Below are 115,343 nucleotides of genomic sequence, written 5' to 3'. Positions count from 1 at the left end.
CGCGGCCTGGGGCCTGCCGGTCTCCGAGCAGGTGCGGGTGGTGCCGACGCTCGAGGACGTCGAGGCGTACGTCGCCGACGCCGGCGAGCGCCGCCACACGATCGTGCCCTACGAGATCGACGGGGTCGTCGTGAAGGTCGACGACGTCGCGCTGCAGCGCCGGCTCGGGTCGACCAGTCGGGCGCCGCGCTGGGCGATCGCGTTCAAGTACCCGCCCGAGGAGGTCAACGCCAAGCTCCTCGAGATCCGGGTGAACGTCGGGCGCACCGGCCGGGTCACGCCGTACGGCGTCATGGAGCCCACCAAGGTCGCCGGCTCGACGGTCGAGAACGCCACGCTGCACAACTTCCACGAGGTCGAGCGCAAGGACGTCCGCCCGGGCGACACGGTGATCCTGCGCAAGGCGGGCGACGTGATCCCGGAGATCCTCGGGCCGGTGCTGGCGCTGCGTCCGGAGGGGCTCGAGCCGTGGCGGCCGCCGACGACCTGCCCGTCCTGCGGCACCCGCCTGGTGCAGCAGAAGGAGGGCGACAAGGACATGCGGTGCCCCAACCACGAGAAGTGCCCGGGCCAGGTGCGCGAGCGGGTGTTCTTCGTGGCGGGTCGCAACGCCTTCGACATCGAGGGGCTCGGGTACGAGGCGGCGGTCGCGCTGCTGGACGCCGGGGTGATCGCCGACGAGGGCGACGTCTTCGGGCTGACCGGCGACGACCTGCTGCGCACCGAGCTCTTCACCCGGGCGGCCAGGAAGGACGAGGAGGGCGACCGGGTGCTCTCGGCCAACGGCCAGCGCCTGCTCGACAACCTCGGGGACCGCAAGCAGGTGCCGCTGTGGCGGGTGCTGGTCGCGCTCTCGATCCGGCACGTCGGGCCGACCGCCGCCCGCGCGCTGGCGACCGAGTTCGGCTCGATGGCCGCGATCCGGGCCGCCATCCGCGACGGAGCAGAGGAGCAGCTCGCCGCCGCCGAGGGCGTCGGCCCGACCATCGCCGAGGCGGTCATCGAGTGGTTCGGCGTCGACTGGCACGTCGAGATCGTCGACAAGTGGGCCGCGGCCGGGGTCTCGATGGCCGACGTGCGCGACGAGTCCGTGCCGCGCACGCTCGAGGGGCTGACCGTCGTGGTCACCGGCTCGCTGGTCGACTTCAGCCGCGACTCCGCCAAGGAGGCGATCCTCGTCCGCGGCGGCAAGGCCGCCGGCTCGGTGTCGAAGAAGACCGACTACGTCGTGGTGGGCGAGAACGCCGGCTCCAAGGCCGACAAGGCCGAGCAGCTCGGCGTACCGATCCTCGACGAGGCGGGGTTCAAGGCCCTGCTCGACGGCGGTCCGGACGCCCTCTGACCCTGGTGGACGTCGTCCGGACGGGTGGAGACTGTCCCTGACCGGAAGGGGAGTCCGCATGGCCGGCTACACCGACGACGAGCTGGGGATGGGCCGCGCCATCACCCGACGGGACTTCCTCGACGGGGTCGCGGTCGGGGTGGGCGCCGCGGCGGCCGGCGGCCTGGTGCTGGGCGGCGCCGGGCAGGCATCCGCAGCCCCGCCCGGTGGCGGCGGGTCCCGCCGGCGCTACTACCCGCCGACCGGGCGCGGGCTGCGCGGACAGACGGCGGCGGCGTTCGCCGTCCCCCACGCCCTGCGCGACGGCACGTTCTGGGACGACGCCCCCGAGCCGCACCACACGGGCGAGAAGTACGACCTGGTCGTGGTCGGCGGCGGCATCAGCGGCCTGTCCGCGGCGCGCTACTACCAGAAGGAGTTCGGCAGGAAGAGCCGGATCCTGGTGCTCGACGCACTGGAGGACATCGGCGGTCACGCCCGGCGCAACGAGTACCGCACCACCGGCCGGACCCTGCTGAGCTACGGCGGCTCGCAGTCGATCGAGTCGCCGTCGACGTACGCACCGCCGGCGCGGGACCTGCTCGTGGACATCGGCATCAGGGTCGAGCGGTTCGAGAAGTTCTTCGACGCCGGCTTCAACGCCCGCCACGGCCTGGGGCGGGGGCTGTTCTTCGACGAGGAGTCCTGGGGCCGCGACCACCTGACGACCTGGCAGGGCGGCACCCCCTACTCCACGATCCTCGCGGACGCCCCGATGGCCGACCAGGCCAAGGCCGATCTGTCCGCGATCTACGACGACCCCCAGGACTGGATGCCCGGCCTGAGCGACGCCGAGAAGAAGGACCGGCTGGCCGAGATCACCTACCTCGACTACCTGCGCGACCACGTCGGCGCGCACGACGACGCGCTGAAGTTCCTGCAGACCACGCCCAACGGCAACTGGGGGTACGGCGCCGACGGGGTCGGGGCGCTGGACGCGTCGGTCGAGTTCGTCGGGTTCGACGGCCTGGGCCTGGACTGGAGCGGTGACCCGGACCCGCGCATCGCCCCGACCGGGCACAAGCTCTGGACCTCCGAGGACGACTACATCTACCACTTCCCCGAGGGCAACGCCGGCGTCGTCTACTCGCTGGTGCGGAAGATGATCCCGCACGCGATGCCCGGCAAGGGGATGGCGAGCATCCCGAACAACCGCCTGCAGTACGACCAGCTCGACCGGCGTACCAACGACGTGCGGATCCGGCTGAACTCGCCCGCGGTGCGGGTCCGGCACGAGGGCGACCCGCGGGACGCGCGGCGGGTCCAGGTGGCGTACGTGCGCAAGGGCCGGCTCGAGACCGTGCGCGCCTCGCACGTGATCCTGGCGTGCAACAACCAGATGATCCCCTACCTCACCCGGGAGATCTCGGCCGAGCAGCGCCGGGCGCTCAAGGACGCCGGCCGCCTCGCGCTGATGTACACCAGCGTCCTGGTGCGCAACTGGAAGGCGTTCGACAAGCTCAAGGTCGCGAGCGTTCGCTACCCCACCGGTTACTGGGGCAGCGTCGCGCTCGACTTCCCGGTCAGCATGGGGCGCTACGAGTTCCCCGACCACCCGCGGGAGGCGACCGTCCTGCATCTCGCGAAGTCGGTCTGCAAGCCCGGCCTGCCGCCCCGCGAGCAGGGCGCCGCCGGGCGCGTCGAGCTGATTCAGACCAGTTTCGCCACCCTCGAGCGGCAGCTCCGCGACCAGCTGGCCCGGGCCCTCGGCCCGGGCGGGTTCGACCCGGCCCGCGACATCGAGGGCATCACCGTCAACCGCTGGGGCCACGCCTACGCCTACGAGTACGGGCGGCCGTGGGACGAGTTCTGGCCGTACGGCGAGCTGCCGAGCCACGTCGCCCGGAAGGGATGGGGCCGGATCGCGATCGCCAACACCGACTCGGCCCCACGCGCCTACGTCGACTCGGCCATGGACATGGCCTGGCGCGCCGTACGCGAGCTCGCCGGGAAGCCCAGCGACATCGTCTCCCGCGGGGTGGACGGCATCGCGTTCTGAGGTCGCTGGAGGGACGGGACGGGCGCGCTCCTAGGATTGGCCCATGCCTGAGATCACCCGAGACGAGGTCGCCCACCTGGCGAACCTCGCCCGGATCGACCTGTCCGACGCGGAGCTCGACCACCTGGCGCCGCAGCTGTCGGTGATCCTCGAGTCGGTCGCCTCGATCAGCGGCGTCGCCGGCGACGACATCCCGCCGACCTCGCACGCGCTGCCGCTCACGAACGTCTTCCGCGAGGACGTCGTGGTGCCCGGCCTGACCCCGGAGCAGGCGCTGGCCGGTGCCCCCGAGGTCGAGGAGCAGCGCTTCTCCGTGCCGCGGATCCTGGGCGAGGAGCAGTGATGACGGACTGGACGCGGACGACCGCGGCCGAGATGGCCGACGCCCTCGTGGCCGGCGAGACGACGTCGGTCGAGCTGACCCGGGCCGCCCTGCGCAGGATCGAGATGGTCGACGGTCAGGTGCACGCCTTCCTGCACGTCGACGCGGAGGGCGCACTCGCGCAGGCGGCGGAGTCCGACGCGCGCCGGGCCGCGGGCACCCCGCTGTCCGTGCTGGACGGCGTGCCGATCGCGGTGAAGGACGTGCTCGCCACCGAGGGCCTGCCGACGACGTGCGGGTCGAGGATCCTCGAGGGCTGGATCCCGCCGTACGACGCCACCGTGGTGCGCCGGCTCCGCGAGGCCGGCCTGCCGATCCTCGGCAAGACCAACATGGACGAGTTCGCGATGGGCAGCTCGACCGAGCACTCGGCGTACGGCGCCACGCACAACCCGTGGGACCTCGACCGGATCCCGGGCGGCTCGGGCGGCGGCTCGGCCGCGGCCGTGGCCGCCTTCGAGGCCCCGCTCGCGATCGGCACCGACACCGGCGGCTCGATCCGCCAGCCGGGCGCCGTGACCGGCACGGTCGGCGTGAAGCCGACGTACGGCGGGGTGTCGCGCTACGGCCTGGTCGCGCTCGCCAACTCCCTCGACCAGGCCGGACCGGTGACCCGGACCGTGCTCGACTCCGCGCTGCTGCACGAGGTGATCGGCGGGCACGACCCGCTCGACTCCACCAGCATCGACCAGCCGCTGCCGCCGTTGGTCGAGGCGGCGCGCCTCGGCGCGGGCGGCGACCTGTCCGGGCTGCGCGTCGGCGTCGTCACCGAGCTCGCCGGCCATGAGGATGGGCAGAGCGGCTGGCAGCCGGGCGTGATGGCCCGCTTCCGGGAGTCGGTCGACCTGCTGGTCAAGGCCGGCGCCGAGGTGGTCGAGGTCTCCTGCCCGACGTTCGTGCACGCGCTGGCGACGTACTACCTGATCCTGCCGGCGGAGGCGTCGAGCAACCTCGCGAAGTTCGACGCGATGCGCTACGGCCTGCGGGTCTGGCCCGCCGACGGCGCCAGCGCCGAGGAGGTGATGCGCGCGACCCGCGACGCGGGCTTCGGCGACGAGGTGAAGCGCCGCATCATCCTGGGCACCTACGCGCTCTCCAGCGGCTACTACGACGCCTACTACGGGCAGGCGCAGAAGGTGCGCACGCTGATCTCGCGCGACTTCGACGCGGCGTTCGAGCAGGCGGACGTGCTGGTCTCGCCGACCGCGCCGACCACGGCGTTCAGGCTGGGGGAGAAGCTCGACGACCCACTCGCGATGTACCTCAACGACCTCGCGACGATCCCGGCCAACCTGGCCGGCGTACCCGGGATCTCGGTGCCGAGCGGCCTCGCCGACGAGGACGGCCTGCCGGCCGGCTTCCAGATCCTGGCGCCGGCGCTGGCCGACGACCGCTGCTACCGCGTGGGCGCCGCGCTCGAGGCGCTGCTGCACGACCAGTGGGGCGGCCCGCTCGTCCCTCCCGAGGAGAATCTCGCATGAGCGACACCCTGGTGGCCTTCGACGACGTGCTGGCGTCGTACGACCCGGCGATGGGCCTGGAGGTCCACGTCGAGCTGAACACCGCGTCGAAGATGTTCTGCGGCTGCCCGACCGGGTTCGGCGCCGAGCCGAACACCCAGGTGTGCCCGACCTGCCTGGGCCTGCCAGGCGCGATGCCGGTGGTGAACCGCATGGCCGTGGAGTCGGCGATCCGGATCGGGCTGGCGCTGAACTGTGACATCGCGCAGTGGTGCCGGTTCGCGCGGAAGAACTACTTCTACCCGGACATGCCGAAGAACTTCCAGACCTCGCAGTACGACGAGCCGATCTGCTTCGACGGGTGGATGGACGTGGAGGTGGACGGTGAGACCTTCCGCGTCGAGATCGAGCGCGCGCACATGGAGGAGGACACCGGCAAGTCGCTGCACGTCGGTGGCGCCACCGGCCGCATCCACGGTGCCGACCACTCGCTGGTCGACTACAACCGCGCCGGCATCCCGCTGATCGAGATCGTCACCAGGCCGATCCTCGGGGCGGGCGCGAGGGCGCCCGAGGTGGCGCGGGCCTACGTCGCCCAGCTGCGCGACCTGATCGTCGCGCTCGGCGTCTCCGACGCGCGCATGGACCAGGGCTCGATCCGCGCCGACGTGAACCTCTCGCTGTCGCCCCGGGGCTCCGGCATCCTCGGGACCCGCACGGAGACCAAGAACGTCAACTCGCTGCGGTCGGTCGAGCGCGCGGTCCGCTACGAGATGTCCCGCCATGCCGGCGTACTGGATGCGGGGGGGAGGATCCTCCAGGAGACCCGGCACTGGCACGAGGACACCGGCGTCACGACCAGCGGCCGGGAGAAGTCCGACGCCGAGGACTACCGCTACTTCCCCGAGCCCGACCTGGTGCCGGTCGCGCCGTCGCGGGAGTGGGTCGAGGAGCTGCGCGGCACGCTGCCCGAGAACCCGACCGCCCGCCGGGCGCGGCTGCAGGCGGACTGGGGCTTCTCCGACCTGGAGATGCGCGACACCGTCGGTGTGGGTGCGCTCGACTCCATCGAGCAGACCATCGCCGCCGGCACCACGCCGCAGGCGGCGCGGAAGTGGTGGCTCGGCGAGCTCGCCCGTCGGGGCAACGAGCAGGGCGTCGAGGTCACCGCACTCGCGGTCACCCCGGCCGACGTCGCGCGAGTGCAGGCGCTGGTCGACGAGGACACCCTCAACGACAAGCTGGCCCGCCAGGTCTTCGACGGGCTCTTCGCCGGCGAGGGCACCCCGGACGAGATCGTCGCCGCCCGCGGGCTCGCGATCGTCTCCGACGAGGGCGCGCTCTCGACGGCCGTCGACGCCGCGATCGCCGCGAACCCCGACGTTGCCGCGAAGATCCGCGACGGCAAGGTGGCCGCCGCCGGCGCCCTCATCGGCGCGGTGATGAAGCAGATGCAGGGCCAGGCCGACGCCGGCCGGGTCCGCGAGCTGATCCTGGAGAAGCTGCAGTAGCGCGACTCGGCGCAAGTTGCCCGCCGTAGGGGTGCGACTCGGCGCAAGTTGCCCGGCGTGTGGGTGCGACTCGGCGCAAGTTGCCCGGCGTGTGGGCAAGACGCGCCGACTCGACACCGTTGCGCGGGCAAGACGCGCCGAGTCGGCGTCCCTGGGTGGGCAAGACGCGCCGAGTCGGCGAGGGGGATGGGGGGATATGCTGCGGCCACCAATCAACATCGCGCCCGCAGTGGGGGAAGCCGGTCCGAAGCCGGCGCTGACCCGCAACCGTAGGCCCGCCTCCCGTCTCGACGGGGAGCGAGCGAGCCGGAGTACCTGCTGCGAAGCGTCCCGAATACGCGCTGTCGAGGGATCTGCAGCCGCGGGAAGGAACACCATGCGTCCCATCGTCCGAGGGGTCGCGGCACTGCTGGCCGCGCCCGCCCTCGTCCTCCCGGCGCTCGTCGCCACGTCCGCGCCGGCCACGGCCGCGACCGACTCCGGACCGGCCACCGCGGCCGGCTACTGGCTCGGCGCCCAGCTCCAGGGCGGCCTGGTGCGCAACCAGGAGTACGACTACGACGACATCGGCGGCACCATCGATGTCGCTCTCGGCCTCGACGCGGCCGGCGCGCCCGCCTCGGTCGTCGAGACCATCAGCGACGCCGTGGCCGCGAATGTCGGCGGCTACATCGGCACCGGCGGCGAGGAGTACGCCGGCTCGACGGCCAAGGCGGCGGTGCTCGCTCGGGCGGCCGGCGACGACCCGACCGACTTCGGCGGCGTGGACCTGATCGAACGGCTCGAGGGGCGGGTCCTGACGACCGGCGCGACGGCCGGCCGGACCCAGGACCAGAGCCAGTACGGCGACTACGCGAGCCCGTTCGGGCAGGTCTACGCAGTCCAGGCGCTCGAGGCCGCCGGGAGCGGCCTGACGGACTCGGTGACCGGCTTCCTGCTGGACCAGCAGTGCGCGGCCGGCTTCTTCCGCGGCTCGTTCGCGGCCGTCGACGCCGCCGACCAGACGTGCGACGGCGGCAACGGCCAGCCGAGCGTGGACGCGACCGCGCTCGCGATCCAGTCGCTCCAGTCCCAGCTCGACGACACCGATGTCGCCGCCGCGGTCGCCGCCGCCGTCGCCTGGCTGGCGGGCGAGCAGAACGCCGACGGCTCGTTCGGCTCGGACCAGGCGATCCCGACCGGGAACGCCAACAGCACCGGCCTCGCGGCGTACGCCCTCCTGATCTCCGGCCAGGACCGGGCCGCCGCCGAGGCCGCGGCCTGGCTGCGCGCGCGGCAGGCCGCCAACGTCGCGAACTGCGTCTACTACGACCAGACCGCGGTCGGAGCCGTCTTCTACGACGGCACCGCCCAGGAGGCCGGGTCGGGCACGGCCCTCACCGGCGGGCTCCTCGACCAGACCGTCCGGGCCACCGCCCAGGCGCTCCCGGGCCTGCTCGCCGCGCAGGACGGCGACCCGAGGGCGATGTTCACGGCCGAGTACGTCAGGGCCGGTGGCAGGAAGCCGGTCGGCGTCGTCGACGCCGCCCCGGGAGAGGCGGTCTGCGCGATGCTCGGGGAGCAGTCCGTGCTGGCCTACGCCGACGCCACCGGTGCGGCGAGCCCGCGGATCAGGATCCCGGCGAGGACCGCGACCAGCAGGGTCGAGGTCGCCAACGCATCGGGCGTCTTCGACACCGTGAGGATCAACGCACTCGGCGCGAAGAGGCTCGCCGTCTCGCTCACGAAGAGGGTCGCGGCCGGCACGAGGCAGACCGTCAAGGTCACCGGCCTCGCCCCCGGCGAGACGGCCAGCATCAAGGTCAGGTGGCCGAGCCGCAAGGGCAGCGTGTCGGGCGCCGGCGCGGGCGGTCAGGCCAACCGCAAGGGAGTCTTCAAGACCACGGTCACGGTGCCGAACCGGCCGGGCCGGGCGAAGGTGCGGGTCGTGGGCGCGTTTCCCGACCGCAAGGCGAAGACCTCCTTCACCGTCACCCGCTGACGTGCTCCGTTCGTGATCCGTCAGATCGCACGCGTCGCCGTCGCGGCCGGCCTGGCCGCGACGGCGTACGCCGCCGCGCCGGTCGCGCCCGCGAGCGCGGCCGCCTGCCCGACCGCCGCCGGGGTCACCGTCGTCGTCGACTTCGGCGAGCTCGGCGGGGGCGTGCAGTCCGGGTGCGTGCCGGACGGGGGCGGCGACCGGGCCAGCGCGCTGTTCCCGGCCGCCGGGTTCCCGCTGGACTACGTGCAGCGCCAGCCCGGCTTCGTGTGCCGGGTCTCCGGCAAGCCCGCGGACAGCCCCTGCGTGAACACCCCGCCCGCCGACGCGTACTGGGCGCTCTACTGGTCGGACGGGAAGTCCGGCTCGTGGACCTACGCGACCACGAGCGCCGGCGGCCTGTCGGTCCCCGAGGGCGGCTACGTCGGCTTCTCCTGGGTCGGCTCGTCCGACTCCTCGCCCCCTGGCGCGAGCCCGGCACCGCACCCGGACCCGACGCCGACCCAGTCGTCGACCCAGTCGCCGACCCAGACGCAGCAGCCCTCCTCGGCGCATCCCACGCGGCAGCCGACCGCGCAGCCCACGAAGGCGCCGAGCCAGCAGGCGCCGAGCAGCTCGGCCGCGCCGTCCGCGAGCGAGTCCGGGTCGGCGACGCCGCCGGCGAAGAGGTCGCGATCGGCCTCCGCGGAGCCGACCGCGGCCGGGTCGCCGTCGCCGAGCGAGACCGAGGCGTCCGCCGTACCCGCGTCCTCCGACCCGGCCGAACCCGAGGACGGCCTGCCCACCTGGATCGCGCCGGCCGTGGTCGTGGTGCTCTTCGGCGCCGCGGGCGCTGTCGCCGTGGTCCGGCGGCGCCGGTCGGGGGCGGCCTGAGCATGGCCCGGCTTCCACGCGATCTGCACCCGGTCGCCTGGTGGGTCTGGGCGCTGGGCCTGTGCGCCGCGGCGACCTTCACCACCAACCCGTTCGTGCTGCTGATGCTGGTCGGCGTCGCGGCGACCGTCGTGTCGCTGCGACGCTCGGAGCAGTCGTGGGGCCGGTCCTTCCGGCTCTACCTGTGGCTGGGCGGGTTCATCGTGGTGATGCGGCTGGGGTTCTGGATCGTGTTCGGGGGCTGGTCCGGCGGCCGGGTGCTGGTGGACCTGCCGAGCGTGCCGCTGCCGTCGTGGTTCGCGGGGGTCAGCCTGCTCGGGCCGCTGTACGCCGAGGCGCTGCTGTTCGCGCTGTACGACGGGATCCGGCTGGCGACGATCGTGGTCTGCGTCGGCGCGGCCAACTCGGTGGCGAACCCCAAGCGGCTGCTGCGCTCCATCCCGCCGGCGCTCTACGAGATCGGCACCGCCCTCGTGGTCGCGGTGACCGTGCTGCCGCAGTTCGCCGACAGTGCGCGGCGGGTGCGCGCCGCGCAGAGCCTGCGCGCCGGCGACACCCGCAGGGTGCGGCGGCTGCGCCGGTTCCTGGTGCCGGTCCTGGAGGACGCGCTCGAGCGCTCGCTCGCCCTGGCCGCCGGCATGGACACCCGCGGCTACGGCCGGGCGTCCGGGGCGACACCGGCGCAGCGGCGTACCACCGGGGCGCTGATGCTGGTCGGCCTCGGCGGCATCTGCGTCGGCACGTACGCCGTCCTCGACTCCACCGCGCCGCGCGTGCTCGCGCTGCCGATGCTCGCGCTCGGGCTCGCCGCCGCGGTCGCGGGGATGCTCAGCGCGGGCCGCCGGGTCGGGCGCAGCCGCTACCGCCCGGACCCGTGGCGCTGGCCGGAGTTCGCCGTCGTCGGCTCCGGGGTGCTCGCCGGCGTGCTCGGCTGGTGGCTCAGCCGCAGCCAGCCGGCGGTCGTCTACCCGGCGCTCGACGCGATGCCGACGATCAGCGCGGCCGCGCTGCTCATGGCCGTGGTCGCGCTCGCCGGCCCGCTGACCACCCCGATGCCCCGGCTGGCGGTGGCCTGATGCTCGAGCTGCGCGGCATCGCGTTCCGCTACGACGACGCCCCGGTGCTCGACGGCGTCGACCTCACGATCGACGAGGGCGAGCTGGTGCTCGTCTCCGGCCCGACCGGCGTCGGCAAGTCCACGCTGCTCGGCGTCGTCACCGGGCTGGTGCCGCGGTTCAGCGGCGGCACCCTCGACGGCGACGTGCTGCTCGACGGCGAGAGCGTCGTGCGCCGGCCGCCGCGCGAGCGCGCGCACGCGATCGGGTACGTCGGGCAGGACCCCGCCGCCGGGTTCGTCACCGACACCGTGGAGGAGGAGCTCGCCTACGGCATGGAGCAGCTCGGGCTCCCCGGCGACACCATGCGCCGCCGGGTCGAGGAGACCCTCGACCTGCTCGGCGTCGCCGACCTCCGCAGCCGCGACCTGCGCACGCTGTCGGGCGGACAGCAGCAGCGGGTCGCGATCGGCTCGGTGCTCACCATGCACCCGCGGCTGCTCGTGCTCGACGAGCCGACCTCCGCGCTCGACCCGACCGCGGCCGAGGAGGTGCTGGCCACGCTCACCCGGCTGGTGCACGACCTCGGCGTCTCGGTGCTGCTCGCCGAGCACCGGCTGGAGCGGGTGGTGCCGTTCGCGGACCGGATGTGCCTGCTGACCGGCGACGGCCGGATGCACGTGGGAGAGCCCGGCGAGCTGCTCGTCGACTCGCCCGTCGTACCCCCGATCGTGGAGCTCGGCCGCGCCGCCGGATGGGACCCGCTCCCGCTCAGCGTGCGCGACGCCCGCCGCCGGGCGCGCGGGCTGGCCGAGCGGCTGCGCCCGCCGGCGTACGAGGAGGAGCCGACGACGCCGGCCGTCGCGGTGCGTGGGCTGACGGTGGTGCACGGCCGCACGGTCGCGCTCCGCGAGGTCGACCTCGCGCTCGGTGCCGGCCGGGTGACCGCGCTGATGGGCCGCAACGGCGCCGGCAAGTCGTCGCTGATCTGGGCGCTCCAGGGCAGCGGCCGCCGGACCGGCGGCCGGGTGGACGTCGCCGGCGCCGACCCCGGCGAGCTCACGCCCGCGCGGCGCCGGGCGCTGATCGGGCTGGTGCCGCAGAACGCCGCCGACCTGCTCTACCTGGAGACCGTCGGCGAGGAGCTGGCGGCCGCCGACGGCGGCCCCGGCGCCGCGCGGGCGCTGCTCGACCGGCTGGTGCCCGGCATCGCCGACGACCACCACCCGCGCGACCTGTCCGAGGGCCAGCGGCTCGCGCTCGCCCTGGCGCTGGTGCTCGTCGCGCGGCCGCAGGTGCTGCTGCTCGACGAGCCGACCCGCGGCCTCGACTACGCCGCCAAGCAGGTGCTCGCCGGCACCCTGCGCGGGCTCGCGGCCGAGGGCCACGCGGTGCTGGTGGCGACCCACGACGTGGAGTTCGTCGCGCAGGCGGCCGACGACGTCGTCGTCCTCGCCGACGGCGACGTCGTCTCGTCCGGACCGGTGCGCCGGGTGGTCGCCGAGTCGCCGTCGTTCGCCCCGCAGGTCACCAAGGTGCTCGGCGCGCCGTGGCTGCGCGTCGACGAGGTCGCCACCCAGCTGGCCGCCCTGGATGCCTCGTGACCACCGCGGTCCGGGTCTCGCCGCGCTCGCTGGCCGTGCTGGCGCTCGCCTCGGTCGCCGGCCTGGCGATGCTCTGCTGGCCGCTGCTGCTCCGGGTGCAGGACACGGCCCGGGTCGACCCGCCGTTCCTCTTCCTCGGCCTGCTCCCGGTGGTGCTCGCCGTGGTGCTCGCCGAGCTCAACGAGAACGGCCTGGACCCCCGGGTGCTCGCGATCCTCGGCGTGCTCAGCGCCGTCAACGCGATCCTGCGCGGCGTCTCGCCCGGCACCGGCGGCGTCGAGCTGACCTTCTTCATGCTGGTCCTCGCCGGGCGGGTCTTCGGGCCGGGCTTCGGCTTCGTGCTCGGCTGCACCTCGCTGTTCGCCTCGGCCCTGCTGACCGCCGGCGTCGGGCCCTGGCTGCCCTACCAGATGCTCTGCGCCGCCTGGGTCGGCATGGGCGCCGGCCTGCTGCCGCGCCGGGTGACCGGCAGGCGCGAGATCGCGCTGCTGGCGGCGTACGGCGTGCTCTCGGCGTACCTCTTCGGACTGCTCATGAACCTCTCTGGCTGGCCCTTCCTCGCGGGCATCGTGGTGCCCGGGCACGAGGGCTCGCTCGCGTACGTCGCCGGCGCGCCCGTGTGGGAGAACCTGCGCACGTTCCTGCTCTACACGCTGCTGACGTCGACCGGCTGGGACACCATGCGCGCGCTCACCAACGCCGTCGCGATCGCGCTGCTCGGGCCGGCCGTGCTGACCACGCTGCGCCGGGCCTCGCGGCGGGCGACCGTGACCGGGAGCGTCACCGGGAGCGGCGTCACGGGTCGATGAGCAGGATCCGGTCGTCGCCCTCGCGGGGGTCGCCGCGACCGTCGCGGTTGCTCGTGCTCACCCAGAGGTTGCCGTCCGGGGCGACCACGACGGTGCGCATCCGGCCGTACCTGCCGACGAAGAAGTCGACCGGGTTGCTCGCGCGGGCGCCGTTCACGTCCACCCGCCACAGCCGCTCGCCCCTCAGCGAGGCGAGCCAGAGCCGCCCGTCGAGGAAGGCCAGCCCGGACGGCGACGCCTCGTCGGTCGACCAGACGACCTGCGGGTTGGTCAGGCCCGTGCCCTTGCCGCGGCCCTCGACCATCGGCCAGCCGTAGTTCCGCCCCTTCTGGATCAGGTTGAGCTCATCGAAGGCGTCGGCGCCGAACTCCGAGGCCCAGAGCCGGCCGCCGTCGTCGAAGGCGAGGCCCTGGACGTTGCGGTGCCCGTAGGACCAGACCGGCGAGTCGAACGGGTTGCCGGGCGCCGGCTCGCCGTCGGTGGTGATCCGCAGGATCTTGCCGGCGGTCGTCCCCTTGTCCTGGGAGAGGTCCGGCTGGCCGGTCTCGCCGGTCGAGGCGTAGAGGTACCCGTCGGGGCCGAACGCCAGCCGGCCGCCGTCGTGGATCTGCCCGTTCGGGATGCCGGTGAGGATCCACCGCATCTCGCCGAGCCGGCCGTCCTCGAGCCGCGCCCTCCCGATCCGGTTGTCGCTCGCCGTGCTCACGTAGAAGAACAGCGTCCGGTCGCGGTCGAAGTCGGGGGAGACAGCGACCCCGAGCAGGCCCGCCTCGCCGCCCTGGTCGCCGAGGGGGACGGCCGCGTCGACCGTGCCGATCTGGCGCACGCCGTACGACGGCGCGGTGAGCAGCAGCACCCGGGTGGTGTCGCGCTCGGTGACGACGGCGTCGCCGTTCGGGAGGAAGCCGATGCCCCAGGGCACGGCCAGCCCGGTCGCGATCGTGTCGACGACCTTCGGCGGGGTCTTGTCGCCCTTCGGGCTGTCGCCGCCGGTCGGCTCCGACGGCTCGGTCGTGGGGGTGTCGGTCGGCTGGGGTGTGGCCGTGACGGTGTCGGGCTTGGCAGCCGGGTCGTCGCTGCAGGCGGTGAGCAGGGCGGCACCGACCAGCACGGCCGTCACGAGGGCTCGCATGCGGCGACTCTACGCGGGGACCCTACGGGTATGAGCCCACCGGGCGGGACCGGGAGAGGCGGGCCGCCCGGTGGGCTCAGCCGTGCGCTGCGTGCCCTGCGACCTGCGGCACCGGAGCCTCGCGCAGGGCGGCGAGGAACTCCTCCACCTCGTCGAGCTCCGCACGCCGTTGGGCGAGAGCGGTCGAGGCGATCATGGCGTTGCGGCGGGCTCCCAGTTGGGAGTCGACCGGCCAACGGCGTACGGCGTCGATGCGACGGCGGAGCAGGTGCGGGACGTACATGGGGGGCTCCCGAGGGGGTGTGCGACGTGCGATCCAACCTAGGCAGGGACCGCTTCGCCGCGGTCAACGTCGTGTGACGGTTCCGTGAACTCGCCATCTCCCGTCGAGACACCCCAAACGGCCCTGAATCGGCCCGCCGGAGGGCCGTTCCGGGTGTCTCGACGAGAAACGAGGGGTCAGTCCGGCGCCGGTGCCACGGTCCGGGCCGACCGGGTGGCGCCGACGGAGGCGATCACGACGAGGGCGATCGCGAGCCACTGCCGGCCGGTGAGGATCTCGCCGAGGACGAGGATGCCGGCGAGGGCGGCCGCGGCGGGCTCGAGGCTCATCAGGATCGAGAAGACCGAGGGGCGCAGGGAGCGGAGGGCCACCAGCTCGAAGGAGTAGGGGACCACCGACGAGAGCAGCCCGACCGCCGCGCCGATGAGGAGGATCCGCGGGTCGAGCAGGTCGGACCCGCCCGTGGCCACAGCACCCGGCGCCAGTAGGAGCGCGGCCACCACGGAGGCCACGGCGAGGCCGTCGAACCCCGGCCAGCGACGTCCGGTGGAGGCGCTGAGCAGGATGTACGCCGCCCAGCAGGCTCCGGCGGTCAGCGCGAACAGCACCCCCGCGACGTCGAGCGACCCACCGCCGGACCAGCCGAGCACCACGACACCGAGCCCGGCGAGGACGACCCACAGCAGGTCGCGGGCGCGGCGGGAGCCGAGGACGGCGAGGGAGAGCGGCCCGAGGAACTCCAGGGTCACCGCGATGCCGAGCGGGATCCGCGCGAACGCCTGGTAGAACGACCAGTTCATGATGCCGAGCGAGGCGCCGAACGCGAGGACGACGTACCAGTCCTGCCGCGACCGCGCCCGCAGCACCGGCCGGGCCACCAGCACCAGCACGACGGCACTCGTGGCGAGTCGCAGCAGGACCAGCGTGGTCGGTGAGACCTCGTCGAAGATCGACTTCGCGAGCCCGGCCCCGAACTGCACCGACAGGATCCCGGCCAGCACCAGCCACACGGGAGGGATCAGTGCGAGCGATGACTTCCGGGCGGACACCGGGTCAGGGTAGAAGAGAGGCGAGGACGAACAGGGAGGCAGCCATGTCCGACACGACGCTGATGATGGTCGGGACCCGCAAGGGACTCTGGCTGGGCACCTCCGACGAGGCGCGCGAGGAGTGGGAGTTCACCGGTCCGCACTTCGACATGGAGAAGGTGTACTCCTGCCTCGTCGACAAGCGCGGCACCGAGTCAGGAGGTACGCCGCGGCTGCTGGCCGGGGCCTCGTCACCCTGGCTCGGGCCGCAGGTCCGCCGCTCCGACGACCTCGGCGCGAGCTGGCAGGAGACGCCGAACGGCGCGGTGCGGTTCCCCGACGGCACTGACGCGAAGGTCGAGCGGATCTGGCAGCTGGTGCCCGGCTGCGCGGAGGGCGTCGTGTACGCCGGCACCGAGCCGGCCGCGGTCTGGCGCTCGACCGACCGGGGCGAGACGTTCGCGCTGGAGCAGGCGCTGTGGGACCACCCTCACCGGGCCGACTGGGGTGCCGGCTTTGGCGGCCAGGCGTTCCACACGATCCTCCCGCACCCCACCGACCCGCTGAAGGTGACCGCCGCGCTCAGCAGCGGCGGCGTCTACCAGACCGACGACGGTGGGCAGAGCTGGACGGCGCGCAACCACGGGATCAGGGCGGAGTTCCTCCCCGAGGGGCAGCAGTACCCCGAGTTCGGCCAGTGCGTCCACAAGATCACCCGCCACCCGTCGCGGCCGGAGCGGCTCTTCCTCCAGAACCACGGCGGCGTCTACCGCTCCGACGACGAGGGCGTCACCTGGACCTCGATCGCCGACGGCCTGCCGGCGGACTTCGGCTTCCCGATCGTGGTCCACCCGCACGAGCCGGACACCGTCTACGTGTTCCCGCTCGGCGGCAGCGGCGGCCGCTACCCGCCCGAGGCCCGGGCCCGGGTGTGGCGGTCGAGGAACGCCGGCGACACGTGGGAGGAGCTGGGTGGACAGCGGGGCGACGGCCTGCCCGACGAGTTCTACGTCGCCGTCATGCGCGACGCGATGTGCGCCGACGACCACGAGCGCACCGGGCTCTACTTCGGCGCCCGCAACGGTGCGGTGTGGGGCTCTGCCGACGAGGGCGCCACCTGGCGCCAGGTGATCACGGACCTGCCCGATGTGATGTGCGTGCGGGCGGCGGCGGTCTGACGGCTCGGTCCCCGCTAGGACTGCGGGACGTGCGGCCCGAGCGGGGGCGGGTCGGGGAGCGGGACCGCCGGCAGCTCGACGGTGCCCTCGCCCTCCTCGTGGAAGTGGATCGGCTCGGGTACGCCGGCGGTGATGGTGCTGCCGTCGGCGCGCCGCCCGCCGACGATCGGCCGGTCGCCGAGCCGGCCGTCGATGCGGTCGCCCTGGTCGGGGAGCGGTACCGACACCGGGGCGTCGGGCCGCACGACGTACGCCGCACCGCGGACCGTGACGGGCACCTCGCCGTCGCCGGCGTCGACCGTGAGGACGAGCCGCTCCTCGGTGAGCTCGACCAGCAGGCGGGTGCCGCGCCAGCAGAGCCGGTAGCGCAGCCCGTCCCAGGTGGCCGGCAGCCGCGGGTCGAGGCTGAGCTCGCCGCCGTGGTCGCGCATGCCGCCGAAGCCGTAGGCCAGGGCGCTCCAGACGCCGCCGGCCGAGGCGACGTGCAGGCCGTCGACGGTGTTGCCGTGCAGGTTCATCAGGTCGACGTAGAGCGCGTGGTGGAAGTAGTCGAGCGCGACCTCGTGGTAGCCGACCTCGGCCGCGATCACCGACTGCACGACCGCCGACAGCGTCGAGTCGCCGGTGGTGATCGGGTCGTAGTACTCGAAGTCGGCGCGCTTCTCCTCGCGGGTGAACCGATCGCCCTGGAGGAACAGCGCCAGCACGACGTCGGCCTGCTTGAGCACCTGGAACCGGTAGATCACCAGCGGGTGGTAGTGCAGCATCAGCGGCCGCAGCTCGTCGGGCGTCCGGGAGAGGTCCCACACCTCGCGGTCGAGGAAGTAGTCGTCCTGCGGGTGGATGCCCAGGCCCTCGTCGTACGGGATCGCCATGCCGTCCGCGCAGCGCCGCCACTCCTCGACCTCGTCCTCGCCGAGCCCGAGCCGGGCGACCATCCGGCGGTGCTCCTCGGGGTGCTCGTCGCGCAGGAGCTCCACGGCGCAGACGGCCTGCTCGAGGTTGAAGCGGGCCATCACGTTCGTGAACAGGTTGTTGTTGACGACGGTCGTGTACTCGTCGGGCCCGGTGACGCCGTGGATGTGGAACGACGGGTCGCCGTTGCTGCGCCAGAACCCGAGGTCGGCCCACATCCGCGCGGTCTCCACGAGGATGTCGATGCCCTCGCGGACCAGGAAGCCGTCGTCGCCGGTGGCGCGGACGTACTTCATCAGCGCATAGGCGACGTCGGCGTCGATGTGCACCTGCGCGGAGCCGGCGGCGTAGTAGGCCGAGGCCTCCTCGCCGTTGATCGTGCGCCACGGGAACATCGCGCCGCTCTGCGCCAGCTCCCGCGCGCGCTCGCGCGCCGCCGGCAGCATCATCGAGCGGAAGTGCAGCGCGTTCCGCGCGACCTCGGGCTGGGTGTAGCTGAGGAACGGGTTCACGTAGATCTCGGTGTCCCAGAAGTAGTGGCCCTCGTAGCCCGATCCGGTCACGCCCTTCGCCGGTACGCCGAGGCCGTCGGTGCGTCCGGTGGCCTGGGCCAGGCTGAACAGGTTGTAGCGCACGGCCTGCTGCACCGCGACGTGCTCGGGGGAGTCTCCCTCGATCTCGACGTCGGCGGCCGCCCAGAAGTCGGCGTACCAGGCGCGCTGGTCCGCCAGGTAGTGGTCGACCCCCTGGCGGCGCGCGCGGTCCAGGGTGCGGTCGCAGCGGTCGGCGAGCTCGCGGGCCGGTACGCCGCGGGAGGTGTGGTAGGCGACCGTCTTGGTCAGCCGCAGCGGGTTGCCTCGAGTGGTGTCGACGCGGTAGACGGTCTTGGCGTGGTCGTCGTCGCCGCGCACGACCACCTCGTGCACGTCGGGCGTCTCGAGGACGTGGTCCGCCGCGACGGTGAGCGTCATGCCCGAGTGCGCGCACTGGTAGCCGAGCATCAGCCGGTCCTCGGTGGCGCTGCTGATCCGGGGGAGCAGCACCCGGTCGGTGAACCGGGCGGCCTTGCGCGGGTCCATGCCCTGCGCCTGCTGGGGCATGCGGTACTCGTCCATGCCGTCCTGGCGGTTCAGGATCTGCGAGGACACCACGATCGGGGCGTCGCCGGTGAGCACCTCGATCTCCAGCGTCATCACCGCGAGGTGGCGCTGGGTCATCGAGACCATCCGGGTGGAGTCGATGCGCACCCGCTTGCCCGACGGCGTGCGCCAGACCAGGTTGCGCCGCAGCACGCCGTCGCGGAAGTCCAGACGCCGCTCGTAGTGCTCGAGGTCGGAGGTGCCGAAGGTCAGCGGCTCGTCGTCGACGTAGATCTTGAGCAGCGTGGTGTCGGGCGCGTTGACAATGGTCTGGCCGGTGCGGGCGAAGCCGAACGCCGCCTCGGCGTGGCGGATCGGCCAGGTCTCGTGGAAGCCGTTGACGAACGTGCCGTGGGCGTACGCCGGCCGCCCCTCCTCCGGGGTCCCGCGCATGCCGAGGTAGCCGTTGCCGACGGCGAACAGCGTCTCGGTCACGCCGAGGTCGCCGGGCTGGTAGCCGATCTCCTCCAGCGCCCACGGGTTGACCGGGAACCGGCCCCGGTGCATCGGGTCCGGCCCGACCCGCGGCGCGTTCACGCGGCCGCCCCGGGCACCAGCTCGGCGAGGTCGGCGACCACGATCCCGGCGCCGGCCGCGCGCAGCGCCTCCTCGCCGGCGCCGCGGTCGACCCCGACGACCAGCCCGAAGTCACCGGCCCTCCCGGCGCGTACGCCGGACACCGCGTCCTCGAGCACGACGGAGCCGGCCGCCGTGCTGCCGAGCACCTCCGCGGCGTGCAGGAACGTGTCCGGCGCGGGCTTGCCGGCCAGCCCGAGCTCGCGGGCGACGTCGCCGCTGACGACCGTCTCGAACCGGTCGAGCAGGCCGGCCGCCGTCAGCACCGCCGGGGCGTTCGCCGACGACGACACCACGGCCAGCGGCGTACCCAGCTCGCGGAGGTGGTCGAGCAGCCGCACCGAGCCGGGGTACGCCTCGACGCCGTCGCGCTCGAGCACCGCGTTGAAGGCGTCGTTCTTGCGGTCGCCGAGTTCCATAACCAGGTCCTCGGTCGCCGGGATGCCGCGCGAGGCGAGGAGGTCGCGCACCCCGTCGTACCGCGGCTTGCCGTCGACGTGGGCGTAGTAGTCCGCGTCGGTGTACGGCGAGGCGTCCCCGCCGCCCCGCCAGGAGGTGAGGAACTCGTTGAACATCTCCGACCACGCGCGCATGTGCACGACCGCCGTCGGCGTGATCACGCCGTCGAGGTCGAAGAGGACGGCGTCGTACTGACTCCAGGTCACGGGGGTCGAGTTGACGGAGGCCCGGTTCACGGTCACGGCACCAGGCTAGGGGCCGGGGACGGGCGACTCGTGGAGCCCGGCCGGGAGGGCGCGATCCGCAGATCGGCCTGCTCGGCCGAGTTGTGATCTCAACTGTGATTCAGACTGTGCTCTTCACTGGTTTCTGATCGACGACGGTGCCATCATGGAGGCATGAGCACCACGATCGCGCGCGGTGATCTCCGCGCCCACCAGGACTCGATTCGACTGCCCGTCGGCGAGGTGGTGGGCCTGCTGCGCGATCTTCTCGGTGCGCGACTCGTCGCCTACGTGGGCTCGGTGAAGGAGACGCGTGCGGTCCGGCAGTGGGCGGATGGCGATCGCGAGCCTTCGGCCCAGGTCGTTCGGCGACTGCGAACGGCGTACCACGCGGCGGCGCTGATCCGGGAGAAGGACAGTGCGGCGGTCGTGCAGTCGTGGTTCCAGGGCATGAACCCGCGGCTGGGTGACGTCGCCCCGGCGCGGCTGCTGCGAGAGGGCGACCTCGACGAGGTCGGCCCCGCGGTGCTTGCGGCGGCCCGCGCGTTCGCGGCAGAGGGCTGACCGCGTGCCGATGCTGACGATCGCCGAGCCCGTCGGGCTCGAGGTCTGGCGCGTCGGGCGCCGGCTCGACCCGTGGGAGTGGGTCGGCTGGGAGTGGGCCACCGACGGACGTTTCGGCGGGCGCTGGGATGACCGCGACGGGAGCTTCCGGACCCCGCACGTCGAGAGCCTCGCCAACGTTGCCCTCTCGCCCGATCACCCCGACGTGATCACGGCCCTGGAGATGCTCGGCCTCAGGTGGCGCGGGCGGTAGCCGGCGGCGCCCGGCCGTCTACTCTTGGCGCATGACCGAGCCCGGGCACGTCCCCGACATCAAGCCCCGCTCGCGCGACGTGACCGACGGCCTGGAGCGGGCGGCCGCCCGCGGCATGCTCCGCGCGGTGGGCATGGGCGACGAGGACTGGGAGAAGCCGCAGATCGGCGTCGCGTCGAGCTGGAACGAGATCACCCCGTGCAACCTCTCGCTGCAGCGGCTGGCGCAGGCGGTGAAGAACGGCGTGCACGCGGCCGGCGGCTACCCGCTGGAGTTCGGCACGATCTCGGTCTCCGACGGCATCGCGATGGGCCACGAGGGCATGCACTTCTCGCTGGTCTCCCGCGAGGTCATCGCGGACTCGGTCGAGACCGTGATGATGGCCGAGCGGCTGGACGGCTCGGTGCTGCTGGCCGGCTGCGACAAGTCGCTGCCCGGCATGCTGATGGCCGCCGCGCGGCTCGACCTGTCCAGCGTCTTCCTCTACGCCGGCTCGATCATGCCGGGCAACGTGGACGGCCGCGACGTGACGATCATCGACGCCTTCGAGGCCGTCGGCGCCTGCCTGGCCGGGAAGATCACCCGCGACGAGGTCGACCGGATCGAGCGGGCGATCTGTCCGGGGGAGGGCGCCTGCGGCGGCATGTACACCGCCAACACGATGGCCGCGGTCGCCGAGGCGATCGGCATGTCGCTACCGGGCTCGGCCGCGCCGCCGGCGGTCGACCGCCGCCGCGACGGCTTCGCGCACCGCTCGGGCGAGGCGGTCGTGAACCTGCTCCGCCACGGCGTCACCGCCCGCCAGATCATGACCAGGGAGGCGTTCGAGAACGCCATCACGGTCGTGATGGCGCTCGGCGGCTCGACCAACGCCGTACTGCACCTGCTCGCCATGGCGCGGGAGGCCGACGTCGACCTGACCATCGACGACTTCAACCGGATCGGCGACAAGGTGCCGCACCTCGCGGACCTCAAGCCGTTCGGGCGCTACGTCATGAACGACGTCGACAGGATCGGCGGCATCCCGGTCGTGATGAAGGCGCTGCTCGACGCGGGCCTGATGCACGGCGACTGCCTGACCGTGACCGGGCGGACGATGGCCGAGAACCTCGCCGAGTTGTCGCCACCGGACCTCGACGGCGACGTGATCCGCAGGCTGGACCGCCCGATCCACGCGACCGGCGGCCTGACCATCCTCAAGGGCTCGCTGGCGCCTGAGGGCGCGGTCGTGAAGACCGCCGGCTTCGACGACTCGGTCTTCACCGGCACCGCCCGTGTCTTCGACGGCGAGCGTGCCGCGATGGACGCGCTCGAGCGCGGCGAGATCGCGCCCCGCGACGTCGTGGTGATCCGCTACGAAGGCCCCAAGGGCGGCCCCGGCATGCGCGAGATGCTTGCGATCACCGGCGCGATCAAGGGCGCCGGCCTCGGCAAGGACGTCCTGCTGATCACCGACGGCCGTTTCTCCGGCGGTACGACGGGCCTGTGCGTCGGCCACATCGCGCCCGAGGCCGTCGACGCCGGTCCGATCGCGTTCCTGCGCGACGGCGACACCATCACCCTCGACGTCGCCAACCGGCTGCTCGAGGTCGAGGGCGCCGACGACCCCGAGTGGGAGCAGCGGAAGGTCGGCTGGGAGCCACTGCCGCCGAAGTACACCCGCGGCGTGCTCGGCAAGTACGCCAAGATCGTGCAGTCAGCCGCGCACGGCGCGATCACGAGCTGACGGCCCCGCGGGTCAGTCCGGCACGCGCCGGTAGGCGCCGTCGGAGGCCGCGGTGGCCATTGAGGCGTAGGCGCGCAGCGCCGCCGAGACCACCCGGTCGCGGTCGAGGGGGGTGAAGGGGCGCTCGCGCTTCTCCTGGGCGGCCCGGCGCTGGTCGAGCACCAGCGGGTCGACGTCGAGGACGATCGAGCGGCCCGGGATGTCGATCGAGATCACGTCGCCGTCCTCGACGAGCGCGATCACCCCGCCGCCGGCGGCCTCCGGGGACACGTGGCCGATCGAGAGCCCCGACGTACCACCGGAGAACCGGCCGTCGGTGACGAGGGCGCACTGCTGGCCCAGCCCCTTGCCCTTGAGGAAGGAGGTGGGGTAGAGCATCTCCTGCATGCCCGGGCCGCCCTTCGGGCCCTCGTAGCGGATGACCACGACGTCGCCGGCCCGCACCCGGCCGCCCAGGATGCCCTGGACGGCGTCGTCCTGGCTCTCGAAGACGATCGCCGGGCCGCTGAAGCTCCAGATCTCCTCCGGCACGCCTGCGGTCTTCACCACGCAGCCGTCCTCGGCGAGGTTGCCCCTGAGGATCGCCAGGCCGCCGTCGCGGGTGTAGGCGTGCTCGACGTCGCGGATGCAGCCCTCGGCGGCGTCGGTGTCGAGCGAGCCCCACCGGTTGGAGGTCGAGAACGCCTCCGTGGTCCGTACGCCGCCGGGCGCGGCGTGGAAGAGCTCGATCGCGGTCTCGCTCGCCCGGCCGCCCCGCACGTCCCACGCGTCGAGCCACGCGGTCAGCGACGCGGAGTGGACCGCGTGGACGCCGGTGTTGAGCATCCCGCCCCGGTTGAGCTCGCCCAGGATGGCCGGGATGCCGCCGGCCCGGTGGACGTCCTCCATGTGGTACTCGGGCGTGTTGGGCGCGACCTTGGCCAGGCAGGGCACCCGCCGAGACACCGCGTCGACGTCGTCGACGGAGAAGGTCATCCCGGCCTCCCGCGCGGCCGCCAGCAGGTGCAGCACGGTGTTGGTCGAGCCACCCATCGCGACGTCGAGCGCGAAGGCGTTCTCGAACGCCTCGTGGGTGGCGATGCTGCGGGGGAGCACCGACTCGTCGTCGTCCTCGTAGTAGCGCTTCGCGAGGTCGACGACGAGCCGCCCCGCCTCCTCGAAGAGTGCGCGCCGCGAGCTGTGCGTGGCCAGCGTGGACCCGTTGCCGGGCAGCGAGAGGCCGATCGCCTCGGTCAGGCAGTTCATCGAGTTGGCGGTGAACATGCCCGAGCAGGAGCCGCAGGTGGGGCAGGCCGAGCGCTCCACGATGTCGAGCTGCTCGTCGCTCACGGTGTCGTCGACCGCGAGGACCATGGCGTCGACGAGGTCCAGCTTGGCGTGCACGACGCCCTCGACCGCCTGGGTCTTGCCGGCCTCCATCGGACCGCCGGAGACGAACACCACCGGGACGTTCAGCCGCAGCGCGGCCATCAGCATGCCGGGGGTGATCTTGTCGCAGTTGGAGATGCAGACCAGCGCGTCCGCGCAGTGCGCGTTGACCATGTACTCGACCGCGTCGGCGATCAGCTCGCGGCTGGGTAGCGAGTAGAGCATGCCGCCGTGCCCCATCGCGATCCCGTCGTCGACGGCGATGGTGTTGAACTCCTTCGCGACGCCGCCGGCCGCGGCGACCTGCTCGGCCACGATCCTGCCGAGGTCGCGCAGGTGCACATGCCCGGGCACGAACTCGGTGAACGAGTTGGCGATGGCGACGATCGGCTTGCCGAAGTCGGAGTCGGTCATGCCGGTCGCGCGCCACAGGGCGCGCGCGCCGGCCATGTTGCGTCCCGAGGTGGAGGTCGCGGAGCGGAGGGTCGGCATGGCCGCAAGGGTATGCCGGGGCACGCGGTGACGGGGCCGGGTGCGATAGTCGTGAGACCGCCGAACGACCCCGGAGAGACGCATGCCCGACCACCGGCCCGGCAGCCGAGGCCCGATCCTCCTCGCGCTGCTCGCGATCGTCGGACTGCTGGTCGTCGCCTGGCGCGTCGACGAGCCGCGGTACGCCGGCTCCGCGGACCCGCTGGGCGAACCCTCCCCGCCCGGGCCGTCGGCGAGCGCTGAGCCGGATCCCTCTCCCGGACCGTCGACGGACCCGCCGGCCGACCCGGTCCCGTTGCCCGGCGGCGGCACGAGAGTCTTCGCCGGCAACCGGATGCTGATCGCCTACTACGGCACCGGCCAGACCGCGTCGATGGGCGTGCTCGGCGAGAGCCCGCCGGACGTCATGGACCGGCGGCTGCGCCGGGCCGCGGCGCCGTTCCGCCGCCCCGGTCAGCCGATCCGCCGCGTCTACGAGCTGATCGTCACCATCGCCGACGGCAGCCCCGGACCGGACGGCGACTACAGCCACGACATCCCGCGCGAGGTCGTCCGGACCTACCTCCGCGCGGCGCGCCGCAACGGCGCCCTGCTGCTGCTCGACATCCAGCCCGGCCGCTCCGGCTTCGCCGAGGTCGCGCAGCGCTGGGCCTGGGCGCTGCGCGACCCGTGGGTCGGGCTGGCGCTCGACCCGGAGTGGCGGATGGGCCCGCGCCAGGTCCCGGGCCGCGCGATCGGGCAGGTGCGCGCCGCCGAGGTCAACCGCACGTCGGCCTGGCTGTCCCGGCTGACCCGCGAGGAGGGTCTGCCGGAGAAGCTCTTCCTCATGCACCAGTTCCGCACCGACATGATCCCGGACATCGACCGGGTGCGCGACCGCCCCGGGCTGGCCATGGTGCAGCACGCCGACGGGTTCGGTACGCCGCGGCAGAAGCGGGCGACGTACCACGCGATCGCGCGGCCGGGCCGGTTCACGATGGGCTTCAAGCTGTTCTACGACGAGGACGTGAACCGGATGGGCCCGCGCGAGGTGCGCGCGCTGCGGCCGCGGGTGCGGTTCGTCAGCTTCCAGTAGCCGGATCATCCACAGGGACCGCCGACGCGGTGGCGCGCGACGCGGCGATCGGGAAGGCTCGGCACACGCCCCGAAGCCTCCCACCCGGAGTAGTACCGTGAAGACCATGCCACGAGGGAAGACCTCGCCGAAGGCGGCGATCGCCGTCGACCCCGACGTCTACGCGCGCGTCGTCGAGGACGCCGGACGCCAGGGAGTCAGCGTCTCCGCGTGGCTGACCGAGGCAGCCCGTAGGACGCTGAAGATCCAGCAGGGTCTCGCCGCGGTGGCTCAGTTCGAGGCCGAGAACGGCGCCTTCACCGACGAGGAGCTCGACGCGGCGCGTCGGCGCGTCGAGGAAGCCCGACTGCGGCAGCGCGGCCAGCCCAAGTCCCCATGACCGTGTTCTACGACGCCGGCGTCCTGATCGCTGCCGACCGGGGAGATCCCGAGGTCTGGGCCGAGCACCGCGCCTGGCTGACAGACGACGTCCTTCCGGTCACGACGGCCCCGGTGGTCGCCCAGGTGAGCCGGTCGTCTCGGCAGGCGAGGCTGCGGATGTTCCTGGGCGGCTGCGAGGTCGTCCCGTTCGCGCCCGAGGAGGCGCACGCCGTCGGCTCGCTCCTCGGTCGCGCCGGAACCTCGGACGTCGTGGACGCCCATCTGGTGCACCTGGGGGTGGGCGCGGACCTCGTCACCTCCGACCCGGATGACCTGGGAGTCCTTGCTGACCAGGTGTCGCCGCGTCCGAACGTGCGATCAATCTGATCAGCTTCCAGTGATCGTGTAGCGCAGCCGGTGCGTCTCGCCGGGCTCGAGCACCACCAGGTCCGTGCCGGTGCGCAGCGCGTCCGGCGGACAGCTCATCGGCTCCAGCGCGAGCGCCCGCCGGGGCGGGTCGTGGGTGTCGCAGGTGAACGCGTGCAGCCACCGGCAGCCCTCGCCGAGGGTCAGCGTGATCGCCCGGTCCCCGCCGCGGACCTCGACGATCTCGGAGGAGAGCTCGCCGAACGGGTGGTCGAGCACCAGGTCGCCGACCGTCCGCCCCGCGCGGAGGTCGTACGCCGTGCCGCCCACCGGCTGCGGGGCGCCGGGCAGTCCCCGGTCGTCCGTCGGGCACCAGACGGCGGCGGGCAGGGTCAGCTCGAGCTCGTCGGCCGGGAGCCCGAGGGTGAGGTAGGGGTGATGGCCGGAGCCGTACGGCGCCGGCCGGTCGCCGGCGTTGGTGCCGGACAGCGTGACCGTCAGCCCGGCGTCGGTGAGGCGGTACTCGACCTCGAGGTCGAGCGCGAACGGGTAGCTGGTCCGCGGCACCAGCGCGTGCCGCAGCACCGCCCGGGTCGCGTCGGGGTGGCGCACGTCCCAGTGCTCCCAGCCGACCAGGCCGTGCAGCGCGTTGCCGCGCGCGGGCTCGGTGAGGGCGAGCTGGAAGGTCTCGCCGGCGAAGTCGTAGCGGCCGTCGCCGACCCGGTTCGGCCAGGGCTGCAGCACCCAGCCGCGGTACTCGGGGCAGACCTCCCCGGCCGGCCACCCGGCCACCAGGTCGCGTCCGCGGTGGGTCAGGCGGCGGAGCGCGGCGCCCACGGCGACCACCTCGGCGGCGTACTCGGCGCGCTCGAGGACGAGGACGTGTCCGGACGGGTCGCGCATGCGCTCACCCTGACACAATCCGGGCATGTCTCTCGTCGCGGGGATCGACTCCTCGACCCAGTCCTGCAAGGTCGTCGTCTGCGACGCGGAGACCGGTGAGCTGGTGCGCTCCGGCAGCGCGCCGCACCCCGAGGGCACCGAGGTGCACCCCGACCACTGGTGGGACGCGCTCCAGCAGGCGGCCGCGGCGGCCGGCGGCCTCGACGACGTCGCGGCGATCGCGGTCGGCGGGCAGCAGCACGGCATGGTCTGCCTCGACGAGGCCGGCGCGGTCGTCCGCCCGGCGCTGCTCTGGAACGACACCCGCTCCGCGCGGGCAGCAGCCGACCTGACCGACGACCTCGGCGGCCCGCAGGCGTGGGTGGATGCAGTGGGGCTGGTGCCGGTGGCGTCGTTCACGGTCACCAAGCTGCGCTGGCTGCGCGACCACGAGCCGGAGAGCGCCGCCCGCACCGCGGCTGTCTGCCTGCCACACGACTGGCTGACGTGGCGGCTCTCCGGCGCCGCGTCCCTGGACACGCTCGTCACCGACCGTGGCGACGCGAGCGGCACCGGCTACTGGTCGCCGGCGACGGGGGAGTACCGCCGCGACCTGCTGACCCTCGGGCTCGGCCACGACGTCGTACTGCCGCGGGTGGCTGGGCCGTCGGAGGTCGCCGCGCGCACGCCGGCCGGGCAGGCGCTCGGCGCCGGCACCGGCGACAACGCCGCCGCCGCGCTCGGCCTCGGCGCCGTCGCCGGCGACGTCGTCCTCTCCATCGGTACGTCGGGCGTCGCCTGCGCCGTCGCCGAGGAGCCGGTCGGCGACGCGACCGGCGCGGTCGCCGGCTTCGCGGACGCGACCGGCCGCTTCCTCCCGCTGGTCGCCACCCTCAACGCCGCCCGCGTGCTCGACGCCACGACCCGGCTGCTCGGCGTCTCCCACGAGGAGCTCTCCGAGCTCGCGCTCTCCGCCCCGGCCGGCGCCGGCGGGCTGGTGCTGGTGCCCTACCTCGAGGGCGAGCGCACGCCCAACAGGCCCGACGCCACCGGCGCGATCCACGGGCTGCGGCTGGAGACCGCGACCCCGCCGTACCTCGCCCGCGCGGCGGTCGAGGGCATGCTCTGCGGCCTCGCCGACGGCCTCGACGCGGTGCGCGCGCTGGGCACACCGGTCGAGCGCGTGGTGATGGTCGGCGGCGCCGCCCGCTCGCGTGCGGTCCGCGAGATCGCCTCCGCCGTGCTCGGGCTGCCGGTCGCCGTGCCGCGGCCGGGGGAGTACGTCGCCCGCGGCGCCGCCCGCCAGGCCGCCTGGGCCCTCGCCGGCACGCCGGAGCCGCCGGAGTGGCCGCTGGAGGACGTCGTGGAGACCTCGGTCGAGCCGACGCCGGCCGTGCGCGAGCGGTACGCGTCGGTGCGCGACCTGACGGCGGTACGGCCGTGACCGATCCGCTCGCGTCGTACCGCGACCGCTTCGTCGGCGCCTCCTCGGACCTCGTCTACTTCGACGGCAACTCCCTCGGGCGGCCGTTGAAGGTGACCGGTCCGCGGCTGGCCCGGTTCGTCGAGGAGGAGTGGGGCGGCCGGCTGATCCGCGGCTGGGACGAGCGCTGGCTGGAGCTGCCGCAGCGCATCGGCGACGACCTCGGCCGGGTCGTGCTCGGTGCGGCGCCCGGGCAGACGACGATCGGCGACTCGACGACCGTGCTGCTCTACAAGCTGATGCGCGCGGCCGTCGCCGCGCGGCCGGGCCGCACCGAGATCGTGATCGACCGCGACAACTTCCCGACCGACCGGTACGTCGCCGACGGCGTCGCCCGCGAGTGTGGGCTGACGCTGCGGTGGATCGACGTGGACCCTGCCCTGGGGGTGACCGCCCCGCTGTTGTCGGCGGCCGTCTCCGACGCGACCGCCCTCGTCGTGCTGTCGCACGTCGCCTACCGCTCGGCGTACCTCGCCGACCTGCCCGAGCTCACCCGGATCGCCCACGACGCCGGGGCTGTCGTCCTCTGGGACCTGTGCCACTCGGCCGGCGCGGTGCCGCTGTCGCTGGACGAGGCGGGCGTCGACCTGGCGGTCGGCTGCACCTACAAGTACCTCAACGGCGGGCCGGGCGCGCCGGCCTTCTGCTACGTCGCCGCCCCGCACCTCGGCGAGCTGACCCAGCCGATCCAGGGGTGGCTCGGCTCCGTCGACCCGTTCCTCATGGGGCCGGCCTACGCGCCGGCGCCGGGCATCCGCCGCTTCGTCTCGGGTACGCCGCCGATCCTCGGCATGCTGGCGATCCAGGACATGGTGGCGCTCGTCGACGAGGTGGGCATGCCGGCGGTGCGCGCGAAGTCGATCGCGCTCACGTCGTACGCCATCGAGCTCGCCGACTCGCTGCTGGTCGACCGCGGCGTGGCGGTCGCGACCCCGCGCGACCCGGACCGCCGCGGCGGGCATGTGACGCTCCACCACCCCCTGATGCGCGAGGTGATCGCGGCGCTGTGGGAGCGGGACGTGATCCCCGACTACCGCGACCCGGGCGGCCTGCGGATCGGGCTGTCGCCGCTGTCGACGTCCTTCGAGGAGGTCGCTCGCGGGCTCGAGATCGTCCGCGACGTCCTCGACGGGCTCGGCGTGGGGTCACGCACCTGAGGTATCTGTCGTGATTCTTGGACACGACGGATGCGTCAGGTACGACGGCTAGGGTCGCGCCGTGCCCGAGACCAACGCCTTCGACCAGCCGGTCGGCGACCTCGTCTCGGACTGGAGCCCGCGGCCGTGGCCGGCACCGGTCCGGCTGGAGGGGCGGTACGTCGTGCTCGAGCCGCTCGCCGTCGCCCATGCCGAGGCGCTGCACGCCGCGCTCTGCGGCCCCGACGACCGGCCGCTGTGGACCTACCGCCCGACCGAGCCGCCGGGCGACGTACCCGCGATGGAGGCGTTGATCCGGGAGCACCTCGAGGCCCCGGGGCTGGAGACCTTCGCCCTCGTGCCCGCGGGCCGGCAGGTCCAGGGCATCGCGTCGTTCACGCGGATCGAGCCCGCGCACGGCCAGGTCGAGATCGCCGGTGTCCTCTACTCGCGCGCGCTCCAGCGCACCCGGGCGGCGACCGAGGCGATCCACCTGACCATGCGATACGCGTTCGACACGCTCGGCTACCGCCGCTTCGAGTGGAAGTGCGACGCGCTCAACGAGCCGTCGCGGCGGGCGGCCGCGCGGCTGGGACTCCGCTACGAGGGCCGGTTCCGCAACCACATGGTCACCAAGGGCCGCAACCGCGACACCGACTGGTTCTCGGTCACGGCCGAGGAGTGGCCGGCCGTCCGCGCCACCCACGAGGCCTGGCTCGACCCCGCGAACTTCGACGCCGACGGTCTGCAACGGGTGTCGCTCGGTGCGCTGACCGCGGGCTCGGCGTAGCTCCGGGACCGGGTTTGCCCAGGGGTTGTCGGCCTCTCCTGGCGGTTGTCAGGGGTTGCAACGGCCGACAACGTCAGGGATCCCCGGTCAGCCGGGGATCCCAACCCCTCACCACCTCAGACACACCAGCCGGCGCGGTGTGCGAAGGTGAGGGGATGGATCAGCGGATCAGCTTCGTGACCCTGGCGGTGCGCGACCTCGAGGCCAGCCGGGCGTTCTACGTCGACGGGCTCGGATGGGAGGCCGCCCTCCACGTCGACGGCGACGTGCTGATGATCCAGGTGGGGGAGCACGTCGTGCTGTCGCTGTGGGTCGAGGAGCACTTCGAGGCCGAGGTCGGGGAGGTACGCCGAGGACCGGGCGTCGCGCCGATCACGCTGGCCCACAACGTCCCCACGCGCGGCGAGGTCGACGCCGTCCTCGAGACCGCCCGTGCGGCCGGCGCCGAGCCGGTCACCGAGGCGATCGAGCGGGAGTGGGGCGGCTACACCGGCTACTTCGGCGACCCCGACGGCTACCGCTGGGAGGTCGCCTACAACCCAGGACCGATCGGACAGGTGGTGCTCCCATGACAGATCCCAAGCAGGTGCTCCGCTTCGAGCAGGTCGGGGGCGAGGGGCTCGCCGACTGGCGCTTCTTCCTGATGAGGCTGCACGCCCGGTTCGCCACCGGCAGCTTCGCCACGGGACTCGAGCTGGTCACCCGGATCGCCGAGGCCGCCGAGGAGGCGAACCACCATCCCGACGTGGTACTGACCTATCCGCAGGTCGACGTCGACCTGCACAGCCACGACGTGCAGGGCGTGACCAGCCGCGACATCGCGCTGGCCCGGCGGATCTCCGAGATCGCCGCCGAGCTCGGCATCGAGGCCGCGCCTCGGGATGTCTCGACGCTCGAGCTGGCGCTCGACGTACCCGACGCCGACGAGGTCAAGCCCTTCTGGACGGCCGTGCTCGGCTACCGGGACGCCGGCGACGACGAGATCGCGGACCCCGGCGGCCGCAACAGCACGCTGTGGTTCCAGAAGGCCCCCGAGGCGACCGGCGAGGTGCCGCAGCGCTTCCACCTCGACATCGTGGTCCCGCGCGAGGTCGCCGAGGAGCGGGTCGCGGCGGCCGTCGCCGCGGGCGGCACGCTGGTCACCGACGAGTACGCGCCGTCGTTCTGGGTGCTCGCCGACCCCCACGGCAACAAGGTCTGTGTCTGCACGGCCGCCGATTGAGACCGCCGTCCCGGATGCTGGGACGCGTGCCAGACTCGGGTGCGGGCGGGAGGCCGTGCGGCTACGGTGACGTCATGCGCAAGGACATTCTCGTACGCACCCGACGTGTGAGCTGACCGGACACCGACTCAGCGCGCACGTCACCCCTCGCCGCCCACCGGGCCGAGGGGTTTTTTGTTGGGCAGGGCAGGGCGACAGGACAAGGAAGCAGAACCGATGAGCGAGCAGGTGACCGGCGCACAGAGCCTGATCAGGTCGCTGGAGGCGGCCGGGACGACCGACATCTTCGGCATCCCGGGTGGCGCCATCCTCCCGGCGTACGACCCCCTGATGGACTCCTCGATCCGGCACATCCTGGTCCGGCACGAGCAGGGCGCGGGCCACGCCGCGCAGGGGTACGCCGCCGCGACCGGCCGCGTGGGCGTCTGCATGGCCACCAGCGGGCCGGGCGCGACCAACCTGGTCACGCCGCTCGCCGACGCGCACATGGACTCGGTCCCGATCGTCGCGGTCACCGGCCAGGTCGGCGCCGCGGCGATCGGCACCGACGCCTTCCAGGAGGCCGACATCCGGGGCATCACGATGCCGATCACCAAGCACAACTTCCTGGTCACCGACCCTGCGGAGATCCCGCGGACGGTCGCCGAGGCGTTCTACATCGCCTCCACCGGCCGCCCCGGCCCGGTGCTGGTCGACGTCGCGAAGTCCGCGCTCCAGGCGACCACGACGTTCGCCTGGCCGGCCGAGCTCAACCTGCCCGGCTACCGCCCGGTGACCCGGCCGCACGCCAAGCAGATCCGCGAGGCCGCGCGGCTCATCCTCGAGTCGCGCCGTCCGGTGCTCTACGTCGGCGGCGGCTGCATCCGCGCCGGCGCGGACCGCGAGCTCAAGGTGCTCGCCGAGCTCACCGACATGCCGGTCGTGACCACGCTGATGGCGCGCGGCGCGTTCCCCGACAGCCACCCCCAGCACCTCGGCATGCCCGGCATGCACGGCACCGTCGCCGCGGTCGCGGGCCTCCAGCGCAGCGACCTGATCATCAGCCTCGGCGCCCGCTTCGACGACCGGGTCACCGGCGACCTCGACTCGTTCGCCCCCAACGCCCGCGTCATCCACGCCGACATCGACCCGGCCGAGATCGGCAAGAACCGCGTCGTCGACGTCCCGATCGTCGGCGACTGCCGCGAGGTCATCAGCGACCTGATCGTGGCGCTCAAGGCGGAGGCGGACGCCGGCCACACCGGCGACTACGAGGGCTGGGTCGACTTCCTGGCGGGCGTGAAGAGGAAGTACCCGCTCGGCTACGACGTCCCGGCCGGCGAGCTCGCCCCGCAGTACGTCCTCGAGCGCCTCGGCGCGATCGTCGGCCCCGAGGCCGTCTACGCGGCCGGCGTCGGCCAGCACCAGATGTGGGCCGCGCAGTTCATCGGCTACGAGCACCCGAACACGTGGATCAACTCCGGCGGCCTCGGCACCATGGGGTACGCCGTGCCGGCGGCCATGGGCGCCAAGGTCGGTCGTCCCGACAGCACCGTGTGGGCGATCGACGGCGACGGCTGCTTCCAGATGACCAACCAGGAGCTGGCCACCTGCGCGATCAACGACATCCCGATCAAGGTCGCGGTCGTCAACAACGAGTCGCTCGGCATGGTGCGGCAGTGGCAGTCGCTGTTCTACAACGAGCGCTACTCCAACACCGACCTGCACTCCAAGAGGATCCCCGACTTCGTGAAGCTCGCCGACGCCTACGGCTGCGTGGGCCTGGCGTGCGAGAGTCCGGACGATGTCGACGCCACCATCGACAAGGCGATGGAGATCGACGACGTCCCGGTCGTCGTGGACTTCCGCGTGCACCGCGACGCGATGGTGTGGCCGATGGTCGCCGCCGGCACCAGCAACGACGACATCAAGTACGCCCGCGACCTGGCGCCGCGGTTCGACGACGACGCAGAGACGGAGCTGTGACCGTGACGACCTCCCTCCCCGGCACCCGGCACACCCTGTCGGTCCTGGTCGAGAACAAGCCCGGCGTGCTGGCCCGGATCGCGGGCCTGTTCAGCCGCCGGGGCTTCAACATCGACTCGCTCGCGGTCGGCCCGACCGAGCATCCCGAGGTCTCCCGGATGACGATCGTGGTCAACGTCGAGGAGTCGCCGCTCGAGCAGGTCACCAAGCAGCTCAACAAGCTGGTCGAGGTGATCAAGATTGTCGAGCTCGACGGCTCGGCCTCGGTCAACCGCGAGCTGCTGCTGGTCAAGGTCAGGGCCGACGCGGACTCCCGCGGCCAGGTCCTCGACGCGGTGCAGCTCTTCCGCGCCAAGGTCGTCGACGTCGCGCCGGACGCGGTCACGATCCAGGCGGTCGGCAACGCCGACAAGCTCGCCGACCTGCTCCGGGTGCTCGAGCCGTTCGGCATCCGCGAGCTCGTGCAGTCCGGGATGGTCGCGATCGGCCGCGGCTCCCGCTCCATCTCCGAGCGCAACCTGCGCCCGGTCACGATTCCCGCACCTCCCGCTGCCGGATAACCACGCAACACAAGGAAAGAAGGAGAAGCCCCCGTGGCTGAGATGTTCTACGACGACGACGCCGACCTGTCCCTGATCCAGGGCAAGAACGTGGCGGTCATCGGTTACGGCAGCCAGGGCCACGCCCACGCGCTGTCGCTGCGCGACTCGGGCGTCGACGTCCGCGTCGGCCTGCAGCCAGGCTCGAAGAGCCGCGCGAAGGCCGAGGCCGAGGGCCTGCGCGTCGTCACCCCCGCCGAGGCGGCGGAGGAGGCCGACGTCATCGTCATCCTCGCCCCCGACCAGCATCAGCGGAAGCTGTACGCCGAGGAGATCGAGCCGCAGCTCGCCCCGGGCGACACCCTCGTCTTCGGCCACGGCTTCAACATCCGCTTCGGCTTCATCACCCCGCCCGAGGGCGTCGACGTGTTCATGGTCGCGCCGAAGGGCCCGGGCCACCTGGTCCGCCGCGAGTACGTCGACGGCCGCGGCGTCCCGGTCCTCGTCGCCGTCGAGAAGGACGAGTCGGGCAACGCCTGGCCGCTCGCGCTGTCCTACGCCAAGGCCATCGGCGGCCTGCGCGCCGGCGGCATCAAGACCACCTTCACCGAGGAGACCGAGACCGACCTGTTCGGCGAGCAGGCCGTGCTCTGCGGCGGCGCCTCGCAGCTGGTCATGTACGGCTTCGAGGTCCTCACCGAGGCCGGCTACCAGCCCGAGGTCGCCTACTTCGAGTGCCTGCACGAGCTGAAGCTGATCGTCGACCTGATGTACGAGGGCGGCATCGCCAAGCAGCGCTGGTCGGTCTCCGACACCGCGGAGTACGGCGACTACGTCTCCGGCCCGCGCGTCATCACCCCCGACGTGAAGCGCAACATGGAGGCCGTCCTCGCCGACGTCAAGAACGGCTCGTTCGCGAAGCGCTTCATCGACGACATGGACGCCGGCTCGCCGGAGTTCGACGAGCTGCGCAAGAAGGGCGAGCAGCACCCGATCGAGCAGACCGGTCGCGAGCTGCGCAAGCTGATGGCGTGGGTCAAGAGCCACGACTCGGACTACACCGAGGGCACCGCCACCCGCTGACCCCCGCCGAGTCGGCGCAGTCTCAGCTGAGGCTGCGCCGACTCGGCTCATCCCAGCCGAGCGCGTGCTGGCCCCCTCGGGCTCCAGCACTCGGTGGTCTTCCCCGAGGAGGTCATCCCGCCCCCGAACGCCGTCGGCCACGAGCCCGACCCAGAGGACCCGGACGCGCTGCGGGTCAGCGACCCGTGGGCTCTACCGCCTTCTGTACGGCGCCGTCGGTGGTGGAGGAAGGCGCTCTGGCGCCTGTCACGACGCCACCCTCGAGATCATCGTCGCCTGAGGCAGCCGACCAGCGCGACCGTGACCGCCAGCAGGGGCGCTACGGCTCGACGCACCCCACCATCCTCGCAGGCGTGCGTCGTCCGGAGCCGCCTCCCCGGCGAGAGCCGCACGGGCCAGTAGGTTCGCGACGTGGCGGAGCAGAACTGGTCCGATTCCTCGGCGCGCGCTGTCCTCCAGCTGATGGTGGAGTCGGTCGCCGAGATGGTCGGCTTCCAGGTCGCTGCGCTCTCGGTCGTCGTCGACGAGCAGCTGGTCACGGTCGCCTACACCGGGCCCGAGGAGTTCCGCGCCTACCTCGAGGAGCCCGACCCGGCCTCGGTCCTGGACTCGGTGCTGGCGCACGCGACCGAGTGGGGGCCGCGGCTGCGTTTCATCGCCGCCGGCGTGACCGACGAGCTCGAGGGCCACTGGGTCGTGATCGAGCAGGACAGTCCCGCGACGCCCGACGCCTGGCACCCCGAGGACGGACTGCTCGCCCTGCTGACCGACGACGACGGCGTACCCGTCGGCGTCTTGTCGGTCGACAAGCCGCTCTCCGGCCGGCGTCCCGACGAGCGCCAACGCAGCCTGCTGGAGCGGTACGCCGCCCAGGCCGAGCGCGCCGTCCTGACCGCCTTCGAGCGGGAGTCGCTGCTGCAGCAGGTCGCGCACGCGGAGGCCGCGCGACGGCTGATCCGCTCGGCCTCGATGCCCGTGCACGCGTCGCTGGAGGCGGTGCTGGAGCACACCCATAGCCCGCTGGTCGAGGGGTTCCGTGCCAGTGGCTCGTGGATCCAGGTGCTCGACGGCTCGGAGCCGGGGATCGGCTACGCGCGCTCGCGCGACGGGGAGACGGTGCACCTCTCCGACGAGGTGATCGCCTCCGCGACCGCCATCGCGCCCGAGCTCTGGGCTGAGCAGCGCGCGATCGTGGTCAGCGCGGGGGAGTCGACCGAGGTGTCCGCCCAGGTGCACGCGCAACTGGCCGACCTCGAGCTGTCCTCGGCGCTCGGCGTGCCGCTCGGCGTCGGCCCCGAGTGCCTCGGCTTCCTCACGCTGACCCGCCGCGCCCAGGACCCGCCGTGGACCCAGGTCGAGGTCGACTCCGCCCTCCAGATCGGGCACGACCTCGGGGCCGCCCTGGTGACGGCGCGGGCGCTGGAGCGCGAGCGGAACCTGGTCACCGAGCTCCAGCAGCTCGACGACTACCGCAGCCAGCTGATCGCGACGCTCTCGCACGAGCTGCGTACGCCGCTCACCGTGATCTCCGGCAACCTGGAGCTCCTGGGCGGACTCGAGCTCGACGCGACCGCCGATCGCCTGCGCCAGGCGATGACCCGCGGCACCCAGCGGATGGAGCGCGTCGTCGAGGACCTGCTCCTCCTCGCGCGGGTCAGCAACCCCCAGCACCCGCTGGTCCGCGACCGCGTCGACCTCGCCGCGGTCGCCCGCGACGTGGTCGACCTGGTCGGCTCGACCGCGGCCGCGAAGTCCGTCTCGCTCACCCTCGCCGCGCCCGGGCCTCTCCTGGTGGCCGGCGACCCGCTCGAGCTCGACCGGCTCGTCGGCAACCTGGTCAGCAACGCGGTCAAGTACACCTCGTCCGGCGGCGCCGTCACTGTCACCCTCGCCGCCGACGGCGACGACCTGATCGTGCTCGACGTCGCCGACGACGGCATCGGCATCTCCGAGGAGGACCAGGTCGGCCTGTTCGGCGCGTTCTTCCGCACCGCCAACCCCGACGCCCTCCGCGAGCCGGGCACCGGCCTCGGCCTGGCGATCGTCGCCACCATCGTCGAGCGCCACCACGGCACCGTCTCGGTCGACTCGCGACTGGGCCTCGGCACGAGGTTCACCGTGGTGCTCCCGCGGCGCCCCTGACGCCGGCGAACGGACCCGGGTCGACCATCTAGATTGACCATCTATATGTGGTATCTTCTGCCCGGTGGACACCTCGGGGGACGGTGGCACCGACCCGGCCGCCGCCGTGGCCGAGGGCCTGCGGCGTACGGCGGCGGCCATGGGCCATCCCGCCGCGGCGGCCCGCGGCCGGCGGATCTACCGGCGCACGCGTGATGCCGTCGACCCGGTCGTGCGGCACGAGGGCGCCGTCATGGCGGCGTTCCCGAGCGTGCTGCTGGAGGCCGGCCGCACGCGGTCGTGCCTGGTTCTCGGCCTGCCGGCCACGATCCTGGTCACCAGTGCGGGATGCCGGCCGGGCCGGGCGAGCACGGTGCTCCGGCTCGAGCGGTCGCGCATCGTCCGGGTCGAGGTCGTCCCGGCGCCGCCGGGAGTGCCGGCCCCGTCGGTGCTGAGGGTCGACGACGGGAGCCGCGTCGCGACGTTCGCGCTGCCCCGGGGCGTCGTCCTCTTCGGTCCGTGAGGCCAACGCCAAGCTCAGGGCTCACCCGGCAGCGCCGCGCGCAGCAGTCCCGCGCTCTCGCGCGTCAGGACCAGGGCACGCTCGCCGCGCTCGCTGTCGGCGAGGACCACCCAGGTCGGCGAACTGGCGGGCAGGTCGCGGACCAGCCGCACCACGAGGTCGCCGGCGTCGGGGACGTAGCGCAGCCGCCAGGGATCGATCCGGCCGAAGACGACGGGGAGCACGGTGCCGTCGCCCTGGTGCACCCGGTCCTCGGGGTGGTCGTCCTCGCCGTGGGTGCGTGTGCACCAGGCCGGGCAGGGCGCGGGAAGCCAACTCGCCCCGCCGGACTGCGCCGGCTCGTCCTGCCCGTGATCGTCGACCATGTCTGCCCTCGCGCCGAGATGTGCATCCGTCGTGGCCAGCGACCGTAGCCGCTCCGACCGACAGCCGCCGCCCGTCCCGGACCTCTGTCCACAGGTCCGTCGGCCGCCTGCGATTCCCATACTGGTATGACCATCTTCGCTCTGTCGACCCTGGAGGCTGGTCCCGTGCCATCACGTCGCCAGCCGGAGACCACCTGGGAGTCGTTCGCCCGAGACCTCGGGCACAGCCTGCGCCGCGCTCGGGAGGCCACCGGGATGAGCCAGGAGCGCGTCGCGCACGCCGCCGGCATCGCGTCGTACACCTATCAGAAGTTCGAGAAGGGCGAGTCGCGTCCCGGCATGCCCCTGAACCCGAGGCTCACCACTCTGGTCGCGCTCAGCCAGGTCCTCGGGGTGTCGCTGGAGGAGCTGCTGCCCGCCGACATGCCCGACCTCACGACCGGCCGCTGATCCGGAGCCGGCCGGGGAATGCCCGCCGTGCCCGGCCCGTTGCCCCCGTATGCGCATCGAGATCTGGAGCGACGTCGTCTGCCCGTGGTGCTTCGTGGGCAAGCGCCGCCTGGAGTCCGCCCTGGCCGCGTTCCCGCACCGCGACGAGGTCGAGGTCGTCTACCGCTCCTTCGAGCTCGACCCCACGGCCCCGCGCCACGGCACCGAGCTGTCGACCGGCGTGATCGCGCGCAAGTACGGCCGCTCCGAGGACGAGATGCGCCAGATGCAGCAGCAGCTCACCGACCTCGCGGCCGAGGAGGGCCTGGCCTTCCGCCTCTTCGACACCGTGCACACCAACACCGTCGACGCACACCGGCTGCTCCACCTCGCGCTCGAGGCCGGCGGCCCGGCGCTCCAGCGCGACCTGAAGGAGGCGCTGCTCTCGGCGTACTTCGAGCAGGCCCGCGACGTCGGCGACCACGACGTCCTCGCCGACGTGGCGGTCGCCGCCGGCCTCGACGGGGCTCGCGTCCGCGAGGTCCTCGCCGGCCAGGAGTACGCCGCCGCGGTGGCCGCCGACGTCGACCAGGCGCGTGCCTTCGGCGCCACCGGCGTCCCGTTCTTCGTGATCGACCGCACGTACGGCATCTCCGGCGCCCAGCCCGCCGAGACCTTCGGCCGGGTGCTCGACCAGGCCTGGGCCGATTCGCACCCGGTGCTCCAGACCGTCGGCGGCGATGCCGGATCGGGCGCGCGACCGGATGTGGGGGCGTGCGGCCCCGACGGCTGCCCGATCTGACCGGCGGCGGCCCTCGGGGACGCGCGGCGTTGCGTCTCAACATAGGTTAGGCAAACCTAACTGGTCGGTGTACGATCACCGCTCGTGCCGGCGAACCACTTCCGCCCGCGCTCGCGACCTCCAGATCGCCGCCGATCCCGTCTCCCCGTCACCCGAAGGATCCCCATGCGCAAGACCGCCGTCGCCGCCCTCGTGGCGCTCCCGCTCCTCGCCGCCTGCGCCGAGAACACCGAGAACACCCCGAGCGGTGACGCCGGTGACGCCCGCACCGTGACGGTCACCTCGACCGACGACGGCTGCGAGCTGTCCGCGGTGGAGGCGCCGTCGGGCACGCTGACCTTCGAGGTCACCAACGACGGCACCCAAGTGACCGAGTTCTATCTGCTCGGCGAGGACGGGCAGCGGATCGTCGGCGAGGTGGAGAACATCGGCCCCCAGCTCTCTCGCCAGCTCGTCATCGACGCCGGCGCGGGCAGCTACGTCACCGCTTGCAAGCCCGGCATGGAGGGCGATGGCATCCGCGCCGACTTCACCGTGACCGAGTCCGGCCAGGAGCCCTCGATGTCCGCCGACGACCAGGCCCTGATCGACCAGGCGCTGACGAACTACCAGGAGTACGTGCAGGACCAGGCCGATCAGCTGGTCGCCAAGGCCCGGGAGTTCGTCCGGCTCTACCAGGACCGCCAGGACGCCGCCGCCCGCGCGCTCTACCCGCTGGCGCGCACGCCGTGGGAGCGGATCGAGCCCGTCGCCGAGTCCTTCGGCGACCTCGACCCGAAGATGGACATGCGCGAGGCGGACCTCGAGGAGGGCCAGGAGTGGACCGGCTGGCACGTGATCGAGAAGGACCTCTGGCCGCAGGACGCGACGGACTACACGCCGTTGACCGACCGGGAGCGCGCGAAGTACGGCGACGACCTGCTGGCGAACACCCGGATCCTCAACCGGCGGGTGCAGAAGCTCACCTACACCGTCGACCAGATCGCCAACGGCTCGCGCGGCCTGCTCGAGGAGGTCGCCACCGGCAAGGTCACCGGCGAGGAGGAGACCTGGTCCCACACCGATCTGTGGACCTTCCAGGCCAACATCGACGGCGCCCGAGTCGCCTACGAGGGCGTCCTGCCGATCGTCGAGCGGAAGGACCCCGAGCTCGCGAAGACTCTCACCGCCCGGTTCGCCGAGATCCAGAAGCTGCTCGACGCGCAGCGCTCCGGCAACGGATACGTCCTCTACGACCAGCTCTCCCAGGAGCAGGTCCGCGAGTTCGCGAACTCCGTCAATGCGCTGTCCGAGCCGCTGTCCCGACTCACCGCGGCGGTGCTGTCCTGAGCGAGGCGGGCCTCTCCCGGCGTGGGCTGGTCGGCGGCACGGTCGCCGCGGCCGGCCTGGCGGCCGGTGCGTTCGCCGCCGGGCGGGCGACTGCGGACGAGGCGGCACCGGCGACGGGCGCCCGCGACGCGTTCGCGTTCCGCGGGGATCACCAGGCCGGCATCACGACCCCGGCCCAGGACCGGCTCCACTTCGCGGCGTTCGACGTCACCACCGGCTCGCGGGCGCAGTTGATCGCGCTGCTGCAGGCGTGGACCGAGGCCGCCGACCGGATGACCCGCGGCCTGCCGGCCGGCGAGATCGGACCGGTCGAGGGCGCGTCCAACCTGCCGCCCGACGACACCGGGGAGGCGATCGGCCTGGGCGCGAGCGGCCTGACGATCACCTTCGGCTTCGGGCCGGGGCTCTTCCGCGACGCCGACGGCCGCGACCGCTTCGGCCTCGCCGACCGGCGGCCCGCGGCGCTGCGCACCCTGCCGCACTTCCCGGCCGACGTACTCGATCCCGAGAAGTCCTACGGCGACCTCTGCATCCAGGCCTGCGCCGACGACCCCCAGGTCGCGGTCCACGCCATCCGCAACCTCGCGCGGATCGGGTTCGGCACGGTCGCCGTGCGTTGGTCGCAGCTCGGCTTCGGGCGCACGTCGACGACGTCGACCTCGCAGTCGACGCCGCGCAACCTGTTCGGCTTCAAGGACGGCACGGCCAACGTCAAGGCCGAGGAGACCGCGGCCGTGGACGAGCACGTCTGGGTCGCCGCCGGCGACGACCCGCGGGCCGACTGGCTGGCGGGCGGCTCCTACCTCGTGACCCGGCGGATCAACATGACCATCGAGGTCTGGGACCGCCAGCCGCTCGGCGACCAGGAGGCCCTCGTCGGTCGCACCAAGGACAGCGGCGCGCCGCTGTCGGGCGGCACCGAGTTCTCCGAGCCGGACTTCACGATGCCCGGCGGCCGGGGCCCGGTGATCCCGCGCACCGCGCACGTCCGCGTCGTCCACCCGGACTTCAACGACGGCGCCCGGATGCTGCGCCGCGGCTACAACTTCGTCGACGGCAGCGACGCGATCGGCGGGCTGAACGCGGGGCTGTTCTTCATCGCGTTCGTGCGCGACCCGGACACCCACTTCATCCCGATCCAGAGCCAGATGGCGAAGTCCGACGCGATGATGGAGTACCTCAAGGTCACCGGGTCCGCGCTGTTCGCCGTGCCGCCCGGCATCGGCGCGGGGGAGTACGTCGGGCAGGCGATCTTCAGCTGAGCCGCCCCTCCCCACACTTGCTCAGTACGTCACGCTTGCTCAGTACGTGTTGGGGAAGGGGACGGCCGACCCCTTCCCCAACACGTACTCAGTGGTGGCCGCCGTGGTGGCCACCGTGGTGACGGTTGCCGAAGATGCCGCCGAGGAAGCCGCCGCCGTACCCCTGCTGGGGGTAGCCCTGCTGCGGATACCCCTGCTGCGGGTAGCCCTGTTGGGGGTAGCCCTGCTGCGGCGGGTAGCCCTGCTGGGGCTGCTCCGCGGTGCGGTAGTGGGCGTCCTCGGCCGCCATCAGTGCCTCCAGCTCGCCGGCGTCGAGGAAGATCCCGCGGCAGTCGGAGCACTGGTCGATGACGACTCCGCTCCGCTCGTAGCGGCGCATGCCGCCCTGGCACTTCGGGCAGGTCAGTCGGTCGGACTCGGTCTCGGTCATCAGGGGGCTCTCTCTCTCGTCGATTTCGTCGGTGGTGCGGGATGGTGCGAGGGACGGGGCTGAGGTCTGGTCGATGGTCTGGTCGATCTCGTCGAGCGCGGCCGTGAGCGCGTCCGTGCTGAGCCGGGTCGAGGACGCCAGCTCGTGGATCAGGGCGGCGCTGCCGCTGGACAGGCTGCGCGACATCGCCGCCCGCAGCCGGGCGGCGGTGCGGGCCAGGTCCTCGGCCCGGCCGCCCAGTCCGGACCGCAGGCCGTGGTCGACGACCCCGGGGTCGGGCTCGCGGTAGAGCAGCGCCAGCTCGCGATCGAGGTCGGCGGCGCTGCGCTCGAGCATGCTCACGAGCACCGCGAGGTCGGCGAGGGGTGCGTCCGCGTCCCGCGCGACCTGCAGGCTCCGCTGCGTGCGAGCGACCTCGTCGCCGAGCGTCCGGCGCCAGTCCGCGACCGCCCGGTGCGCGGGCGACCGGGCGGCCTCCTGCGCGATCTGCATCCGCACCTGCCGCGTCACCTGCTGGGTCACCTGCGAGCGGGTCAGCCGGCGCCAGCCGGACACGCTGGCGGCGATCGCGACGCCGCCCAGCACCAGCACGAGCAGCGCGACGGCGATGACGATGGCGGTCACGCGATCAGTATGTCGGAGTGCCGGTAACCACCGGCAGCCCCGATGGGCCATCATGCTCCCGAGGCGACGTGCGACGACAGGACGATGGTGGGGTGAGGGAGCGGTGACCGGTTCCTGGTGCAGTGACGGCGAGGCGCGGGAGCGGGGTCGCGCCCTCCGGGCGGCGGTGGGGCTCGACGCGCACGCGGAGCTCGTCCTCGCGCCCGGTCGGCCCGGGGTCGAGGAGTTCCTGCGGGCGCGCAGCGCCGGTCGGCTCGCCGACCTGCTGCCGCTCGGGCACGGCCGGATGAGCGCCAATGCGTTCGCGTTCTACCGCGGCTCCGCGGGGCTGATGGCCCACGACCTGGCGCAGGGCTCGGTGACCGGCCTGACCGGCCAGATCTGCGGCGACGCTCACGCCGCGAACTTCGGGCTGTACGGCACCCACGACGGGCGCATCCTGATGGACATCAACGACTTCGACGAGACGGCCGTAGGCCCGTGGGAGTGGGACCTCAAGCGGCTGGCGACCAGCGTCGTCCTCGCCGGGCGCACCGGGGCGGAGGTCGGCGACAAGGCCGGCCGCCGGGCGGCGCACGACGCGGCCAAGGCCTACCGCAAGGCGTTCGGCCGGCTGGCCGCGCAGCCCTTCGCGGACTCCTGGTCCGCGCTGGGCGACGAATCCGCCATCGAGCAGGCCGACGCCGACGCGCTGTTCGACGACTTCCGCCGCGCCGCGTCGGCGGCCGCGCGCAACACCAGCGAGCGGGCCGCGGTCAAGCTCGCGCACCGCCACGGCGAGGACGGGTGGCACTTCGTCGCCGACCCGCCGATCCTGAGCGAGCTGCCCGAGGACACCCGCCGAGCGGTGCTGGACGCGCTGCCGGCCTACCAGGACACCCTGCGGTGGCCCTGGCGCCAGCTCGTCGACCGCTACCGGGCCCGGGACGCGGCGATGCGCGTGGTCGGCACCGGCAGCGTCGGCATGCGGTGCTACCTCGTGCTCCTGCAGGGCAACGACGACGAGGCGCTCGTCCTGCAGGTCAAGCAGGTCGGCCCCTCGGCGCTCGCGCCCTACCTGCCGCAGGTCGAGGAGGCCCACCACGGGGCGCGGGTCGTGCTCGGGGCGCTGCTCATGCAGGCCGAGACCGACCAGCTCTTCGGCTGGACGAGCGTTGACGGATCGCCGTACGTCGTGCGCCAGTTCCGCAACCGCAAGGGCTCGATCGACCCGATCCTGCTCAACAGGGGCCACCTCGACGACTACGCCCGGCTGGCCGGGTCGCTGCTGGCCCGCGCGCACAGCCGCACCATCGACCCTCGGGTGCTCGCCGCCTACTTCGAGGACGGCTCGGCCTTCGACGACGCCGTCGCCGAGTTCGCCCTCGCGTACGCCGGACACGTCGAGCGCGACCACGCCGAGATGGTGGAGCTGATCGCGTCGGGCCGGGTCGAGACCGCGGCCGACGACTGAGCTCGACCGCCCGAGGGTCGGGTACAGTCGGGCGGAGCACAGCGCCGTGCAGACCCCATCCAGCACCACCTCGTCGAGGACACCGCTGTGAGCATGCCCGTCGTACTCATCGCCGAAGAGCTCAGCCCGGCCACGGTCGAGGCGCTCGGACCCGAGTTCGAGATCCGCCACTGCGACGGCGCCGACCGCGACGAGCTGCTCCGCGCGATCGTCGACGTCGACGCGGTGCTGGTGCGCTCGGCGACCCGGATCGACGCCGAGGCGCTGGCCGCGGCGACCCGGCTCAAGGTCGTTGCCCGCGCGGGCGTCGGCCTGGACAACGTCGACGTCCGGGCCGCCACCCAGGCCGGCGTCATGGTCGTGAACGCCCCGACCTCCAACATCGTCTCCGCCGCCGAGCTCGCCGTCGCGCTGATGCTCGCCGCCGCCCGCCACGTCGCGCCGGCGCACGCCGCGCTGAAGAGCGGCGAGTGGAAGCGCTCGCGCTACACCGGCATCGAGCTCTACGAGAAGACCGTCGGGATCGTCGGCCTCGGCCGCATCGGCGTGCTCGTCGCCCAGCGGCTGAGCGCCTTCGGCATGCAGGTCGTCGCCTACGACCCCTACGTCCAGGCCGGCCGCGCCGCGCAGATGGGCGTGCGCCTGGTCGACCTCGACACGCTGCTGGCCGAGGCCGACTTCATGTCCGTGCACCTGCCCAAGACCCCCGAGACCGTCGGGCTGATCGGCGTCGAGCAGCTGGCCCGGGTGAAGCCGTCGCTGGTGCTCGTCAACGCCGCCCGCGGCGGCATCGTCGACGAGTCGGCGCTCTACGCCGCGCTCAAGGAGGGCCGGGTCGCGGCCGCCGGGCTCGACGTGTTCGCGCAGGAGCCGTGCACCGACAGCCCGCTGTTCGAGCTCGAGAACGTCGTCGCCACCCCGCATCTCGGCGCCTCGACCGACGAGGCCCAGGAGAAGGCCGGCCTCGCCGTCGCGCGCTCGGTGCGGCTCGCGCTGTCCGGAGAGCTGGTGCCCGACGCGGTCAACGTCCAGGGCGGCGTGATCGCCGAGGACGTGCGCCCCGGCCTCCCGCTCACCGAGAAGCTCGGCCGGGTCTTCACCGGCCTGGCCGGCGAGGTCGCCCAGCAGGTCGACGTCGAGGTCCGGGGCGAGATCACCGAGTACGACGTGAAGGTGCTCGAGCTCGCGGCGCTCAAGGGCATCTTCGCCGACGTCGTCGAGGAGCAGGTCTCCTACGTGAACGCCCCGCTGCTCGCGGCCGAGCGCGGCTGCGCCGTACGCCTCGTGACGGATCCGGAGAGCCCCGACCACCGCAACCTGATCACCGTCCGCGGCACCCTCGCCGACGGGTCGCAGGTGTCGGTGAGCGGCACGCTGATCGGGATCGGCCAGCGGGAGCGGCTGGTCGAGGTCAACGGCTTCGACGTCGACATCGAGCCGGCCGAGCACCTCGCGTTCTTCACCTACGGCGACCGCCCGGGCATGGTCGGCACCGTCGGCGGCATCCTCGGCGATGCCGGCATCAACATCGCCGGCATGCAGGTCTCCCGCCAGGCCCGGGGCGGCCTGGCGCTGGTCGCGCTCGCGGTCGACAGCGCGATCCCACACGACGCGCTCGCCGACATCCAGCAGGCGATCGACGCGACCTCGGTGCGCGCGGTGGATCTGGTCTGAGTACCTGGCCTGAGTACCTGGTCTGAGTACCTGGCCTGAGTACTCAGAGCCCCGGCAGACTCGGGACGAAGTCGAGCGCGACGCTCGGCTCCTCGCCCTTGATCTCGTCGTCGGGGTAGACGGCCGTGGCCCGGTAGGTACGGCCGTCCAGCGTGAGCGTCACCGTCGTGGTGAACGGGAAGCCGCCGAGCCGGGCCGCCTTCCGCGCCGGGCCGTCGGGACGGTCGAAGTAGAGGTCGCCGATGCTGCGGCACCGGTTCCTGGACTGCTCGGCCCGGAAGGTCAGCGACCGGCCGTTGCCGGCCGTCACCTCGATCTCGGCGGTGGCCCTGGCCGGGGTCGTCGCGAGGTCGTCGACGGCGAGCTCGAGGCCGTAGCTGTCGGGCCGGCCGTCGTTGTCCGCGATCAGCGCCAGCCGGGCCGACGGCTCGGGCATCGGCCCGTCGGCCGGTGTCTGCCACCGAAGGGTGGCGACCATGTCGCCGCCGCCCTGCGCGAAGAGCTGGAGGTCGTAGCGCGCCGCGGGGCCGAAGGGCCGGACGGCGTACCACCCGTCGCCGAGGTCCTCGACCGGCACCTCGAAGCCGCGACCCCCGCAGGTGAGGTTCTCGAGCGTCCGGCTCGTCGTCGGCTCCCGGGTCAGCTCCGCGGCGTACACGGAGAGCTTGAAGTCCGGGACCGGCACGTAGACCCGGATCTCGTCCGGGGAGCCGATGTCGGGCGGGTCCGGGTCGAAGCCGTCGACGCAGCCGTTGTCGTAGCAGTAGGTGTACGGGCGGACGGCGATCTCCTGGCCGTCGTACCTGACCCGGAACGGCGGCGGCTGCTTGATGCCGGTCCCGCTCTGCCGCACCCCCGTCGTGCTCGTGGCCGTCGGCGCGGGCGCGCTCGGTGCGGGACTGCTCGCGGGATCGGTGGGCGTCGGGGCCGGCGGATCCGCCCTCGGCGAGGAGTCGGTACAGGCCGTGACCAGCAGCAGGGCCGCGAGGGCGAGGAGGATCCGCACGACCATGGGACGCCCGTCCCTCCGGACGGGTTCCGGCAATCGCCGTACGGGCCCGCGCGATCGCAGTAGCGTCGACCCATGCCCGCTCGGTCGCGCCTCCGGCTGCTCGCCGCCGGCCTGGCGCTGATGCTCGCCGCGACCCTCGGCCCGGCCACGACCACCGCGACGGCGGGCTCGAAGCCCCGGGACCCGGTGCTGTCGCTGCTGAAGAAGATGACGACGCGGCAGAAGGTCGGCCAGTTGTTCGTCATCGAGGTGGCCGGGCGCGACGCCAACATCGTCAGCGACGCCGCGAAGGCGACCAACCAGGAGCTGTACGGCGTCGACACCCCCGCCCAGGCGATCGCGAAGTACCGGCCCGGCGGGGTCATCTACTACACGACCCGCAACAACGACGACAACATCGGCGACCCGGCGCAGGTGGCCACGCTGTCCAACGGCCTGCAGCGCGCCTCGTTGTCGGTGCCGAACGGCGTCCCGCTCCAGATCTCGGTCGACCAGGAGGGCGGCTCGCTCGTCGCCCGGTTCGGCGCGCCCGCGACCCAGCTGCCCGGCAACATGGCGCTCGGGGCGGGCCGCTCGGCCGCCGACGCCCGGCGCTCGGCCCGGATCATCGGCAGCGAGCTCGCCGCGGTCGGGGTGACGCAGGACTACGGGCCGGTCTCGGACGTCAACGTCAACCCGAACAACCCGGTCATCGGCATCCGGTCCTTCGGCGGGGACCCGGCGCTCGTGTCCGACCTGGCGACCGCCCAGGTCAAGGGCTTCCACGCCGGCGGGGTCTCGGCCGCCGCGAAGCACTTCCCGGGCCACGGCGACACCGGCGTCGACAGCCACTTCGGCCTGCCGATGGTGACCCACACCCGCGAGCAGCTCGAGCAGATCGACCTGCCGCCGTTCCGTGCCGCGATCGCCGCCGGCGTCGACACGATCATGACCGCGCATGTGGTGCTGCCGGCGATCGACCCGAGCGGCGTACCGGCCACGATGTCGAGGAAGATCCTCACCGGGCTGCTGCGCAAGGAGCTCGGGTTCGACGGGCTGATCGTCACCGACGCCCTCGACATGGCCGGCGCCACCGCGACCTTCCCGCCCGACGTCGCGCCGGTGCGGGCGCTGCTCGCCGGCGCCGACCAGCTGCTGGTCCCGCCCGAGATGGACACGGCGTACGCCGCGGTGCTCGATGCCGTCCGCAGCGGCCGGATCAGCCGGAAGCGGCTGGACGCGTCGGTCTACCGGATCCTGAAACACAAGCTCGAGCGCGGGCTCTTCGACGACCCGTTCGTCGACCCGGCCGCCGCCGCCCAGATCATGGGCGCGCCGCGGAACCTCGCCGCGGCGCAGGCGATCACCGACCGCACCACGACGCTGGTCAAGAACGACGCCGGGCTGCTGCCGCTCGCCGCCGGCGCGCGCGACGTGCTCGTCACCGGCTGGGGCGCGACCACGACCGCGACGATGGCGACGGCGCTCGCCGCCCGCGGCGCGACGACCCAGGTCCTGCAGACCGGCACGACGCCCGCGCAGGCCGACATCGACAGCGCCGTCGCGGCCGCCGAGGACGCCGACCTGGTCGTGGTCTCGATCAACAACGCCTACGCCGTCGACGCGGCCACCGGGCTGCCGACCGCGGCCGCCGCGGCCCAGACCCGACTCGTGCGCGCGCTCCTCGCGACCGGCACCCCCGTCGTCGTCGCCGCGATGCGCAACCCCTACGACGTCGCGTCCTTCCCCGAGGCCCCGACCGTCGTCGACACCTACGGCTACACCCCCGGCCAGATCGAGTCGCTGGTCCGGGTGCTGTACGGCGAGGTCAACCCCCGCGGCAAGCTGCCGGTCTCGATCCCAGGCCCCGATGGCACCGGCGAGCTGTTCGAGTTCGGCCACGGGCTGGGGCTCTGACGCTGTCGCTCCGGGCCAGCGGTTCGGGTGACGCCCGGGCGGGCTGGCGGGCACGTCTGTGGGTTGGTCGTGGGGGCAGTGCCTGGGCTGTCTCGACTGCCATCTCGGCGCAATTGCGCTGTTGTGGCAGTGGTTGCCCCTGTGCGGCTGCCATTCCGGCGCAATTGCGCCGCTATGACAATGCCCGGTGCGCTCCGACGGCCGTTTCAAGCGCAGGTCAGGCGACCATCACCCGCCCGGTCGGCGTGCCCCGGCCGGACGGCCGGTCGTGGACAACACCCCACGCGGACGCGAGCCGGCCGACCGCGGTCACGAGCTCGTCCGCCGGCCGGGTCCACGGGATCCGGACGAACGAGTCGAGGCCGCCCTCGGCGGCGAAGACCGGGCCGGGGGCGACGATCGCGCCGCGGCGCTCGGCCTCGGCGGCGACCGCGGTGCCGAACGCGCCCGGCAGCCGGCACCACAGCGCCAGGCCGCCGGTCGGCACCTGGAAGGACCAGTCCGGGAGCGAGGCCCGCACCGCCGCCACCAGCGCGTCGCGCTGGACGCGCAGCCGGTCGCGGTTGCCGGCCAGGATGTCTCCGGAGTCGGCCAGCAGCCGCACCAGCACCAGCTGCTCGAGCACCGGCGCGCCCAGGTCGAGGCTCACCCGCGCCCGGGTGAGCCGGTCCATCAGGCCGTGCGGCGCGCGGATCCAGCCCAGCCGCAGGCCGCCCCAGTAGGACTTGCTGGCGCTGCCGATCGTGATCGTGTCCGGGGCGTACGCCGCGAACGGCCGCGGCATCTCCTGGCCGTCGAGCGCCAGCGCCTGGTGCGCCTCGTCGACGATCGCGGTCGTGCGCGCCCGGCGCAGGCGGGCGGCGTACTCCTCCCGCTGCGCGTCGGCCATCAGCTGGCCGGTGGGGTTCTGGAAGTCCGGGATCAGGTACGCCGCCCGCGGGGCCGCGTGCCGGAGCGCGGCCGCCACCGCGTCGAGGTCCCAGCCCTCGGGGTCGACCGGCGCGGGGACCAGCCGGGCGCCGGCGTGCCGGAGCGCGTCGGTCGCGTTCGGGTAGACCGGCGACTCGACCAGGACCCGGTCCCCGGCGCGGGCCAGCGCCTGGGCGACGATCGACGCGGCCGACAGCGCGCCCGGCGTCACCATCACCTGATCCGGGTCGGTCGGCAGGCCGCGGGCGTCGTAGGTCGCGGCGATCGCACGCTGCAGCTCGGGCAGGCCGGCGGGGAAGTATCCGTGCCCGCCCAGGTAGGCCGGCAGGTCGGCCGCCGCAGCGGCGTACGCCTGCGCGAGCCCGGGCGGGGCCGAGGGCGCCGCGCAGTTGAGGTCGATGGCGTCGGAGTCGCCGGGCCGAGGGAGCAGGGCGCGGTCGTGCGCGCGGGCCCGGCCGCCGGGCACCCGGGCGAAGGTGCCGGCGCCGCGGCGCGCCTCGGCGTAGCCGGCGTCGCGCAGCTCGGCGTAGGCGCGGGTCACCGTGGTCCGCGAGACGCCGAGCGCGTCGGTGAGCTCGCGCTCGCTGGGCAGCCGGGTGCCGAGCGCGATCCGGCCGTCGCCGATGAGCAGGACCAGGGCGTCGGCCAGGCCGGCGTACGCGGGGGAGCGGTCGAAGTCGCCGACCAGGGTGGCCACGCGGCTGGCGCCGACGGTGCGGGTCATGCAGGCCACTGTCCCACGATTGGCTATTCAGGAGAAGGCCAATCTGCGGCAGGCTGGACTCCGTGAACCTCGTCGACCTCGGCCCGATCGCCCAGCTCCGTGCCGGGCGCCTCGGCCGCCGGCTGCCGCAGCTCTACGTCGGCCTCGTCGCGTACGGCGTCTCGCTGGCGCTGATGTACCGCGGCGACCTCGGGCTCGCGCCGTGGGACGTGCTGCACTCCGGCCTGATCCGGCACCTGCCGATCACGATCGGGCAGGCGGTCGTGCTGATCAGCTTCGTGGTGCTGCTGCTCTGGATCCCGCTGCGCGAGAAGCCCGGCGTCGGCACCATCTCCAACGCCCTCGTGGTCGGCCTGTCGGCCGACGCGACCCTCGCGCTGCTCGACCGGCCCGGCGCGATCGCGCTGCGGGCCGTGCTGATGCTGGGCGGCATCGCGCTGTGCGGCCTCGCGACGGCGCTGTACATCGGCGCCCAGCTCGGCCGCGGACCCCGGGACGGGCTGATGACCGGCCTGGCCCGGCGTACCGGCCGATCGATCCGGCTGGTCCGCACCGGCCTGGAGGTCGCCGTCGTCGTCATCGGCGTGCTGCTCGGCGGCACCGTCGGCCTCGGCACCGTCCTCTACGCGCTGGCGATCGGCCCGCTCACCCAGCTGTGGCTGCCGGCCTTCACCACCGACCTCGAGGTCACCGACCCGCGGCCGACGGCGAGGTCGACCGCGGATCGGCGACGCTGACGAGCTCGTCGCCGTCGACCACGATCGCCTGCGCGTGCCCGAAGTCGTGCGACCGGGCGGGCGCGGCCTCGATCTCGTGGCCGGCCGCCTCGAGCTCGGTCCGCCACGAGGGCGGCGCGTGCCCCTCCACGACCACGCGAACCCGGCCGTCGCCGTGCCAGGTCCGGAACGCCGAGTGGTCGTCGGGGTTGCGGAGGGTCCAGCGGCCGGCGTCGAGGGCGGCGGCCGGATCCTCGCGGTGCCCCAGCAGCCGGGCGAGCAGCTGGAGGAGCACCTGTGGCTGCGAGTCGCCGCCGCGGGTGCCGAGGCTGGCGACCAGCCGCAGGTCGTGGTCGGTCACGAGGGCCGGGGAGAGCGTGTGCGCGGGGCGGCGGCCGGGCCGCAGCTCGTTGGGGTCGCCGGGCCGCAGCGAGAACCCGATCCCGCGGTTGTGCAGCCACACCCCCGTCCCGGGCGCCACCAGGCCGGAGCCGAAGCCCATGCAGTTGGACTGGATCAGCGACACCGCCGTGCGGTCCTCGTCGACCACCGTGAGGTACGTCGTCCCGCCCGGCCGGTAGGAGTCGGCGAGGTCGGCCACCGCGCCCCTCCGCACGCTCCGGCGCCGTGGCTCGAGCCGCTCGGGCGCGATCAGGCGGTCGCCGTCCGCCCCGTCGTGCAGCACGTCCGGGCGGTCGTGGGCGGCCTGCCGCATCGCCTCGACCAGGAGGTGCGCCCACACGCCGTCCGGCCGGTCGGGCAGGTCGAGCCCGTCGGCGATCCAGGCCGACCCGAGCGTCAGGTAGCCCGACGTGGGCGGCCCCGTGGTCCAGATGCGCGCCCCGAATGCCTCGATCGAGATCGCGTCGGCCCAGCGCGCCTGGCCGGCCATCAGGTCGTCCTCGGTGAACTGCCCGCGGCCCAGCTCGCGCAGCGCCGCGCCGAACCGGCCGCCGTAGAACGCCTCCCGCCCGCCGGTGGCCACGTCCCGGAGGATCCCGGCGACCTCGGGCCGGCGCAGCACCTCGCCGGGGGCGACGCGGGTGCCGACGGCGGCCATGCTCGCCGCGAGGAACGGGGTCGCCTCGAACCCGTCCTCGGCGCAGCCGATCGCCGCGGCGAAGAGGTCGGCCCACGGCAGCCGGCCGCCGTCGGCGTGCAGGGCCGCCCAGCCGTCCACGCAGCCGGGGACGGTCACGCTCGCCACGTCGTGCGGGGGTACGGCGTCGTACCCCTGCGCGCGCAGCGCGTCGGCGTCGCTGCCGGCCCCCGCCCGCCCGGCCGCCTCCAGCGCCCGCGGCTCCTCGCCGGGACGGTGGACCACGGCGAACAGGTCGCCGCCGAGGCCGCACTGGTTCGGGAGGGTCACGGCGAGGGCGGCGTTCGCCGCGATCGCCGCGTCGACCGCGCTGCCGCCCGCCCTCAGCGCGTCGAGCGCGGCGGCCGTCGCCCGGGGATCGACCGTCGCCACGGCCGCGCGGCGCGAGCGGGCTGCCATGTCCCGGCTCAGCGCCTCGTCGCGATCAGGGCGCTCGCATCCGGCGCCACCATCACCTCGACGGCCGTGAACCGGTCGTCGGTGAGCCACTGCTCGCGCAGTGAGTCCACGCGGCCGTAGGCGATCGGCGGCCACAGCTCGCACGGGGTGAGGTCGTCGAGGACGACGATGCCGCCCTCCTCGACCAGGTCGGCGACCGAGTCCACGCCCACCTCGGTGGGCTCGCCGGAGTCGAGGAAGAGCAGCGAGAACGGGCCCTTGTCGAGCAGCGTCGACCAGTCCGCGGAGAGCACCTCGACCTGCGGGTCGTCCTCGAAGATCTCGGCGGCCGCGTCGGCGAGCCTCGCGTTGAGCTCGGCGGTCAGGATCTTGGCGTCGCCGCGTACGCCGGAGCGCAGCCACGCCGTACCGACGCCGCAGCCGGTGCCGAACTCGGCCATCGTGCCCTCCCGGGTGGCGGCCAGGGTGGCCAGCAGCCGGCCGGTCTCGTTGCGGCAGAACGACGCGTACCCCGCCTTGCGGGACACGTCGAACGCGCGCGCCACGACGTCGGGCAGCTCGGGAGGGGCGCTCATGGTGCGGAGTCTTCCATTTCGGACCAACTGTCTCGCATGTCGAACACTCTGCGGGATGTCGTGGCCGAGCGCGGCGGCCTCCCGTACGGTAGCCCCACCATGCGGAGCGTCTTCGTACTCATTGAGCGCCGCGGCGAGGCTTCTTAGCGAGAGGCCACCTCGCCGCGGAGTTCGGCGTCGACGGCCTCTTTGCCCCTGTCCGACCTCTTGGTCCGGGCACATCCGAGTCGAAGATGTCTCCGCGCGAGGACCGCCCCAGCAGCACGGCGCGATCCGCATCCTGATGGTCTCTCCCTCGCTCGTGAGATCCACGAGTCGACCGCGCTCCCCGCGTGTCGGGCCATCTTCGTCTCAGGTGTACCGGGACCGCACGGACGCCGATGAAGAGAACCCACACCAGAGAGAGCAGATCGATGTACGACATGTACCCGGACTGGGGTCCGGCCAGCCACCACCCCGACAACCCGCGCAGCCACGAGAACGTCCAGGCCGCCCTCCAGGCCTCGCTCGACCTGCGGGACAACGGCGGCCAGCGGCCCGACGACAACTAGCCTCTGCGCCATGACCTCCTCGAACTCCGGAACGCATCAGCTCGCCGTCATCCCCGGCGACGGCATCGGCCAGGAGGTGACCGCCGAGGCCCTCAAGGTGCTCGAGGTCGCGTCCCCCGAGGGCGTGAAGTTCGAGCAGACCCGCTACGACCTCGGCGCCGAGCGCTACCTCGCCACCGGCGAGGTGCTGCCCGACTCCGTGCTCGCCGAGATCCGCGAGCACGACGCCGTCGTCCTCGGCGCCGTCGGCGGCAGGCCCAACGACCCGAACCTGCCCCCCGGCATCCTCGAGCGCGGCCTGCTGCTCAGGCTCCGCTTCGAGCTCGACCACTACGTCAACCTGCGCCCGTCGCGGATCTTCCCGGGCGCGACGTCCCCTCTGGCCGACCCGGGCGAGGTCGACTTCGTCGTGGTCCGCGAGGGCACCGAGGGCCCCTACACGGGCAACGGCGGCGCCCTGCGCGTCGGCACCCCCGCCGAGGTCGCCACCGAGGTCTCGGTCAACACCGCGTACGGCGTGGAGCGCGTCGTGCGCGACGCCTTCGCTCGCGCCCGGCGGCGCCCGCGGCAGAAGCTGACGCTGGTCCACAAGACCAACGTGCTCACCAACGCCGGCTCGCTGTGGTGGCGGCTGTTCCAGCAGGTGGGGGCGGAGTACCCCGACGTCGCATGCGACTACATGCACATCGACGCCGCGATGATCTTCCTGACCACCGACCCCGTGCGCTTCGACGTGATCGTCACCGACAACCTCTTCGGCGACATCATCACCGACCTCGCCGCCGCCATCACCGGTGGCATCGGCCTGGCGGCTTCCGGCAACGTCAACCCCGACCGGACGGCCCCCTCCATGTTCGAGCCGGTGCACGGCTCGGCGCCCGACATCGCGGGCCAGCAGAAGGCCGACCCCACCGCCGCGATCCTCTCGGTGGCGCTGCTGCTCGACCACCTCGGGTACGCCGAGGCGGCGGCGACCATCGAGACCGCGGTCGTCGACGATCTGGCCGCGCGCACGCCCGGTGCCGCCCGGCGTACCGCCGAGGTCGGCGACGCGATCGCTGCCCGAGTAGCCGGCTGACGCGTCTGCTCGCGACCTTGCGGGTTTTGGCTGCCAGCAGCCGAAACCTCGGCCGAGGCTCCTGCCCCATTTAGTAGGAAGGCCGACTAAGTTGTCCTCCATGGAGATCAGCACTACCCCGTCGAGCGCCCCGGTCGCAGCCGAGCGCCTCGCCGAGATCCTCGCGAACCCCGGCTTCGGTATGCACTTCACCGACCACATGCTCACGGTCGAGTGGACGCCGGACGCCGGCTGGCACGGCGCCCGCATCGAGCCGTACGGCCCGCTCACCCTCGACCCGGCGACCGCGGTCCTGCACTACGCGCAGGAGACCTTCGAGGGGATGAAGGCCTACCGCCACGACGACGGCTCGATCTGGTCGTTCCGGCCGGAGGAGAACGCCGCCCGCATGGTCCGCTCGAGCCACCGGCTCGCGCTGCCGGCGCTGCCGGTCGAGGGCTTCGTCCAGGCCGTCGACGCCCTCGTCGCGATCGATGAGCGCTGGGTGCCCGACCCGGCGGGGGAGAAGAGCCTCTACATCAGGCCGTTCATGTTCGCGTCCGAGGCGTTCCTGGGCGTGCGGCCGGCCCAGCACGTCACGTTCATGGTGATCGCCAGCCCCGCGGGCGCCTACTTCAAGGGCGGCGTCAAGCCGGTCACGCTGTGGCTGACCGAGGAGTACACCCGCGCGGGCCGCGGCGGCATGGGCGCGGCCAAGACCGGCGGCAACTACGCCAGCTCGCTGGTCGCCCAGCAGGAGGCCACCGCGCACGGCTGCGACCAGGTGGTCTTCCTCGACGGCCAGGAGGGCCGCTACGTCGAGGAGCTCGGCGGGATGAACATGTACTTCGTCCACGACGACGGGCACATCGTCACCCCCGCGACCGGCACCATCCTCGAGGGCATCACCCGTGCCAGCATCATCGAGCTGGCGGGCAAGCTCGGCCACCAGGTCGAGGAGCGGAGGTTCTCCATCGACGAGTGGCGCGAGGGTGTCACCAGCGGCCGGATCACCGAGGTCTTCGCCTGCGGCACCGCCGCGGTCGTCACCCCCGTCGGCGAGCTGCTCTGGGACGGTGGCAGCGCGCCCGCCCCGCAGAGCCAGGACCTCACGATGCGGATCCGCCAGGCCCTGGTCGACATCCAGTACGGCCGCTCCGAGGACACTTTCGGCTGGATGCACCGGATCGCCTGACCACTGGCACGCGCGCCGGGCTCGACATCCGGACCCGCTGTCGCGCGCGCGAGGACGGACAGGATAAGGTTAGGCTCACCTAACGAAGGATGGGTCTCTCCATGCGTCTCCGTGTCGTCGCCGCGGCCGTGCTTGCGCTGCCGCTGCTGCTGACCGCCTGCGGCTCCGAGGGCGAGCCCGGGTCGGCTCCGGACAGCACCGCCTCGGCCGCCGCGGACGCGTTCCCGGTCACCGTGGAGCACCGCCTCGGGAAGACCGTGGTCGAGCAGGCCCCCGAGCGGGTGGTGGTCGTCGGGCTCACCGAGCAGGACATCCTGCTCGAGCTGGGGGTCACCCCGATCGCCGTCACCGAGTGGTACGGCGAGCAGCCCTACGCCACCTGGCCCTGGGCCCAGGACCTGCTCGGCGACGCGCAGCCGGAGGTGCTGAGCACGGCGAACGGCATCGAGTTCGAGAAGATCGCCGCCCTCGAGCCGGACCTGATCGTCGGCACCAACTCCGGCATGACCCAGAAGGACTACGACCTGCTGTCCGCGATCGCGCCCACGGTGACCAACGTCGAGGGCTCCACGCCCTACTTCTCGCCCTGGCCGGACCAGGTTCTCCAGGTCGCCCGGGCGCTGGGCCGCGAGGCCGACGGCCAGGCGCTGATCGACAGGGTCCAGGGCAGGTACGCCGAGGTGCGCAAGGCGCATCCCGAGTGGAAGGGCCGCACGGCGACGTTCTCCCAGGGCGGGCCGTACGACGGCATGCTCTACGTCTACCCCGACGGCCTGGCCACCAGCTTCCTCACCGACCTCGGCTTCACCATGACCGAGGGCCTCGACGACTTCGCACCCGACATCGGCTCGCAGGCGCAGATCTCGGCCGAGAACACGAACCTGCTCGAGGCCGACGTCATCGTCTTCGCCACCGAGGACCAGAAGATGTTCGACAGCCTCCAGAAGTTCGGCACCATCGGCACGCTGCCCGCGGTCGCCGAGAACCGCGCGGTCTACACCGACGCGACCCTGGCCGGCGCCCTCTACTTCCTGACCCCGCTCAGCCTGCAGTACGCGCTCGACCGGCTCACGCCGATGCTCGAGCAGGCCACCGCGGGCAAGGCTCCGCGCGCCCTCCCGTCCTGATCCCTCTTGGGAACCCCACCCACCATCAAGGAGAACGATGAACCCGACCCGCCGCCGCTTCCTGGCCGGCCTGTCCGTGCTGGCGGTCGCCCCCGTCCTCGCCGCCTGCGGTGACGACGGCGGCACGTCCGGCAGCCCCACGACCGGCTCGGGCGGTCCGACCGAGGAGGCCGCCTTCCCCGTCACCATCAAGCACAAGTACGGCGAGACCACGGTCGAGTCGGCGCCGAAGCGGGTGGTCTGCGTGGGCTACCTCGAGCAGGACACGCTGCTCGCGCTGGGCATCGTGCCGGTCGGGGTGACCTACTGGTTCGGCGACGAGAAGCTCCAGGGCGTCTACCCCTGGGCGCAGGAGTACCTCGGCGACGCCGAGTTGCCGACCGTCCTCAAGGACACCAACGGGATCGACATCGAGAAGGTCGCCTCGCTCGCGCCCGACCTGATCATCGGGCAGTACACCGGCATGACCGAGGCCGAGTACAAGAAGCTCTCCGCGATGGGCGTCCCGGTCGTCGCCCAGTCCGGCGACTACGCCGACTACGGCACGCCGTGGGAGGAGATGGCGCTGACCGTGGGCACCGCCGTCGGCCAGCCGAAGAGGACGCAAGAGGTCATCGACGGCGTCACGAAGCGGATCGCCGACGAGGCGGCCGCGAACCCCGGCTTCAAGGGCCAGACCGCCGCGGTCATCACGCCGTACCAGGGCCTGTTCATCTACGGCCCCGAGGACCCGCGCTCACGGATGCTCGTCGACCTCGGCTTCGACCTGCACCCGGTGATCACCACCGCCGACGACAGCGAGTTCGGCATCTCGCTGAGCGCCGAGCGCACCTCGGACCTCGGCGACATCGGCGTCGCCGTCTGGATCGACATCGCCGCCGACAAGCAGGTCCAGCAGATCTTCGAGGGCACCACCGCCTATGACCAGGGCCGCTGGTTCGACATCAGCGCGGACGCCGGCAGCTACTACGTCGCCCACTCGTTCGTCACGCCGCTGAGCATCCCCTACGTGCTCGACCGCTACGTGCCGCAGCTCGCGGCCGCCGCCGACGGCGACCCGGCCACCGTGCCGCCGAAGTCGGCCGAGTAGCCCCCACGCTGACGGGGCTGTCGCCACAACAGCCGCGGAAGCACATGGGCCCGGCACCCTAGGGGGGTGCCGGGCCCACGTGTGTCGTCCTTCCCGGGTCGTCCGCCTACGCAGTCGGTGCGTGCGAGAGCTCTCGGGAGTCGGGGACGGGGACGGAGCAGACCGGGACCACGATCGGGAGTCCCGTGCGCGGATCGGTGAGCACGTCGGCGCTCAGGCCGAAGGTCTCGCGCAGCAGCTCAGGTGTGAACACCTCGTGCGGCGCGCCCTGGGCGACGATGACGCCGTCCCTCATCACGACGATGAGGTCGCTGTAGCGGGCGGCCAGGTTGAGGTCGTGCAGCACCATGACGACGGTGCGCTCGCGCTCGCGGTTGAGGCGGGTCACCAGGTCGAGGACCTCGACCTGGTGGGCGAGGTCGAGGTACGTCGTCGGCTCGTCGAGCAGCAGCAGGTCGGTGTCCTGGGCGAGGGTCATCGCGATCCAGGCGCGCTGGCGCTGGCCGCCGGAGAGCTGCTCGAGCGCGCGGTCGCGCAGGTCGGCGGTGTCGGTCATCTCCAGCGCCGCCTCGACGACCCGCTCGTCGTCCGGCGACCACTGGCTGAACCAGCGCTGGTGCGGGTGCCGGCCACGGCCGACCAGGTCGCGGACCGCGAGCCCCTCGGGCGCGATCGGGCTCTGCGGCAGCAGCGCCATCCGCCTGGCGACCTCCTTGGTGGGCAGGTCGTGCACGGTCTCGCCGTCGAGGACGACCGAGCCGCTGGTCGGCTTGAGCAGGCGGGCCATCGTGCGCAGCAGGGTCGACTTGCCGCAGCCGTTGGGGCCGATGATCGTGGTGACCTTGCCGTCCGGTACGGCCAGCGAGAGGTCGCGGACGACCGGCTCCTCGCCGTACCCGACGGTGACGGACTCGGCGCGCAGGCGGCTCTGAGTCATGCCCGACTCATTCATGCGGAGACCTTTCGGTTCGTGCGGAGCAGCAGCCAGATGAGGTACGGCGCACCGATCGCCGAGGTCACCAGGCCGGCCGGGAGGGCGAAGGGGAGCACCACGCGGGTGACGAGGTCGGCGCCGACGACCAGGACGGCGCCGTACACCATGGACGCGAGCATCGGCGGCCGGGAGCCGCCGGTGAGGAGCAGCGCGATCTGGGGGACCACGAAGGCCACGAAGCCGAGCGGGCCGACCGCCGCGACCGCGATCGCCGCGAGGCCGCACGCGGCGACCAGCGTGAGGAGCTGGGTGACCTGGAGCCGGACGCCGAGGCCGCGGGCGGAGTCGTCGCCGAGTTGCATGGCGTTGAGGCTGCGGGCCAGCAGCAGCGCGATCGGCGTCAGCACGACCAGCGTGGCCAGCAGGGGCCGGCCCTGCTCCCAGCCGCGGGCGTTGAGCGAGCCGTTGAGCCAGACCTGGGCGGACGCCGCGTCCTGGATGCGGGCCTTGACCAGCAGCCAGTTCGTCAGGGCCACCATGATCGCGGTGAGGCCGACGCCGATGAGGACCAGGCGCTGGCCGTCGATGCCGCGCCGCCAGGAGAGCAGGTAGAGCAGCGTCGCGGCGAGCAGCGACCCGGCGAAGGCGGCGATGGGTACGCCGACCTGCTGCAGCGTGCCGGAGACCAGGCCGCCGCCGTACCCGGAGGCGCCGGTGAGCACGATCACCGCGACCGCGCCGAACGCCGCGCCCTGGTTGATGCCGAGGGTGTCGGGGCTGGCCAGCGGGTTGCGGGCGAAGGTCTGGGTGAGCGCCCCGGACAGGCCGAGCGCGGCGCCGGCGAGCAGCGCGACGGTCGTCTGCGGGAGACGCAGCTCCATCACGATGAACCGCTGGCCGGGGTCGCCGCCGCCGAACAGCGTGCCGACCACCGCCGAGAGCGGGATGTCGAAGTCGCCGAGCGCGAGGTCGAGCGCGAACAGCGCCGCCAGGACAAGCAGGCCGGCGGCTGCGACCAGGCCGGCACGCACCGGCACCAGCCAGGAGGCCGCCCCGACGCGGAGGGGAGTGGCCAGGGTGTTCGTCAGGGCGCTCATATCCGCACCATCCGGAAGCGACGCACGAGGAGGATGAAGACCGGGCCGCCGACCAGCGCCATCACGAGGCCGACCTGGAGCTCGGCGGGCCGGACGACGACCCGGCCGATCACGTCGGCGACGAGGACCAGCAGCGCGCCGAGGAGCCCGGAGTAGGGGATCACCCACCGGTAGTCGACGCCGGAGAGGAACCGCGCGACGTGCGGGACGACCAGGCCGACGAACGCGATCGGGCCGCACGCGGCGGTGGCGGCACCGGTCAGCATCATCACGCCGAGGACGCCGATCACCTTGGCCCGCATCGGGTGCAGGCCGAGGGAGGAGGCGACGTCGTCGCCGAGCTGGAGCAGGTTGAGCGTCGAGGCGCTGAGGGCGGCGAGGGCCAGCCCGACCACGATGAACGGCAGCACCTGCCAGAAGACGTCCATGCCGCGGCCGCTGACCGAGCCGACCGCCCAGAAGCGGTAGGCGTCCAGGGTGTCGGTGTCGCGCAGCACGAGGACCTGGGTGAGCGAGAAGAGGATGGCGCTGACCGCCATGCCGGCGAGGATCAGCGAGACCGGGTCGGGTCCGCCGCGGGTCGAGCCGATCGCGAACACCGCCGCGGCCGCGATGCCGGCCCCGACGAGCGAGAACCAGGCGTAGCCGGTGAGCTCGGTGACGCCGAAGGCGTAGATGCCGAGCACGACGGCGAACGTCGCGCCGGCCTCGACGCCGAGCAGGCCCGGGTCGGCGAGCGGGTTGCGGGTGTGGCCCTGCATCAGGGCGCCGGCGATGCCGAGCGCGATCCCGACCACGATCGCCAGCACGGTGCGGGGGATGCGCAGGCCGTGCACGATCGTCGAGGCGTCGGAGCCGTCGGGGTCGAACAGCACGCCGACGACGGTGCCGACGGGGATCATCCGGCTGCCGATGACGAGGCTGAGCAGCGCGGCCAGCACCAGCAGTCCGGTGAGCACCACGATGCCGCGGACCGAGCCGCGGCGGGCGCCGCGCGGCTGCGGGGGAGCGGCGACCGGCGCGGGGGCGGTCGTGGTCATCTTCCGGGTCCTCCGGACGGTGTCGTCGGATGCGTTGCTAGAGGTTAGGCTTACCTTATTCCACGACCCGCCGTCCCGGCCCGTCGGTGCCCGGGGAACGGACCCGCGCCGGGTAGCCTCGCCCCGTGACGACGGTCGGGGGGTACACGCTGCTCAGCCGGCTCGGGGAGGGCGGGATGGGCGTCGTCCACCTCGCGCGCCGCGGCGACGCCGGCCCGCGGGTGGCACTCAAGGTGCTGCGCCCGCACATCGTCGGCGACGACGAGGCCCGCCGCCGGCTCGAGCGCGAGGTCGGGTCGCTGCGCCGGATCCGCAGCCAGTGGGTCGCCGAGATCGTCGACGCCGACCCGTGGGCCGAGATCCCCTACGTCGCCACCCGGTACGTCCCCGGCCTCTCGCTGCACCATCTCGTGATCGAGGAGGGCGCGGTCGAGGGCGACGACCTCTACTGGCTGGCCGCCTGCCTCGCCGAGGGCGTCGCGTCCGTGCACTCCGTCGGCGTGCTGCACCGCGACGTGAAGCCCTCGAACGTGCTGATGGAGGGTCGCACGCCGATCCTCATCGACTTCGGCCTGGCCCGGGTCGCCGACGACCCGCGGCTCACCCACACCGGCTGGCTGCTGGGCACGCCGGGCTACCTGGCACCGGAGATCCTGTACGGCGACGACGCGACCGCCGCCTCCGACGTGCACTCCTGGGCCGCGACCGTCGCCTATGCCGGCACCGGTCACGGGCCGTTCGGCCGTGGCCCGTCGATGGCGATCATGGACCGGGTCCGCCGCGGCCAGTCCGACCTCGACGGGCTGCCGCACGACCTGCGCGAGGTGGTCGCCGCCGCGCTCGACCCGGAGCCGCGCAACCGGCCCACGCTCGACCGGATCCTCGCCTGGCTGCGCCCGATGACGACCCGCCGCGGTGAGCGGCCGGCCGCCCCACCGGCTGCTCCGCCGCACGATCCCTACACGGTCCCGCTGGCGCTGGCCGCCCAGGCCGCCGCCGACGACGAGACCGACGTCTGGCCCGGCCACCAGGCCGCGGAGCCGCACACGCTGGCGCTCACGTCGTACGAGCCGGCGCCGGCGCCGGCGCCGAGGCCGCCGTTCGCCGTGAGGCTTCGCCGCGCCACGCTGCTCGTCGGGGTCGCGCTGGCTTGCGGCGCCGGCAGCGCGGCGTTCCCCTGGCTCACGTCCGGGCTGATGCTGATCGTGGTCTGGCTGCTGCGCAGCGGGTCGCTGGCGGGGTCGGCGCGCGACCAGCGCCGGGAGCAGCGCGGCCGCAGGTGGTACGACAGCGCGCAGGTGCTCCTCGCCGCGCCGTGGCACCTGGTGCAGTCGATCCCGAGCACGCTGCTGCTGTGGCTGTGGAGCCTCGGGCTGGCGGTCGCGGCCGCGCTGGTCTGCTACGCGATCGCGACCGGGCTCGAGCTCGCGCTGTTCGTGTGCGGCGTCGCGCTGGCAATCGCGCTGTGGTCGGGACCGGGCGGCTCGCGGGTGCGCGGACCGGTGTCGCGGGTGGTCGACCCGCTGGCCGCGGACCGCGCTCGGTGGGTGGTCGCGCTCCTGCTCGTGCTCGCCGTCGCCGGCGCGCTCGGCTTCCGCGCCGACCTCTCCGGTGCGACCTGGACGCCCGCGGGCGGCCGGCCGGACGTTCAGCTGCCGTAGGACGGGGGCCGGTGCTGCGGCGCGGTGCCCCACGCCGGGTCGGCGTCGGCGGTGGTCACGACCTCGATCCGGCGCGGCCGGCCCGCCAGCCAGGACCTGGCGCGGTCGGCGCCGTCGACACGGAGCGCGGCGACGTACCGCCTCGGTCCGGAGCGGACGATGCGGGTCGCCGGCCCGCCCCGCGGACGGACGGTGATCGTGTCGAACACCGGGGTGCCGACCGCGAGGTTCGGCGTGCCGGGCGTCAGCGGGTAGAGGCCGAGCGACGTCCAGACGTACCAAGAGGACAGCGACCCGAGGTCGTCGTTGCCGGGCAGGCCGTCGGGGCCGGCCGACCACAGCTCGGCGCGGGCTCGGTCGACGACGTCCTGGGTGCGGGCCGGCTCGCCCAGCCACTGGTAGGTCCACGGCGTGAGGAACGACGGCTGGTTGCCGAGCCACGCGTACGGCGCGGTCCCGGCGTTGAGCTCGGTGAAGAAGTCGTCCAGCCGGGCGGTGACCTCCTCGGCCGTGCCGAGCGACCCGAGCAGGCCGGCCATGTCCTGGGGCACGCCGCCGAGGGTGTACTGGAGCGCGCTCCCCTCCTCAAAGCCGCCGGCGACGACCGCGCCGGCCGCGTCGCGGGAGCGGAGGAGGTCGCCGTCGAGCAGGGTGCGCCAGCCGGCGCTGCGCCGCTCGACGCGCTCGGCGAGGGCGGTCCGGCCGGCTGCCCGGGCCAGCCGGGAGATCGCGAAGTCGGCGGCGGCGTACTCCAGCGTGGCGGAGCCGTTCCCCGGGACCCAGCCCAGGCGCCGGTAGTCGGCGCCGCCCTCGCGCGGCTGCCGGACCAGCCGGTCGACCACCTCGTCGAGCGGGAAGTCGCGGGCGCCGAACGACCACGCCGCCGCCGCGATCGGGCCGGCCGGGTCGCCGTCCATGACACCGCTGTCCTGGGCGACCACGGGCCAGCGCGGGAACGCGCCGCTCTGCCGGGCGTCGCGCAGCAGCGACCGCACGACCTGCGAGGCGACGTCGGGACGGAGCCAGGCCAGCAGCGGGATCTGGGTGCGGTAGACGTCCCAGCCCGAGATCGAGCTCAGCTGGACCTCGCCGCGGGGGAGCCGGCGCACCCGCCCGTCGAAGCCGGGGTAGCGACCGTCGGCGTCGCTGACCGGGGTGGGGTGGAGGAGCGCGTGGTAGAGCGCGGTGCGCAGCAGGGCGCGCTCGGCGGGGTCGCCGCCGCTGACCGTGACCCGGTCGAGCTCGGTGTCCCAGGCTCGGGCCGCGTCTCGGGCGAGCCGGTCGACCGACCAGCCCGGGTCCGTGAGCTCCAGGTTGCGGCGCGCGCCGCGGGCGTCGACGTACGACACCGCGACCTGGGCGCGCACCACCCGCTCCCGGCCGAAGTCGACCCACGCGCCGCCGTCCCACGTCCCGCGGGAGCGGAACGGGTGGTCGAAGCGGTAGAGCACGCTCACGACGTACTCGTTGGACTGGCCGCAGAACCCGCCGCCGCGCACGCGTACGGCGACCTCGCGGTCGCTCGGGAACGACACCCGCGCGGCGCTGGTGTCGGCCAGGCCGCCGGCGGCCTTCACGAGCACGAACGCGCGCTCGCCCGCCGGGTAGGCGAACCGCATCAGCCCGACCCGGGCGGCGGCCGTGAGATCGACGCCGACCCCGCCGACGGTGGCCGTGTAGCTGCCGGGCACGGCGCGCTCGGTCTCCTTCTCGAGGACGGCGGTGGCGGTGCCCGGGTTCTCCGGTACCGCGCCGGCGACCGGCAGGACGGGTGCGTCGCCGAACGCGCGGCAGCCCGCGCCGGAGAGGTGGGTGGGGGAGAAGCCGCGCACCTCGGCGGAGGCGGCGTCGTACCCCGACGCGGCGTCGCCGGTCGTGTCAGGCCCCAGTTGGACCATCCCGAACGGCACGGTGGCGGCCGGCGTGGTGTTGCCGCTGAACCACGGCCGCGAACCGCCGGTGCCGGTGAGCGGGTCGGCGGTCTCGGCTCCCGCGGGCGGTGTGAGCCCCAGGATCCCCACGCAGAGCAGGGCGATCGCGGGCAGGCGCACCTCGCCGATCGTAGACGAGCGGAGCGATCCAGATCGCGAGATCGCTCGCCCAGGATGCGGTCGCCGTGGCACGATGGAGCTGTGCATCATCAGGTGATCATCATTTCCTAGCGCGTCGAGCACCCGCCCGACGCGCTGCCTCTCGTACTCCGAGAGGCTTTTTTGTTGCCCGAGCCAGTCAGCGAGAGAGAACCGATGGACCTCCACGGCGCGTTCCACGTCTACGACACCACCCTGCGCGACGGCGCGCAGCAGGAGGGGCTGAGCCTCTCCGTCGCCGACAAGCTGGCGATCGCCCGCCAGCTCGACGGCCTCGGCGTCGGCTACATCGAGGGCGGCTGGCCGGGCGCGAACCCCAAGGACACCGAGTTCTTCCGGCGCGCGGCCGGCGAGCTCGACCTCCGGCACGCGAGACTCGCGGCGTTCGGCGCCACCCGGCGCGCGGGCGTGCGGGCCGCCGACGACCCGCTGGTCGCGGCGCTGCGCGACAGCGGCGCCGGCGTGGTCACGTTGGTCGCGAAGTCGCACGACCGCCATGTCGAGCTCGCGCTGCGCACCACGCTCGAGGAGAACCTCGAGATGATCCGCGACACCGTGACGCACCTGCGCGAGGAGGGGCAGACGGTGTTCCTCGACGCCGAGCACTTCTTCGACGGCTACCGCGCGAACCGGGACTACGCGCTCGAGGTGCTGCGCACGGCGTACGGCGCCGGGGCCGAGGTGATCGCGCTCTGCGACACCAACGGCGGCATGCTGCCGGGGTGGGTCGCCGACGTCGTGCACGACGTGCGGGAGAGCGCGCAGGTGCGGGTCGGCATCCACTGCCACAACGACACCGGATGCGCGGTCGCGAACACCCTCGCAGCCGTCGACGCCGGCGCGACCCATGTGCAGGGCACCATCAACGGCTACGGCGAGCGCACCGGGAACGCCGACCTGGTCTCGGTCGTCGCCAACCTCGAGCTCAAGCTCGGTCGCGAGGTGCTGCCGCAGGGGCTGCTCGGCGAGGCGACCCGGATCGCGCACGCGGTCGCCGAGGTCACCAACTTCCCGCCCGCGTCGCGGCAGCCCTACGTCGGCGCCTCGGCGTTCACCCACAAGGCCGGCCTGCACGCCAGCGCGATCAAGGTCGACCCGGACCTCTACCAGCACATGGACCCCGCCGGCGTCGGCAACGACATGCGGCTGCTGGTCTCCGACATGGCCGGTCGCGCGTCGATCGAGCTCAAGGGCCGCGAGCTCGGCTTCGACCTCTCCGGCGACCGGGAGCTGGTCACCCGGATCACCGACCGGGTCAAGGCGCTGGAGAGCAGGGGATTCACCTTCGAGGCGGCCGACGCCTCCTTCGAGCTGCTGCTGGTCGAGGAGGTCGAGGGGCAGCGCCCGTCGTACTTCGACGTCGAGTCCTGGCGCGTGATCACCGAGACGATGCCGTCGGCCGACGCGGTCTCCGAGGCGACCGTGAAGCTGCGCGCCGGGGGGGTCCGCTACGTCGTCACCGGCGAGGGCAACGGCCCGGTCAACGCGCTCGACCACGCGCTGCGCGAGGCGATCGAGCAGGCGTACCCGGAGGTCGCGAAGCTCGAGCTGATCGACTACAAGGTGCGCATCGTCGACCAGGGCCACGGCACCGACGCGATCACGCGCGTGCTCATCGAGACCAGCGACGGCGAGTCGTCGTGGGTCACCGTCGGGGTCGGCGCCAACGTGATCGAGGCGTCCTGGGGCGCGCTCGTCGACGGCGTCACCTTCGGGCTGCGCCGGCACGAGGTCTGACTCAGGCGCTCCGGCCGGTGATCCGGCGCGCCAGGTCGACCCAGCCGTCGTAGACCCGGTCCACCGGGAAGCCGTCGATGGTCACCTGCTGGTCGAGGACCGGCCCCTCCAGCGGGGCGAGCAGTGCGACCGCCAGCAGCTGCAGATCGCCGGTCACGCCGAGCTCGCCGAGCAGGTAGCGCAGGTGCATCGCGGCGAAGGAGTACGCCGCGTACGACCGGCTCCCGGCCCGGCCCGCCTCCCGGATCAGCTCCGCGTGCAGGAGCGTGGCCTCCAGCCGGGACCGCCCGAAGGCCAGCAGCCGCTCCCACGGGTCCGCGCCGGGGCCGAGCGGAGGTTCTCCGGACATCACCTGGGCCTGCCATTCGGTCTCGGAGTGGTCGAGCACCGCCGCCATCAGCCCCTCGCGGGACTCGAACCGCCGGAACACGGTGCCCTTGCCGACCCCGGCCGCCGCCGCGACGGCGTCCATCGTGATCACCTGCGCACCGCACCGCTCGACCAGCTCCTTGGCCGCGTCGAGCAGCAGCTCCCGGTTGCGAGCGGCGTCGCGCCGCTCGGGTAGGGGAGCGCCGAGGATGGGGAGCAGGCGGGGCTCGGACATGTCGCGCCCACCCTAGTGATCGGCACCTCGGCGCACCCGGGAATAGAAAACGGACCATGGTCCGTTTGGTTGATCATGACTGACACCACCATCGCCGTCCTGGTCGGCAGCCTGCGCTCGGACTCCGTCAACCGCAGGCTCGCCGAGCTGCTGGCCGCCCGCGCCCCCGAGGGCGTCCGCGTCGCCATCGTCGACGGCCTCGCCGACGTGCCGTTCTACAACGAGGACATCGACAACCCGGGCGCGATCCCGGCGTCCGCCCAGGCGTTGCGCGAGCGCGTGGGCGCCGCCGACCGGGTGCTCGCCGTGACGCCGGAGTACAACGGCACCATGCCGGCGGTCCTCAACAACGCCATCGACTGGCTCTCCCGTCCGTACGGCGCCGGCGCGATGGTCGGCAAGCCGTTCGGCGTGATCGGCGCGACCCCGACGCCGTACGGCGGCAAGTGGGCGCACGAGGACGCCGCCCGCTCGGCCAGGGTCGCCGGCGCCGTCGTCGTCGAGGACGTCACCGTGTCGCAGTCGGCCGCCGAGGTCGACGTGCTGACCGACCCCGAGGTGCTCGACCGCCTCTCCAACGCGCTGCGCACCCTCGTCGAGTTCGACGCGGAGAGCGCGGCCGCCTGACGCCGTCCGGCCGCCCCGGCTACGGTCGGGTCGTGGCCGAACTCCATGACTTGACCGCCCTGGAGCAGGGCGCCCTGGTGCGCCGGGGCGAGGTCTCGCCCCTCGAACTCGCCGGCCACTACCTCGAGCGCGCCGGCCGTCTCGACACGGTCGGCGCGTTCATCACACTCACGCCCGACCGAGCCCGGGACCGTGCCACGGAGCTCACCTCGGAGCTGGCGCTGTCGGGCCCCGGCGAGTCGCCGCTGTGGGGCGTGCCGACCGCGATCAAGGACCTCAACCTGACTGCCGGCGTGCGCACCACGTTCGGATCCGCGGCATTCGCCGACTTCGTGCCGGACGTGTCCGACGGCGTCACGCTCGCGCTGGAGGAGGCCGGGCTGGTGAGCCTGGGGAAGACGAACACCCCGGAGTTCGGCTCGCCCTGCTACACCGAGCCGGACGTCGCCCCGCCCGCGGTCACGCCGTGGGACCGCACCCGCACGGCGGGTGGCTCGTCCGGCGGCGCGGCCGCCGCGGTCGCCGCCGGCCTGGTACCGGTCGCCCAGGGCTCGGACGGCGGCGGCTCGATCCGGATCCCGGCCTCGTGCTGCGGGCTGGTCGGCCTCAAGCCCACGCGCGGGCGGATCAGTGGTCACCCCATGTACGGCGACCCGGCGGGTTTGGCGACGGCCGGGCCGATCGCCCGGACCGTGCGCGACGCGGCGGCGATGCTGGACGCACTCGCCGGTCGTCGGGTGGGGGATCCTGCCTGGGCGCCACCTCCTTCCGAGACGTTCTTGTCCTCCTGCGACCGCGACCCGGGGCGGCTCCGGGTCGCTCGCTTCATCACACCACTCATCACCGACACTGCCGTCGACCCCGCGTGCGAGACGGCCTGGGAGGACGCCTCCCGCCTGCTGGAGTCGCTCGGCCACGAGGTCGTCGACGTGGCGCCGCCGCTGCCTCCGGAGGCCGTGCCGGTGTTCGAGACCTGCTGGGCGGTGCTGACCGCGCTGTCCGTCGTACCTCCCGAGAAGGAGCGGCTGCTCCGCCCCCTGACCCGCTGGCTGTCGGAGCGCGGCCGGGCGGTGAGCGGCCCGGAGTTCGGTCTCGCGATCGGCGCGATGCGGCGGTTCGCTGCCGGCGCGCTGACCGCGCTGGCGCCGTACGACGCCGTGCTGACCCCGACGCTCGCGACCCCGCCGGTGAAGGTCGGGGCGATGCGCGACGACGCGCACCCGGAGCGGGACTTCGAGGCGCAGAAGGCATTCACGCCCTGGACGTCGGCGTGGAACGTCACCGGCATGCCGGCCGTCTCGGTGCCGCTGCACTGGACCGGCGACGGCCTGCCGGTCGGGGTGATGCTCGCGGCCCGGCCGGCCGAGGAGGCGCTGCTGCTCGCGCTCGCCGCGCAGGTGGAGTCGGCCGCGCCCTGGGCCGATCGTCGGCCACCGGGTTGGTGACTACGGTGGTGCCATGAGTCGCCCCGTGATCCTCGTCGTCGGTGCCGGCCCCGGCGTGAGCGGCTCGGTCGCGCGCCGCTTCGCGCGGGAGGGGTACGACGCCGCGCTGCTCGGCCTCGACGGGGACCAGCTCGCGGGGCTGGCCGACGAGATCGCCGCACTCGGTGTGACCGCGAGCCACGCCGTCGCCGACCTGACCGACGCCGAGGCGACGACCGCGGCGATCCGCCGGTTCGGCGACCACGCCGGCCGGATCGACGTGCTGCACTTCAACCCGAGTGCCTTCCGCGAGAAGGACCCGCTCGAGCTGACCGTGCCCGAGCTGCTCGAGGACGTGGCACTCGGCGTCGGCGCGCTGCTGACCGTCGTGCAGGCGGCGCGGCCGTACCTGTCCGCCGGTGGCCGGGTCACCGCCACCGGCAGCATGGCCGCGGACAAGCCGTGGAACCGGGCGCCCTCCCTCGGCGTCCAGAAGGCCGGTCTCCGCAACCTGGTGCACAGCATCGACGCCACCTTGAAGTCTGATGGCATCCGGGCGGTGTCGGTGACCGTCCGCGGCACGCTCGGCAAGGAGGGCCCCTTCACACCCGACCGCGTCGCCGACGCCATCTGGGACGCCGCCCACCAGGACGAGGGCGCGTGGCGGACCGAGGTGTCGTACTCGGGATGAGCGACCGCACTGCCTGATCCGTCGAGACACCCGAATCTGCCCTTCAGCGGCCGATTTCGGGGCCGTTTCTGGTGTCTCGACGATCCCGGCGCAGCCGGGCACCCCGGATCAGTCGTCGCCGATCCCGCGCGCGTGCAGCGCGTCGCCGGTCTCGTGGGCGCGGGCGACGACCCGGATCACGAACGGCGTGAGGAGAGCCCGCGGGTGCCGGACGCCGCGGGCGCGGGCGGCGTCGCGGGTCTCCAGCGCGAGCGCGACGGTGCCAGGCAGGGCCTGGATCGCGAGGGCGAAGGCGAGGGCGACGCGGTCCGGGTTCACGCCGACCCGGCGCAGCGGGGTGATCCAGCGGACCAGCGCGTCGAGGATGTCGTTGACCGGGGTCGTGATCGAGACCGCGAGCGCGAGCAGGGCGAGGCTGACCAGGTCGAGCAGCGTCTCGATCGCCTTGGCCGGTCCGCCGACCCACCACTGCAGCGCGGCGGCGACGAGCGCGATGAGCAGCACCGCCCGGGTCGACCGGGCAAGGGTGCCGAGCGGCACCCGCGCGACCAGCGCGATCCCGAGCGCGACGACGAGCGAGCCGGCCGCCCACCACGGGTCGCGGACCGCCACGATCACGACGCTGAGAGCCGCCAGGCCGGCCAGCTTCGCGCCGACCGGCAGCCGGTGCAGCACGGTCGTCCCGGGCCGGTAGCTCCCGACGAGGAACGGGTTGCTCACGACAGCACGCTCGCGACGTAGTGGTCGACAGCCGCGTCCGGGTCTCCGTCGTAGGCCACCCGCGCGTCGGCCACGACGATCACCCGGTCGCAGCGTCGCGCGAGGTCGAGGTCGTGGGTGACCAGCACCAGCTGCTGGTCGAGCCCGAAGAGCAGCTCGGCGACCTGGCGGGTGTTCGCGAGGTCGAGCAGCGTGGTCGGCTCGTCGGCCACCAGGATCGACGGCTCGACGGCGAGGACGCTGGCGAGCGCGAGCAGTTGCTTCTGGCCGCCGGAGAGCGCGTGCACGCTGACGTCGGCGTGCGCGCCCAGCCCATAGCGGTCGAGTACGCCGAGCGCCAGCTCGCGCCGCCGGCGGGCGTCCCTCTCGTGCCGCCGCAGCGACAGCTCGACGTCCTCGACGCAGGTCGGCATCACCAGCTGGGCGGCCGGGTCGGTGAACGCGAATCCCACCCGGCGGCGTACCGCCGGGCCCTGACGCGCGACGTCCTGCCCGTCGACGACGACTCGCCCGGTGGTCGGCGTCACCAGGCCGTTGACGAGCCGGGCCAGCGTGGACTTGCCGGACCCGTTGGCGCCGACGACGCCGACCCGGCGCTCGGTCAGCTCGAGGGTGGTCGGCTCGAGCACCACCCGCGGGCCGGCCGGCGTCGCGACGGCGACCCCGGCGGCCTCGAAGGCGATCGGCACACTCAGCCCTTCAGGAGCTGGGGAAACGCCTTGTGCACCTCGGCGGCCACCAGTGCCACGATCAGGATCTTGACCACGTCGCCGAGCCAGAACGGCGCGTCGTAGGTGAAGGCCGTCTGCCACGAGATGTCGAAGAACACCTTCATGCCGAAGACGCCGGCGAGGTGGTTGAGCACCATGCCGGGCACCGCGCACAGGAACACCGCGAGTGCGCCGGTGCGACGCGAGCCGGCGACGTAGCGGACCAGGAGGCCGGCCACCAACGCGGCGACCGGGAAGGACCACAGGTAGCCGGCGCTCGCTTTGGTGAAGGCGCCCAGGCCCGAGGAGTGCTCGGAGAAGACGGGCAGCCCGGCGGCGCCGAGCACCAGGTAGAGCGAGACCGCGAGGAAGCCGCGGTAGGGGCCGAGCACGCAGCCGGCCAGCATCACGCCGAAGGTCTGGAGGGTGATCGCCACCTGGCCGCCGCCCACCGGGACGCCGCCGATGTAGGCGCACGCGGAGATCAGCGCGGCGAACGCCGCGACCAGCGCGAGGTCCGTGGTGGTCGAGCGCCGGCGGGGCGCGCGCTCGGTGGAGGTGGGGTCGGCGGTCTCGGCCATGGCCATGCGTCATCCTTCGGTCGGCACCCGAACGGTGGTCAGGTGAACGGCGTTCAGGTTAGGGTTCGGGCGGCCCCGGGTCAACGGGGACGGAGGCAGAAGGGGAGTGTGACGTGCGCTACCACCGCACCGACGTGGTCGAGCGGGCGCTGACCGTGCTCGACACCTGGGGGCTCGCCGACCTGACCATGCGCCGGCTCGGCGCCGAGCTCGGCGTCCAGCCCAGCGCGCTCTACCACCACTTCGCCAACAAGCAGAGGCTGCTGGCCGCCGTGGCCGACGAGATCCTCGCCCGCGGCCCGCACCGCGAGCTCCCCGAGGCGTGGGACGAGCGGGTGACCGCGGTCTGCACCGACCTGCGCGACGCGCTGCTGGCCTACCGCGACGGCGCCGAGCTGGTCGCGACGGCGTACTCGTTCGGGCTCGGCGCCACGGCGCCGTACGACGCCCTGGCCGCTGCGCTCGCGGACGGCGACCTCGACCCGGCGCTGGTGCCGACCGCGGCGCGGACGCTGCTGCACTTCGTCTTCGGCCACGTGACCGACGAGCAGACCCACCTCCAGGCCGGCGGCGCCGGCGCCATCGAGGACGGTCCCCGCACGGAGTCCGACTTCACCGTCGGTCTGGGGATCGTCCTCGACGGCATCCGCGTGCGCGCCGGGCTGCTACGGGCTCGGTAGGTCCACGATCGCGCCGTGCTGCTCCGCGAGGAGTACGGCGCCCGCCAGGTCGAGCCGGGTGTCCTCGAGTCGCGCCGTGCTGAGGTCGACCCCGCTGAGGTCGGCACCGGTCAGGTCGACGCCGTGGAGGTCGGTCTCGCGGAGGGTGGCGCCGGCGAGGTCGGCGTTGCGCAGCGAGGTGCCGGCGAGGTCGGACAGCGACAGGTCGGCGTCGCGGAGGTCGAGGCCGTCGAGCTCAAGGCCGGTCAGCGTGCCGAGCCGGATCGACACCCCGCGCCACACGCCGCCGCGCACCGCCATCGGGCGCAGCGTGCACTCGCTGAACTCGGAGCCGGTGAGCTTGCAGCCGTCGAGCATCACGTCGAAGAGGTTGCAGCGCCGGAACTCGCACGACACGAACGCCGACGCAACGTGCGTGGAGCCGTTGAAGCGACAGTTGTGGAAGCGGCAGCGCTCGAACGTCGCGCCGCGGGTGACGGTCTCGCTGAGGTCGACGTCGACGAACGTGACGTCGGAGTAGGCGACGGCACCGAGGTCCTCGCCGTACCAGTCCTCGCCGCGGATCTCGGTCACTGTCTCCTCCTGACCGCCAGTGCCAGCAGGTCACGGGGCTTGACGGCGGTCGACAGGCCGCCGCCGACGGCGCGCTGCTCGAAGTGGAGCTGGCAGCCGTCCGGCGCGCCACGATCGTTGGCGCGGGCGAACAGCATGCCCCTGCGCACCCGGTCGCCCGGCCGCACGTAGACCTTCCGCGGGTGGCCGATCACCAGATCCCAGCCTTGCTTGCTGTTCCGCAGCAGCACCGGGTTGTCGCCGTACGCCGGACCGAGCGAGTCGTTGCGGACGACCCGTGCGTGGAAGCGGGCGTAGAGCGGCGTCCCGCACGGCATCGCGACGTCGATCCCGTGGTGGAAGCCGTTGTCGTCCGCGCAGCGTGGGTCGGGGGAGTAGTACGGCGCGGTCGTGCAGCCGAACGGGATCATGATCCGGTGCGCGCCCTGGAACCACGGGGACGTGTAACTCCGCTTGTCCTTGGTGTAGAAGACCCACCGCGGGTCGCCCGCGCCGGCCGGCCCGGCCAGCGCCAGCACGAGGCACAGGGCGAAGAGCAGCGCTCCGAGACGTCGCATGCCCTCAACCTAACGGCCCGGGGCTGCCCTCCGGCGGAGGCCATGCGTGCTGGTCGTCTGGGGCAGTGCCTGGGCTGTCTGACTGCCATCTCGGCGCAATTGCGCTGTTGTGGCAGCGCCTGCCGCGCTGCACTTTGGAAGTTCGCACAAATACTGGGCGGACTTGATGCGGACTGGACACTCTCGGTGCTCAGAGGGGACGTGCGTCATCAGGTTCGGGGAACCCGTTTGCTCTCGGTTGTGCTGACGACTGGGTGTCCGCCGTCATGGCGGCCGGTCACCGGCCGGCCCCGTCGCAACGCCCGGAGCGGTGTTCCGGTGCTTGGCGTTCTCTACCATGAGGTCGATGGCGCGGGTCGGACGACGCATAGGAGTGCTCGCCGTACGCGACTGGATGGCCTGCCGCGTCGAAGCTCATCCGCGGTCACGGTCAGGAGCAGCTAGGTGCCGGTTGATCGTCCGGCGCCGACGCAGGGATGCCGTCGGCATCCAACATCTGTGCGTCGGTGCTTTGTTGGGCCACACCGGGTCGAAACCGGCGCAGCCGGACCACGTGGAGCACGCCGGCGGCACGTCGGGCGCGGGAATTCGACGTCAACAGTCACGCGCATCGGCCCATCGACCGAAGCTGCGGACCGAGTCTTGTTCCCGTAAACCTATGCACCGCGGCTGCACTCTAGGAACCTTGAGGAACGGCGATCGGGCGTCTACCGATGGTTCACAACCGCTGAGGAGGCGACGACGGTGATAGCGGTGTTAGCGACTGTTCGCAGGAGGTTGAAGTTGGGCATGCGCCAGCGAAGTCGATCCGCCGCACCCTCCCCGTCAGGCGTCCGCGATGGTGCGGCCTGATCGGCGGCCGGGATACCGAAGGCCGCTCGACGCCCCGCGCGGTGAGGACCTGGTCACCTGGCGTGACCGCGGCTTCCCCGAGGGCAAGGTTTCGCTGGCTGAGGTCGGAGAGCAGGGGTGGAACCTGCTTGAAGGTGACTTCCACTTTCCGGTGGCTGCGCTGAAGGAACGCGCCTTGGAGCGCAATCTGCACCTGATGAGCGCCTACTGCGAGGCGCACGACGTCCTCATCGCACCGCACGCGAAGACGTCGATGAGCCCCGACCTGGTGGCCCGTCAGGTGGATGCTGGGGCGTGGGGAGTGACAGTTGCCAATGTGCAGCAGGTCCGCGTTTTCATCCATGCCGGCATCCGCCGCCTGCTGATCGCCAATCCCCTTGTGGGCCGCGCCGACCTCACCTTCGTCGCTGAACAGCTCCGCGTGAATCCGGACATGGAGATCTTGGCGCTGGCGGACTCCGTTGACGCCGTGGAGCGCGTGGCCGCCGCGTGGCGCAGGGAAGAACCAGGCACGCCACCTTTGCAGGTACTGCTCGAGGTCAGCTACGTCGGTGGGCGTGCCGGTGTGCGCACAACAGAGGACGCGATCCGGGTTGCCGAGGCGGTGCGCCGGAGCGACCATCTGGATCTGGTTGGCGTCGGAGGATTCGAAGGCTTGGTCCCCGGAAGGGACCTGAACGAGAAGAGGCGCCGGGCACGCGACTTCCTTGACTGGGCCGGGACGGTCGTCCAAACCCTCCACGACAAGAACCTGTTCGCCGCGGCCACCCCTCTGGTGTCGTTTGGCGGTAGCTCGTTCTTCGACCTGGTGGTCGCGCGCTTCAGGGACCAGTGGCGTGATCCGCGGGTCGCTGTCCTTCTCCGTAGCGGGTGCTACCTGACTCACGATCACGGCATCTATGCCCAGACGTCGCCGTTCGTGGGCCAGAGCCCGGAGCCGCTGGCAGCACTGGAGGTATGGGCGGAAGTGCTTTCCCGCCCCGAGGCAGGACTGGTGATCGTCGGTGCTGGGCGCCGCGATGTCTCCACTGACGCGGGATTGCCGATTCCTATCGCCGTTCGGAGCGCAGGCCAGCAGCGAGCTGCCACCGGCCTCCAGGTATCTGCGGTCAACGACCAGCACGCCTTTGTCTCGGTTCCCACCGACGACCCGATCAGCGTTGGAGATCTCGTCTGCTTCGGCATCTCCCACCCCTGCACGACATTCGACAAATGGCGGCTTCTTCCAGTCGTCACCGATGACTACGAGGTCGTTCATGCAGTCCGTACCTACTTCTGACCACACCACTTGCCAGGGCGCGGCGGAGCCGGGGCAACTGCCGCCGCTGCTCGAGGATCTGGCCAGACTCGTTCGTAGTGAGTCGCCCTCGTCTGATCTGGACGCGGTCCGCCGCTCGGCGCGCGTCGTCGCCGACATCGTCGAAGAGCGGCTGGGTCGTCGACCTGAGATCGTCAGTCTCGGCGGGGTCGACCATGTGCTGCTTCGCGGGGCGGACCCGAAGGTGTTGCTGCTGGGGCACCACGACACTGTCTGGCCGCTCGGCACGTTGGAGGAGTTGCCCTATGCCGAGTCCGGCGGCGTCGTCCGCGGCCCGGGGTGTTTCGACATGAAGCTCGGAGTCGTCCAGGCCATCCATGCCCTCGCGTGGCTTCTGCAGCGCCGCGGCGACCACCTGCTCGACCAAGTGACTCTCCTGGTCACAGGCGATGAGGAGTTGGGCTCGGCGACCTCACGAGCATTGATCGAGCAGGAAGCCGGTAGATGCGAGGCCGCGCTCGTGCTGGAGGCGGCTGGCCCCGGCGGCGCGCTGAAGACCGGGCGCAAGGGTGTGTCGCTCTACCAGGTTGACGTTCGCGGTCGTGCCGCACACAGTGGCCTCGATCCGGAGAAGGGGGTGAACGCCACCGTCGCCGTCGCCGAGGCGGTACTGGCGATCGCTCGGCTCGCCGACTCCGCCGCGGGCACCACCGTCACCCCGACGGTGATGAACGCGGGCACGACGCCCAACACCGTGCCAGCGACGGCCACGGTCGCCGTCGACGTCCGAGCTAGCACAGCCGAGGAGCAGCACCGCGTCGACCGGGCTATCCGGGAAGTGCGGCCCGTGCTGGTCCCGGCAGAGATCCACGTCCGGGGCGGGATCAACAGGCCGCCCATGGAACGGCGGACGGCGGCTGCGTTGTTCGCCCAAGCACAGCGAATCGCGCGTGAACTCGGTCAACCGCCGCTGGAGGAGGTCAGCGTCGGTGGCGCATCCGACGGCAACTTCACTGCAGGCATCGGGGTGCCCACCCTCGACGGTCTGGGCGCCGTCGGTGGCGGCGCTCATGCTCGCAACGAGCATGCCGAGTTGGCGTGGACCCTCCCGCGCACCCAGCTCCTCACCAGCCTCGTCGACGAGCTCGTCCACGAGACGTCTCGGACATCCGAGGAGGCGAGTGAAGCCGGCTGAAGCAGAGCCGTGGCGTGGCGAAAGGCGCCAGGGTTCCTACCGGCGCTCGCCGATCACCGCACGGGCCCGCTCGGCATTCGCAGCGAGCTCGTACAGCACCGTGATGAATCCGAGGAGGTCAGTCGGGCCGGTGAGGATCATCGACACCGTCCGATCGGCCGTTCGGCTACAGCCGGGAATGCATGCGGCCAGCTCCGCGGCCACCGGCGACGGCAGGTCGACCTCGACTTCGAACGATGAGGGCGGCGGCGGACAGCTCATCGACGATGCCCGCCCGACCGCATCGGCGGCGCCCTCCCGGACGAGGTCCCTCGCGACGCTTGGCGCGACAGAGTCCGTGGCCGAGAATCCATGGGCCTTCTTCACCGACACGATCGAGGCTCCCGGGAAGACCTCGGTCGCGATCGCGCTGATGACGTCGTCTCCGGTGACCAGGCCCACGGGGACGCCGAGCGATGCCGCGTACAGCGCATTCACCTCGGCCTCGGAGACCGCAGAACCGTTGACCCGGACCTCGCCGAAGTAGGCGGAGAAGGTGTGCGCCAAGAGTCCAGGCGCCCCAGCGGGCGCGTGGTACCCCACGAAGAGCGCGACAGCGCAGTCGGATGTCAGGCCCTCAGCCATGCACTGGGCCTTGGGCTTGCCGAACACCAGCCGTGCTCGTGGGTCGAGACGGTCCGGGATCAGGTTGTCCATCGTCCCGTGGGAGTCGTTGACCAGCACGCTGGTCGCGCCACCGTCGAAGGCGCCCGCGATCGCGGCGTTGGCCTCCTCGGTCATGAGCTCCTGGGCCCGTGCGTAGCCGAAACCACCGCGCACGATCTGATCGAGGGTCGCGATGCCGGCGATGCCCTCCATATCGACAGAGATGTATGCCTTCATCGCCGAGCGCTTCTCCTTGATCGTTGCCGGGGCGCCGCCCCAGGGGCCCGCAGTACTCCATTGTGCTGGAGGGGCGTACCGTCCTGGCTGGGTCGATCGTACGAACAGAAGCTCAGCCACGTGTACGATCGCCCGATGGACCAGGGGAGTAGTCCGTCAGACCTGGGGCGGTTGGTCGAGCGGCTCGGCTCGACGTTGCTCACCATCAAGGCGGGTCCACATCAGCCGGCTCGCGGGGTGGCGACCGTCGTCCTCCACGATCCGCTGGACCAGCCCGATGTCCCACGCGACGCCGTGGTGCTGGGTGTCGGCGCAGCAGCAGGCGAGAGCCTGGTCGCGTTGGTCGAGGCGTTGGGCCGAGCGGGAGCCACGGCTCTGGTGGTTCGGGAGCCGCTGGTCATCGATGAGGAGGTGGCCGACGCGGCGGATCAGGGCAACGTCTCGATCTTCGGCCTGGTGCAGGGAGCGTCGTGGATCCAGGTGGCGACCCTGCTCAGCGGCGCCTTGCATCTCAGCGCGGACGGCGAACCGGCCGTCGGTGGCGACGCGGACCGAGACCTGTTCGCCCTGGCGAACTCGCTGTCGGCACTCCTCGATGCCCCGGTGACCATTGAGGACCTGTCCTCGCGAGTGGTCGCCTTCTCGGCCGACCAGGCTGGAACCGACGAACCACGTCGTCTGACGATCCTGGGTCTCCAGGTCCCCGAGCTCTACAGCGGATACCAGAAGGAACAAGGAGTGTTCCGCCGCCTCTACGCCTCTGAGCGGCCGATGTTCATGCAGAACCCCGCCCCCGACACGCTTCCCCGGCTGGCGATGAGGGTCCAAGCAGGCAGTGAAGTCCTCGGATCCATCTGGGCCGCCGTCAAGGAGCCTCCCACCCCCGAGCGGGAGGCAGCCATGATCGAGGCGGCACGCGTGGTTGCGCTGGAGATGTTGCGCGCTCGGGTCAGCGCCGATGCCTCCCAACGGCTGGGTGTGGCGCTGCTGTCCATGCTCTTGGAGGGAGGGGCCGGAGCTCGGGACGCCGCGCAGCAGTTGGCCTTCGCGTCGGCACCGGCGTGCGTCGTGGCCTTCGGCCCCCTTCAACCAGACGAGGATCTCAGCACTGCGGCTGACACCCAGCGCATCGCCTCGACACTGCGAACATACCTGAAACCGACCTACCCGCGTGCCATCGCGGCCCAACTCGGTGGCACGGTCTACGCCGTTGTCCCGGTACGAGCCGCGCACGCTCACGCCACCCAGGCGCTGAGGGACCTCGTCGGCGAGTTCATCGGTCGGCTGGACACCACCACCGAGTTCTGTGCTGGTCTCGGCGGTCTCGTGGAGGACGTCAGCGACCTCGACTCTTCACGCCGCGAGGCTGACGCCGTCGTGAGAGTCCTCAGATCGAATCCACGCGAGAACAGGCGCCACGCATCCTTGCCCGAGGTGGCCATTGAGTCCCTCCTGCTCCGCCTCAGCGACCTGATGGCAGACGAACGCATCGAGATAGGCGGTGCGCTCGCCGAACTCATGGACTACGACACCACCCACGGCACCCACCTACTGCCGACCCTGCAGAGCTGGCTCGAGCACTTCGGAGACGTCTCCGCCGCAGCTCGGGCCGTTCACGTGCACAAGAACAGCTTCCGATACCGGCTCGAACGTATCCAGCAAGTCGGGGGAGTGGACCTCACCGACCCCGACGAACGGTTCGGCCTGCTGCTGCAGTTCCGCCTCGGCATCGCCCGACGACTGCGTGAGCCACGCCCATAGCGGAGCCTCGACACCCGGACGGAAGCAACGGACCCCGCTGGAGAGGCCCGCAACACGAGTGGCTTGGTTCAATCGGCCAAGAGCCTGGATGCAGGATCGAGCAGACGCCCGATGCGTCGGGCGTGCAGGCCCCCCGATTCTTGGTGTTCAAGTCACACCTCGTTTCTCTGACATGAAGGCGGGTCCGCCATGAACCGACGCGTAGTTGCTTTCGCGGCTCTCTCACTTGCCATGCCGGCCCTCGCAGCGTGCGGTAGCTCGGACCCCGGCGGTGGCGAGAAGGAGTTCGCGACCGACGGCACCTTCACCGTCGCGATCGACTCCGACCCGGGCGACCTCAACCCGCTGGTCACCAACATCGTGAACGCGCAGATCGTCGGCCTCTACTCCTACGACACCCTCGTCTTCTTCGACCCCGAGACCGGTGAGCCGGCGCCCTTCCTCGCCGAGAGTTGGTCCGAGAGCCCGACCAAGGTCACCTACACCCTTCGTGATGGCATCACCTGTGCCGACGGGACCCCGTTCACCGCGCAGACGGCGGCTGACAACCTGAACTGGATCGTCGATCCGGCCAACGAGTCACCCCGCCTGGAATCCGTGGTGCCGGCCGATGCCAAGGCGAGCGCGAAGGGAAATGTCCTCACCGTCACCACCACCAAGCCGCGGCCCTTCATGCTCTACGACATCGGAGCACAGCAGTTGGTGTGCGACGGCGGACTGAAGGACCCCAAGAGCCTCTCGGATGGAAGCAACGGCACCGGGCCGTTCGTCATCGATCGCGTCGTGGCCGGAGACTCGATCACCCTGACCCGCCGCGACGACTACACGTGGGGGCCGAAGGAGAGCACCTCGGACACGCCCGGAATGCCGAAGACGGTGACGATCAAGATCGTGCCGAGCCCGTCGACTGCGGCGAACCAGCTGCTCTCCGGGGAGCTCAACGCGGCGACCGTGAGTGGCAACGACGAGGAGCGCCTCACCGGCCTGGAGTCGCAGCCGTCGCCGACCATGTCCGGCATGATCATCTACAACCACTTCGCAGGTGCACCGACGGCTGATGTCGACGTGCGCCGTGCGCTGACCCAGGCGATCGATCTCGACACCCTGACCGAGATCCTCACCGGCGGCAAGGGCAAGCGAGCGACCTCCCTGCTCTCCGATGACCCGAGCCTGTGCACCTATGACACCGTCGAGGGCAACCTGCCTTCCTACGACCCCGAGGCTGCCGCGCAAGCGCTGCAGGCTGCCGGCACGCCCATCAAGATCACCCTGGTCTACGACAACACCACCGATACCCGCAGCGCGGCCGCAGAGTACGTCGCGAAGCAGTGGGAGGCGGCCGGCGCCGTGGTGAAGCTCGACGGCGGTGACGAGAACTTCATCATCGCGCAGACCTTCGCGACGCAGGATCCGTCAGGCTGGACCGCAACGCTGGGACTGAACCTCCAGTCGGGCACACCGGCCATCTTCCCCCAGTACCTGTCCGGCCCGGGCGCTCCGGGATCGACGAACTTCGCCTCCATCGACAACGCCGACTACGACAGCAGCGTGGCCGCCGCCAGCACGCTGAGTGGTAACGCGGCCTGCGAGACGTGGGCAGAAGCAGAGAAGGCACTGATGGCCGATGCTGATCTCGTCCCGGTGTCCATCACTCCGTACAAGATGTACTTCAACGGCGCCACGGCCCTCTACTCGCCGATCGGCGGGCTGCTGCCGGGTTCCGCGATCCGTGTGCTGAAGTGACCAACGGGCCGACCAACGCACCGACCGCCACCCTGCCGCCCGGAACCGCAACGGGTCCGGGCGGCAGGCTCAAGAACCCGTCCGGCGCGGGGCGCCTGGGAGTGTTCGTCGCTCGGCGCCTGCTGCGACTGGTGTACTCGGTGGTCGCGCTGGTGACCGTCGTGTTCTTGATGGTGCGCCTGATCCCCGGCGACCCGGTCCGCAACGCTCTGGGGACGAACGCCTCGACGGCGGTCGTGGAGGCACGACGGGAGAGTCTGGGCCTGAACGACCCGCTGTGGGTGCAGTACCTGGACTTCTGGAAGGGGCTGCTGACGTGGGATCTGGGCGATTCGTTCTCCCTGCGCCTGCCGGTGACCACGATCATCGAGCAGCGACTGCCCGCGACCCTGGAGCTCGCCTTCCTCTCGCTCGTGGTGGTGCTCGTGGTCTCGGTCCCGCTCGGCATCGTGATCGCCGCTCTCACCCGCGGTGGCCGCAGGTCCGCCGTCGACGTGACCTACACCTCGATGAGCGGGCTGCTCGCCGTCATCCCCGAGTTCTTGATGGGAGTCGCCCTGGTGTACCTCTTCGCCGTCCAGAGCCAGGTACTGCCGGTAGCGGGCCGAGTCGGACCGAGTTCCTACGTGCTACCCGTCCTGGCGCTTTCGATCGGCGTCGCAGCGGGTGTCTCGAGGATCGTGCGGGTCGAGGCGCTGACCGTGTTCGAGCAGGACTACATCCGCACGGCGCGCGCCAAGCGGATGTCCAGGCGACGGCTCTACCTTCGTCACGCCCTGCCGAACCTGGTGACCTCGTCGCTGACCGTCGGGGGAATCGTGCTCGGCTCCCTGGTCGCCGGCACGGTGCTGGTCGAGACCATCTTCTCCTGGCCCGGGCTCGGGATCACGATCGTGGACGCGGTACGGAGCAAGGACTTCCCGCTCGCGCAGGGCATCGTCATCGTCTACGGCCTCATCGTCTTGGTCAGCAACCTGCTGATCGACATCGTCCTGGTCTTCCTTGACCCGCGCTCAGCGCTGAAGGACACCTGATGACGTTGACCAGCATGTCGGGTCCCGGCTCGGCGATCACCGAGGAGCCCGATCTCTCGGCGGCCGGTGACCAGAGCCCCCAGAGGTTTCCGGCGGGTCGCGGGTGGCTGTCCGCGCTGCGTTCTCCCGTCGGTCTCTTCTCTGTGGCAGCGTTGACGGTCGTCGTGTTCTTCGTCGTCTTCGGTCCGGTCCTGTGGGGGGACCTGGCACGCGAGGCCGACCTGACCCAGCTGTCGGCGAAGCCGAGCGCCGAGCACCTCCTGGGCACCGACGCAGGTGGGCGCGACGTCCTCGCACGGGTGCTGACCGCAACCCGGCTCTCGGTGGTCACGGCGGTGCTGGCGACCGCACTGGGCGTATCGGTGGGCGTGGTGGTCGGCTTGGTGCCCACGGTCGCGCCGCAGCGGCTGGGCCGGGTGATCAACAGCGTCATCGGCGTCTCCCTCGCCTTCCCGGCTCTCCTGCTCGCGATCGTCGTCTCGATTGTCGTCGGTGTGGGAACGCTCGGTGTCACACTGGCGATCGGGCTGGCTATGGCGCCGTCCTACGCACGGCTGACCCAAACCCTCGCTGCGTCGGTCTCTGGGCGTGACTTCGTCGCAGCTGCGCGCATCCTGGGCGTGAACCGACTGCGGATCCTGACACGACACGTCCTTCCCAACGTGCGTGACCCGCTCATCGTCAACGCCAGCATCGGTGCCGGCACCGCGTTGGTGTCCGCGACCGGACTGTCGTTCCTGGGCCTGGGCGTCCAGGCCCCCGACTACGACTGGGGTCGCATGCTCAATGAGAGCTTGGATGCGATCTACGTGAACGCGGCGCCCTCCCTCGGCCTCGCCGCCGCCATCGTGTTCACCGGGGTGACCTTCGCCCTCACCGGCGAACTGCTGGCCCGCGTGTTCGGCCTGCATCGCTCCTCACGCCACCGCCGCCGGAAGGCACGCTCCTCGCCGGCGCCGGCGCCGGCGCTCCAGGTCGCAGAAGATCCCGTGCTGCGGGTGCGGGACCTACGAGTCGACGCTCCCCGAGGGGGTGGATGGGCAACGCCGGTACGCGGAGCCAGCTTCGACGTCGGACGCGGCGAGATCGTCGGCATCGTCGGTGAGTCCGGCTCGGGGAAGTCGCTGACCTGTATGGCGGTCGCGTCGCTTCTCGAGGAGCCGCTTCACGTCTCGGCTTCCTCGCTGCAGTTCGACGACAAGGAGTTCGTCGTCAACGGGCAGGTGCCCGGTCGGTCACGTTCCAAGCAGCTTGCCCGAAAGCTCGGCACACGACTGGCGTTCGTCTTCCAAGACCCCTCCACCTCGCTCAACCCGAGCCTGCATGTGGGAGCCCAGGTCGCCGAGATCGGTGTCCTGCACGGCGGCCTGAGCCGCCGCCGGGCACGCCAGCGCGCAGTCGACCGATTGGCGGCGGTGCGGATCTCGGAGCCGGAGCGCCGGGCAAGCCAGTATCCCCACGAGTTCTCCGGCGGTATGCGGCAACGGGCGATGATCGCGATGGGACTCATGGGCGAGCCAGCGCTCGTGATCGCCGACGAGCCGACGACTGCGCTCGACGTCACAGTGCAGCGCGAGGTCCTGGGTCTCCTGCGGGAGGTGAACCGCGAGCATGGGACGGCCATCGTGCTCGTCTCCCACGACATCTCCTTGGTCGCCTCCTTCTGCAGCCGGGTTCTGGTCATGTATCGCGGCGCCATCGTGGAGAGCCTGAGCACGCAGGACCTCACCGGCGGCCGCGCATCCCATCCCTACACCCAGGCGTTGATGGCGGCAGTGCCGCACATGGACGCCGTCCCGGGCACCGAGTTCGCCACGATCAGCGAGGAAGCCGAGTTCCCGCTCGAAGCTGCGGGGGAGCAATTCGGCATGAGCACCAACACCAGGAAGACAGACCAGTGAGCGAGTTGGTCTTCGAGAACGTGGGGATCAGCTACGGACACGGTCGCTCGGCCGACGAGGTCGTCCGGGGTGTCAGCTTCACCGTCCCGGGTGGCCGGTCGGTCGGCCTGGTGGGTGAGTCCGGCTCGGGCAAGTCGACATTGGCGCGTGCCGTGGTCGGGCTGCACGAGGCTCACTCGGGCCGCATCTTGGTCGACGGCACCGACGTCGTCCATGCTCGGGGGGCGGCGGCCACGGTTCGCCGTACGGTGCAGATGGTCTTCCAGGACGCCAACTCCAGTCTCAACCCGCGGATGTCCATCGGCGCCTCGATCGAGGAAGCCCTCGTGGTGCGCGAGCGGTCCGCCCGGCCGCCGCGTGCTCATCGACGCGCCGAGGTGGCAGCACTACTGGAGCGGGTCGAGCTCGACCCCAACCGCGCTGGCGACCTGCCCATGCAGCTCTCGGGAGGGCAACGACAGCGCGTGGCGATCGCGCGCGCACTTGCCGCCGGGCCGCGGGTGCTGCTCGCCGACGAGATCACCTCGGCACTGGATGTCTCGGTCCAGGGGACCGTACTGAATCTCCTGATGCGAATCCAGCGCGACCTCGATCTGACCGTTCTCTTCATCAGCCACAACCTTGCCGTGGTCAGACAGCTCTGCGACGAGGTCGCCGTGATGAAGGACGGCGAGACCGTCGAGATCGGACCAGCGACCACGGTGATCGACCATCCGACCCATCCGTACACACGTGAACTTGTCCGCGCCATCCCCCGGATCGACGCCCCTCTTCTCGGCGAAGGAGCCGCTACATGAGCACCCGTCCATTCAGTCTCGATGACGTCCGCCGGGTCGTCACCGTCCCCGAGACTGCGATCACGGCGGACGGGGAAACGATCGTCTTCACGCGGCGCCAGGTGGCCGACCACCGCACGCAGAACTCGCTGTGGACCGTCTCCAGAGACTCCCGACCACAGGCCCTGACCCAGGGTCCTGCTGATCGAGCGCCCCGCATCGTCCCCGACGGCATCATGTTCCTGCGCGATGTCGACGGAGTCCCCCAACTGCATCTCCTGCCGCCCACGGGTGAGCCGAGACAGGTGACCCACCTGCCACTCGGCGCCGGGCCAACAGTCCTCAGCGCCGACGGCCGGCGCGTCGCCTTCTCCGCACCGGTGGACCGTGCCCCGAGGGTCGGAGGGGAATCTGGGCCGATCGTGATCGACACGCTCGACCAGAAGACTGACGGAATCGGCTGGATCGGCAGCATCCGCCGTCACCTCTTCGTGCTGGACCTGGACTCCGGGCAGGTCAGGCAGATCACCGACGGTGACTACGACGCCGAGGCCCCGGCCTGGTCACCGGACGGATCCCGGCTCGCCTTCACCGCCGCCATGGCTCAGCGCGCGGACGTCGCTCTCGAGCGCCGCGCATACGTCGTCGAGGTCGACGACCCGCTCGCGGCGATGCAGGTGCTCGGACAGGCCGCCGGGCTCACCGGACCGGTCCTGTGGGATGAGGACGGCGCATCACTAGTTGCGGTCGGATCGCCGACGATGGCCGCAGGACACGCCCGACTTCTCCGGCTCTTCGAGGACCCCAGAGCCGACACCGACATCACCTCCGGGCTGGACCTCAATGTGATGCCGGGCGCGACCGGCTATCCAGGCGGTCACCCGGCGTACGATCACGACGGCAGCGAGATCGTGTTCTGTCTTCGCGACCGAGGCTGGACCCACCTGTACGGCATCGGCCCCAAGGGCGGAGAGGCCCGATCGATCGTCGCCGAGCCACACCGGGTCGTCTCGGCGCTCTCGGTGGCCACGGCGGCACCACGGGCCGCGATCGTCGTGACCACACCGGAGGCGTTCGCCGAGGTCGCGCTGGTCGACCTGGTCACCGGCCAGGTCGAGGTCCTCACCTCATTGATGCACGACAGCCTTCCTGGCGTTGTGCTCTATCGACCGGAGCCGCGAGAGTTCACGATCAGCGACGGCACCGTCGTCCACGGCTGGGTGATGGGCGCGCCGACCACCACCGACGATGCTCCACTCCTGCTCGACATCCATGGCGGACCGCACAACGCCTGGGCCGGTGTGGCCGACGAGATCCACCTGTACCAACAACTCCTCGCCGCCCGCGGGTGGCGGGTCCTCACCCTGAACCCCCGCGGATCCGACGGGTACGGCGAGAAGTTCTACCAAGCAGTCGACGGCGGCTGGGGACAGGTCGACCTGGCCGACTTCATCGAGCCGATCGATCAGCTGATCGCCGAAGGACTCGCGGACCCGAAACGGCTCGCCGTCACCGGCTACAGCTACGGCGGCGTCGCGACCTGCGCCATCACCGCTCACACCGACCGGTTCGCCGCGGCCGTCGCCGGGGGGCTGATCTGCGACTTCGCCTCCGTCGCCGGGCAGCGTCTGCTGCCCGAGGGCTTCTTCGCATCCGCGACCGCAGGTGCCGCGCCGACTGATGTGGTCCGGCTCATCGAGAGCTCTCCGATCGCACGCGTGGAACAGGTGAGGACACCCACGCTGGTGCTGCACGGCACCGACGACGACACCTGCCCCATCGGGCAGGCACAGCAATGGTTCACTGCACTGCGCACCCAGGGCGTGCCGACCCGGCTGGTCGCCTACCCGGGAGGCAGCCACCTGTTCATCGCCGACGGCAACATCGATCACCGCCTTGACTACCACGCCCGCGTGGTGGAATGGGTCGAGCAGTACACCCGTGCCGCCGCCCGGCCGGACGCCCTGTCGCCTGCCCCACGCGGGGACCACTATTGGCATCGCCGCCTGGACCACCTCCGCCAGCGGCACGGGGTCGTCGGGGCACAGCTCGGCATCGTGCAGCTCGATCGCAGCGGAACCGTCTTCGATCGCACCATCGTCAGCTCCGGGGTCCTCAACGCCTCGACCCGCGAACCCGTCAACGATGAGGCGATCTTCCAGATCGGATCGATCACGAAGGTCTGGACCACGATGCTCATCCTGCAGCTCGTCGACGAGGGACTGCTCGATCTCGACGCCCCGGTTCGTGACCTCCTGCCGGACTTCGCACTCGCCGACGACAAGACACCCGCAGTGACGGTACGGGCGCTGCTCAACCACACCAGCGGGATCGACGGGGACGTCTTCACCGACACCGGACGAGGAGACGACTGCGTGGCACGCTACGTGGAGAACCTCGCCACCGTCTCCCACATCCACCCCCTCGGAGAGCGGTTCTCCTACTGCAATGCCGGCTTCGTCATCGCAGGCCGCATCGTCGAGGTGCTCCGCGACATGACCTGGGATCAGGTGTTACGGCGCCATCTGATCGAGCCAATGGGTCTGCGCCACACCATCACCCTGAGCGAGGACGCACCCAAGTTCGCGACTGTGACCGGCCACACCGGACTCGGTGACGAGGCCGTCCCGGTTCCTGAGTGGTCGATCACCCGATCCATGGGGCCCGCCGGCCTGATCGTGGCGAGCATCGGTGACCTGCTGACGTTCGCGGAGGTGGCGCTGCGCGGAGGGGTGACCCGAGACGGCGTCCGGGTGCTCTCAGGGGCGAGCGCACGGTTGATGACCATCGAGCATGTCGATCTGCGTCAGAGCGTCGCCACCGTCCAGGGGTGGGGACTGGGCTGGTTCCTCGAGGACTGGCAGGGAACCTTCGTATACGGCCACGACGGCGGCACCATCGGGCAACGCTCCTACCTGCGTCTGATCCCCGGCACGAACTACGCGGTCGCATTGTTGACCACGGGTGGTCAACCCGATGGACTGTTCTGCGAGCTGTTCGCCGACGTCACCTCCTCGATCGACGGCAGCCTGCCCCCGACGCGGGTCCGGGCCGACCTGACACGTCCACCCGAGCCCCTGGACGGGACCTGGGAGTGCGCGGGCTATCGCGCCCAGGTGACCTCCGACGAGAACGGCGTCAGGCTGAGCCTGTGGGACCGCAAGGGACACCTGCGTGACAGCACGGCTGGTGACCCGGAGGTGGTCGCCCTGCATGCCTCGAACATCCCGGGCGTCTACGCCTATACCACCGCCGAGCTGGCCGGGTGGGAGCAGTTCCGCCCCGTCGCTGGCGGCGTCTACAACGGATATCGCTTCCTGCGCCCGGAGTGCCCGTGAAGACCCAGGCGCCGAGCCCGACTCCGCTGTCCGTGCCGATGGATCTTCGGGTGCTGCACGGCCCGGAGGAGATGTCGGCGGCCTCCGAGCTGGTCGCGCAGATCTGGAAGGTCGACAACGCCCAGTCGCATGTCAGCCCCGAGCTCCTCACCGCGTTCGCACACGCCGGCAACTACGTCGCCGGCGGCTTCCGCGGCGAGGAGCTGATGGCGGTCTGTGTCGGGTTCTTCTACCCTCCCCGGGAGAACGCCCTGCACTCCCACATCGCCGGCGTACGACCGGATGCGGCGGGTGCCGGATGGGGCAGGGCGCTCAAGCATCACCAACGCGACTGGTGCCTGGAGCGTGGCGTCTCTCGCATGACGTGGACCTATGACCCCCTGGTGGCGCGGAACGCGTACTTCAACATCCACAAGCTCGGCTGCGACGTCGAGGTCTACCTGCCCGACTTCTACGGACCGATGGGGGATGGGCTCAACCACGGTCAGCACAGTGACCGGCTTCTGGTGGCGTGGCGCCTCGATCAGCCCGAGACGCAGGCCGACACGATGCCACAGGCATCCGGCGGCGAAGGTTCTGCCGTGCTGAGGTCCGTGGACGGACGGCCCCAGCTCGACCTGGCCCAGGCTGCGACCGCAACCCGTTGCACCGTCCAGATCCCCTCGGACATCGAGGACCTGCGGCGTCGGGAGCCCGAGGTGGCGATCTCGTGGCGGCTCGCCCTACGAGCGGCGCTCCACGGGCTACTGCGCGAAGGCTGGAGGGTCGTGGACTTCGACCGCCGGGGTCACTACTGCCTGACAAGGAGTATCTAGGAATGCACGTCGAGCGCGTCGAGCTCATCACGGTCCGGATGCCGCTGGTCCACCCGTTCACTACATCCTTCTCCACTCAGGCCGAGCGCCGTCCATTGCTGATCCGGGTCACCGCTTCCCACCACGGCGGCACCGTGACGGGGTGGGGGGAGTGCGTCGCCCTCGCTGAGCCGTTCTACTCCGCGGAGTACCTCGAGGGCGCCCGGGAGGTTCTGCAGCGGTTCCTCGTACCCGGGCTGTTCGCCTGGCAGGCCACGGCCCACACAGTGTCAGCGGCCACCATCCGTGAGGCACTCAAGCACGTGGTCGGTCACCGCATGGCCAAGGGCGCCTTGGAGATGGCGATCCTCGATGCCGAACTGCGGCTGCAGAACCGATCGTTCGCGACGCACCTCGGGGTGACCCGCACATCGGTGCCGTCAGGGGTCAGCGTCGGCATCGAGAAGTCGATCCCCGACCTGCTCGCCCAGGTAGGCGACTTCGTCGACCAGGGCTATGCGCGCATCAAGCTCAAGATCCAGCCCGGATGGGACCTCGAGCCGGTGAAGGCGGTACGCGAACGGTTCGGCGACATCGCGCTCCAGGTCGACGCGAACACCGCCTACCGTCTCTCCGATGCCCACCTACTGCGCCGGCTCGACCCCTTCGATCTGCTGCTGATCGAACAGCCGCTGGGTGAAGCGGATCTACGACAACACGCCCTGCTCGCCGGCATGATCGTCACGCCGGTCTGCCTGGACGAGTCGATCGTCGACGCGCAGTCCGCCGCCGATGCGATCGCCCTGGGAGCGGCCAGCGTCATCAACATCAAACCCGGACGCGTGGGAGGCTACCTGGAGGCGGCACGCATTCACGACCTCGCGCTGGCGCACGGGGTCGCCGTGTGGTGCGGCGGCATGCTCGAGACCGGCATCGGCCGGGCTGCCAACGCGGCCCTGGCCGGGCTCCCGGGCTTCACCCTGCCCGGCGACATCTCGGGCTCGGACCGGTTCTACGCCCACGACATCACCGAGCCGATCGTCATGAAGGACGGCGAAGTGACGATCCCCAGCGGGCCAGGGTTCGGTGTCGAGCCCATCCCCGCGGCACTGCGCGACCTGACCATTCACACGCTCGACCTCACTCCCTGACGCCGCCCAGAGGCGAGACGTAGCAACGACACCGAGGACCAGGACGGATGGGACCAGCAGGACCGATGGGCACACAAGGCAACCACCGCAACTACGACACCATCGTGGTCGGGGCAGGCTCGTCGGGATCGGCACTCGCGGCGCGGCTCGCCGATAGGGGACAGCGAGTGCTGTTGCTCGAGGCGGGCCGTGACTACGTGGCCTCCCGACTCCCGCAGGCGTGGCGCTCGCCGAACCCTCTGAACGCGATCCTGGACTCCACCTACCAGACGTTCTTGTGGGAGGGCCACCTGGCCACCCGAACCGGGGCCCAGGAGCCCTACCTGTACTGGCGAGGCAAAGGGCTGGGCGGCAGCTCGACAGTGAACGGGCAGATCGCGATCCGCCCACCCATCGAGGACTTCGACGAGTGGGCCGCCACCGGCTGCACCGGATGGTCCTCGGCGGAGGTGATGGCGGACTTCGCCGCCCTGGAGTCCGACGATTCGTTCGGCGAGGAGCACTACCACGGCACAGGCGGCCCGATCCCGGTCTACCGGGCCCCGGTCGAGGAGTGGGGGGCGGTCGACAAGGCGCTTCGCGAGGCGGCGCTCGCATCTGGCTTTCCCTGGGCACCTGACGTCAACGCACCGGGTGCGACGGGCGTCTCGCCCTACCCGATCAACTCGACCAACAAGCAACGGGTCTCGTGCCACGACGCCTACCTGGAGCCACGTCGAGAGCACCCCGGTCTCACGATCCAGGGCGACAGCCTGGTCGACGCGGTGCTCTTCGAGCGCGACCGGGCCATCGGCGTGCGACTGGCCGACGGTCGGGTGTTCCACGCGGGCCAGGTCGCGCTGAGCGCGGGCGCCACGGCGTCGCCCTCGATCCTGATGCGCTCGGGCATCGGGCCCGCCGATGACCTGCGGCGGCTGGGCATCGAGGTTCGTGGCGACCTGCCGGTGGGCCACGGGCTCCAGGACCATCCGATGGCGCTGATCGGCATCCCGCTCACTGAGTCGGCCTCGGCCGGCCCGTCCGATCGGCACACGAACTGCTGCGTGCGCTACAGCAGCGGCACCGTGACGGGCGGCAACGACATGATGATGGTCGCCCTGAACCAGAACGCGCTCGCGATGGCGTCAGCCGACGTGCGCGCCGGCGCGGGCGCCGTCGGAGTGTTCGTCAACCGGACCTACTCGCGGGGAACACTGCAACTCCACAGCGCCGACCCGAGCGCTCAGCCTCGAGTGGCGTTGAACATGCTGTCCGACGAGCGCGACACCGATCGCCTCGAGGCGGGCATCAGGCTTCTCAGCGACATGGTGACCCACCCTGGGTTCACACAGATCGCCGACGGCGACCTCTGGCGGATCAACGGCGCCCTGCGTGAGGCACTGGACTCCCCCGCGCGGTTGCGTGACTACCTGCGCGCGCAGGTGGTCGACACCCAGCATGCGACAAGCACATGCCGGATGGGAGATCCGAACGCGCCAGAGACGGTCGTCGACCCGGCGTGCACTGTCCTCGGATTCCGTGGCCTGCGCGTTGTCGACGCCTCGATCTTCCCCTCCGTCCCGCGCGCCAACACCCACCTTGCCTGCGTGATGCTCGGCGAGCACGTGGCACGCACACTCCCTTGACGACGCCTCCTTGACAGCGTCTAGCACCCAGGTCGATCCGGAAGAAGCGAGCACATGAAGCGCCTGCGCAACATCATCGACGGCACCGCTGCTGAAGCCACCGAGCCGCAGCACCGTGACGTCGTCAACCCGGTCACCGAACAGGTCGTCGCCCAGATCCCTGCCGGATCGGCCGTCGACGCGGCCGCAGTCGTGGAGTCGGCGCGCCGCGCTCACCCCGGGTGGGCCAGGCTCGACCTCGCAGACCGCCTGGACCACCTGAGCCGGATCGCCGACAACGTCGAACGGCATGTGCGAGAGCTGGCAGGGCTGGAAAACCAGGAGATGGGCAAGCCCATTCCGCTCGCCGAGCAGTTCATCGCGGGCGGGATCGCCGCGCTTCGGCACAGCATCGAGCGGGCCCGTTCCTATCCGTTCATCGCCGACGTCACCGCCCCGGGTGAGTCCGGGCGGACCGTCGTCGTCCGCGAGCCCCTGGGTGTGGTGGCACTCATCGTGCCCTGGAACTTCACCGTGACCTCGATCCTGGGAGCCCTCGGCCCCCTGCTGTCGACAGGTAACACCGTGGTGATCAAGCCCTCGGAGAAGGCGCCGCTGTCCGCGGCCCGGCTCATCGAGCTGTTCGAACTCCCGGCCGGAGTGACGAACCTTCTCCTGGGCGACGCACGGGCCGGCAGGCCCTTGGCCGAGCACGAGGACGTCAAGCTGCTGCACTTCACCGGTTCAGTGGAGGCGGGCCGCAGCGTCGGCATCGCAGCGGCCGCACGTATTCAGCGAGCCATCCTCGAGCTCGGAGGCAACGACCCTGTCCTGGTGGACGCCGACGTCGACGTGGCCGCCACCGCCAAGGCAGTCGCGACATCGACCTTCATCAACAGCGGACAGATCTGCACATCCTCGGAGCGAATCTACGTGCACCGAGCGGTCGCCGACGAGTTCATCGCCGCCCTCGTGGCCGAAGCCGAAACCTGGACGATGAGCGACGACCCCTACGCCCACGGTCTGGGACCCATGGTCGACGACACCCAGAGAGCGATCGTGCACACTCACGTCCGTGACGCCGTCGACCGGGGGGCCACGGTGCTCTGCGGAGGCGAGCAACCAAACCGCCCCGGGTTCTTCTACCCCGCGACGGTTCTGACCGGGGTCACCTCCGACATGCGGATCATGAAGGAGGAGACCTTTGGTCCCGTTGCCCCCGTCACCGTGGTCGAGTCCTTCGCCGACGCCATCGATCTGGCCAACGCCACGAGCTTCGGACTCGCCGCCACCGTCTATTCCTCGAATCCTGAAAACCTGCGGCGATGCACGGAGATCAACGCTGCTCTGGTGTGGATCAACGAGTGGCAGTACGGGGGAGTCAACATGATCCACGAGCCGTGGGGCCTCAGTGGGACGGGCGCAAGTGGTGCGGCGGCGTCGTTCGACGCTGCTACGCGCCCGGTGTCGATGCTCTACTCCTCAACAACGATCGTGCCGCCGGCACGAACCTGACGCCGGTGTGGACCTCGGCCGGGGTGGTGGCGTTCGGCGCTTGCGCTAACCGGCGCCGCTTGCCGCGGTCACGGGCGGCCGGGCAGGCAATCGAGAACAAGACCCTCGGTTGTTGTCTTGGCACTGTGCTCATGAGTCGGAGACATCGGCGAGCCGGGTGCGTAGGAAGGTGGCGAGGGTGTCCGCGGAGTGGTCGTCGAGGTTGGTGAGGACGACGATGGTCGTCGCGGTCACCGGGTCATGGCCGGCGAACGACTGGAAGCCAGGTTGTTCGCCGTTGTGGCCCCACACCCCGTCGAAGTTCGCGATCCCGAGGCCGTAGCCCAGAGTGGTCTCGGGCACCGGCTGGGTGCGCATGCGTTCACGGTGGGTCTGCTCCTGGAGCAGGTCGCCGCGCGCCGAGGCCTCGACGAGCAGTCTGAGGTCGCTCGCGGTGGACACGGCGTTGCCGGCTGTCCAGGCCCAGGATGGGTTGATGCGCGTCGCGTCGATGAGCTCGTCGACCTGGCGGTGGTATCCGCGCAAGCTCGGGTCCGGCAGGGTCGAGACACCGTGCGTGAGCGGCGGCAGTTCGGTCGCATGCATGCCGAGGGGGTCAAAGACCAGCCGGCGAGCGACGTCCTCGACCCGGGCATTGCTCAGGCGCTCGATGAGCATCCCCAGCATGATGTAGCCGGCGTTGCAGTAGGCCCACGACGTACCGGGCGCGAACTCCTGCGAGCCTGAGAAGGCCACCTCGAGCAACTCGGAGGGAGTCCAGACTCGGTCCGGTTCGACGAGCAAGCCGTCCACGAACTCCTCTGAGGTGTAGTCGGGCAGACCCGAGGTCATGTTGAGGAGTCGACGAACGGTGACTCCTCGCGGGACCCGCGGGCCTGACAGCTCTGGCAGATGATCGTGGATCTCATCGTCCAAGCACAGGTCTCCGGCGTCCACCAGCCGCAGGATGATGAGCGCAACGATCATCTTCGTGACGCTGCCCACCCGCATCCGGCTGTCGGCGGTGAGGGGCTCGCCGGTGGCCAGATCACGGACGCCGAGCGCCCGGGTGCAACTGCCCCACGACGGACCACTGACGTGTACGACGACACCGGGGATGCCCAATCGCTGGCGCTCTGCGTCCAAGGCCTCGATCAGTTCCCGATCACCCAGGGCCGCATCTGTCGTCGGCGACAGCGGTGCCTCGGGTGCACTCTCAACCATGGGCAGTCCTTGTTCATTCTCAGGGTGCGGCAGCGTGATGACGACCCTTCGCATGATCCGTCCTCAGCACTGCCGGCACATGGTGCTGACAGCCGGAAGTAGCGGCACACCCTCGTGTGATTGACCGAACGCTCGGAACAGAGGTCTCACTACAATCGAGAAGCATGCCGTGAGGCCCAGCGAGAAGGACGCCGACCAGGTTTCGAGGGGAGAGTCGCCGTGTCGAACAGCGGGAACGAAGAACACGGGGCGAAGCACGGGGAGACCCCCGGCACGACGACCATCGGACCGCCCGACGCAACGCAGCAGCTTCCCCGTTTCGCCGGTCCCTCCACGTTCGCACGCCTGCCGCGGCTCGAGGAGGTCTCGCGGGCCGACGTGGCGATCCTCGGGGTGCCCTTCGATTCCGGCACCACCTATCGTCCAGGTGCGCGCTTTGGTCCGGAGGCGATTCGCGCTGGCTCCAAACTACTGCGGCCCTACCATCTCGGGCTCGAGATCGAGCCGTGGTCGACCCTGCAGGTCGCAGACGCCGGCGACGTCGGCGCGACTCCTTTCGACATCGCCGAGGCGGTGCGGCAGATCGAGTCTGCCGCTCAGCGGCTGTACTCCCGTGCTGACCGGATCATCACTCTGGGCGGTGACCACACCGTCGCCCTTCCGATGCTGCGAGCCGCCCGCCGACACCACGGCCCGGTGGCACTCATCCACTTCGACGCCCACCTCGACACCTGGGACAACGTGTTCGGTGCGCCGCTGACCCACGGCACTCCGTTCCGACGGGCCACCGAGGAGGGTCTGCTGGCCATGGACCACTGCGCGCATGTGGGTATTCGCCACACCACCCCGGCCGCCAAGGACCTGGAGGACGACAAAGAGCTGGGATTCGCGACGATCTCGACCCTCGACATCGCGCGGCGCGGCATCGAGCACGCCGCCGACCGCCTCCGAGCGAGAGTGGCCGACAAGCCCGTCTACATCAGCATCGACATCGACGTACTCGACCCCGCACACGCACCCGCGACCGGCACCCCCGAGCCCGGTGGACTGAGTACCCGGGAGCTGCAGCTGCTGCTGCACTCCCTGGCAGACCTGGACATCGTCGGCGCCGACGTCGTCGAGGTCTCACCGGCCTACGACCACGCCCAGATCACCGCACTGGCCGCAGCTGGCCTCACGTTCGACCTCCTCGCCATGGTTGCCCGGGGGAAATAGCATCGCCACGCCCCAAGTCCGGGCCATGCTCCTCTTCGCCGGACCAGAATCCGAGGCGTCGAGGGCCTTGCCCGATTCGACGCGACCGACCTCGTCGTCCACGGATAGACACCACTGAGACCGCCGCCATGGAGGGGCAGCGACGAAGCCCCTACCCGTGGACCTCAGGACCATGGGCCGCGGCGACCCTCGGCGCAGTTCGACAGCGTCCTCGGCTCTTGCGTCTGAGAACATCAGGCATTGCCTGAGAAGTACGGCGGTCAGCGGCCGGCGTACTCCCGGCGCAGCTCGGCCAGCCGGGCCCGCAGCTCGGGGTCGCGCATCACCTCGGCGACCAGCGGGCAGTCCTCCGGGCCGGTGGTGCCGGGGACGCACAGCGAGCAGGCGTCGCCGAGCCGGATCGGGCACATCGGGACGGGCCTCCCCATGCCGCCGACGGTAGACGACGCCCGTCCGGCACGGCAGGGCCGAAGGTCACCGGAGCGCCGCGAGCAGCCGGTCGCACTCCTCGATGAGCGCGGTCCGCAGCGGCGCGCTCCGCGACGCGAACGACCGCTGCGCCTCGGCGTACTCCGCCTTGCCGGCGGCCGTCTCGACGGCGATGGGTGGGAACCCCAGCGAGGACAGGTCGTACGGCGAGGCGCGCATGTCGAGCACGCGGATGTCCCGTGCCAGCTCGAAGCAGTCGGCGACCAGGTCCGAGGAGACCATCGGGGTCAGCCGGAAGGCGTGCTTGTAGAGGTCCATGCCGGCATGCAGACAGGCCGGCTGCTCGAACGAGTCACGGTCCGCCGACGTTGGCGACAGCGTGTTCAGCGGCACCGCGGCCGGCGTGAAGAACCGGAACGCGTCGAAGTGCGAGCAGGCGATCCGGTGCGACTCGACGACCTCGTCGGTGCCGGACGGCCCGAGCCGGAGCGGCCAGTCGTGGCGGATGTCGGTGGACCGGTAGACCATCGCCCACTCGTGCATCCCGAAGCAGCCGAAGTTCGCGGGCCGCCCGGCGGTGGCACGCAGCAGCCGGGAGAGCGCGAGCAGCAGCGGACCCTGCGAGGCGACGTACGACGTGGTGACCGCTCCGTCCTCGTAGCCCCTGAGCGAGTCGTACTCCGGCGCCTCGGCCAGGCGTACGCCGTACCCCGGGTGCCAGCGGCGCAGCTGTGCCGGGCGCTGGGAGTAGTAGGTGAACAGGAAGTCGTGGACGGGGTGCTTCTCTCGGGCCTCGCGGCGGGCCAGATGCGGCCCGAGGAAGGCGTCGACGCGGGCGGCGTGCGCCGCGGCACGTGCCTCCCACGACGACCGGTCGAGCACCTGCACCCGACGAGGGTAGGTCAGCCCACCCCGCGGCGGGCGCCCGGACCCACCTCGACGCTGGCGAGGAAGGCGACCATCGAGTCGAGGTCCCAGCCGGTGCCGACGGGGTACTGGATCCGCACCACCCCTGCCGGCTCGCCCGGCCGGGTTCGGGTCGCGAGCGAGGTGTAGCCGGAGTCGCCGACGACCCAGAACGTCCGGCTGCCGCGCTCCAGGGCGCGACCGGCCGGCGGGTTGGCGTCGAAGAGGATGACCAGCTTGCCCTCGAAGTCGCTCGGGTCGTCCGACGTCGAGCCGTCGTCGGGCACGATCGTGACCGCCGTGGGCCGGCTGTCCTGGACCGACCAGCCCTCCGGGGTGAGCCCGAACGTGTACGGCGCCGCCTCGAACGGCTCGGCGACCAGCCGCACCTGCGCCGTCACGGGGTCGGGCACCGGGGCCGAGGAGTCGAGCACCACGCCCGCCCCGGCCGCCAGCACCGCCGCGGTCGCCACACCGCCGAGGGCCAGCCGGAGGCGCCGGCGGGTGCGAGCGGCCGCAGCCGACCGCGCCCGCGCCAGGTCCGCGGCCGGGTCGGACGGCGCCCGCTCGACGTCGGCGACCGAGCGCAGCGCGCTCCGGAGGTCGTCGGCCGGCCTCATCGGGTCGGCTCCGGGGACGGGTCGAGCGCACCGAGGCGTGCGCGGAGGTGGGCGAGCGCGTGGGCGTTCTGCGACTTCACGGTGCCGGTCGAGCAGCCGAGCACCCGGGCGGTCTCGGCGACGTCCAGGTCGTGCCAGTGGCGCAGCACCACGACCGCGCGCTGCCGCGGCCCGAGCGAGGCCAGGGCGCCGAGCACGACCTCGCGCAGGGTCGGGTCGGCGTCGCGAGCGGCCGGCTCGCTGCGCAGCGCCGCGGCCGGGTCGGCGGTCGTCGTCTCCCGGCGCCGGTGCGCGCGGCGGGTCTCGTCGATGAACGTGTGGGTGAGGCTGCGCCGGGCGTACGCGAGCGGGCTGTCCGCGCGGCGTACCCGCGACCAGGACAGGTACATCCGGGTCAGGGTGGTCTGCACGACGTCCTCCGCGAGGGCCTCGTCCCCGGCGCACAGCAGCACCGCCGTGCGCACCAGGTCCGCTCGATGGGCGCGCGCGAACGCCACGAACTCCTCGGACCGCTCGTCGTCGCGCACGCCGCTCCTTCCACCTGGTTGACGGGTGCGGGCAGCAGCAGGGTTGCATGCAACCCTGCCCTCGGCCACACCCGTCAACCAGACGTGGGGAGGAGCGTGCGTGCCGTTGTCGCGGCGGTCGTGGTCGCAGCCGCGGTCGGTACGGCGTACGTCGTGCTCCCGCTCGACGGCGGCGAGTCGTCGGCTCCGGGACCGTCGTCGCCACCGCCGCCGTCCGCCGTCCCACCTGCCGACACGCCGCCCAGTCAGGAGCCGGCCTTCGACCGGTCCCGCCGCTCGACGACCGACCCGCGCAGCATCTGGGTGGTCGTGAACAAGAGGAACCCGATCGCCCCGCTGGACTACCGGCCCGACATCGAGCTGGTGCGCGGCTACCAGGTCGCCCGGCCCGCCGCCCCGCCGTTGGGCGAGCTGCTGGCGGCCAGCGACAGGCGCGGCCTGGGCTTCAAGATCGCGAGCGCGTTCCGCTCCTACGACTACCAGCAGGGCGTCTACGCAGGCACGGTCGTCGAGCGCGGCCAGGCCGCGGCCGACCGGGTCTCGGCCCGGCCCGGCTACAGCGAGCACCAGACGGGGCTCGCCGTCGACCTGGTCACGCCGGCCAGCCCGGCCTGCGACTTCGACGCCTGCTTCGCCGGTACGCCGGGCGGGCGCTGGCTCGCGAGGAACGCCTGGCGCTACGGCTTCGTCCTCCGCTATCCGGCCGGGTCGGCCGCCGTCACCGGCTACGACCCCGAGCCCTGGCACCTGCGCTACGTCGGCTGCGCGCTGGCCGCCGAATTGCGTCGCAGCGAGGTGGCGACCCTCGAGGAGCTCTTCGGCATCCCGGGCGGCGACTACCGGGAGCCACCGGCTCGATAGGCTCGCCGGGTGCGCATCGCGAGATTCACGACCGGCGAGGACCCGACGTACGGCGTGGTCACCGGCGACCTCGACGAGTTCGGGCAGCCCGACCCCGACAGCGTCGTGGTCGCGCTCGCCGGCGATCCGCTGTACGTCGGGGTCAAGCTGCTCGACCAGGAGTTCCGGCTCGAGGACGTCCGGCTGCTCGCCCCCGTGCTGCCGCGCAGCAAGGTGGTCGGCATCGGCCGCAACTACGCCGCGCACGCCGCCGAGCTGGGCAACGACGTACCGTCCGAGCCGCTGATGTTCCTCAAGCCGAACACCAGCGTGATCGGCCCGGGCGACCCGATCTTCTACCCGCCGCAGACGCAGGACCTGCACTTCGAGGGCGAGCTCGCCGTCGTCATCGGCCGGATCTGCCGCGACGTGCCGCCGGAGCAGACGACCGACGTCATCCACGGCTACACGATCGGCAACGACGTCACCGCCCGCGACCTGCAGCGGAGCGACGTCCAGTTCACGCGCGCGAAGGGCTTCGACTCCTTCTGCCCGCTCGGCCCGTGGATCGAGACCGACCTGGACCCGAACGACTTCGCCGAGGGCCGCCGCCTCCAGACCTTCCTCAACGGCGAGGTCAAGCAGGACGGCAGCACCAGCGACCTGATCTTCGACATCCCCACGCTGATCGCCCACGTCAGCAGCGTGATGACGCTGCTGCCCGGCGACGTCATCCTCACCGGCACCCCCGAGGGCGTCGGTCCCATGAACTCCGGCGACGAGGTCGAGGTCGCGATCGCCGGCCTCGGCACCCTCACGAACCCCGTCAAGGCAAGGTGACAGCCCGCTCATGACTGTCCGCGTCCGCTTCTGCCCGTCCCCGACGGGATCGCCGCACGTCGGGTTCGCCCGGACGGCGCTCTACAACTGGGCGTTCGCGCGGCATCACGGAGGCACCCTCGTGTTCCGCATCGAGGACACCGACAAGGAGCGCAGCACCGAGGAGTCCTACGACGCGATGCTCGGCGCCATGCGGTGGCTCGGCCTCGACTGGGACGAGGGCCCGGTCGTCGGCGGCCCGCACGGCCCCTACCGGCAGTCCGAGCGCGGCGACCTCTACCGCGACGTGCTCGAGAAGCTCGCGGTCTCGTCGTACACCTATGACTGCTTCTGCACCAACGAGGAGGTCGACGCGCGCCGCAAGGCGTCCGGCTCCAAGGTGATGGGGTACGACGGCTTCTGCCGCGACCTCGACCCGGCCCAGCGCGCGGCCTGGGAGGCGGAGGGCCGCCGGCCCGTCGTCCGCTTCCGGATGCCCGACGGCATGGTCACGTGGGACGACCTGGTGCGTGGCGAGATCACCTTCGAGACCCGGTTCGTGCCGGACTTCGCGCTCTGTCGCGCCAACGGCGATCCGCTCTACACGCTGGTGAACCCGGTCGACGACGCGCTCATGGAGATCACGCACGTGCTCCGCGGCGAGGACCTGCTCTCGAGCACCCCGCGCCAGATCCCGCTGCACCGGGCGCTGGTCGAGCTCGGCATCGGGACGGTGGTCCCCGAGTTCGGGCACCTGCCCTTCGTGATGGGGGAGGGCAACAAGAAGCTGTCCAAGCGCGACCCCGAGTCCCACCTGTTCCTCTACCGGGACCAGGGCTTCCTGCCCGAGGGGCTGCTGAACTACCTCGCCCTGCTCGGCTGGGCGATCGCGGCCGACCGCGACGTCTTCTCGATGGCGGAGATGGTCGAGGCGTTCGACATCGGGGACGTGAACCCCAACCCGGCGCGCTTCGACCTCAAGAAGGCCGAGGCGATCAACGCCGCACACATGCGGCTGCTCTCGCTCGACGAGCTGACCGACCGGGTGCTGCCGTTCCTCAAGGACGCCGGGGTCGTGTCCGACCCCGTGGGCGACGCCGACGCGCAGCTGCTTGAGCGGGCGATGCCGCTGGTCGCCGAGCGGATCAACAAGCTCGTCGAGGCCGTCGACATGCTCGGCTTCCTCTTCGTCGAGGAGGCCGACTTCACGCGCGACGAGGCCGATGCCGAGAAGCTGCTCACCGAGGACGGCAGGGCGGTCGTGCAGGCGTCGTACGACGCCCTGGCCGGCCTGTCCGAGTGGTCGACCGCGGCGATCCAGGACGCGCTCCAGGCGCGGCTGGTCGAGGAGCTGGGGCTCAAGCCGCGCAACGCGTTCGGCCCGGTCCGGGTGGCCGTGACCGGCCGGCGGGTCTCGCCGCCGCTGTTCGAGTCGATGGAGCTGCTCGGCCGCGAGCGCAGCCTCGGCCGGCTGCAGGGCGCGCTGGCGTGACGAACGCGGGACGGGGGCTGCCCTACCACCTCGTCCAACGCGGCGGTCTGCCCGGCGCGTGGCGCCCGATCGTCGGCGTACCCGTGCTGATCGTCGGATTCGTGCTGATCGCGCCGGCGCTGGCGCAGATCCCGTTCGCCGTCGGCCTCTGGCTCACCGGCCATGACGTGAGCGCCGGCGTCGAGCGGATGCTCGACCTCGACGACCCGACGCCGCTGGGGCTGGCCTATCTCAACGCCACGCTCGCCTCCGCCATCCTCCTCACCTGGCTGATCGCCTGGACGCTGCACGGCCTCCGCCCGGGATGGGTGACGTCGGTGGCGCCGCGGATGCGCTGGCGCTGGTTCGCCGTGTGTCTCGGGCTGTCCGTGATCGCGCTGCTCGCGACGCTGGCGGTCTCGGCGCTGGTGCCGGAGCAGTCGGACGGGGCGGCCATCGGCGGCGACCTCAACGAGTTCACCTCGACCACGCGCGACTTCCTGCTCGTGGTGCTCCTCCTCACCCCGTTCCAGGCGGCGGGGGAGGAGTACCTGTTCCGCGGGTATCTCGCCCAGGCCTTCGGCAGCCTGTTCGGCCGCACCTGGATCGCCGTCGTACTGCCGTCGCTGCTGTTCGCGGCCGCGCACGGGTCCCAGAGCGTCCCGCTGTTCCTCGACCGGCTCGCGTTCGGCCTGGTCTCCGGTGTCCTCGTGGTGCTCACCGGCGGCCTGGAGGCCGGCATCGCGATGCATGTCCTCAACAACTGGGTCGCGTTCGGCCTCGCGCTCGCCTTCGGTGACATGGCCTCGACCCTGGACCCGGACATCAGCAGTTGGTGGATGATCCCGGTGACCCTCACCCGATCGCTGGTCTTCCTCGGCCTGGCGATGCTCGTCTTCCGGCGGATGAAGCTGCGCGACACCACCGAGATCCCGGCGGAGCCGGGCGTTTTGGCCGCCCGAACTCCACGCGTGTAGTGTTCTCCACCGTGCCCGGCCGCCTCGGCGAGCGGGCCGAACACCAGTAAGACAGTGGGATATGGTGTAATTGGCAGCACGACTGATTCTGGTTCAGTTAGTCTAGGTTCGAGTCCTAGTATCCCAGCGAGATCGCGGTCCCCAGAGGTTCACGGAGGGCCGCGATTTTGTGCGAACGGCGGCCTCGGATAGGGTTTCGCAGGTTGCTCGCAGAGCACACGCCCCCGTTGTGTAGCGGCCTAGCACGCCGCCCTCTCAAGGCGGTAGCGCCGGTTCGAATCCGGTCGGGGGTACAGGTCAGTGAAGCGGTCCTGACCAGCGGAAACGCTGGGAATGGCCCCTTCGGCACTTCCCGTCGAATCGGCCTCGGGCAACACTGGGGCAACACGGGGCAACGCTCGCAAGGCGTCCCGGCGGTGCCGAGCCGCGGCGCGGGCGGCGTCCATCGCAGTGGCGACTTCATCGAGCCGGTCCTCAAAAAGGTGACCGTAGGTGTCGAGCGTCATGGTCGTCGAGCTGTGGCCCAGCATTTGCTGGACGACTTTCACGTCGGCGCCGGAGGCGATCGCGAGGCTGGCTGCGGTGTGCCGGAGCTGGTGGGGGTGCAGGTCGGGTACGCCGATCGCCCTCGCTGCTGCGCTGAACGCAGTGCGGAAGGTGCTGACTCGCAGCGGCTGGCCGTTCCGGATGCCTGCGAAGACCAGGTTGTCTTGATGCATGCCATGGATGTGCTCGGCGAGCTCGACGCCGAGGAAGCGGGGGATAGGTACCTCGCGGCGTTGGTGGGTCTTGGTGGCGCCCCACACGAGGCCTTGGCCCTGCACCGGCGTCACGGACTCGACGATGACGGCGCGGCTGCGCCTCAGGTCGAGCCTGGCCACACGGAGCGCAGCCATTTCGCCGAAGCGAACTCCGGTGTAAGCGAGGAACAGCACCACCAGGCGGTATGTCTCGTTGGTCCGGGTGTCCAGGCTGCTGTACTTGCTTGCGTCGGCCGGGTATCCGGTCGCCGTGGCGAGGTCGTCCACCTGCTCGTGGGTGAGGTAGCGGTGCTCATGCTTGCCGACCCTCGGCAGGTTGACCCCGTGAGAGACGTTCCGAGCGAGTCGGCCGTCCTTGACCGCCATATCGAGGATAAGGCTGAGAACCCGATGGATCTTGTGGACTGTGGCGGGGGAGCGGCTCCTCGCGAGCTCGCTCACCCATGCCTGGACATCGCTGTGCGAGACGTTGGCGAGTTTGACCCGGTCCCATTTCGGGTGGATGTGCTTGCGCAGGACTCCCTCGTAGCGCGATCGGGTGGTGGGTTTGAGGTGTGTCTGTCCGTCCAGCCAGCGTTGCGCCCACACACCGACGGTCACCTTCGCAAGCGCCGGGTCGACGTACGTCCCGATGACCTTGGCGCTCTCGACGCCGGCCAGGAACCGCTCGGCGTCGATCTTGCGAGAGAAGGTCTTGTTGCGCTGCGCGCCCGCCGGGGTGCGGTAGTGCGCACGCCACGAGGTCTGTCCGTCACGGACACGCTTCTCGATGCTGGCCATGGTTCATCTTCTCCCTCGGACGAGTTGGTGCCAGGCTCAGTCGTCGCGCGGTGGACGTCGGCCCTGTTCGGCGCGCCAGAGGATAAGATCGGTGCGCCAGTAGCGGACGTGGCGAGCGACCTTGAAGCTGAACGGGCCGGTGCCGAGGTGGCGCCAGTAGCGCATGGTGGCGACGGGCACGCGGAGGTATGCGGCGGCTTCCTCGATGCTGAGCATCTCGTCGTCTGCATGGTTGTCCTGGTGGTTGTCGTAGCGGTTGTCGTGGTGGGCGGTGCTCATGTGCTTCTCCTTGTCGGTGGATGTGGGACCTTCAAGCGCGACGGTGGTCCGGAATGGACAGCGCTTGTTGTTCTCCTAGGTGTGCGGCACGTCCCGGAGCGATCACTGGTGGGCCATCAAGATGCGTGCGGTCAGCTGCTGATGTCTAGAAAGGCAACGGGTTGTGGACTGGATCGGACATCGGTTGCGGTTGCTGGTCGGCGTGGCTTGGTCCGAGAGGCTGGTCGGTGAGGCAGGTCAGCGGCCGATGCCTGGCCCGTGGTCGGGGGTGTCCAGGCTGGGTGGGGGCTCCTCGATCCGTCGTGTGGCTTGCTGGAGTGCCCGGGCCTGTTGCCGGCGCTGCTTGGCGTCGCGGGCGGCTGCCTCCTGCCGTGCCGTGCGGTCGGCGGCCCAGCGTTCGTGCTCACGGTCGGCTTCGGCCTGGGGTAGCTCTCGGATCGCGGGCTCACCGCGGAGGAGGTCTATGTGCGCGGTGGCGGTGCGCAGGTTGTCTTGGACACCTGCCAGTTGGTCGTCGACGGCGGCGAGTCGGCTGCCGGGGTCGCGGGTGTACGCGGCCTGGCCGTGGGGGTGCAGCTCTGCGTACAGGGCCTCTTCGAGGCGGGTGCGTGATCGTTCGGCCTGCTGGTGGGCGGCGTAGGCGTGGCGCTCGGTCGCGCGGATCTGGTCGGCGTCTGGGTGGGCCTGGGCGACCGTGCGGGTGATGAAGGTGTTGAGGGGGTCTTCGACGTGGCGTCCGTGCAGCCACAGCACCTGGGTGGCGAGCTCGGCAGGGTCGGTGGCCAGGTCGGGCAGGGCGGGCCGCCAGCGGGCGGCGAACTCGCCCAGTGCGGCGTGGGCGTCGCGAACCTCCCGCCGGTGCCGGCCCAACGACAGGCCGAGTCGCCCTGGACCGTCGCGGACGACCTGGGCGGCTGGCTGCGCCTGCCCAAGCTCGTGGCGCCATGCACCCCAGACGCGGGTCTGGAGGTCGGCTGTCTCGCTGGTGAGGGCTGCGTCAAGGTCGACGACCTGCTGGCGAGCCTGCATCCAGCGCCGTCTGGCCTCGACTTCCTCGCCGTGGAGCCGGTCGCGGTCGGGGGTGTAGCGGGCGTGGATAACGGCGACCTGCTGGAGGGAATCGCGTTTACCGGTCAGGTGTTGGTCATGGTCGTGGAGGTCGGCCTGCTGGGTCCAGGCCGTCCATAGGTCGGCGAGGACCTGATCGAGCCGGCGGGTGGGCTGCTGGGTGCCGTACCGCTCGATGTCCTCGGCCGCCCGCTCAGCGGCGGCGCTGGGGCCGAGGTCGGCCCGGTCGCGGCCGAAGACGTGTTCCCACTGGCTCCGGGCATCTGCTTCGTTTTCGGCGACCAGGTGGGCGATGTTGTGGTCCCGGCCGCGGGTCATCGCGACGTAGGCCGAGGCGGCCGAGGTGTGCTCGCCCAGCAGTAGGTGCCCGGTGCCGGTGGTCTCGCCCTGTGCGCCGTAGACGGTGGTCGCATACGCGAGCTCGACGTGCTCGCTCGCGTACGCGGCTGGGAGGGTGCGCCGGTCTGTGGCGCGTAGGCCGGTGAGTTCAAGGCTGCCATCGGCGCCGACGGCGGTGATGGTCCAGACCGCGCGGTTCGTCACGTCGAGGTCGCGGTCGTTGCGTCGGGTCGCGACCCGGTCCCCGACACCGAGCCGCTCGCCGGTATTGGTGGCCAAGGTGTGGGTGCCATCTGCGTCGGCGGCGTGTGCGTCGGTGTCGACTGCGTTGGTGTCGCCGAGGTGGCCCAAGGCGAGGAGCCGGTCGCGGATCGCGCCGTTCAACACGGTGGTCTGCTCGCGGGTGTCGGCCATGACCAGCATCTGGTAGGGCTGCTGGCTGCCCGTGCGGCAGGTGCGGAAGGCATCTGCGGCCAGCCGCGCCAGAGCTTGGGTGCGCTCGGCCTCGCTGGGATAGATCCGGATCTGGCCACGGCGCCACAGCGCCTCCCACACCTCACCAGTCCGCTCACCAACCTGCTCACCAGCCCGCTCAACACGGGGCTCACCATGGGGCTCACGACTGCGTGCGTCCGTGTCGTTGCCGGGCTGGGTGTAGGTCGGTGAGCCGGTGCGTAGGGCGAGGCTGATCGCTGCGTACTCGGGGTCGGCGAACCGGTGCGCGACGTCGAGTTCGAGGTGGGCCTCGGGTGGGACCCAGCGGGCGGCGAGGTCGAGGACGCCGCCGCGGCCGACGGCGGGGAGCTGGTGCCGGTCGCCGACCAGTGCGACCCGGGCGCCCATCTCGTCGGCGACGGTCAGCAGCGCGCGTGCGGTGTCCTGGTTGAGCATCCCGGCCTCGTCAACCAGCAGCAGGTCACCGTGTTCCAGGACCGCCTCGGCCATCGGCCCGCGCAGTAGGCCGGGCACCGGCGCGGAGGTCTCGTTGGCTGGGTCTTGGCGGGTCCAGCGGCCGTCTTGGTCCCACCGGAAGCCGTGCTGGTGGATCAGCCAGGCCACCGAGCCCGCGGTGGTGACCTCGCGGGCCGCGACCTGGGCGGCCTTGACGGTCGGGGTGACGACCAGCATCCGGCGCCCCTGCTGGGCCAGGATCGCCTGGGTAGCGGCGAGGCTGGTGGTCTTGCCGGCGCCGGCCGCACCCTCGATGACTACCAGCCGCGCCTGACCGGCGAGCGCCGCGACCGCCCTGGCTTGGCGGTCGTCGAGCCCTTCGACTTGGCTGGTGGACAACACGGTAGGGGCGGTGGTCGCTTGGACGCGGCCCGCGAACCGGGTGACGATCTCGGCCTCGACCTGGAGCACGTGCCGCGAGGTCAGCGACCGGACGTGTTCGGGGACACCCCGTTGGTCCAAGAGTGGCACGCAGACCTGGATGGCGCGGGCGACCAGGTCCTCGGCCAGCTCGGTGCGGACCGCGGCGTCGACGACGAGCCCGGCCCCGGCGATCGCCTTCTCCGCCTCACCGCGGATGTCCGCCGGGTTCCACGCCGACCTCCGGGCACCGAGCCGGACCAGGATGGTCTCCACGGCGGCATCGCGGTCGAACCCACCCACCCGCGGTGCCCCGACCACCGCGTCAACCATCAGGGGCAGCCCTGGCTGTGGGCTGGGGTCGCGGTAGCCCAGCTCGGCCAGCTGCTGGTTCCAGTGCACGACCATCTCCGCGCCATCGGTGGGGACGACCTTGTCGGGTCGAGCGTCCTTCCACGCCCGCCGATCCCAGGACCGCTGCACCACCGGTCCCGGCTGCTGGCCGGGGTTGGCGGCCCGCCACTCCGCCTCGTACCGGTCGATGTGACGCCCGATCTGCGCGGCCCGCTCACTGAACGCCCCCACGTAACCGGCGAGCTCGGCCACCTCCCCGGTGGCGGGGTCCAGGGTGAACCCGGCTGCGGCCAGCGCGGCGCGGAACTCCAGGTCGCACATCACCGCGGCGTGGCCGATTCCGTTGAGCGCCTCGATGGAGTCGCGGAACCCCACCGTATGGAGTCCGCGCCACTTGCCAGCGGCGAACACCCGGGCGTTGACCTGAAGGTGCAGGTGGCGGTGCGGGTCGCCGGCACGGGAGGTGTAGTGCCGCACAGTCACCGCCTCGATCTGGTCCACCGGCACCTGTACCTGTCGGCCCCTGGGTCCGACCCGGGTGGTGGCGTGCTCGGCGACCCAGCCGATGATCTGTTCCGCGGCCCGGTCCTGCGCCGCGTCGTAGGCGGTAGCGACCTCAGGGTTCATAGCGGCGGCCAGGGACCAGGTCTTCGGCCCGTTGACCGTGATCTCGACGAACCGAACCGCGTTGCCGTCGTGGCGCAGCCGCCCGCGCGGCAGCCCGGAGTCGGGGTCGTGGCCGGCCACCCACTTCTCATACCCGTCGCCATCGAGCACCCCGAGGTCTCGCACGCCCTGGCCCGGCGAGGCGCCGAACCGTCGGGCGAGTCCGCTGCCTTCGGCCAGGTAGTAGTCATCGACCCGGGACCGATCCGCCTCCACGTAGGCGCGCGCCGCGGAGGCCGCTCCGCGGTAGACCTTGACGCCACCATGCACGACCGATCACGTCCAACAACTCGCCCGAAAATGACTCGTGGGCCACCCGACCTGCGGGCGACCCATCTACGACATTCGTAGCATGCGTGCCGCTGACTTGAGAGGTTGGAGTGGCGTGTCGAGGGGGTGGTTGGAGGAGAAAGTTGAGCAGTCAGTACTGGTCAGTGGTGTTCAGCGGTTCTGGGTTGCTTTGGAGGTGGGGCGACGGCGTGTGACAAGGGAGTCGGTTCGAGCGGAGGGTGCCGTCTCAAGGGGGTCATCGCTCGCCCGGCGAACGCGGACGGTTGCGGGCCCGCCGAGATGGTGCTTCGACACCCGGTCTCGACGTTGATACCTCGGTATCCGTGGCATAGCGTGTCGAGGTAATGACGAAGACATCTGATTCCAGTATTCGCGGTCACCTCGACCTCCTCGTGATCGCGTCGTTGGCGACCACACCGAGCCATGGCTACGCACTCATCGATTCCCTGCGGCGTCTCAGCGGCGGAACGCTGGACTTCGCCGAGGGATCGCTGTATCCGGTGCTGCACAAGCTGGAACACGAGGGGCTGATTCGAAGCAGCTGGGACCGGGGGGACGGGCGCCGCCGACGTGTGTATCGGGTCACGGCATCGGGGCGCCGGGAACTAGCTGTGCGCGCTCGGAGATGGCGGCTGGTGCGTGATGCGGTCGATGCGGTGCTTTCTGGTGTCGACGATGATCCGCAGCCGGCCCAGCTCTGAGGAGGGTCGATGATGGCGGGTCCGATCGACGCGTGGCTGGGAGAGCTGGACGGCGCTCTGGCGTCGAGACGACGACTTCGTGATGGGCGGATCCGGGACGAGGCGCTGGATCATCTGCGCTTGGCGGCCGACCGGTTCGAGCGAGGGGGTCTGGCCAGGTCTGAGGCCGAGGCGCGGGCGGTGGCGCAGCTTGGCGACCCGTACATTTTCGCCGCTGGATTCGCTGCCCCCCGGCGCCGCGACCACCTCGTTGACCTGACCGCCTGGGTCACCTCGAGGGCTGGTCTTGCTTTCGTCGGCCTGGGTGGTGTGTGCGTGTTGATCGAGGCGGTCGCTTGGGTGCTGGGCGCCGGGCCGGTCTCGCACCACGGGATCCGGGTGTGGCAGTCGTGTCCTAACCGTGTCGATGGTCAGTGTGTCGGCGAATGGGAGTACTCCCACGCACCTCGGATGCTCGTGCTCGGCGTGATTCTGGTGGTCGTCGGTCTGGTTGTTCTCGGCGCCTTCTGGATCCTGCGCCGTCGGTATTCCGACCTGGAGCTGGTCCCCCGACGGCTGGGGACGACGGTCGCAGCGACCCTCGCCGTCTTGGGTGTCGTGCTCTTGGTCGGAGGGGGTGTCCGAAGTGCGCTGGACACGAGCTGGTACTGGGTGCCGGTGTGGCTCGTTGGCGGCACCGTGACGCTGCTGGTGGCCGCGACGCTATGGGCGTGCCGCGGCCCGCGGGGCTGGCTGTCGCCGAGGTCACGCGGCACCACCAGCTGTTCGGCGACTGGGCGCACCAGTGGGCGCACCACTGGGGGGAGTCGATGAGTGAATCGATGGGTGGGGTGCTGGCGGCGCATGAGGTGACCAAGACCTACCGGGTCAACGATGTCACCGTCGAGGCTCTGCGTGGGGTGACCCTGACGGTGGCCGCCGGAGAGTTCGTGGCGATCACCGGTCCCAGCGGGTGCGGGAAGTCGACGCTGTTGCACCTGCTCGGCGGTCTGGACCGGCCGACCACCGGTGAGATCTACCTCCATCATCAGCGGGTAGATCGGCTGAGCGAGACGAAGTGGGCGCTGCTGCGTCGACGCAGGATCGGCATCGTGTTCCAGTCGTTCAACCTCATCGGGAACCTCTCGGTCGCCGACAACGTCGCACTGCCGGCGCTCTTGGTCGGCACCTCGCATGCCGCAGCCCACAGGCACGCGGGAGAACTGCTCGAACAGCTCGGTCTTGCCGAGCGCGCACGGTTGGTCCCAAGTCGGCTCTCGGGTGGCGAGCAGCAGCGGGTCGCGATGGCTCGGGCGCTGATCAACCGGCCCGACGTGCTCCTGGCTGACGAGCCCACCGGCAACCTCGACTCCGAGAGCGGCGAGGTGGTGATGAGCCTGCTCCAGCGCGCCCACGCCGGGGGCCAGTCGATCCTCCTGGTCACCCATGACGACGATGTCGCGCTGCGGGCCGACCGGATCGTCACCATGCGGGACGGGCGCATCCTCACCGAGCTGCGGCCCACGCGGGGCCAGGTGCCGGTGTCGTGAGGCGTGGTCTGTTCAGGCAGGTCCGGGCCGACCTGCTTGCCTTCCGGTTGGAGAGCGTGCTGGTGCTCGTGATGCTCCTCGCCTCGTCCGCGACGCTCATGGTGGGTCTGACCGTCTACGCCAGCGCGACCTCACCCTGGGAGCGACTCTTCGACGAGACCGATGGCGCCCACGCCTGGTTCTTCACCGACGACGCCCAGACCGATCTCACCCCGATCGGGAAACTGGCCGGTGTCTCGCAGACGTCTGGCCCCTACCGCTCTGCTCGGGCCAGCGTGTCGAACCCTGCCGGCGCGAGTCGGTACGACGCCGCCGACCTGCTCCTTCTTGCGATGCCGACGCCCGAGCCCAGCATGGGGCGACCCCGACTGCTCGCCGGCCGATGGCTATCCGGGGCGTCGGGTGAGGTTGTTCTGGACCACAACGTTGCCGACTTCCTCGGTCTCACGGTCGGGTCACGGGCAACGCTGGCCGCGCCCAGCGGATCACAGCCGGCCGAACCAAGGTCGCTACGTGTGGTCGGCCTGGCGGTGTTTCCCGGGAGGGGACCGTGGCCCAGCTGGTCTCCGGCAGCCTCCTTCGTCAGTGCGACGACCCTGGCCGACCTGGCTCCGGCCCAGCAGACGGGATCGGCCTACGCCGTTCGGCTCGATGATCCAGCAGCCAGCTCGGCGTTCCTCCAACGGGCCACCGATGCCCTCCCTTCCGGTGCCATCGGTTTCAGCGTGGACTGGCAGCGGCTGCGCAGCGACGCGGCGGAGGAGAGCCAGTTCACGCTCGTTTTCATCGCGGTGTTCACCGCCTTCGCTTTGCTCGCCGCGGCGCTGGTCATCGCGAACGTCATCGGCGGGCGTGCCCTCGCGCAGTCGCGCGAGCTCGGCCTGCTCAAAGCCATCGGCTTCACCCCGCGACAGCTGACCGGTCTCTTCCTGGTCGAGCACCTGATCCTCGGACTAGTCGGCGGCGTGCTGGGCATCCTCGCCGGCTGGGCCCTCGCCCCTCTCTTCGTCGCCCGCACCGCCCGGGCCTTCGGTGTGCCGAACAGCCTCGCCGACGTGCCGCTGACTGCCATGGCGACCCTGGTCATCCTCGAGGCCCTGGTGGTGGTTTTCGTGGCCTTGCCGGCCTGGCGCATCGGGCGGCTACCCACCGTCCGTGCTATCGCGGGCGACTACGGCACGCCTCCGGCCGCCGTGTCCCGGGTTGCCCGCCTCGCCGGCTGGCTCCGGCTGCCACAGCCGGTCGTACTCGCGGGAAAGGACACCTTCGGACGACGGCGACGAGCCGGACGGACGGTCCTTGCGCTCGCTCTTACCCTCGCGGTCACCATCCTCGCGCTCAGCGTGGAGGCCACCGTGCAGCGACTGATCTCCGACCCGACGCTGACCAACCAGACACTCCTCGGCACCCTCGACCCGGGGTCACTCAGCCAGACCGAGGTACACCAGCTCCTCGCAGCACACCCCGAGGTCACCGCGGTCCCGGCCGTGCGCGTCAACGGCACCGTGAGTGAGGTCGACGTCCAAGCCACCGCGCTGGGAGAAGGTTCCGACCGCCTCGGCTACGTCACGCCCGCGGGACGGATGTTCGCCACCGACGGCGAGGCCGTGGTCGGACAGGGGTTGTTGCTGCGACTCCACCGGCAGATCGGCGATGACATCACCTTCACCGTCGACGGGCGACCGCTCAAGCTCCGGATCGTGGGCCGTTATCTCGCCGCCGACCACAACGGGCTGACCGCCATGTTCAGCCTCGACACCCTCTCCGCACTCGCTCCCCCCGGTCAGCAGATCACACCCAACGCCTACCTTCTCGCAGCCACCGGGAGTTCCTCCGAGTCCTCCGGCGACCCCGAGGCACTCAAGCGGGCGCTCGTCCAGGCGTCGGACGGCCGCGTCCGTGTCGAGCTGGCGGGATCCTCCAGCGTCGCCTCCGACGCTGGCCAGGTGCGCGCGGTGCTCTCCGGGCTCGTCGGGCTCGTCGCCCTGATCGGAGCGCTCAATCTGTTGATGACCAGCGCCCTCGGCGTCCGCGAACAGACTCGCGAGATCGGCACCATCAGGGCCATCGGCATCACCCCACGCCAGAGTGCCGTCACCGTCATCACCGGCGTGGTCCTCCTCACCGCACTTGCGGCTCTCATCGGTGTGCCGGTAGGACTCGGCATCGGCTGGCTCGTGGTCAGCGCCATCGGCCTGATCATCGGAGCCGGAGCCGAGATCGCCACCACGCCACCACCCCTGTGGCTGGTCATCTTGGTTCTAGCCACCTTGCTCCTCGCCGGCCTCGCCGGACTGTTCCCGGCCTGGCGCGCCGCCCGACTACGGATCGCGGACGCACTCCGTCACGAATGAACCGGCTGGTAGTGCTCCGCTACTCGCCCAGCGCGGGAGACATTGCGATCGCCCGCACCGGATGCGTCCGTCTCCTGGAACACGAACGAGACGTCGTTTACGAAGGCTTTGGGCTGTCGCCATTGGCGGGCCGCACCTAGCACGTCGAGTTGAGCCAGGCGAGTGCCCGCTCGGCGGCTGCGGGATGCTCCGTCAACAATGTTGATAGCCGCGTTGCGATCAGGTCGCGGCTCACCAGGCTGGCTTCGAGCAGGGCAACGACGAAGTTGCGGTCCTTCTCGCGAAACGCAACAAGCTTCGCGACGCAGAGGTCTTCCTTGTCCAGGCACCAGCCTGTGAAGCGTGGCTCGCCAGTAGGGGCGGCCGTGTTGGCGTTCTGAACCTTGATCAGACGGTCGCGCCAGCCGTCGGGAAGGACCGCGGTCTCTAGGTCGACGCCGTCGATGCTGAACCCGTGCAGCTGCTCGAACGGCGAGAACTCACCTGCGACGCCTTCGATCAGGTCGGCCAGTCGGGCGGTCTCGTCGTTGCTGTTGGCGATCGGGAGGATGTCCACCTCTACCGACATGGTCGCTGCCGTGGGCAATTCAGACTCGTCATAGGTACCGAGAATGGCCTGCGATCCCACCACGATGACCTCGCGCTGCTCGATGATCTGGCAGGCCGTTCGGATTGCGTGTTCCAACTGGTCGCGCCGCATCAGCCGGCGACCTTGAGGACGTCGCGGCGGTGTTCCTCAGGAAGCAGGCCGGACATGGGGGAGACTTCCCGCATCTCGATCGAGTCGGGGTCGAGACCGGTCAGCACGCGGTGGAGGCCGGGGAGGTCGCCGAGGTCGATCAACTGTCGCCAGCGGTCGAGATTCCGCTGGTGCGGCTGACCGGTCACATGATCATCGAGACGGCCGAGGTTGCGCTCGATGGTCGGTCGCCATTCTGTGAAGCTCTGGTGGTTCAGGAGCGTTGAGAGCCTGCGGTGCAACTCCCACGAGCGGCGTTCCGAGCGTGTGAGCTGGGGGACGACGGGGCGTCGTACGACCTCAAGCCGGTGACCCATGCAGGACAAGAGTCGGTCGAGCTGCTCGTCGCTGAGGTGCACGCGACCCGAGAGGAAGCCGCTGATGCTCGGCTGGCGCACCCCGCTGAGCCGGGACAGCTCAGACTGGGTGGTGCCCGTCTTGAGCATCACCTCGCGCAGCACGTCACTGCGACCGCTCATGTCCAGACTATAGCAGTTTCCGCTATGGGCTCGCCGGTCCCGGTTGAGGCTCTCGGGCAACACTGGGGCAACACGAGCTCCAGAAGCTGCCCCAACCTGCCAATGCCAACCAATGGTCAATTATGGGTCTGACCTGCGGTTTCAGTGATCTTCAACGTCGTTCGACAACCCCTCGATCCCTCTCTCAAGGCGGTAGCGCCGGTTCGAATCCGGTCGGGGGTACCAACGAAAGAGGGGCTCTGGCCAGCGGAGACGCTGGCCAGAGCCCCTTCGGTCATCGTCTGGGTATCACCGCCTTCCGGGCGGCATCGTTGCCCCGGCTCTGGTCGAGGAGCCGAGGGGCGCTGGCGGAAGAACGTCGGGCCGACCCGCGAAAACGCCGAACGAAGCCCACTCTCGCTCGTCCGGCCGGTGCTGTCGGCGTACGACCTGACGTGTCGGTTCAGGTACGACCTGACGTGTCGGTCTCGGCTGGGTGATCA

At 71.7% G+C, this 115,343-nt stretch carries 100 protein-coding genes, 2 tRNA genes, 1 pseudogene and 1 riboswitch (1 of these 104 running past the window's edge); of the genes and pseudogenes, 69 read left to right on the top strand and 34 right to left on the bottom strand.

The window, feature by feature from the left end:
* From ligA to ACYVKX_RS22690, 10 genes are all read left to right on the top strand, one after another.
* Positions 1-1,342 carry the 3' portion of an NAD-dependent DNA ligase LigA gene (gene ligA / locus ACYVKX_RS22735; protein ID WP_460835981.1) on the top strand. 737 nt of this gene lie to the left of the window's left edge, so only the last 1,342 of its 2,079 coding nucleotides appear in the window; the start codon falls outside the window, past its left edge; the stop codon is at positions 1,340-1,342.
* Between the two features lie 58 nt (positions 1,343-1,400).
* The gene (locus ACYVKX_RS22730; RefSeq protein ID WP_460835980.1) at positions 1,401-3,380 is read left to right on the top strand and encodes an NAD(P)-binding protein; all 1,980 of its coding nucleotides are present in this window, start codon (positions 1,401-1,403) and stop codon (positions 3,378-3,380) included.
* Positions 3,381-3,423: 43 nt separating this feature from the next.
* Positions 3,424-3,723, top strand: coding sequence for an Asp-tRNA(Asn)/Glu-tRNA(Gln) amidotransferase subunit GatC (gatC, locus tag ACYVKX_RS22725; RefSeq protein ID WP_460835979.1), 300 nt, complete (start codon positions 3,424-3,426; stop codon positions 3,721-3,723).
* On the top strand, positions 3,723-5,243 hold the full coding sequence (gene gatA / locus ACYVKX_RS22720) for an Asp-tRNA(Asn)/Glu-tRNA(Gln) amidotransferase subunit GatA (protein ID WP_460835978.1): 1,521 nt from the start codon (positions 3,723-3,725) through the stop codon (positions 5,241-5,243). The genes gatC and gatA overlap by 1 nt, the downstream gene beginning before the upstream one ends.
* Positions 5,240-6,733, top strand: coding sequence for an Asp-tRNA(Asn)/Glu-tRNA(Gln) amidotransferase subunit GatB (gene gatB, locus ACYVKX_RS22715; RefSeq protein WP_460835977.1), 1,494 nt, complete (start codon positions 5,240-5,242; stop codon positions 6,731-6,733). The genes gatA and gatB overlap by 4 nt, the downstream gene beginning before the upstream one ends.
* A 210-nt stretch (positions 6,734-6,943) precedes the next feature.
* A riboswitch (cobalamin riboswitch) is annotated at positions 6,944-7,070 on the top strand.
* Positions 7,071-7,109: 39 nt separating this feature from the next.
* Positions 7,110-8,714, top strand: a complete 1,605-nt coding sequence (locus ACYVKX_RS22710; RefSeq protein WP_460835976.1) for a prenyltransferase/squalene oxidase repeat-containing protein — start codon at positions 7,110-7,112, stop codon at positions 8,712-8,714.
* Positions 8,715-8,726: 12 nt separating this feature from the next.
* On the top strand, positions 8,727-9,584 hold the full coding sequence (locus ACYVKX_RS22705; protein ID WP_460835975.1) for a hypothetical protein: 858 nt from the start codon (positions 8,727-8,729) through the stop codon (positions 9,582-9,584).
* A gap of 2 nt (positions 9,585-9,586) precedes the next feature.
* Entirely contained in the window at positions 9,587-10,660 is a 1,074-nt protein-coding gene (locus ACYVKX_RS22700; RefSeq protein WP_460835974.1) for an energy-coupling factor transporter transmembrane component T, read from the top strand.
* Positions 10,660-12,243 (top strand): ABC transporter ATP-binding protein, encoded by a 1,584-nt coding sequence (locus ACYVKX_RS22695; RefSeq protein ID WP_460835973.1) that lies wholly within the window; start codon positions 10,660-10,662, stop codon positions 12,241-12,243. Before ACYVKX_RS22700 ends, ACYVKX_RS22695 begins: the two co-directional genes overlap by 1 nt.
* On the top strand, positions 12,240-13,052 hold the full coding sequence (locus ACYVKX_RS22690; RefSeq protein ID WP_460835972.1) for an ECF transporter S component: 813 nt from the start codon (positions 12,240-12,242) through the stop codon (positions 13,050-13,052). Before ACYVKX_RS22695 ends, ACYVKX_RS22690 begins: the two co-directional genes overlap by 4 nt.
* Here the strand turns inward: ACYVKX_RS22690 and ACYVKX_RS22685 are convergent.
* The 3 genes from ACYVKX_RS22685 to ACYVKX_RS22675 form a co-directional block, all read right to left on the bottom strand.
* A complete protein-coding gene (locus tag ACYVKX_RS22685; protein WP_460835971.1) occupies positions 13,039-14,184 on the bottom strand; it encodes a PQQ-dependent sugar dehydrogenase in 1,146 nt (381 codons plus the stop codon). The genes ACYVKX_RS22690 and ACYVKX_RS22685 overlap by 14 nt on opposite strands.
* A gap of 76 nt (positions 14,185-14,260) precedes the next feature.
* Positions 14,261-14,467 (bottom strand): hypothetical protein, encoded by a 207-nt coding sequence (locus ACYVKX_RS22680; protein WP_460835970.1) that lies wholly within the window; start codon positions 14,465-14,467, stop codon positions 14,261-14,263.
* 176 nt (positions 14,468-14,643) lie between these two features.
* Positions 14,644-15,516, bottom strand: a complete 873-nt coding sequence (locus ACYVKX_RS22675; RefSeq protein WP_460835969.1) for an EamA family transporter — start codon at positions 15,514-15,516, stop codon at positions 14,644-14,646.
* Between the two features lie 44 nt (positions 15,517-15,560).
* Here ACYVKX_RS22675 and ACYVKX_RS22670 point away from each other — a divergent pair, with 44 nt between their 5' ends.
* Positions 15,561-16,673, top strand: coding sequence for a WD40/YVTN/BNR-like repeat-containing protein (locus ACYVKX_RS22670; protein ID WP_460835968.1), 1,113 nt, complete (start codon positions 15,561-15,563; stop codon positions 16,671-16,673).
* Positions 16,674-16,687: 14 nt separating this feature from the next.
* Here the strand turns inward: ACYVKX_RS22670 and ACYVKX_RS22665 are convergent, their stop codons facing one another.
* Positions 16,688-19,234 (bottom strand): glycoside hydrolase family 65 protein, encoded by a 2,547-nt coding sequence (locus ACYVKX_RS22665; protein WP_460836067.1) that lies wholly within the window; start codon positions 19,232-19,234, stop codon positions 16,688-16,690.
* 26 nt (positions 19,235-19,260) lie between these two features.
* On the bottom strand, positions 19,261-19,968 hold the full coding sequence (locus ACYVKX_RS22660; RefSeq protein WP_460836066.1) for an HAD family hydrolase: 708 nt from the start codon (positions 19,966-19,968) through the stop codon (positions 19,261-19,263).
* A 192-nt stretch (positions 19,969-20,160) separates the two neighbouring features.
* Between ACYVKX_RS22660 and ACYVKX_RS22655 the strand changes: the two genes are divergently transcribed.
* Genes ACYVKX_RS22655 through ilvD (ACYVKX_RS22645) form a run of 3 tightly spaced genes read left to right on the top strand, consistent with a single transcriptional unit; the run spans position 20,161 to position 22,529 of the window.
* The gene (locus ACYVKX_RS22655; protein WP_460835967.1) at positions 20,161-20,550 is read left to right on the top strand and encodes a hypothetical protein; all 390 of its coding nucleotides are present in this window, start codon (positions 20,161-20,163) and stop codon (positions 20,548-20,550) included.
* Positions 20,551-20,554: 4 nt separating this feature from the next.
* Complete coding sequence (locus ACYVKX_RS22650; protein ID WP_460835966.1) at positions 20,555-20,803, top strand: hypothetical protein; 249 nt, start codon at positions 20,555-20,557, stop codon at positions 20,801-20,803.
* Positions 20,804-20,834: 31 nt separating this feature from the next.
* A complete protein-coding gene (gene ilvD, locus ACYVKX_RS22645) occupies positions 20,835-22,529 on the top strand; it encodes a dihydroxy-acid dehydratase (protein ID WP_460835965.1) in 1,695 nt (564 codons plus the stop codon).
* A 12-nt stretch (positions 22,530-22,541) separates the two neighbouring features.
* Here the strand turns inward: ilvD (ACYVKX_RS22645) and ilvD (ACYVKX_RS22640) are convergent, their stop codons facing one another.
* Positions 22,542-24,389 carry a dihydroxy-acid dehydratase gene (gene ilvD / locus ACYVKX_RS22640; protein WP_460835964.1) on the bottom strand — a complete coding sequence of 616 codons (1,848 nt, stop codon included), beginning with the start codon at positions 24,387-24,389 and terminating at the stop codon, positions 22,542-22,544.
* An 82-nt stretch (positions 24,390-24,471) separates the two neighbouring features.
* Between ilvD (ACYVKX_RS22640) and ACYVKX_RS22635 the strand changes: the two genes are divergently transcribed.
* From ACYVKX_RS22635 to ACYVKX_RS22625, 3 genes are all read left to right on the top strand, one after another.
* Positions 24,472-25,464 carry a hypothetical protein gene (locus ACYVKX_RS22635; protein WP_460835963.1) on the top strand — a complete coding sequence of 331 codons (993 nt, stop codon included), beginning with the start codon at positions 24,472-24,474 and terminating at the stop codon, positions 25,462-25,464.
* A 106-nt stretch (positions 25,465-25,570) separates the two neighbouring features.
* On the top strand, positions 25,571-25,843 hold the full coding sequence (locus ACYVKX_RS22630) for a hypothetical protein (protein WP_460835962.1): 273 nt from the start codon (positions 25,571-25,573) through the stop codon (positions 25,841-25,843).
* Positions 25,840-26,211, top strand: coding sequence for a PIN domain-containing protein (locus ACYVKX_RS22625; RefSeq protein ID WP_460835961.1), 372 nt, complete (start codon positions 25,840-25,842; stop codon positions 26,209-26,211). Before ACYVKX_RS22630 ends, ACYVKX_RS22625 begins: the two co-directional genes overlap by 4 nt.
* Here the strand turns inward: ACYVKX_RS22625 and ACYVKX_RS22620 are convergent, their stop codons facing one another.
* Positions 26,212-27,093 carry an aldose 1-epimerase family protein gene (locus tag ACYVKX_RS22620; RefSeq protein ID WP_460835960.1) on the bottom strand — a complete coding sequence of 294 codons (882 nt, stop codon included), beginning with the start codon at positions 27,091-27,093 and terminating at the stop codon, positions 26,212-26,214.
* Positions 27,094-27,118: 25 nt separating this feature from the next.
* Between ACYVKX_RS22620 and xylB the strand changes: the two genes are divergently transcribed.
* The 10 genes from xylB (at position 27,119) to ACYVKX_RS22570 (ending at position 37,934) form a co-directional block, all read left to right on the top strand.
* The gene (gene xylB / locus ACYVKX_RS22615; protein WP_460835959.1) at positions 27,119-28,516 is read left to right on the top strand and encodes a xylulokinase; all 1,398 of its coding nucleotides are present in this window, start codon (positions 27,119-27,121) and stop codon (positions 28,514-28,516) included.
* Positions 28,513-29,712 (top strand): kynureninase, encoded by a 1,200-nt coding sequence (locus ACYVKX_RS22610; RefSeq protein ID WP_460835957.1) that lies wholly within the window; start codon positions 28,513-28,515, stop codon positions 29,710-29,712. Before xylB ends, ACYVKX_RS22610 begins: the two co-directional genes overlap by 4 nt.
* Positions 29,713-29,773: 61 nt before the next feature.
* Positions 29,774-30,481: a GNAT family N-acetyltransferase gene (locus tag ACYVKX_RS22605; protein WP_460835956.1), complete on the top strand. Its 708-nt coding sequence runs from the start codon at positions 29,774-29,776 to the stop codon at positions 30,479-30,481.
* Between the two features lie 155 nt (positions 30,482-30,636).
* Positions 30,637-31,053, top strand: coding sequence for a VOC family protein (locus ACYVKX_RS22600; RefSeq protein WP_460835954.1), 417 nt, complete (start codon positions 30,637-30,639; stop codon positions 31,051-31,053).
* Entirely contained in the window at positions 31,050-31,703 is a 654-nt protein-coding gene (locus ACYVKX_RS22595; RefSeq protein WP_460835953.1) for a VOC family protein, read from the top strand. Before ACYVKX_RS22600 ends, ACYVKX_RS22595 begins: the two co-directional genes overlap by 4 nt.
* Before the next feature lie 216 nt (positions 31,704-31,919).
* Complete coding sequence (locus ACYVKX_RS22590) at positions 31,920-33,668, top strand: acetolactate synthase large subunit (RefSeq protein ID WP_460835952.1); 1,749 nt, start codon at positions 31,920-31,922, stop codon at positions 33,666-33,668.
* Positions 33,669-33,670: 2 nt separating this feature from the next.
* Positions 33,671-34,228 carry an acetolactate synthase small subunit gene (gene ilvN, locus ACYVKX_RS22585; RefSeq protein ID WP_460835951.1) on the top strand — a complete coding sequence of 186 codons (558 nt, stop codon included), beginning with the start codon at positions 33,671-33,673 and terminating at the stop codon, positions 34,226-34,228.
* A gap of 33 nt (positions 34,229-34,261) precedes the next feature.
* Entirely contained in the window at positions 34,262-35,290 is a 1,029-nt protein-coding gene (gene ilvC / locus ACYVKX_RS22580) for a ketol-acid reductoisomerase (protein ID WP_460835950.1), read from the top strand.
* 411 nt (positions 35,291-35,701) lie between these two features.
* Entirely contained in the window at positions 35,702-37,432 is a 1,731-nt protein-coding gene (locus ACYVKX_RS22575) for a sensor histidine kinase (protein ID WP_460835949.1), read from the top strand.
* Between the two features lie 64 nt (positions 37,433-37,496).
* A complete protein-coding gene (locus tag ACYVKX_RS22570) occupies positions 37,497-37,934 on the top strand; it encodes a hypothetical protein (protein WP_460835948.1) in 438 nt (145 codons plus the stop codon).
* A gap of 14 nt (positions 37,935-37,948) precedes the next feature.
* On the opposite strand, the gene ACYVKX_RS22565 is transcribed toward ACYVKX_RS22570, so the two are convergent.
* Positions 37,949-38,299, bottom strand: a complete 351-nt coding sequence (locus ACYVKX_RS22565) for a DUF6907 domain-containing protein (RefSeq protein ID WP_460835947.1) — start codon at positions 38,297-38,299, stop codon at positions 37,949-37,951.
* A gap of 126 nt (positions 38,300-38,425) precedes the next feature.
* Here ACYVKX_RS22565 and ACYVKX_RS22560 point away from each other — a divergent pair, with 126 nt between their 5' ends.
* The 4 genes from ACYVKX_RS22560 (at position 38,426) to efeB (ending at position 42,121) form a co-directional block, all read left to right on the top strand.
* The gene (locus tag ACYVKX_RS22560; RefSeq protein WP_460835945.1) at positions 38,426-38,749 is read left to right on the top strand and encodes a helix-turn-helix domain-containing protein; all 324 of its coding nucleotides are present in this window, start codon (positions 38,426-38,428) and stop codon (positions 38,747-38,749) included.
* Between the two features lie 49 nt (positions 38,750-38,798).
* Positions 38,799-39,530 (top strand): DsbA family oxidoreductase, encoded by a 732-nt coding sequence (locus ACYVKX_RS22555; protein WP_460835944.1) that lies wholly within the window; start codon positions 38,799-38,801, stop codon positions 39,528-39,530.
* A gap of 165 nt (positions 39,531-39,695) precedes the next feature.
* A complete protein-coding gene (gene efeO, locus ACYVKX_RS22550; protein ID WP_460835943.1) occupies positions 39,696-40,859 on the top strand; it encodes an iron uptake system protein EfeO in 1,164 nt (387 codons plus the stop codon).
* Positions 40,856-42,121 carry an iron uptake transporter deferrochelatase/peroxidase subunit gene (gene efeB / locus ACYVKX_RS22545; RefSeq protein ID WP_460836064.1) on the top strand — a complete coding sequence of 422 codons (1,266 nt, stop codon included), beginning with the start codon at positions 40,856-40,858 and terminating at the stop codon, positions 42,119-42,121. The genes efeO and efeB overlap by 4 nt, the downstream gene beginning before the upstream one ends.
* Positions 42,122-42,209: 88 nt before the next feature.
* Here the strand turns inward: efeB and ACYVKX_RS22540 are convergent, their stop codons facing one another.
* Positions 42,210-43,175 carry a TFIIB-type zinc ribbon-containing protein gene (locus ACYVKX_RS22540; protein ID WP_460835942.1) on the bottom strand — a complete coding sequence of 322 codons (966 nt, stop codon included), beginning with the start codon at positions 43,173-43,175 and terminating at the stop codon, positions 42,210-42,212.
* Between the two features lie 103 nt (positions 43,176-43,278).
* On the opposite strand from ACYVKX_RS22540, the gene ACYVKX_RS22535 reads away from it, so the two are divergent.
* Positions 43,279-44,628, top strand: coding sequence for a DUF2252 domain-containing protein (locus tag ACYVKX_RS22535; RefSeq protein ID WP_460835941.1), 1,350 nt, complete (start codon positions 43,279-43,281; stop codon positions 44,626-44,628).
* Positions 44,629-44,721: 93 nt separating this feature from the next.
* Positions 44,722-46,302 (top strand): phosphoglycerate dehydrogenase, encoded by a 1,581-nt coding sequence (gene serA / locus ACYVKX_RS22530; protein WP_460836062.1) that lies wholly within the window; start codon positions 44,722-44,724, stop codon positions 46,300-46,302.
* 43 nt (positions 46,303-46,345) lie between these two features.
* Here the strand turns inward: serA and ACYVKX_RS22525 are convergent, their stop codons facing one another.
* Positions 46,346-47,314, bottom strand: a complete 969-nt coding sequence (locus ACYVKX_RS22525; protein WP_460835940.1) for a hypothetical protein — start codon at positions 47,312-47,314, stop codon at positions 46,346-46,348.
* A gap of 72 nt (positions 47,315-47,386) precedes the next feature.
* Here ACYVKX_RS22525 and ACYVKX_RS22520 point away from each other — a divergent pair, with 72 nt between their 5' ends.
* Positions 47,387-49,210 (top strand): glycoside hydrolase family 3 protein, encoded by a 1,824-nt coding sequence (locus ACYVKX_RS22520; RefSeq protein WP_460835939.1) that lies wholly within the window; start codon positions 47,387-47,389, stop codon positions 49,208-49,210.
* Between the two features lie 217 nt (positions 49,211-49,427).
* Here the strand turns inward: ACYVKX_RS22520 and yczR are convergent, their stop codons facing one another.
* Positions 49,428-50,864 carry a MocR-like transcription factor YczR gene (gene yczR, locus ACYVKX_RS22515; RefSeq protein ID WP_460835938.1) on the bottom strand — a complete coding sequence of 479 codons (1,437 nt, stop codon included), beginning with the start codon at positions 50,862-50,864 and terminating at the stop codon, positions 49,428-49,430.
* Between the two features lie 62 nt (positions 50,865-50,926).
* Between yczR and yczE the strand changes: the two genes are divergently transcribed.
* Positions 50,927-51,601, top strand: a complete 675-nt coding sequence (gene yczE, locus ACYVKX_RS22510) for a membrane protein YczE (protein WP_460835937.1) — start codon at positions 50,927-50,929, stop codon at positions 51,599-51,601.
* Here the strand turns inward: yczE and ACYVKX_RS22505 are convergent.
* Positions 51,552-53,078: a gamma-glutamyltransferase family protein gene (locus ACYVKX_RS22505; RefSeq protein WP_460835936.1), complete on the bottom strand. Its 1,527-nt coding sequence runs from the start codon at positions 53,076-53,078 to the stop codon at positions 51,552-51,554. The two genes, yczE and ACYVKX_RS22505, sit on opposite strands and share 50 nt — an antisense overlap.
* Before the next feature lie 8 nt (positions 53,079-53,086).
* Positions 53,087-53,653, bottom strand: a complete 567-nt coding sequence (locus tag ACYVKX_RS22500; protein WP_460835935.1) for an O-methyltransferase — start codon at positions 53,651-53,653, stop codon at positions 53,087-53,089.
* Positions 53,654-54,066: 413 nt separating this feature from the next.
* Between ACYVKX_RS22500 and ACYVKX_RS22495 the strand changes: the two genes are divergently transcribed.
* The 5 genes from ACYVKX_RS22495 to ACYVKX_RS22475 all read left to right on the top strand — a co-directional run bounded on the left by ACYVKX_RS22495 (position 54,067) and on the right by ACYVKX_RS22475 (position 58,673).
* Entirely contained in the window at positions 54,067-54,204 is a 138-nt protein-coding gene (locus tag ACYVKX_RS22495) for a hypothetical protein (protein WP_395694326.1), read from the top strand.
* 10 nt (positions 54,205-54,214) lie between these two features.
* On the top strand, positions 54,215-55,282 hold the full coding sequence (locus tag ACYVKX_RS22490; RefSeq protein WP_460835934.1) for a 3-isopropylmalate dehydrogenase: 1,068 nt from the start codon (positions 54,215-54,217) through the stop codon (positions 55,280-55,282).
* A 100-nt stretch (positions 55,283-55,382) separates the two neighbouring features.
* A complete protein-coding gene (locus ACYVKX_RS22485; RefSeq protein WP_460835933.1) occupies positions 55,383-56,456 on the top strand; it encodes a branched-chain amino acid aminotransferase in 1,074 nt (357 codons plus the stop codon).
* Positions 56,457-56,557: 101 nt separating this feature from the next.
* The gene (locus ACYVKX_RS22480; RefSeq protein ID WP_460835932.1) at positions 56,558-57,583 is read left to right on the top strand and encodes an iron-siderophore ABC transporter substrate-binding protein; all 1,026 of its coding nucleotides are present in this window, start codon (positions 56,558-56,560) and stop codon (positions 57,581-57,583) included.
* Positions 57,584-57,620: 37 nt separating this feature from the next.
* A complete protein-coding gene (locus ACYVKX_RS22475) occupies positions 57,621-58,673 on the top strand; it encodes an ABC transporter substrate-binding protein (protein WP_460835931.1) in 1,053 nt (350 codons plus the stop codon).
* A gap of 106 nt (positions 58,674-58,779) precedes the next feature.
* Here ACYVKX_RS22475 and ACYVKX_RS22470 read toward each other — a convergent pair whose 3' ends face one another.
* Genes ACYVKX_RS22470 through ACYVKX_RS22460 form a run of 3 tightly spaced genes read right to left on the bottom strand, consistent with a single transcriptional unit; the run spans position 58,780 to position 61,744 of the window.
* Positions 58,780-59,610: an ABC transporter ATP-binding protein gene (locus tag ACYVKX_RS22470; RefSeq protein ID WP_460835930.1), complete on the bottom strand. Its 831-nt coding sequence runs from the start codon at positions 59,608-59,610 to the stop codon at positions 58,780-58,782.
* An 11-nt stretch (positions 59,611-59,621) separates the two neighbouring features.
* A complete protein-coding gene (locus ACYVKX_RS22465) occupies positions 59,622-60,704 on the bottom strand; it encodes a FecCD family ABC transporter permease (protein ID WP_460835929.1) in 1,083 nt (360 codons plus the stop codon).
* Entirely contained in the window at positions 60,701-61,744 is a 1,044-nt protein-coding gene (locus tag ACYVKX_RS22460; RefSeq protein ID WP_460835928.1) for a FecCD family ABC transporter permease, read from the bottom strand. The genes ACYVKX_RS22465 and ACYVKX_RS22460 overlap by 4 nt, the downstream gene beginning before the upstream one ends.
* A 125-nt stretch (positions 61,745-61,869) precedes the next feature.
* On the opposite strand from ACYVKX_RS22460, the gene ACYVKX_RS22455 reads away from it, so the two are divergent.
* On the top strand, positions 61,870-63,405 hold the full coding sequence (locus tag ACYVKX_RS22455) for a serine/threonine-protein kinase (RefSeq protein WP_460835927.1): 1,536 nt from the start codon (positions 61,870-61,872) through the stop codon (positions 63,403-63,405).
* On the opposite strand, the gene ACYVKX_RS22450 is transcribed toward ACYVKX_RS22455, so the two are convergent.
* A complete protein-coding gene (locus ACYVKX_RS22450) occupies positions 63,393-65,456 on the bottom strand; it encodes a GH92 family glycosyl hydrolase (RefSeq protein WP_460835926.1) in 2,064 nt (687 codons plus the stop codon). The two genes, ACYVKX_RS22455 and ACYVKX_RS22450, sit on opposite strands and share 13 nt — an antisense overlap.
* Before the next feature lie 195 nt (positions 65,457-65,651).
* Here ACYVKX_RS22450 and cimA point away from each other — a divergent pair, with 195 nt between their 5' ends.
* The gene (gene cimA / locus ACYVKX_RS22445; RefSeq protein ID WP_460835925.1) at positions 65,652-67,232 is read left to right on the top strand and encodes a citramalate synthase; all 1,581 of its coding nucleotides are present in this window, start codon (positions 65,652-65,654) and stop codon (positions 67,230-67,232) included.
* 1 nt (position 67,233) lies between these two features.
* Here the strand turns inward: cimA and ACYVKX_RS22440 are convergent, their stop codons facing one another.
* Positions 67,234-67,836, bottom strand: a complete 603-nt coding sequence (locus ACYVKX_RS22440) for a TetR/AcrR family transcriptional regulator (RefSeq protein ID WP_460835924.1) — start codon at positions 67,834-67,836, stop codon at positions 67,234-67,236.
* A 75-nt stretch (positions 67,837-67,911) separates the two neighbouring features.
* Between ACYVKX_RS22440 and ACYVKX_RS22435 the strand changes: the two genes are divergently transcribed.
* Genes ACYVKX_RS22435 through ACYVKX_RS22425 form a run of 3 tightly spaced genes read left to right on the top strand, consistent with a single transcriptional unit; the run spans position 67,912 to position 70,578 of the window.
* Complete coding sequence (locus ACYVKX_RS22435; protein ID WP_460835923.1) at positions 67,912-68,463, top strand: NAD(P)H-dependent oxidoreductase; 552 nt, start codon at positions 67,912-67,914, stop codon at positions 68,461-68,463.
* A gap of 32 nt (positions 68,464-68,495) precedes the next feature.
* A complete protein-coding gene (locus ACYVKX_RS22430) occupies positions 68,496-69,908 on the top strand; it encodes an amidase (RefSeq protein ID WP_460835922.1) in 1,413 nt (470 codons plus the stop codon).
* 13 nt (positions 69,909-69,921) lie between these two features.
* A complete protein-coding gene (locus ACYVKX_RS22425; protein WP_460835921.1) occupies positions 69,922-70,578 on the top strand; it encodes an SDR family oxidoreductase in 657 nt (218 codons plus the stop codon).
* Positions 70,579-70,686: 108 nt separating this feature from the next.
* Here ACYVKX_RS22425 and ACYVKX_RS22420 read toward each other — a convergent pair whose 3' ends face one another.
* Genes ACYVKX_RS22420 through ACYVKX_RS22410 form a run of 3 tightly spaced genes read right to left on the bottom strand, consistent with a single transcriptional unit; the run spans position 70,687 to position 72,595 of the window.
* Positions 70,687-71,298 carry an energy-coupling factor transporter transmembrane component T family protein gene (locus ACYVKX_RS22420; protein WP_460835920.1) on the bottom strand — a complete coding sequence of 204 codons (612 nt, stop codon included), beginning with the start codon at positions 71,296-71,298 and terminating at the stop codon, positions 70,687-70,689.
* On the bottom strand, positions 71,295-71,987 hold the full coding sequence (locus ACYVKX_RS22415) for an energy-coupling factor ABC transporter ATP-binding protein (RefSeq protein ID WP_460835919.1): 693 nt from the start codon (positions 71,985-71,987) through the stop codon (positions 71,295-71,297). The genes ACYVKX_RS22420 and ACYVKX_RS22415 overlap by 4 nt, the downstream gene beginning before the upstream one ends.
* A gap of 2 nt (positions 71,988-71,989) precedes the next feature.
* Positions 71,990-72,595, bottom strand: a complete 606-nt coding sequence (locus ACYVKX_RS22410; RefSeq protein ID WP_460835918.1) for a biotin transporter BioY — start codon at positions 72,593-72,595, stop codon at positions 71,990-71,992.
* 107 nt (positions 72,596-72,702) lie between these two features.
* Here ACYVKX_RS22410 and ACYVKX_RS22405 point away from each other — a divergent pair, with 107 nt between their 5' ends.
* Positions 72,703-73,269 (top strand): TetR/AcrR family transcriptional regulator C-terminal domain-containing protein, encoded by a 567-nt coding sequence (locus ACYVKX_RS22405; protein WP_460835917.1) that lies wholly within the window; start codon positions 72,703-72,705, stop codon positions 73,267-73,269.
* Here ACYVKX_RS22405 and ACYVKX_RS22400 read toward each other — a convergent pair.
* Together ACYVKX_RS22400 and ACYVKX_RS22395 are read right to left on the bottom strand one after the other, a co-directional pair.
* On the bottom strand, positions 73,255-73,842 hold the full coding sequence (locus ACYVKX_RS22400; RefSeq protein ID WP_460835915.1) for a pentapeptide repeat-containing protein: 588 nt from the start codon (positions 73,840-73,842) through the stop codon (positions 73,255-73,257). The two genes, ACYVKX_RS22405 and ACYVKX_RS22400, sit on opposite strands and share 15 nt — an antisense overlap.
* Positions 73,839-74,399 (bottom strand): M23 family metallopeptidase, encoded by a 561-nt coding sequence (locus ACYVKX_RS22395; protein ID WP_460835914.1) that lies wholly within the window; start codon positions 74,397-74,399, stop codon positions 73,839-73,841. The genes ACYVKX_RS22400 and ACYVKX_RS22395 overlap by 4 nt, the downstream gene beginning before the upstream one ends.
* Before the next feature lie 838 nt (positions 74,400-75,237).
* Between ACYVKX_RS22395 and ACYVKX_RS22390 the strand changes: the two genes are divergently transcribed.
* Positions 75,238-76,530, top strand: a complete 1,293-nt coding sequence (locus tag ACYVKX_RS22390) for an alanine racemase (RefSeq protein ID WP_460835913.1) — start codon at positions 75,238-75,240, stop codon at positions 76,528-76,530.
* Positions 76,508-77,704, top strand: a complete 1,197-nt coding sequence (locus ACYVKX_RS22385; RefSeq protein ID WP_460835912.1) for a M20 family metallopeptidase — start codon at positions 76,508-76,510, stop codon at positions 77,702-77,704. The genes ACYVKX_RS22390 and ACYVKX_RS22385 overlap by 23 nt, the downstream gene beginning before the upstream one ends.
* Positions 77,705-77,740: 36 nt before the next feature.
* On the opposite strand, the gene ACYVKX_RS22380 is transcribed toward ACYVKX_RS22385, so the two are convergent.
* Positions 77,741-78,706 (bottom strand): M55 family metallopeptidase, encoded by a 966-nt coding sequence (locus ACYVKX_RS22380; protein ID WP_460835910.1) that lies wholly within the window; start codon positions 78,704-78,706, stop codon positions 77,741-77,743.
* 117 nt (positions 78,707-78,823) lie between these two features.
* Here ACYVKX_RS22380 and ACYVKX_RS22375 point away from each other — a divergent pair, with 117 nt between their 5' ends.
* From ACYVKX_RS22375 to ACYVKX_RS22330, 10 genes are all read left to right on the top strand, one after another.
* Complete coding sequence (locus ACYVKX_RS22375) at positions 78,824-80,347, top strand: PucR family transcriptional regulator (RefSeq protein WP_460835909.1); 1,524 nt, start codon at positions 78,824-78,826, stop codon at positions 80,345-80,347.
* 360 nt (positions 80,348-80,707) lie between these two features.
* Positions 80,708-82,090, top strand: a complete 1,383-nt coding sequence (locus ACYVKX_RS22370) for an ABC transporter substrate-binding protein (RefSeq protein WP_460835908.1) — start codon at positions 80,708-80,710, stop codon at positions 82,088-82,090.
* The gene (locus ACYVKX_RS22365; RefSeq protein WP_460835906.1) at positions 82,087-83,124 is read left to right on the top strand and encodes an ABC transporter permease; all 1,038 of its coding nucleotides are present in this window, start codon (positions 82,087-82,089) and stop codon (positions 83,122-83,124) included. The genes ACYVKX_RS22370 and ACYVKX_RS22365 overlap by 4 nt, the downstream gene beginning before the upstream one ends.
* Positions 83,125-83,423: 299 nt before the next feature.
* Entirely contained in the window at positions 83,424-85,025 is a 1,602-nt protein-coding gene (locus ACYVKX_RS22360; protein ID WP_460835905.1) for a dipeptide/oligopeptide/nickel ABC transporter permease/ATP-binding protein, read from the top strand.
* Entirely contained in the window at positions 85,022-85,822 is an 801-nt protein-coding gene (locus ACYVKX_RS22355) for an ABC transporter ATP-binding protein (RefSeq protein WP_460835904.1), read from the top strand. The genes ACYVKX_RS22360 and ACYVKX_RS22355 overlap by 4 nt, the downstream gene beginning before the upstream one ends.
* A complete protein-coding gene (locus ACYVKX_RS22350) occupies positions 85,819-89,139 on the top strand; it encodes a serine hydrolase (protein WP_460835903.1) in 3,321 nt (1,106 codons plus the stop codon). Before ACYVKX_RS22355 ends, ACYVKX_RS22350 begins: the two co-directional genes overlap by 4 nt.
* The gene (locus ACYVKX_RS22345; protein WP_460835902.1) at positions 89,136-89,954 is read left to right on the top strand and encodes a GNAT family N-acetyltransferase; all 819 of its coding nucleotides are present in this window, start codon (positions 89,136-89,138) and stop codon (positions 89,952-89,954) included. Before ACYVKX_RS22350 ends, ACYVKX_RS22345 begins: the two co-directional genes overlap by 4 nt.
* A gap of 2 nt (positions 89,955-89,956) precedes the next feature.
* Positions 89,957-91,084: an o-succinylbenzoate synthase gene (gene menC, locus ACYVKX_RS22340; RefSeq protein WP_460835901.1), complete on the top strand. Its 1,128-nt coding sequence runs from the start codon at positions 89,957-89,959 to the stop codon at positions 91,082-91,084.
* A gap of 65 nt (positions 91,085-91,149) precedes the next feature.
* A complete protein-coding gene (locus ACYVKX_RS22335) occupies positions 91,150-92,709 on the top strand; it encodes a GMC family oxidoreductase (protein WP_460835900.1) in 1,560 nt (519 codons plus the stop codon).
* 54 nt (positions 92,710-92,763) lie between these two features.
* Entirely contained in the window at positions 92,764-94,203 is a 1,440-nt protein-coding gene (locus tag ACYVKX_RS22330) for an aldehyde dehydrogenase family protein (protein WP_460835899.1), read from the top strand.
* 129 nt (positions 94,204-94,332) lie between these two features.
* Here the strand turns inward: ACYVKX_RS22330 and ACYVKX_RS22325 are convergent, their stop codons facing one another.
* The gene (locus ACYVKX_RS22325; RefSeq protein ID WP_460835898.1) at positions 94,333-95,406 is read right to left on the bottom strand and encodes a serine hydrolase domain-containing protein; all 1,074 of its coding nucleotides are present in this window, start codon (positions 95,404-95,406) and stop codon (positions 94,333-94,335) included.
* Positions 95,407-95,625: 219 nt separating this feature from the next.
* Between ACYVKX_RS22325 and speB the strand changes: the two genes are divergently transcribed.
* The gene (gene speB / locus ACYVKX_RS22320; RefSeq protein ID WP_460835897.1) at positions 95,626-96,621 is read left to right on the top strand and encodes an agmatinase; all 996 of its coding nucleotides are present in this window, start codon (positions 95,626-95,628) and stop codon (positions 96,619-96,621) included.
* 260 nt (positions 96,622-96,881) lie between these two features.
* On the opposite strand, the gene ACYVKX_RS22315 is transcribed toward speB, so the two are convergent.
* Genes ACYVKX_RS22315 through ACYVKX_RS22300 form a run of 4 tightly spaced genes read right to left on the bottom strand, consistent with a single transcriptional unit; the run spans position 96,882 to position 99,103 of the window.
* Positions 96,882-97,049: a DUF6767 domain-containing protein gene (locus ACYVKX_RS22315; protein ID WP_460835896.1), complete on the bottom strand. Its 168-nt coding sequence runs from the start codon at positions 97,047-97,049 to the stop codon at positions 96,882-96,884.
* A 46-nt stretch (positions 97,050-97,095) separates the two neighbouring features.
* Complete coding sequence (locus tag ACYVKX_RS22310) at positions 97,096-97,938, bottom strand: 3-methyladenine DNA glycosylase (protein WP_460835895.1); 843 nt, start codon at positions 97,936-97,938, stop codon at positions 97,096-97,098.
* 14 nt (positions 97,939-97,952) lie between these two features.
* Positions 97,953-98,576, bottom strand: coding sequence for a hypothetical protein (locus ACYVKX_RS22305; RefSeq protein WP_460835894.1), 624 nt, complete (start codon positions 98,574-98,576; stop codon positions 97,953-97,955).
* Positions 98,573-99,103 (bottom strand): SigE family RNA polymerase sigma factor, encoded by a 531-nt coding sequence (locus tag ACYVKX_RS22300; protein WP_460835893.1) that lies wholly within the window; start codon positions 99,101-99,103, stop codon positions 98,573-98,575. Before ACYVKX_RS22300 ends, ACYVKX_RS22305 begins: the two co-directional genes overlap by 4 nt.
* A 96-nt stretch (positions 99,104-99,199) precedes the next feature.
* Here ACYVKX_RS22300 and ACYVKX_RS22295 point away from each other — a divergent pair, with 96 nt between their 5' ends.
* The 6 genes from ACYVKX_RS22295 to ACYVKX_RS22270 all read left to right on the top strand — a co-directional run bounded on the left by ACYVKX_RS22295 (position 99,200) and on the right by ACYVKX_RS22270 (position 103,503).
* The gene (locus ACYVKX_RS22295; RefSeq protein ID WP_460835892.1) at positions 99,200-99,964 is read left to right on the top strand and encodes a M15 family metallopeptidase; all 765 of its coding nucleotides are present in this window, start codon (positions 99,200-99,202) and stop codon (positions 99,962-99,964) included.
* Positions 99,965-99,973: 9 nt separating this feature from the next.
* Complete coding sequence (locus ACYVKX_RS22290; protein WP_460835891.1) at positions 99,974-100,783, top strand: fumarylacetoacetate hydrolase family protein; 810 nt, start codon at positions 99,974-99,976, stop codon at positions 100,781-100,783.
* A 10-nt stretch (positions 100,784-100,793) separates the two neighbouring features.
* Positions 100,794-102,254, top strand: coding sequence for a glutamate--tRNA ligase (gene gltX / locus ACYVKX_RS22285; RefSeq protein WP_460835890.1), 1,461 nt, complete (start codon positions 100,794-100,796; stop codon positions 102,252-102,254).
* Positions 102,251-103,210, top strand: a complete 960-nt coding sequence (locus tag ACYVKX_RS22280; protein WP_460835889.1) for a lysostaphin resistance A-like protein — start codon at positions 102,251-102,253, stop codon at positions 103,208-103,210. The genes gltX and ACYVKX_RS22280 overlap by 4 nt, the downstream gene beginning before the upstream one ends.
* A gap of 55 nt (positions 103,211-103,265) precedes the next feature.
* Positions 103,266-103,337 (top strand) — tRNA-Gln (locus ACYVKX_RS22275).
* 93 nt (positions 103,338-103,430) lie between these two features.
* Positions 103,431-103,503: transfer RNA gene (locus tag ACYVKX_RS22270), tRNA-Glu, on the top strand.
* Between the two features lie 195 nt (positions 103,504-103,698).
* On the opposite strand, the pseudogene ACYVKX_RS22265 reads toward ACYVKX_RS22270, so the two are convergent.
* The 3 genes and pseudogenes from ACYVKX_RS22265 to mobF form a co-directional block, all read right to left on the bottom strand.
* Positions 103,699-104,751: pseudogene (locus ACYVKX_RS22265) on the bottom strand (tyrosine-type recombinase/integrase); the annotation flags it as partial.
* A 36-nt stretch (positions 104,752-104,787) separates the two neighbouring features.
* Positions 104,788-105,030, bottom strand: a complete 243-nt coding sequence (locus ACYVKX_RS22260) for a helix-turn-helix domain-containing protein (protein ID WP_460835888.1) — start codon at positions 105,028-105,030, stop codon at positions 104,788-104,790.
* A gap of 237 nt (positions 105,031-105,267) precedes the next feature.
* On the bottom strand, positions 105,268-109,038 hold the full coding sequence (gene mobF / locus ACYVKX_RS22255) for a MobF family relaxase (RefSeq protein WP_460835887.1): 3,771 nt from the start codon (positions 109,036-109,038) through the stop codon (positions 105,268-105,270).
* Between the two features lie 365 nt (positions 109,039-109,403).
* Between mobF and ACYVKX_RS22250 the strand changes: the two genes are divergently transcribed.
* From ACYVKX_RS22250 to ACYVKX_RS22235, 4 genes are read left to right on the top strand one after another with little or no spacing between them, the layout of a single operon-like run.
* Positions 109,404-109,760 carry a helix-turn-helix transcriptional regulator gene (locus ACYVKX_RS22250; protein WP_460835886.1) on the top strand — a complete coding sequence of 119 codons (357 nt, stop codon included), beginning with the start codon at positions 109,404-109,406 and terminating at the stop codon, positions 109,758-109,760.
* Positions 109,761-109,772: 12 nt separating this feature from the next.
* Positions 109,773-110,573, top strand: a complete 801-nt coding sequence (locus ACYVKX_RS22245) for a hypothetical protein (protein WP_460835885.1) — start codon at positions 109,773-109,775, stop codon at positions 110,571-110,573.
* Positions 110,471-111,289, top strand: coding sequence for an ABC transporter ATP-binding protein (locus ACYVKX_RS22240; RefSeq protein ID WP_460835884.1), 819 nt, complete (start codon positions 110,471-110,473; stop codon positions 111,287-111,289). Before ACYVKX_RS22245 ends, ACYVKX_RS22240 begins: the two co-directional genes overlap by 103 nt.
* Positions 111,286-113,643, top strand: coding sequence for an FtsX-like permease family protein (locus ACYVKX_RS22235; protein WP_460835883.1), 2,358 nt, complete (start codon positions 111,286-111,288; stop codon positions 113,641-113,643). Before ACYVKX_RS22240 ends, ACYVKX_RS22235 begins: the two co-directional genes overlap by 4 nt.
* A gap of 136 nt (positions 113,644-113,779) precedes the next feature.
* Here the strand turns inward: ACYVKX_RS22235 and ACYVKX_RS22230 are convergent, their stop codons facing one another.
* Together ACYVKX_RS22230 and ACYVKX_RS22225 are read right to left on the bottom strand one after the other, a co-directional pair.
* Entirely contained in the window at positions 113,780-114,343 is a 564-nt protein-coding gene (locus ACYVKX_RS22230; protein ID WP_460835882.1) for a DUF6036 family nucleotidyltransferase, read from the bottom strand.
* Complete coding sequence (locus ACYVKX_RS22225) at positions 114,343-114,861, bottom strand: helix-turn-helix domain-containing protein (protein WP_460835881.1); 519 nt, start codon at positions 114,859-114,861, stop codon at positions 114,343-114,345. The genes ACYVKX_RS22230 and ACYVKX_RS22225 overlap by 1 nt, the downstream gene beginning before the upstream one ends.
* Positions 114,862-115,343: the final 482 nt, after the last annotated feature.

This window comes from Nocardioides hungaricus (assembly GCF_054782915.1).
This window is presented reverse-complemented; position numbering and strand designations above follow the sequence as displayed.

Bases quoted from the DNA above. Each gene is read 5' to 3' on its own strand.
- ACYVKX_RS22730 (WP_460835980.1), top strand. From the start codon at position 1,401: ATGGCCGGCTACACCGACGACGAGCTGGGGATGGGCCGCGCCATCACC.
- gatC (WP_460835979.1), top strand. From the start codon at position 3,424: ATGCCTGAGATCACCCGAGACGAGGTCGCCCACCTGGCGAACCTCGCC.
- gatA (WP_460835978.1), top strand. From the start codon at position 3,723: ATGACGGACTGGACGCGGACGACCGCGGCCGAGATGGCCGACGCCCTC.
- gatB (WP_460835977.1), top strand. From the start codon at position 5,240: ATGAGCGACACCCTGGTGGCCTTCGACGACGTGCTGGCGTCGTACGAC.
- ACYVKX_RS22710 (WP_460835976.1), top strand. From the start codon at position 7,110: ATGCGTCCCATCGTCCGAGGGGTCGCGGCACTGCTGGCCGCGCCCGCC.
- ACYVKX_RS22700 (WP_460835974.1), top strand. From the start codon at position 9,587: ATGGCCCGGCTTCCACGCGATCTGCACCCGGTCGCCTGGTGGGTCTGG.
- ACYVKX_RS22695 (WP_460835973.1), top strand. From the start codon at position 10,660: ATGCTCGAGCTGCGCGGCATCGCGTTCCGCTACGACGACGCCCCGGTG.
- ACYVKX_RS22685 (WP_460835971.1), bottom strand. From the start codon at position 14,184: ATGCGAGCCCTCGTGACGGCCGTGCTGGTCGGTGCCGCCCTGCTCACC.
- ACYVKX_RS22680 (WP_460835970.1), bottom strand. From the start codon at position 14,467: ATGTACGTCCCGCACCTGCTCCGCCGTCGCATCGACGCCGTACGCCGT.
- ACYVKX_RS22670 (WP_460835968.1), top strand. From the start codon at position 15,561: ATGTCCGACACGACGCTGATGATGGTCGGGACCCGCAAGGGACTCTGG.
- ACYVKX_RS22665 (WP_460836067.1), bottom strand. From the start codon at position 19,234: ATGCACCGGGGCCGGTTCCCGGTCAACCCGTGGGCGCTGGAGGAGATC.
- ACYVKX_RS22655 (WP_460835967.1), top strand. From the start codon at position 20,161: ATGAGCACCACGATCGCGCGCGGTGATCTCCGCGCCCACCAGGACTCG.
- ilvD (WP_460835965.1), top strand. From the start codon at position 20,835: ATGACCGAGCCCGGGCACGTCCCCGACATCAAGCCCCGCTCGCGCGAC.
- ilvD (WP_460835964.1), bottom strand. From the start codon at position 24,389: ATGCCGACCCTCCGCTCCGCGACCTCCACCTCGGGACGCAACATGGCC.
- ACYVKX_RS22635 (WP_460835963.1), top strand. From the start codon at position 24,472: ATGCCCGACCACCGGCCCGGCAGCCGAGGCCCGATCCTCCTCGCGCTG.
- ACYVKX_RS22630 (WP_460835962.1), top strand. From the start codon at position 25,571: ATGCCACGAGGGAAGACCTCGCCGAAGGCGGCGATCGCCGTCGACCCC.
- ACYVKX_RS22625 (WP_460835961.1), top strand. From the start codon at position 25,840: ATGACCGTGTTCTACGACGCCGGCGTCCTGATCGCTGCCGACCGGGGA.
- ACYVKX_RS22620 (WP_460835960.1), bottom strand. From the start codon at position 27,093: ATGCGCGACCCGTCCGGACACGTCCTCGTCCTCGAGCGCGCCGAGTAC.
- xylB (WP_460835959.1), top strand. From the start codon at position 27,119: ATGTCTCTCGTCGCGGGGATCGACTCCTCGACCCAGTCCTGCAAGGTC.
- ACYVKX_RS22600 (WP_460835954.1), top strand. From the start codon at position 30,637: ATGGATCAGCGGATCAGCTTCGTGACCCTGGCGGTGCGCGACCTCGAG.
- ACYVKX_RS22595 (WP_460835953.1), top strand. From the start codon at position 31,050: ATGACAGATCCCAAGCAGGTGCTCCGCTTCGAGCAGGTCGGGGGCGAG.
- ACYVKX_RS22590 (WP_460835952.1), top strand. From the start codon at position 31,920: ATGAGCGAGCAGGTGACCGGCGCACAGAGCCTGATCAGGTCGCTGGAG.
- ACYVKX_RS22565 (WP_460835947.1), bottom strand. From the start codon at position 38,299: ATGGTCGACGATCACGGGCAGGACGAGCCGGCGCAGTCCGGCGGGGCG.
- ACYVKX_RS22560 (WP_460835945.1), top strand. From the start codon at position 38,426: ATGACCATCTTCGCTCTGTCGACCCTGGAGGCTGGTCCCGTGCCATCA.
- ACYVKX_RS22555 (WP_460835944.1), top strand. From the start codon at position 38,799: ATGCGCATCGAGATCTGGAGCGACGTCGTCTGCCCGTGGTGCTTCGTG.
- efeO (WP_460835943.1), top strand. From the start codon at position 39,696: ATGCGCAAGACCGCCGTCGCCGCCCTCGTGGCGCTCCCGCTCCTCGCC.
- serA (WP_460836062.1), top strand. From the start codon at position 44,722: ATGCCCGTCGTACTCATCGCCGAAGAGCTCAGCCCGGCCACGGTCGAG.
- ACYVKX_RS22525 (WP_460835940.1), bottom strand. From the start codon at position 47,314: ATGGTCGTGCGGATCCTCCTCGCCCTCGCGGCCCTGCTGCTGGTCACG.
- ACYVKX_RS22520 (WP_460835939.1), top strand. From the start codon at position 47,387: ATGCCCGCTCGGTCGCGCCTCCGGCTGCTCGCCGCCGGCCTGGCGCTG.
- yczR (WP_460835938.1), bottom strand. From the start codon at position 50,864: ATGACCCGCACCGTCGGCGCCAGCCGCGTGGCCACCCTGGTCGGCGAC.
- ACYVKX_RS22505 (WP_460835936.1), bottom strand. From the start codon at position 53,078: ATGGCAGCCCGCTCGCGCCGCGCGGCCGTGGCGACGGTCGATCCCCGG.
- ACYVKX_RS22500 (WP_460835935.1), bottom strand. From the start codon at position 53,653: ATGAGCGCCCCTCCCGAGCTGCCCGACGTCGTGGCGCGCGCGTTCGAC.
- ACYVKX_RS22495 (WP_395694326.1), top strand. From the start codon at position 54,067: ATGTACGACATGTACCCGGACTGGGGTCCGGCCAGCCACCACCCCGAC.
- ACYVKX_RS22490 (WP_460835934.1), top strand. From the start codon at position 54,215: ATGACCTCCTCGAACTCCGGAACGCATCAGCTCGCCGTCATCCCCGGC.
- ACYVKX_RS22485 (WP_460835933.1), top strand. From the start codon at position 55,383: ATGGAGATCAGCACTACCCCGTCGAGCGCCCCGGTCGCAGCCGAGCGC.
- ACYVKX_RS22480 (WP_460835932.1), top strand. From the start codon at position 56,558: ATGCGTCTCCGTGTCGTCGCCGCGGCCGTGCTTGCGCTGCCGCTGCTG.
- ACYVKX_RS22475 (WP_460835931.1), top strand. From the start codon at position 57,621: ATGAACCCGACCCGCCGCCGCTTCCTGGCCGGCCTGTCCGTGCTGGCG.
- ACYVKX_RS22470 (WP_460835930.1), bottom strand. From the start codon at position 59,610: ATGACTCAGAGCCGCCTGCGCGCCGAGTCCGTCACCGTCGGGTACGGC.
- ACYVKX_RS22465 (WP_460835929.1), bottom strand. From the start codon at position 60,704: ATGAGCGCCCTGACGAACACCCTGGCCACTCCCCTCCGCGTCGGGGCG.
- ACYVKX_RS22460 (WP_460835928.1), bottom strand. From the start codon at position 61,744: ATGACCACGACCGCCCCCGCGCCGGTCGCCGCTCCCCCGCAGCCGCGC.
- cimA (WP_460835925.1), top strand. From the start codon at position 65,652: ATGGACCTCCACGGCGCGTTCCACGTCTACGACACCACCCTGCGCGAC.
- ACYVKX_RS22440 (WP_460835924.1), bottom strand. From the start codon at position 67,836: ATGTCCGAGCCCCGCCTGCTCCCCATCCTCGGCGCTCCCCTACCCGAG.
- ACYVKX_RS22435 (WP_460835923.1), top strand. From the start codon at position 67,912: ATGACTGACACCACCATCGCCGTCCTGGTCGGCAGCCTGCGCTCGGAC.
- ACYVKX_RS22425 (WP_460835921.1), top strand. From the start codon at position 69,922: ATGAGTCGCCCCGTGATCCTCGTCGTCGGTGCCGGCCCCGGCGTGAGC.
- ACYVKX_RS22410 (WP_460835918.1), bottom strand. From the start codon at position 72,595: ATGGCCATGGCCGAGACCGCCGACCCCACCTCCACCGAGCGCGCGCCC.
- ACYVKX_RS22395 (WP_460835914.1), bottom strand. From the start codon at position 74,399: ATGCGACGTCTCGGAGCGCTGCTCTTCGCCCTGTGCCTCGTGCTGGCG.
- ACYVKX_RS22390 (WP_460835913.1), top strand. From the start codon at position 75,238: ATGGTGCGGCCTGATCGGCGGCCGGGATACCGAAGGCCGCTCGACGCC.
- ACYVKX_RS22385 (WP_460835912.1), top strand. From the start codon at position 76,508: ATGCAGTCCGTACCTACTTCTGACCACACCACTTGCCAGGGCGCGGCG.
- ACYVKX_RS22350 (WP_460835903.1), top strand. From the start codon at position 85,819: ATGAGCACCCGTCCATTCAGTCTCGATGACGTCCGCCGGGTCGTCACC.
- menC (WP_460835901.1), top strand. From the start codon at position 89,957: ATGCACGTCGAGCGCGTCGAGCTCATCACGGTCCGGATGCCGCTGGTC.
- ACYVKX_RS22335 (WP_460835900.1), top strand. From the start codon at position 91,150: ATGGGCACACAAGGCAACCACCGCAACTACGACACCATCGTGGTCGGG.
- ACYVKX_RS22330 (WP_460835899.1), top strand. From the start codon at position 92,764: ATGAAGCGCCTGCGCAACATCATCGACGGCACCGCTGCTGAAGCCACC.
- ACYVKX_RS22325 (WP_460835898.1), bottom strand. From the start codon at position 95,406: ATGGTTGAGAGTGCACCCGAGGCACCGCTGTCGCCGACGACAGATGCG.
- ACYVKX_RS22315 (WP_460835896.1), bottom strand. From the start codon at position 97,049: ATGGGGAGGCCCGTCCCGATGTGCCCGATCCGGCTCGGCGACGCCTGC.
- ACYVKX_RS22305 (WP_460835894.1), bottom strand. From the start codon at position 98,576: ATGAGGCCGGCCGACGACCTCCGGAGCGCGCTGCGCTCGGTCGCCGAC.
- gltX (WP_460835890.1), top strand. From the start codon at position 100,794: ATGACTGTCCGCGTCCGCTTCTGCCCGTCCCCGACGGGATCGCCGCAC.
- ACYVKX_RS22260 (WP_460835888.1), bottom strand. From the start codon at position 105,030: ATGAGCACCGCCCACCACGACAACCGCTACGACAACCACCAGGACAAC.
- ACYVKX_RS22250 (WP_460835886.1), top strand. From the start codon at position 109,404: ATGACGAAGACATCTGATTCCAGTATTCGCGGTCACCTCGACCTCCTC.
- ACYVKX_RS22245 (WP_460835885.1), top strand. From the start codon at position 109,773: ATGGCGGGTCCGATCGACGCGTGGCTGGGAGAGCTGGACGGCGCTCTG.
- ACYVKX_RS22230 (WP_460835882.1), bottom strand. From the start codon at position 114,343: ATGCGGCGCGACCAGTTGGAACACGCAATCCGAACGGCCTGCCAGATC.
- ACYVKX_RS22225 (WP_460835881.1), bottom strand. From the start codon at position 114,861: ATGAGCGGTCGCAGTGACGTGCTGCGCGAGGTGATGCTCAAGACGGGC.